Source organism: Mitsuokella apri, from assembly GCF_047974105.1.
Lineage (GTDB): Bacteria > Bacillota > Negativicutes > Selenomonadales > Selenomonadaceae > Mitsuokella.
In genome coordinates this window covers 288,356-403,698 of record NZ_JBHYRS010000002.1, presented here as the reverse complement: position 1 = coordinate 403,698, position 115,343 = coordinate 288,356, and the positions used below count along the sequence as shown (strand labels likewise).

General features: G+C 55.3%; 105 protein-coding genes, 3 tRNA genes and 2 riboswitches (2 of these 110 running past the window's edge). Of the genes, 103 read left to right on the top strand and 5 right to left on the bottom strand.

Annotation, left to right across the window (positions count from 1 at the left end; genetic code table 11):
- The 13 genes from cobI to hslO form a co-directional block, all read left to right on the top strand.
- On the top strand, nt 1-328 hold the 3' portion of the coding sequence (gene cobI, locus ACE419_RS04840; protein ID WP_435721219.1) for a precorrin-2 C(20)-methyltransferase. The gene continues 401 nt to the left of window position 1, outside the view; only the last 328 of its 729 coding nucleotides appear in the window; its start codon lies beyond the left edge, outside the window; its stop codon occupies nt 326-328.
- Between the two features lie 19 nt (nt 329-347).
- Complete coding sequence (locus ACE419_RS04835) at nt 348-1,325, top strand: ABC transporter substrate-binding protein (protein ID WP_435721218.1); 978 nt, start codon at nt 348-350, stop codon at nt 1,323-1,325.
- 17 nt (nt 1,326-1,342) lie between these two features.
- A complete protein-coding gene (locus ACE419_RS04830) occupies nt 1,343-2,350 on the top strand; it encodes a FecCD family ABC transporter permease (RefSeq protein WP_435721217.1) in 1,008 nt (335 codons plus the stop codon).
- Nucleotides 2,347-3,162 (top strand): ABC transporter ATP-binding protein, encoded by an 816-nt coding sequence (locus ACE419_RS04825; protein WP_435721216.1) that lies wholly within the window; start codon nt 2,347-2,349, stop codon nt 3,160-3,162. The genes ACE419_RS04830 and ACE419_RS04825 overlap by 4 nt, the downstream gene beginning before the upstream one ends.
- 263 nt (nt 3,163-3,425) lie before the next feature.
- A complete protein-coding gene (locus tag ACE419_RS04820) occupies nt 3,426-3,650 on the top strand; it encodes a FeoA family protein (protein ID WP_295632801.1) in 225 nt (74 codons plus the stop codon).
- 82 nt (nt 3,651-3,732) lie between these two features.
- Nucleotides 3,733-5,631: a ferrous iron transport protein B gene (gene feoB / locus ACE419_RS04815; protein WP_435721215.1), complete on the top strand. Its 1,899-nt coding sequence runs from the start codon at nt 3,733-3,735 to the stop codon at nt 5,629-5,631.
- Nucleotides 5,632-5,686: 55 nt separating this feature from the next.
- Nucleotides 5,687-5,857, top strand: a complete 171-nt coding sequence (locus ACE419_RS04810; protein ID WP_295632796.1) for a FeoB-associated Cys-rich membrane protein — start codon at nt 5,687-5,689, stop codon at nt 5,855-5,857.
- A gap of 108 nt (nt 5,858-5,965) precedes the next feature.
- Nucleotides 5,966-6,090, top strand: a riboswitch (FMN riboswitch).
- 122 nt (nt 6,091-6,212) lie between these two features.
- Nucleotides 6,213-7,304, top strand: coding sequence for a bifunctional diaminohydroxyphosphoribosylaminopyrimidine deaminase/5-amino-6-(5-phosphoribosylamino)uracil reductase RibD (ribD, locus tag ACE419_RS04805; RefSeq protein WP_435721214.1), 1,092 nt, complete (start codon nt 6,213-6,215; stop codon nt 7,302-7,304).
- A 34-nt stretch (nt 7,305-7,338) separates the two neighbouring features.
- The gene (locus ACE419_RS04800; protein WP_435721213.1) at nt 7,339-7,998 is read left to right on the top strand and encodes a riboflavin synthase; all 660 of its coding nucleotides are present in this window, start codon (nt 7,339-7,341) and stop codon (nt 7,996-7,998) included.
- A 77-nt stretch (nt 7,999-8,075) separates the two neighbouring features.
- Nucleotides 8,076-9,287, top strand: coding sequence for a bifunctional 3,4-dihydroxy-2-butanone-4-phosphate synthase/GTP cyclohydrolase II (locus ACE419_RS04795; protein ID WP_295632254.1), 1,212 nt, complete (start codon nt 8,076-8,078; stop codon nt 9,285-9,287).
- Between the two features lie 71 nt (nt 9,288-9,358).
- Nucleotides 9,359-9,826 carry a 6,7-dimethyl-8-ribityllumazine synthase gene (gene ribH, locus ACE419_RS04790; RefSeq protein ID WP_435721212.1) on the top strand — a complete coding sequence of 156 codons (468 nt, stop codon included), beginning with the start codon at nt 9,359-9,361 and terminating at the stop codon, nt 9,824-9,826.
- A gap of 43 nt (nt 9,827-9,869) precedes the next feature.
- Nucleotides 9,870-10,427, top strand: coding sequence for a phosphodiesterase (gene yfcE / locus ACE419_RS04785; protein ID WP_435721211.1), 558 nt, complete (start codon nt 9,870-9,872; stop codon nt 10,425-10,427).
- Nucleotides 10,428-10,463: 36 nt separating this feature from the next.
- The gene (gene hslO, locus ACE419_RS04780) at nt 10,464-11,360 is read left to right on the top strand and encodes an Hsp33 family molecular chaperone HslO (protein ID WP_435721210.1); all 897 of its coding nucleotides are present in this window, start codon (nt 10,464-10,466) and stop codon (nt 11,358-11,360) included.
- An 84-nt stretch (nt 11,361-11,444) separates the two neighbouring features.
- Here the strand turns inward: hslO and ACE419_RS04775 are convergent, their stop codons facing one another.
- Nucleotides 11,445-11,915: a heme-degrading domain-containing protein gene (locus ACE419_RS04775; RefSeq protein ID WP_432647628.1), complete on the bottom strand. Its 471-nt coding sequence runs from the start codon at nt 11,913-11,915 to the stop codon at nt 11,445-11,447.
- Between the two features lie 201 nt (nt 11,916-12,116).
- On the opposite strand from ACE419_RS04775, the gene ACE419_RS04770 reads away from it, so the two are divergent.
- The 8 genes from ACE419_RS04770 to ACE419_RS04735 all read left to right on the top strand — a co-directional run bounded on the left by ACE419_RS04770 (nt 12,117) and on the right by ACE419_RS04735 (nt 22,288).
- Nucleotides 12,117-13,337, top strand: a complete 1,221-nt coding sequence (locus ACE419_RS04770) for a L,D-transpeptidase (RefSeq protein WP_435721209.1) — start codon at nt 12,117-12,119, stop codon at nt 13,335-13,337.
- Between the two features lie 89 nt (nt 13,338-13,426).
- On the top strand, nt 13,427-16,072 hold the full coding sequence (gene polA / locus ACE419_RS04765; RefSeq protein WP_435721208.1) for a DNA polymerase I: 2,646 nt from the start codon (nt 13,427-13,429) through the stop codon (nt 16,070-16,072).
- A 64-nt stretch (nt 16,073-16,136) separates the two neighbouring features.
- Entirely contained in the window at nt 16,137-17,003 is an 867-nt protein-coding gene (gene mutM, locus ACE419_RS04760; RefSeq protein WP_435721207.1) for a bifunctional DNA-formamidopyrimidine glycosylase/DNA-(apurinic or apyrimidinic site) lyase, read from the top strand.
- Nucleotides 17,000-17,638 (top strand): dephospho-CoA kinase, encoded by a 639-nt coding sequence (gene coaE, locus ACE419_RS04755; protein WP_435721206.1) that lies wholly within the window; start codon nt 17,000-17,002, stop codon nt 17,636-17,638. Before mutM ends, coaE begins: the two co-directional genes overlap by 4 nt.
- Entirely contained in the window at nt 17,619-18,263 is a 645-nt protein-coding gene (locus ACE419_RS04750; protein WP_435721205.1) for a lytic transglycosylase domain-containing protein, read from the top strand. Before coaE ends, ACE419_RS04750 begins: the two co-directional genes overlap by 20 nt.
- Nucleotides 18,264-18,547: 284 nt before the next feature.
- Nucleotides 18,548-19,900: a GspE/PulE family protein gene (locus tag ACE419_RS04745; RefSeq protein WP_435721204.1), complete on the top strand. Its 1,353-nt coding sequence runs from the start codon at nt 18,548-18,550 to the stop codon at nt 19,898-19,900.
- Nucleotides 19,890-21,026 (top strand): type IV pilus twitching motility protein PilT, encoded by a 1,137-nt coding sequence (locus ACE419_RS04740; RefSeq protein WP_435721203.1) that lies wholly within the window; start codon nt 19,890-19,892, stop codon nt 21,024-21,026. The genes ACE419_RS04745 and ACE419_RS04740 overlap by 11 nt, the downstream gene beginning before the upstream one ends.
- The gene (locus ACE419_RS04735) at nt 21,023-22,288 is read left to right on the top strand and encodes a type II secretion system F family protein (RefSeq protein ID WP_435721202.1); all 1,266 of its coding nucleotides are present in this window, start codon (nt 21,023-21,025) and stop codon (nt 22,286-22,288) included. The genes ACE419_RS04740 and ACE419_RS04735 overlap by 4 nt, the downstream gene beginning before the upstream one ends.
- Nucleotides 22,289-22,314: 26 nt before the next feature.
- Here ACE419_RS04735 and nadE read toward each other — a convergent pair whose 3' ends face one another.
- Nucleotides 22,315-24,207 (bottom strand): NAD(+) synthase, encoded by a 1,893-nt coding sequence (gene nadE, locus ACE419_RS04730; RefSeq protein ID WP_435721201.1) that lies wholly within the window; start codon nt 24,205-24,207, stop codon nt 22,315-22,317.
- Nucleotides 24,208-24,457: 250 nt separating this feature from the next.
- Between nadE and thrC the strand changes: the two genes are divergently transcribed.
- From thrC to ACE419_RS04475, 51 genes are all read left to right on the top strand, one after another.
- Nucleotides 24,458-25,954: a threonine synthase gene (thrC, locus tag ACE419_RS04725; RefSeq protein WP_435721200.1), complete on the top strand. Its 1,497-nt coding sequence runs from the start codon at nt 24,458-24,460 to the stop codon at nt 25,952-25,954.
- A gap of 324 nt (nt 25,955-26,278) precedes the next feature.
- Nucleotides 26,279-27,928: a phosphoenolpyruvate carboxykinase (ATP) gene (gene pckA / locus ACE419_RS04720; RefSeq protein WP_432647063.1), complete on the top strand. Its 1,650-nt coding sequence runs from the start codon at nt 26,279-26,281 to the stop codon at nt 27,926-27,928.
- A gap of 125 nt (nt 27,929-28,053) precedes the next feature.
- A complete protein-coding gene (gene recG, locus ACE419_RS04715) occupies nt 28,054-30,117 on the top strand; it encodes an ATP-dependent DNA helicase RecG (RefSeq protein WP_435721199.1) in 2,064 nt (687 codons plus the stop codon).
- Between the two features lie 118 nt (nt 30,118-30,235).
- Nucleotides 30,236-31,027 (top strand): 4-hydroxy-tetrahydrodipicolinate reductase, encoded by a 792-nt coding sequence (gene dapB / locus ACE419_RS04710; protein WP_432647061.1) that lies wholly within the window; start codon nt 30,236-30,238, stop codon nt 31,025-31,027.
- Nucleotides 31,028-31,097: 70 nt separating this feature from the next.
- A complete protein-coding gene (locus ACE419_RS04705) occupies nt 31,098-32,129 on the top strand; it encodes an aspartate-semialdehyde dehydrogenase (protein ID WP_435721252.1) in 1,032 nt (343 codons plus the stop codon).
- Nucleotides 32,130-32,208: 79 nt separating this feature from the next.
- Entirely contained in the window at nt 32,209-32,853 is a 645-nt protein-coding gene (locus ACE419_RS04700; RefSeq protein ID WP_435721198.1) for an alpha/beta hydrolase, read from the top strand.
- Between the two features lie 107 nt (nt 32,854-32,960).
- Nucleotides 32,961-33,161: a hypothetical protein gene (locus ACE419_RS04695; protein WP_295635474.1), complete on the top strand. Its 201-nt coding sequence runs from the start codon at nt 32,961-32,963 to the stop codon at nt 33,159-33,161.
- 139 nt (nt 33,162-33,300) lie between these two features.
- A complete protein-coding gene (locus tag ACE419_RS04690) occupies nt 33,301-34,803 on the top strand; it encodes a class I SAM-dependent DNA methyltransferase (protein ID WP_435721197.1) in 1,503 nt (500 codons plus the stop codon).
- A gap of 23 nt (nt 34,804-34,826) precedes the next feature.
- Nucleotides 34,827-35,993 (top strand): restriction endonuclease subunit S, encoded by a 1,167-nt coding sequence (locus ACE419_RS04685; RefSeq protein ID WP_435721196.1) that lies wholly within the window; start codon nt 34,827-34,829, stop codon nt 35,991-35,993.
- A gap of 82 nt (nt 35,994-36,075) precedes the next feature.
- The gene (gene xerA / locus ACE419_RS04680; RefSeq protein ID WP_435721195.1) at nt 36,076-37,044 is read left to right on the top strand and encodes a site-specific tyrosine recombinase/integron integrase; all 969 of its coding nucleotides are present in this window, start codon (nt 36,076-36,078) and stop codon (nt 37,042-37,044) included.
- A 56-nt stretch (nt 37,045-37,100) separates the two neighbouring features.
- Nucleotides 37,101-38,174 carry a restriction endonuclease subunit S gene (locus ACE419_RS04675; protein WP_435721194.1) on the top strand — a complete coding sequence of 358 codons (1,074 nt, stop codon included), beginning with the start codon at nt 37,101-37,103 and terminating at the stop codon, nt 38,172-38,174.
- A gap of 51 nt (nt 38,175-38,225) precedes the next feature.
- The gene (locus ACE419_RS04670; RefSeq protein WP_435721193.1) at nt 38,226-40,067 is read left to right on the top strand and encodes a GmrSD restriction endonuclease domain-containing protein; all 1,842 of its coding nucleotides are present in this window, start codon (nt 38,226-38,228) and stop codon (nt 40,065-40,067) included.
- Nucleotides 40,068-40,098: 31 nt separating this feature from the next.
- Nucleotides 40,099-43,404: a DEAD/DEAH box helicase family protein gene (locus tag ACE419_RS04665; protein WP_435721192.1), complete on the top strand. Its 3,306-nt coding sequence runs from the start codon at nt 40,099-40,101 to the stop codon at nt 43,402-43,404.
- A gap of 115 nt (nt 43,405-43,519) precedes the next feature.
- The gene (locus tag ACE419_RS04660; protein ID WP_432647554.1) at nt 43,520-43,783 is read left to right on the top strand and encodes an IreB family regulatory phosphoprotein; all 264 of its coding nucleotides are present in this window, start codon (nt 43,520-43,522) and stop codon (nt 43,781-43,783) included.
- Entirely contained in the window at nt 43,780-44,196 is a 417-nt protein-coding gene (ruvX, locus tag ACE419_RS04655) for a Holliday junction resolvase RuvX (protein ID WP_435721191.1), read from the top strand. The genes ACE419_RS04660 and ruvX overlap by 4 nt, the downstream gene beginning before the upstream one ends.
- A gap of 158 nt (nt 44,197-44,354) precedes the next feature.
- On the top strand, nt 44,355-44,678 hold the full coding sequence (locus ACE419_RS04650) for a DUF1292 domain-containing protein (protein WP_432647556.1): 324 nt from the start codon (nt 44,355-44,357) through the stop codon (nt 44,676-44,678).
- A gap of 69 nt (nt 44,679-44,747) precedes the next feature.
- On the top strand, nt 44,748-46,289 hold the full coding sequence (mltG, locus tag ACE419_RS04645) for an endolytic transglycosylase MltG (protein WP_435721190.1): 1,542 nt from the start codon (nt 44,748-44,750) through the stop codon (nt 46,287-46,289).
- A gap of 41 nt (nt 46,290-46,330) precedes the next feature.
- Nucleotides 46,331-46,927, top strand: a complete 597-nt coding sequence (locus ACE419_RS04640; RefSeq protein ID WP_435721189.1) for an O-methyltransferase — start codon at nt 46,331-46,333, stop codon at nt 46,925-46,927.
- A 23-nt stretch (nt 46,928-46,950) separates the two neighbouring features.
- Nucleotides 46,951-48,195: a peptidase U32 family protein gene (locus tag ACE419_RS04635; protein ID WP_435721188.1), complete on the top strand. Its 1,245-nt coding sequence runs from the start codon at nt 46,951-46,953 to the stop codon at nt 48,193-48,195.
- 21 nt (nt 48,196-48,216) lie between these two features.
- A complete protein-coding gene (locus ACE419_RS04630) occupies nt 48,217-48,504 on the top strand; it encodes an acylphosphatase (RefSeq protein ID WP_435721187.1) in 288 nt (95 codons plus the stop codon).
- Between the two features lie 39 nt (nt 48,505-48,543).
- Nucleotides 48,544-48,993 (top strand): type II 3-dehydroquinate dehydratase, encoded by a 450-nt coding sequence (gene aroQ, locus ACE419_RS04625; protein ID WP_435721186.1) that lies wholly within the window; start codon nt 48,544-48,546, stop codon nt 48,991-48,993.
- A 58-nt stretch (nt 48,994-49,051) separates the two neighbouring features.
- Complete coding sequence (locus ACE419_RS04620) at nt 49,052-50,125, top strand: M24 family metallopeptidase (protein WP_435721185.1); 1,074 nt, start codon at nt 49,052-49,054, stop codon at nt 50,123-50,125.
- Between the two features lie 147 nt (nt 50,126-50,272).
- On the top strand, nt 50,273-50,830 hold the full coding sequence (efp, locus tag ACE419_RS04615) for an elongation factor P (protein ID WP_432646603.1): 558 nt from the start codon (nt 50,273-50,275) through the stop codon (nt 50,828-50,830).
- A 231-nt stretch (nt 50,831-51,061) separates the two neighbouring features.
- Nucleotides 51,062-51,463 carry an Asp23/Gls24 family envelope stress response protein gene (locus ACE419_RS04610; RefSeq protein WP_295634415.1) on the top strand — a complete coding sequence of 134 codons (402 nt, stop codon included), beginning with the start codon at nt 51,062-51,064 and terminating at the stop codon, nt 51,461-51,463.
- Nucleotides 51,464-51,483: 20 nt separating this feature from the next.
- Complete coding sequence (amaP, locus tag ACE419_RS04605; RefSeq protein WP_435721184.1) at nt 51,484-52,056, top strand: alkaline shock response membrane anchor protein AmaP; 573 nt, start codon at nt 51,484-51,486, stop codon at nt 52,054-52,056.
- Between the two features lie 54 nt (nt 52,057-52,110).
- Nucleotides 52,111-52,353, top strand: a complete 243-nt coding sequence (locus ACE419_RS04600; protein ID WP_435721183.1) for a DUF2273 domain-containing protein — start codon at nt 52,111-52,113, stop codon at nt 52,351-52,353.
- A gap of 57 nt (nt 52,354-52,410) precedes the next feature.
- Entirely contained in the window at nt 52,411-52,842 is a 432-nt protein-coding gene (nusB, locus tag ACE419_RS04595; RefSeq protein ID WP_432646606.1) for a transcription antitermination factor NusB, read from the top strand.
- 72 nt (nt 52,843-52,914) lie between these two features.
- Nucleotides 52,915-54,123, top strand: a complete 1,209-nt coding sequence (gene xseA / locus ACE419_RS04590) for an exodeoxyribonuclease VII large subunit (protein WP_435721182.1) — start codon at nt 52,915-52,917, stop codon at nt 54,121-54,123.
- A gap of 47 nt (nt 54,124-54,170) precedes the next feature.
- Nucleotides 54,171-54,407, top strand: a complete 237-nt coding sequence (gene xseB, locus ACE419_RS04585; protein WP_435721181.1) for an exodeoxyribonuclease VII small subunit — start codon at nt 54,171-54,173, stop codon at nt 54,405-54,407.
- 12 nt (nt 54,408-54,419) lie between these two features.
- Nucleotides 54,420-55,298, top strand: a complete 879-nt coding sequence (locus ACE419_RS04580; protein ID WP_435721180.1) for a polyprenyl synthetase family protein — start codon at nt 54,420-54,422, stop codon at nt 55,296-55,298.
- A 14-nt stretch (nt 55,299-55,312) separates the two neighbouring features.
- On the top strand, nt 55,313-57,214 hold the full coding sequence (dxs, locus tag ACE419_RS04575) for a 1-deoxy-D-xylulose-5-phosphate synthase (protein ID WP_435721179.1): 1,902 nt from the start codon (nt 55,313-55,315) through the stop codon (nt 57,212-57,214).
- A gap of 62 nt (nt 57,215-57,276) precedes the next feature.
- A complete protein-coding gene (locus tag ACE419_RS04570; protein ID WP_432646611.1) occupies nt 57,277-58,089 on the top strand; it encodes a TlyA family RNA methyltransferase in 813 nt (270 codons plus the stop codon).
- 36 nt (nt 58,090-58,125) lie between these two features.
- Nucleotides 58,126-58,977 carry an NAD(+)/NADH kinase gene (locus ACE419_RS04565; protein WP_432646612.1) on the top strand — a complete coding sequence of 284 codons (852 nt, stop codon included), beginning with the start codon at nt 58,126-58,128 and terminating at the stop codon, nt 58,975-58,977.
- Nucleotides 58,978-59,070: 93 nt separating this feature from the next.
- Nucleotides 59,071-59,529 carry an arginine repressor gene (gene argR / locus ACE419_RS04560; RefSeq protein WP_432646613.1) on the top strand — a complete coding sequence of 153 codons (459 nt, stop codon included), beginning with the start codon at nt 59,071-59,073 and terminating at the stop codon, nt 59,527-59,529.
- Between the two features lie 24 nt (nt 59,530-59,553).
- Nucleotides 59,554-61,287, top strand: a complete 1,734-nt coding sequence (gene recN / locus ACE419_RS04555) for a DNA repair protein RecN (RefSeq protein ID WP_435721178.1) — start codon at nt 59,554-59,556, stop codon at nt 61,285-61,287.
- A gap of 52 nt (nt 61,288-61,339) precedes the next feature.
- Nucleotides 61,340-61,891: an NUDIX domain-containing protein gene (locus tag ACE419_RS04550; RefSeq protein ID WP_435721177.1), complete on the top strand. Its 552-nt coding sequence runs from the start codon at nt 61,340-61,342 to the stop codon at nt 61,889-61,891.
- Between the two features lie 59 nt (nt 61,892-61,950).
- The gene (locus ACE419_RS04545; RefSeq protein ID WP_435721176.1) at nt 61,951-62,580 is read left to right on the top strand and encodes a site-2 protease family protein; all 630 of its coding nucleotides are present in this window, start codon (nt 61,951-61,953) and stop codon (nt 62,578-62,580) included.
- Between the two features lie 15 nt (nt 62,581-62,595).
- Complete coding sequence (locus ACE419_RS04540; RefSeq protein ID WP_435721175.1) at nt 62,596-63,315, top strand: segregation and condensation protein A; 720 nt, start codon at nt 62,596-62,598, stop codon at nt 63,313-63,315.
- 60 nt (nt 63,316-63,375) lie between these two features.
- A complete protein-coding gene (gene scpB / locus ACE419_RS04535; RefSeq protein WP_435721174.1) occupies nt 63,376-64,098 on the top strand; it encodes an SMC-Scp complex subunit ScpB in 723 nt (240 codons plus the stop codon).
- Nucleotides 64,099-64,161: 63 nt separating this feature from the next.
- Entirely contained in the window at nt 64,162-66,645 is a 2,484-nt protein-coding gene (locus ACE419_RS04530; RefSeq protein WP_435721173.1) for a U32 family peptidase, read from the top strand.
- Nucleotides 66,646-66,684: 39 nt separating this feature from the next.
- Nucleotides 66,685-69,075, top strand: coding sequence for an endonuclease MutS2 (locus ACE419_RS04525; RefSeq protein WP_435721172.1), 2,391 nt, complete (start codon nt 66,685-66,687; stop codon nt 69,073-69,075).
- A gap of 81 nt (nt 69,076-69,156) precedes the next feature.
- Complete coding sequence (locus ACE419_RS04520; protein ID WP_435721171.1) at nt 69,157-71,307, top strand: transglycosylase domain-containing protein; 2,151 nt, start codon at nt 69,157-69,159, stop codon at nt 71,305-71,307.
- A gap of 69 nt (nt 71,308-71,376) precedes the next feature.
- Nucleotides 71,377-72,585, top strand: a complete 1,209-nt coding sequence (gene tyrS / locus ACE419_RS04515; RefSeq protein WP_435721170.1) for a tyrosine--tRNA ligase — start codon at nt 71,377-71,379, stop codon at nt 72,583-72,585.
- Nucleotides 72,586-72,734: 149 nt separating this feature from the next.
- Complete coding sequence (locus ACE419_RS04510; RefSeq protein WP_435721169.1) at nt 72,735-73,469, top strand: YebC/PmpR family DNA-binding transcriptional regulator; 735 nt, start codon at nt 72,735-72,737, stop codon at nt 73,467-73,469.
- Between the two features lie 111 nt (nt 73,470-73,580).
- The gene (ruvC, locus tag ACE419_RS04505) at nt 73,581-74,075 is read left to right on the top strand and encodes a crossover junction endodeoxyribonuclease RuvC (RefSeq protein ID WP_435721168.1); all 495 of its coding nucleotides are present in this window, start codon (nt 73,581-73,583) and stop codon (nt 74,073-74,075) included.
- Nucleotides 74,072-74,668 (top strand): Holliday junction branch migration protein RuvA, encoded by a 597-nt coding sequence (gene ruvA / locus ACE419_RS04500; RefSeq protein ID WP_435721167.1) that lies wholly within the window; start codon nt 74,072-74,074, stop codon nt 74,666-74,668. The genes ruvC and ruvA overlap by 4 nt, the downstream gene beginning before the upstream one ends.
- A gap of 96 nt (nt 74,669-74,764) precedes the next feature.
- Nucleotides 74,765-75,742, top strand: a complete 978-nt coding sequence (ruvB, locus tag ACE419_RS04495) for a Holliday junction branch migration DNA helicase RuvB (RefSeq protein ID WP_435721251.1) — start codon at nt 74,765-74,767, stop codon at nt 75,740-75,742.
- Between the two features lie 45 nt (nt 75,743-75,787).
- A complete protein-coding gene (locus ACE419_RS04490) occupies nt 75,788-76,468 on the top strand; it encodes an epoxyqueuosine reductase QueH (protein ID WP_435721166.1) in 681 nt (226 codons plus the stop codon).
- A 62-nt stretch (nt 76,469-76,530) separates the two neighbouring features.
- The gene (locus ACE419_RS04485) at nt 76,531-77,844 is read left to right on the top strand and encodes a SpoIID/LytB domain-containing protein (protein WP_435721165.1); all 1,314 of its coding nucleotides are present in this window, start codon (nt 76,531-76,533) and stop codon (nt 77,842-77,844) included.
- A 27-nt stretch (nt 77,845-77,871) separates the two neighbouring features.
- A complete protein-coding gene (gene queA, locus ACE419_RS04480) occupies nt 77,872-78,984 on the top strand; it encodes a tRNA preQ1(34) S-adenosylmethionine ribosyltransferase-isomerase QueA (RefSeq protein ID WP_435721164.1) in 1,113 nt (370 codons plus the stop codon).
- A gap of 386 nt (nt 78,985-79,370) precedes the next feature.
- Nucleotides 79,371-79,703, top strand: a complete 333-nt coding sequence (locus tag ACE419_RS04475) for a hypothetical protein (RefSeq protein ID WP_435721163.1) — start codon at nt 79,371-79,373, stop codon at nt 79,701-79,703.
- A 310-nt stretch (nt 79,704-80,013) separates the two neighbouring features.
- Here ACE419_RS04475 and ACE419_RS04470 read toward each other — a convergent pair.
- Nucleotides 80,014-80,100: transfer RNA gene (locus ACE419_RS04470), tRNA-Leu, on the bottom strand.
- Nucleotides 80,101-80,317: 217 nt separating this feature from the next.
- Here ACE419_RS04470 and ACE419_RS04465 point away from each other — a divergent pair.
- Nucleotides 80,318-81,754: a hypothetical protein gene (locus ACE419_RS04465; protein WP_435721162.1), complete on the top strand. Its 1,437-nt coding sequence runs from the start codon at nt 80,318-80,320 to the stop codon at nt 81,752-81,754.
- A 122-nt stretch (nt 81,755-81,876) separates the two neighbouring features.
- Here the strand turns inward: ACE419_RS04465 and ACE419_RS04460 are convergent, their stop codons facing one another.
- Nucleotides 81,877-82,995, bottom strand: coding sequence for a 5-methyltetrahydropteroyltriglutamate--homocysteine S-methyltransferase (locus tag ACE419_RS04460; RefSeq protein ID WP_435721161.1), 1,119 nt, complete (start codon nt 82,993-82,995; stop codon nt 81,877-81,879).
- Nucleotides 82,996-83,151: 156 nt separating this feature from the next.
- On the opposite strand from ACE419_RS04460, the gene ACE419_RS04455 reads away from it, so the two are divergent.
- From ACE419_RS04455 to hisIE, 27 genes are all read left to right on the top strand, one after another.
- Nucleotides 83,152-84,057 (top strand): LysR family transcriptional regulator, encoded by a 906-nt coding sequence (locus ACE419_RS04455; protein ID WP_435721160.1) that lies wholly within the window; start codon nt 83,152-83,154, stop codon nt 84,055-84,057.
- A gap of 104 nt (nt 84,058-84,161) precedes the next feature.
- The gene (locus tag ACE419_RS04450; RefSeq protein ID WP_435721159.1) at nt 84,162-84,485 is read left to right on the top strand and encodes a hypothetical protein; all 324 of its coding nucleotides are present in this window, start codon (nt 84,162-84,164) and stop codon (nt 84,483-84,485) included.
- Between the two features lie 38 nt (nt 84,486-84,523).
- On the top strand, nt 84,524-84,904 hold the full coding sequence (locus ACE419_RS04445; RefSeq protein ID WP_435721158.1) for a VOC family protein: 381 nt from the start codon (nt 84,524-84,526) through the stop codon (nt 84,902-84,904).
- Between the two features lie 80 nt (nt 84,905-84,984).
- Nucleotides 84,985-85,698, top strand: coding sequence for a DUF554 domain-containing protein (locus tag ACE419_RS04440; RefSeq protein WP_435721157.1), 714 nt, complete (start codon nt 84,985-84,987; stop codon nt 85,696-85,698).
- A 210-nt stretch (nt 85,699-85,908) separates the two neighbouring features.
- Nucleotides 85,909-86,793, top strand: coding sequence for a phosphate ABC transporter substrate-binding protein (locus ACE419_RS04435; RefSeq protein WP_435721156.1), 885 nt, complete (start codon nt 85,909-85,911; stop codon nt 86,791-86,793).
- Between the two features lie 110 nt (nt 86,794-86,903).
- A complete protein-coding gene (gene pstC / locus ACE419_RS04430; RefSeq protein ID WP_435721155.1) occupies nt 86,904-87,821 on the top strand; it encodes a phosphate ABC transporter permease subunit PstC in 918 nt (305 codons plus the stop codon).
- Between the two features lie 3 nt (nt 87,822-87,824).
- Nucleotides 87,825-88,676 (top strand): phosphate ABC transporter permease PstA, encoded by an 852-nt coding sequence (gene pstA, locus ACE419_RS04425; RefSeq protein ID WP_435721154.1) that lies wholly within the window; start codon nt 87,825-87,827, stop codon nt 88,674-88,676.
- Nucleotides 88,677-88,844: 168 nt separating this feature from the next.
- Complete coding sequence (gene nhaA, locus ACE419_RS04420; RefSeq protein WP_435721153.1) at nt 88,845-90,074, top strand: Na+/H+ antiporter NhaA; 1,230 nt, start codon at nt 88,845-88,847, stop codon at nt 90,072-90,074.
- Nucleotides 90,075-90,171: 97 nt separating this feature from the next.
- A tRNA-Lys gene (locus tag ACE419_RS04415) sits at nt 90,172-90,247 on the top strand.
- Between the two features lies 1 nt (nt 90,248).
- Nucleotides 90,249-90,324: transfer RNA gene (locus ACE419_RS04410), tRNA-Lys, on the top strand.
- 73 nt (nt 90,325-90,397) lie between these two features.
- On the top strand, nt 90,398-91,177 hold the full coding sequence (gene surE / locus ACE419_RS04405; protein ID WP_435721152.1) for a 5'/3'-nucleotidase SurE: 780 nt from the start codon (nt 90,398-90,400) through the stop codon (nt 91,175-91,177).
- A 133-nt stretch (nt 91,178-91,310) separates the two neighbouring features.
- Nucleotides 91,311-92,552, top strand: coding sequence for an adenosylhomocysteinase (locus ACE419_RS04400; protein ID WP_435721151.1), 1,242 nt, complete (start codon nt 91,311-91,313; stop codon nt 92,550-92,552).
- Between the two features lie 35 nt (nt 92,553-92,587).
- Nucleotides 92,588-93,865, top strand: a complete 1,278-nt coding sequence (locus ACE419_RS04395; RefSeq protein WP_435721150.1) for an amidohydrolase — start codon at nt 92,588-92,590, stop codon at nt 93,863-93,865.
- Between the two features lie 702 nt (nt 93,866-94,567).
- Nucleotides 94,568-97,432 carry an FtsK/SpoIIIE family DNA translocase gene (locus ACE419_RS04390; RefSeq protein ID WP_435721149.1) on the top strand — a complete coding sequence of 955 codons (2,865 nt, stop codon included), beginning with the start codon at nt 94,568-94,570 and terminating at the stop codon, nt 97,430-97,432.
- A 236-nt stretch (nt 97,433-97,668) separates the two neighbouring features.
- A complete protein-coding gene (alaS, locus tag ACE419_RS04385; RefSeq protein ID WP_435721250.1) occupies nt 97,669-100,284 on the top strand; it encodes an alanine--tRNA ligase in 2,616 nt (871 codons plus the stop codon).
- A gap of 105 nt (nt 100,285-100,389) precedes the next feature.
- Nucleotides 100,390-101,679 carry an HlyD family secretion protein gene (locus ACE419_RS04380; protein ID WP_432647850.1) on the top strand — a complete coding sequence of 430 codons (1,290 nt, stop codon included), beginning with the start codon at nt 100,390-100,392 and terminating at the stop codon, nt 101,677-101,679.
- 210 nt (nt 101,680-101,889) lie between these two features.
- Nucleotides 101,890-102,204 (top strand): YerC/YecD family TrpR-related protein, encoded by a 315-nt coding sequence (locus ACE419_RS04375; RefSeq protein ID WP_432647851.1) that lies wholly within the window; start codon nt 101,890-101,892, stop codon nt 102,202-102,204.
- Nucleotides 102,205-102,253: 49 nt separating this feature from the next.
- Nucleotides 102,254-103,438, top strand: coding sequence for an ATP phosphoribosyltransferase regulatory subunit (gene hisZ, locus ACE419_RS04370; protein ID WP_435721148.1), 1,185 nt, complete (start codon nt 102,254-102,256; stop codon nt 103,436-103,438).
- Nucleotides 103,435-103,956 carry an HD domain-containing protein gene (locus ACE419_RS04365; RefSeq protein ID WP_432647853.1) on the top strand — a complete coding sequence of 174 codons (522 nt, stop codon included), beginning with the start codon at nt 103,435-103,437 and terminating at the stop codon, nt 103,954-103,956. The genes hisZ and ACE419_RS04365 overlap by 4 nt, the downstream gene beginning before the upstream one ends.
- A 174-nt stretch (nt 103,957-104,130) precedes the next feature.
- Entirely contained in the window at nt 104,131-104,805 is a 675-nt protein-coding gene (gene hisG, locus ACE419_RS04360; RefSeq protein WP_432647854.1) for an ATP phosphoribosyltransferase, read from the top strand.
- A gap of 78 nt (nt 104,806-104,883) precedes the next feature.
- Nucleotides 104,884-106,218 carry a histidinol dehydrogenase gene (gene hisD, locus ACE419_RS04355; protein WP_435721147.1) on the top strand — a complete coding sequence of 445 codons (1,335 nt, stop codon included), beginning with the start codon at nt 104,884-104,886 and terminating at the stop codon, nt 106,216-106,218.
- Nucleotides 106,219-106,375: 157 nt separating this feature from the next.
- Nucleotides 106,376-107,449 carry a histidinol-phosphate transaminase gene (gene hisC / locus ACE419_RS04350; protein WP_435721146.1) on the top strand — a complete coding sequence of 358 codons (1,074 nt, stop codon included), beginning with the start codon at nt 106,376-106,378 and terminating at the stop codon, nt 107,447-107,449.
- 2 nt (nt 107,450-107,451) lie between these two features.
- Entirely contained in the window at nt 107,452-108,036 is a 585-nt protein-coding gene (hisB, locus tag ACE419_RS04345; protein WP_302489671.1) for an imidazoleglycerol-phosphate dehydratase HisB, read from the top strand.
- A gap of 12 nt (nt 108,037-108,048) precedes the next feature.
- The gene (gene hisH, locus ACE419_RS04340) at nt 108,049-108,660 is read left to right on the top strand and encodes an imidazole glycerol phosphate synthase subunit HisH (protein ID WP_435721145.1); all 612 of its coding nucleotides are present in this window, start codon (nt 108,049-108,051) and stop codon (nt 108,658-108,660) included.
- A gap of 40 nt (nt 108,661-108,700) precedes the next feature.
- The gene (gene hisA, locus ACE419_RS04335; protein ID WP_435721144.1) at nt 108,701-109,432 is read left to right on the top strand and encodes a 1-(5-phosphoribosyl)-5-[(5-phosphoribosylamino)methylideneamino]imidazole-4-carboxamide isomerase; all 732 of its coding nucleotides are present in this window, start codon (nt 108,701-108,703) and stop codon (nt 109,430-109,432) included.
- Nucleotides 109,433-109,437: 5 nt separating this feature from the next.
- Complete coding sequence (gene hisF / locus ACE419_RS04330; RefSeq protein WP_435721143.1) at nt 109,438-110,196, top strand: imidazole glycerol phosphate synthase subunit HisF; 759 nt, start codon at nt 109,438-109,440, stop codon at nt 110,194-110,196.
- Nucleotides 110,196-110,909 (top strand): bifunctional phosphoribosyl-AMP cyclohydrolase/phosphoribosyl-ATP diphosphatase HisIE, encoded by a 714-nt coding sequence (hisIE, locus tag ACE419_RS04325; protein WP_435721142.1) that lies wholly within the window; start codon nt 110,196-110,198, stop codon nt 110,907-110,909. Before hisF ends, hisIE begins: the two co-directional genes overlap by 1 nt.
- A gap of 648 nt (nt 110,910-111,557) precedes the next feature.
- Here hisIE and ACE419_RS04320 read toward each other — a convergent pair.
- Entirely contained in the window at nt 111,558-112,010 is a 453-nt protein-coding gene (locus tag ACE419_RS04320) for a sporulation-specific protein 15 (protein WP_435721141.1), read from the bottom strand.
- 236 nt (nt 112,011-112,246) lie between these two features.
- Nucleotides 112,247-112,329, top strand: a riboswitch (ZMP/ZTP riboswitch).
- Nucleotides 112,330-112,403: 74 nt separating this feature from the next.
- On the opposite strand from ACE419_RS04320, the gene ACE419_RS04315 reads away from it, so the two are divergent.
- The 3 genes from ACE419_RS04315 to ACE419_RS04305 form a co-directional block, all read left to right on the top strand.
- Nucleotides 112,404-113,609 carry an L-lactate MFS transporter gene (locus tag ACE419_RS04315; protein WP_435721140.1) on the top strand — a complete coding sequence of 402 codons (1,206 nt, stop codon included), beginning with the start codon at nt 112,404-112,406 and terminating at the stop codon, nt 113,607-113,609.
- Nucleotides 113,610-113,797: 188 nt separating this feature from the next.
- Nucleotides 113,798-114,208, top strand: a complete 411-nt coding sequence (locus ACE419_RS04310) for a methylglyoxal synthase (RefSeq protein WP_435721139.1) — start codon at nt 113,798-113,800, stop codon at nt 114,206-114,208.
- Nucleotides 114,209-114,419: 211 nt separating this feature from the next.
- A protein-coding gene (locus ACE419_RS04305; RefSeq protein WP_435721138.1) for an alanine/glycine:cation symporter family protein crosses the window boundary here: on the top strand, nt 114,420-115,343 show its 5' portion. It continues 531 nt past the right edge of the window; only the first 924 of its 1,455 coding nucleotides appear in the window; it begins with the start codon at nt 114,420-114,422; its stop codon lies off the right edge, out of view.

Below are 115,343 nucleotides of genomic sequence, written 5' to 3'. Positions count from 1 at the left end.
GATTGCGAGCAAAAGCGGTGTGCCGATTGTCGAAGGGAATGATATCCTTTCCATCATTCCCGCTACAGCCAAGCCGGAAAAAATCCAACAGGCCATGGCTGTCTCCGATAATGTGGTCCTGATGAAGGTCTATAAGAACTTTAAGGATGTCGTAGGGATGCTCAAAGGACAGGACCTGCTTGAACATGCCGTGCTTGTGAGCCGCGCCGGCCTTGACGGCGAACGCGTGCTGCACAGCCTTGAACATCATCAGGACGAAAAACTCAACTATCTCTCGACCATCCTGACGCGGCGAAACGTTTCGCAGCAGGATGAAGATAAAGCATGAGAGCTGAAGGAGGATTATCATGAGACGGACAGCCATGTTGAAATGTCTCACAAGTATCAGTATGCTGCTTTTACTGCTCGTGTCTTTTGCAGGCTGCGGCAGTCAGCAGAATACCTCGCAGGGCTCAGGCACAGCCAGTCAGGAACATTTTGCCGTCATTCACGATGCCATGGGCCGCGATGTCGTGCTTGCAAAAAAGCCGGAGCGCATCGTCGTGACTTCGGCCTCGTTTCTCGAGCCCTTGCATGAAGTCGGCGGCGACGTCGTCGGACGGCCGGACTCCAAGACGAAGATGCCGGACTATGCCAAAGACAAAATGAGCGTCGGCAAAGTCTACCAGATTGATGTCGAGAAAGTGCTCGCGTGTGAACCGGACCTCGTCATCGTCAACAAAGGCATGAACGAGAAGCTCGTCAATACATTGGAAGAAAACGGCATCAAGACCGTCGTGCTCGACATGAAGAGCTACGACGACGTCAAGGATGAAATTCGCGCCATGGCCAAGATTACGGGCGAAGAGCAGAAGGGCGAGGACCTCATCGCTTCGATGGACCAGAAGATTGCGGATATCAAGGCGAAGATTCCTGCCGACAAACACCGCGTTTCGATTATTCACAGCACGAATCAAGGCCTGACCATACAGCTCGATGGCAGCATTGCCGGCTGCACGGCCAAAATGCTCGGCTGGGACAATGTCGCCTCGGGCATGACGCCGCTTGAGAAAAATCCGGACGCCGCGCCCTACAGTATGGAAACGCTCGTCGAGCAGAATCCGGAAGTCATCTTCGTGACGAGCATGGGCAAAATCGAAGAGGCCAAAGCCGGCATGGATAAGACGATGCAGGAAAATCCGGCTTGGCAGACAGTCGAAGCTGTCAAAAACGGCCGCGTCTACTATCTGCCGCAGGACCTCTTTTTGCTGAGTCCGGGCATCCACTATCCGGAAGCCGTTGAAACGATGGCCAAATGCCTCTATCCGGAGGCCTTCAATAAGTGAGCAGGGAGATTTCGCAAATGAGAAGGACGGCAGAAGCAGGCAGAAGGCGGCAGGCAGGGAAACTTGTCATCTGTTTTGTGCTTTTTGCCGTGCTGTTTTTGACGGGCGGGCTTGTCAGCATTATGCTGGGTTCGGTAGAGATTCCTGCTGCAGAGATATTGTCTGCCCTTGCAGGCGGGCAGGCCGGCACGCACGCGCAGATTCTCATGAACATCCGGCTGCCGCGCACCATCGTCGCCGCACTTGTCGGCATCGACCTCGCACTTTCGGGCGCCATATTGCAGGCCATCATGAAGAATCCTCTGGCCGATCCTCACATCATCGGTATTTCGTCAGGCGCAGGACTCATGGGCATCATTGTCCTGCTGCTTTTTCCTGCTTATACGGCTCTTGTCACGCCGGCGGCGTTTCTCGGCGCAATGGGTGCGGCCATGCTCATCTACCTGCTCGCGTGGAAAAACGGCATCCAGCCCATCCGCATTATACTCGCCGGCGTGGCTGTCTCCGCGTTTCTCGGCGCGGGCATTTCGGCCCTGATGATTCTCTACAGCGACCGCGTGCACAGCGCTCTTTTGTGGATGGTCGGCGGCCTTTCGGCACGCAGCTGGCCGCATGTTGCCATGCTCTGGCCCTATACGCTCGCGGGCGGCATTTTGGCGCTGCTCGCGGCGCGCCACCTCAATATCCTGCAGCTCGGCGATGAGATGGCCAAAAGCCTTGGCCTGCGCGTCGAGCTCACAAGGCTCCTTTTGACGGCCGTCGCGGCTCTGCTCGCGGCCAGTGCCGTCTCCGTCGTCGGCCTTCTCGGCTTTGTCGGGCTCATTGTGCCGCATATGGCAAGGCTGCTCGTCGGTTCCGACTGCCGCGTGCTGCTGCCGGCCTCGGCTCTTTTGGGTGCAGCCGTGCTCATGTACAGCGATACGTTTGCGCGCGTGGCCTTTGCGCCCATAGAGCTGCCCGTCGGCATCATCATGGCGGCCCTCGGCGCGCCGTTTTTCCTGTTCCTTTTGAGGAGGCAGCTATGAGACTTTCGGCAGAGCATCTTTCGTATCAGATAGAAGGGAAGGAGATTCTCAGGGATATTTCCCTGACGTTTCCCGAAGGGAAGCGCACGGCCATTATCGGGCCGAACGGGGCGGGCAAGTCGACACTGCTGCGCCTGCTTGCGGGTCTCATTAAGCCATCACAGGGAAAAATCCTGCTCGATGACCAGGATATTCAGGCCATCGGGCGGCAGAAACTGGCACAAAATCTTGCCGTGCTGCCTCAGGGCGCTGCGGCACCGCCGGATACGACGGTAAGGCGCCTTGTGGATTATGGCCGTTTCCCGTACCGCTCGTACTTCCGCGCGGGGAATCCCCAAGACGACCGCAAGGCCGTGGAGTGGGCCATGAAAGTCACGCAGGTCAAGGATTTTGAATCGCGGCAGGTCGCGTCCCTTTCAGGCGGCGAGCGTCAGCGCGCTTTTCTCGCGATGGCCCTCGCGCAGCAGCCTGAGATTTTGCTGCTCGACGAGCCGACGACGTATCTTGACATTGCGCATCAGCTTGAGGTCATGCAGATCATCCGGGAAGTCAATGAACGCTATGGCATGACGGTCATCATGGTGCTGCACGACATCAACCACGCCCTGCAGTACGCCGATGAGGCAGTCGTGCTGGCGAATCACCGTGTCGTCAGTCAGGGCAGGCCTGACAAAGTCATCTCGGTCGGACTGCTCGCCGATGTATTTGGCGTCCGGGCAGAGCGTTTCGTGAATGAGCAGGGGCATACCGTGCTCTCGCCGACTGGATTGGTCGATACGATGAAAAATAAAAAGAAGCCTTTTTTGAAATGAACTTTTAGGGTTTTCCGTGTCTTTGCGGAAGCCCCTTTTTTTATTGGCAGCATAGTACAGCGCGGTGAAAAGATAGGAAAAAATAGAAAAACAGAATACATTTTTTATTTATCTGTATGAAAATGTTCAATTTTATAATGCGATTGAAATTTTTTATCAAAAAAGTGGCTAATTGTCTTGACATCTGAGAATGAGATAAGCTATCATAGTCACATAAGAAATAATCTCATTATCATGTTTATTCGTTCAGGAGGCGTTTTGATTTGACACTGAAAGACGGGAAAACCGGCATGACGCTGAAGATCGTCAAGATCAATGAATCGGATCTGAAACAGCGCATGATGACGATGGGCCTGATTCCGGGCACAAAAGTCAAAGTACTGCGTTCTGCTCCACTCGGCGATCCTATCGCCATCGGCGTTCGTTCGTACAACCTTGCCCTGCGCAAGGCCGATGCCGAAAATATTGAAGTTCAGCAGGTCGGCTGACCACTGGATACGGTACAAAGCAGCAAGGCTTATCTTTTGGCACAAAAGACAAAAGCAGCGAAAGGAGACGTATTTTTTACTTATGTCAACATTAGCAGTAGCATTGACCGGCAATCCGAATACCGGTAAATCCACTATTTTCAATGAACTCACGGGCGCACGCCAGAAAATCGGCAACTGGCCGGGCGTCACGGTCGACAAGAAAGTCGGCTATACGCGGTATAAAGACCGTGCGATTTCGATTGTCGACCTGCCGGGCACGTACAGCGTCAACGCACGCAGCCCGGAAGAGAAAATCGTCATTGATTACCTCATGAACAACAAACTCGACCTCGTCATGGACGTTGTCGACAGCTCCAACATCGAGCGCAACCTCTTTTTGACGGTGCAGCTCTTAGAGCAGGGCATTCCGCTTCTCATCGACCTCAACATGCAGGATGACGCCAAGCGCCGCGGCATCAAGATCGACACGAAGAAGCTCGAAGAGGCCATTGGCATGCCGGTCGTCGAGACCGTCGGCCGCAGCAGCAAGAGCACGAAGAAGCTGCTCGATGTCTTCACGAGCACGGTCATGGCCAACTATCATGTGAGCCCGCAGGTGCAGGAGCACATCGATAAGGTCAATGCCATCAAGGCCAGCAGCAAATCCGAGAACGAAAAAGACGAGGCCATCATCGAGGCACGCTATGCTCTGATTGATAAAATCATGGCACAGGCCGTCGACATGGGCAATGTCGGCCAGTCCACCTCCGAAAAGATTGACCATTATCTTGCCAACGGCTTCCTCGCCCTGCCGATTTTCCTGCTGATCCTCTATGCGGTCTTCCAGATCACGTTCACGTGGATCGGCCAGCCAATCGCCGATTTCCTCGACGATGCTATCAATACGGATTTTGTTGATTTCATGACGGACTTCCTCACGTATGCCGGTGTGGCTGACTGGATGGTCTCGCTCGTCTGCGATGGCATCATCTCCGGTGTCGGTGCCGTCCTGACGTTCGTACCGCTGATTTTTGTCCTGTTCTTCTGCCTGTCCTTCCTTGACGGCACGGGCTACATGGCCCGCATCGCCTTCATCATGGACCCGATCATGCGCCGCTGCGGCCTGACGGGCAAAGGCGTCATGCCGCTGATGATGGGCTTTGGCTGCGGTGTACCGGCCATCATGGGTGCGCGTGCCCTCGATTCCGAGAAGGACCGTATGATTTCCATCCTCGTCACGCCGTTTTTGACCTGCGGTGCGAAGCTGCCGATCATGGCCCTGTTCGCCGCGATGTTTTTCCCGGATAATGCGGCCAACGTCGTCTTCGCAATGTACGTCATCGGCATGGTCATGGCCATTGTCGTCGCGAAATGCCTCGGCAAGACGGTCTTTAAGGACAAGGGCTCGACGTTCCTGCTCGAACTGCCGCCGTACCGCGTGCCGGATATGAAGACGGTTCTCCTCGAGACTTGGGATAAAGGCAAGGGCTACCTCGTCAAAGCCGGTACGATTATCTTTGCCGCTTCCGTCCTGCTCTGGGTTATGTCCAACTACAACTTCAGCGGTCCGTGCGAGATTGAAGATTCCATCCTCGCCACGATCGGCAGCTGGATGTCGAATCTCTTCGTCTTCCAGGGCTTCAACACTTGGGAAGCCGGCGCAGCTGTTCTCTCCGGCATCATGGCCAAAGAGACGGTTGTCGCGACCATCGGTATTCTCTATGGTGCCGGCGATGTTTCGACCGAAGCAGAAGATGCAGCCGATACGGCTTCGACGATGATGCAGACGGGCATGGCCACGGCCTTCACGAGCCTTTCGGCCTTTGCCTTCATGGTCTTCTCGCAGCTTTACACACCCTGTGTCACGGCACTCGGCACGATCAAGAAAGAAGCCGGCGGCTGGAAATGGGTGGCATTCTCGGCCTTCTATATGTTCGCCATCGCCTGGTTTGTTTCGCTGCTCGTCTACCAGATCGGCCGCCTGCTGGGCTTCGAATAAGTCACAGCTCGTTTGAAAGAAATATGATATAATGATTTCGTTAGGAGGGATTTTTATGGCAACCTTTATCGTAGGGGCAATCATCACGGTGGGGCTCTATTACGCCCTGCGTCATGTCTATCGCAATTTCCGCATGGGACGCGAGGACTGCTGCGGCGGCAACTGTGCGGCCTGCAGCGGCCACTGCGCGGGCGGCCATGCCATCCTGCCGAAAAAAAGCGCCTGATGGCAGTGTAAAAAGCCACAAATAAATTTATGAGTTCCCCGTCATCTGTCAAGCAGCTCTCTTATGGGTAGACAGAGGCGGGGAACTGTGCTATCATAGCAAATAGAGATTTGTCTTTGAGGCGGGGAGCATTTCCCCACCGGCGGTAGAGCCCGCGAGCCTGTCCTTCGGGACGGGCATGATCCGGTGAGATTCCGGAGCCGACCGTATAGTCGGGATGAGAAAAGGCATGTACGTGTTACTGGCATGTAGTGAAGCCGTCGGCAAAGATTGGATATCTTTGCTGGCGGCTTTTTGTTTTCTCGAGTCTCATAAGCAGATTCATCAAATAACAGGAATTCTGAGGTGATGAAGAATGCAGGATGAAGATTTTATGCGCGAGGCATTGGCGCTGGCGCGCAACGCGGAGGGACGCACGTCGCCAAACCCCATGGTCGGTGCGGTCATCGTGCGTGACGGACGCATCATCGCGGCCGGCTGGCACAGGAAAGCCGGCACGCCGCACGCGGAAGTCCACGCGCTGCGCATGGCCGGGGACCTCGCAAAGGGCGCGACGCTCTATGTGACGCTGGAGCCGTGTTCGCACTATGGCCGCACGGGCCCCTGTGCCAAGGCCGTGGCCGAAGCCGGCATCAAGCGCGCGGTCATCGCGATGAAGGACCCGAATCCGCTCGTGTCGGGCCGCGGCATCGAGATTCTCGAAGAGGCGGGCATCGAAGTCAAGATCGGCGTGCTCGAAGAAGAAGCGCGCCGGCTCAATGAGGCATTTCTCAAGTGGGTGCCGCATAAGATGCCGTTTGTCGTTTTGAAGACGGCGATGACGCTCGACGGCAAGATTGCAACGTATACGGGCGAGTCGCAGTGGATTACGAATGAAGCATCAAGGCTGCGCGTCCATGAGTACCGCGATATCTACGACAGCATCCTCGTCGGCATCGGCACGGTGCTGCGCGATGACCCGAGCCTGACGACGCGTCTGCCGGACCATACGGGGAAAAATCCCGTGCGCATCATCGTCGACAGTCAGGCGCGCACGCCGCTCACGGCCAAAGTCGTGACGGACGGCAAGGCAAGGACCATCATCGCCGTGACGGAACAGGCCCCGCTGGAACGCATCAAAGCCTTAGAAAAGGCAGGAGCAGAGGTCATCACGGCGGGGACCGGTGCGCATGTCGACCTCAGAAATCTCCTGCAGCAGCTCGGTCAGAAGGAAATCTGCTCCGTCTTTGTCGAAGGCGGCGGCCGCATCAATTTTTCCCTGCTGCAGGAAGGTCTTGTCGACAAGGTCCACGCCTTCATTGCGCCGAAAATCATCGGCGGCAGCGAGGCGCTGACGCCGGTCGAAGGCGAGGGCTTTGCTTCGCTGCACGACGCTGTGGAGCTCCGCGACGTCAAGGTCGAGACGATCGACGGCGATATCCTGCTCACCGCCTACACGAAACACTGACATCCGCCGTGTTTCGGAGAGGAGTAAGTAGTACATGTTTACAGGAATCATAGAAGAGCTCGGCACGGTGGAGCGCATCGGCGGCGGCAGTCTCGTCATCGGTGCGAAAAAAGTCCTGACGGACGTGCAGGTTGGCGACAGCATCTCGGTCAACGGCATCTGCCTGACGGTCACGTCGTTTGACAGCCGCCATTTCACGGCCGATGTCATGCCGGAGACCGTCCGGCGCACCTCGCTTGCGGAGCTGCGTCAGGGCAGTCCCGTCAATCTCGAGCGTGCGCTGACGCTATCGTCAAGGCTCGGCGGCCATATCGTCAGCGGCCATATCGATGGCACGGGCACGATTGTCTCGCTGAAGGAAGAGGGCAATGCCATCCTCATGAAAGTGGCCGCAGAGCCTGCCATCCTGCGCGGCATTGTCGAGAAAGGCTCGGTGGCCCTCGACGGCATCAGCCTGACCGTGGCCGCTGTCACGGATACGGACTTCACCGTCTCGCTCATCCCGCATTCGCGCGAGGTCACGAATCTCGGCACGAAGAAGAAGGGCAGTCTTTTAAATATCGAGAATGACATCATCGGCAAATACATCGAGAAGATGATGCAGGGGGCCTATCTGCCCGAAGCGGAGCAGAAAAAGGAGAAAGCTGCAGCGTCAAAACTCACGCGGGCTTTCTTGCTCGAGAACGGGTTTTAAGCAAAAAGCTTCCTTATTATATAGGACAATACAATAAAGAAAACGATAGATAGAATCAAAGAACTGGAGTGAACAATATGTCAGATTTTGCAACGGTCGAACAGGCCATTGAAGATATCAAGAACGGCAAAATGGTCGTCGTCGTCGACGATGAGGACCGCGAGAACGAGGGCGACCTGATTGTCGCCGCGGAGACGGTCACGCCGCAGGACATCAACTTCATGGCAACGTATGCCAAAGGCCTTATCTGCACGCCGATTGACGGCAAGCGCCTCGATGAACTCAACATCAGCCAGATGGTCACGAACAACACGGACAATCACGAGACGGCTTTCACAGTCTCGATTGATGCCTACGACACGGAGACGGGCATTTCGGCGTTTGAGCGCTGCCAGACGGTCAAGAAGCTGCTCGACCCGAAGGCCAAGCCGGCTTCGTTCCGCCGTCCGGGCCATGTGTTCCCGCTGCGCTCCGTCGAGGGCGGCGTGCTGCGCCGTGCCGGCCATACGGAGACGACGACAGACCTCGCACGCCTTGCCGGTTTTTATCCGGCCGGCCTCTGCTGCGAAATCATGGATGACGACGGTCATATGATGCGCACGCCGCGCCTCAAGGAATTTGCCGAGAAGCATGGTCTGCACATCATCACGGTCAAATCCCTCATCGAGTACCGCAAGCGCACGGAGAATTTCGTGCATGAGGTTGCCGATGTCGACTTCCCGAGCAAATACGGCCATTTCCGCATTCATGCGTATGAGAACGAGCTCAACAATGAATGCGACATCGCCATCGTCAAGGGCGAGGTGCGCGGCAAGAAGGACGTGCTCGTGCGCGTTCATTCCGAGTGCCTGACAGGCGATGCACTTGGCTCCATGCGCTGCGACTGCGGCGACCAGCTGGCACTGGCCCTCAAGAAAATCGAAAAAGAGGGCGAGGGCGTTGTGCTCTACATGCGTCAGGAAGGCCGCGGTATCGGCCTCGCGAATAAGATGCGCGCCTATGCGCTGCAGGACCAGGGCCGCGATACGGTCGAGGCCAACGTCGAGCTCGGCTTTGCGCCGGACCTGCGCGACTACGGCATCGGCGCGCAGATTCTCGCGGACCTCGGCCTCACGAGCATCCGTCTCATGACGAACAATCCGGCCAAGCGCGCCGGTCTTGAGGGCTACGGCCTTGAAATCACGGGCCGCGTGCCGCTGCAGGTCCATGCCAATAAGTTTGACAAGCGCTACCTGACGGTCAAGAAAGTCAAGATGGGCCATCTGTTCAGCGATGAGACGCTGAAATAAACGGCAGCGTCAGCAGACTCAGCGATAAAAGTCAATTGACCATAAGAACATAATGTTTAGGAGGAATTCCCATGGCAAATGTATATGAAGGTTTTGTATCCGGCAAGGGCCTGAAGTTCGGCATTGTCGTCGCCCGTTTCAATGAGTTCATCACGAGCAAGCTCCTCGGCGGCGCTCTTGACACGCTGCACCGCCACGAGACGAATGACGATGACATCGACGTCGCCTGGGTGCCGGGCGCTTTCGAGCTGCCGCTCGTCGCCAAGAAGATGGCTGAATCGGGCAAGTACGATGCCGTCATCTGCCTCGGTGCCGTCATTCGTGGTTCGACGACGCATTACGACTATGTCTGCAATGAGGCCTCGAAGGGCATTGCACAGGTCGGCATGCAGACGGGCGTGCCGACGATCTTCAGCGTCGTGACGACGGAGAACATCGAGCAGGCCATCGAGCGCGCAGGCACGAAGGCCGGCAACAAGGGCGCGGACGGCGCGATGTCGGCTATGGAAATGGCCAATCTCCTGAAGAAACTCGGCTGAGGCGCTGTTTTTTCGTAAAGAACAGCAGAAAGAAGGAATTTTTATGAAAATCGGCATCATCAGCGATACGCACGGCCATGAAATGGCCTGGGCGCATGCCTGTGAACGTTTTTTCAAGGGCGCAGACCTCATCCTGCATGCGGGCGATGTGCTCTACCACGGTCCGCGCAACCCGATGAAAGCGGACTACAATCCGGCGGGACTCGTCCAGCGCATCAATGCGTGCGAGATTCCTGTCGTCATCGCCAAGGGCAACTGCGATTCCTCTGTCGATGCGAGCTGCCTCGAGCTGCCGATTGAGGCGCCGTACGCCTATGTCGTCTGGGAAGGCAAACGCATCATCGTCACGCACGGCGACGCCGTCATGACGGACGCGGAAAAAGACGCCATGGCCAAGCACCTCAAGGCCGACCTCTTTATCAGCGGCCACATCCATCAGACCGTACTCGAGAAGCGCGGCAATACGATTTTCCTCAACCCGGGCTCCGCGGCCCTTTCGAAGCGCGCCGACGGCCGCAATACGGTCGCGACGCTTGAGAACGGCAAAATCCGCATCTTCGATATCGATACGAAGGACGTGCTGATGGAACTCGATGTTTAAATTTTAAAAGAAGCTGTTTTATATAGGAAGGAATCTATGAAAGATCATCTCGTAAAAGCGGTGGCGGACGGCGTGCGCGTTTATGCGGCTGTCACGACGAACCTCGTCAATGAGGCCATCCGCCGCCATGACTGCTATCCCGTCGCTGCGGCGGCCCTCGGCCGCACGATGACGGGGGCACTGCTGCTCGCGGCCAATCTCAAGAATCGGGAAGCCCTGACCATCACGTTTGACGGCCACGGCCCCCTCGGCAAAGTCACGGCCGACGCGACGCCTGAGGGCTTTGTGCGCGGTGCTGTCGGCAATCCGCACGTCGACCTGCCCTTAAACAGCAAGGGCAAAATCGATGTCGGCGACGGTGTCGGCACGAACGGCATGGTCACGGTCACGCGCTTCACAGGGCTCAAAAATCCCATCACGGGCAGCGTGGCTATCACGGACGGCGAGATTGCCGACGATTTGACGAAGTATCTGTTCGTCTCGGAGCAGACGCCGTCGAGCGTCGGTCTCGGCGTGCTCATCAATACGGACCTCAGCTGCCTGGCAGCGGGCGGCTTCATCATCCAGCCGCTGCCGGATGCGACGGGCGAAGTCATCGACAGGCTCGAAGCAAACCTCAAAAAGGTCAACTCTGTCTCGCATATGGTCGAGCAGGGCCTCGACGCGAAGGGCATCATCGCCGAAGTCCTGCAGGGCTTCGATGTCGACTATCTGACGACGACGGACCTCGCCTTCCGCTGCCCGTGCTCAAAAGAACGCATCAGCGAAGTTCTCTTAAGCCTCGGCCAGAAGGACCTTGAGAGCCTGATTGCCGACGGCCACGCCGAAGTCTGCTGCCATTTCTGCAACGAGAAATACCAGTTCACGAAGGAAGAACTGCAGGCCATCTACGACAAAGCCATGGCCAATCGCCAGAAAAAAGCACAAGACTGATATTGTAAAATAAAAGTCTCTCCAGCATCCCGTCTTCATGCGGGCTGTTGGAGAGACTTTTTATTTTTTGATGTAAATGATACATCAGTCTTTCTGCTGCTGCAGATAAGCGCGGATGCCGCGGACGCAGAGGTCGTGGTCTTCATCACTCGTAAGGCCGCAGACGGTAATGGAACCCACGACGCCGGCTCCTTCAATCGTCAGGGGGAAGGAGCCGCCAACCGCCTGAAACTGTTCCGGGTCGAGCAGGCTCGCTTCTTCAAATGTCGTGCCGTCGGCTTTAAACATCTCACCTACGTATTTGGATGAATGAAAAAAGCGGTCAACAACGCGTTTTTTCCGGTCGTACCAGTGACCGTTTTCCGGCATCGTGCCGTCCATGAGATGCGAAAAGAGCACGTGGCGGTTCTTTTCAATCTTGATGCCGATGGGGCCTTTGCCTTCTTTTTCGGCCATCTGCACGAAGAGCAGGCCGAGCTTCAGGGCATCGCGGCTCGTGAACGACGGAAAGACGAGTTCTTTTTCCAGCTGCAGCAGGGCTTCACACGTATCCATAGCAATCCCTCCAAATAAAAAAACCTATATTATGAATTTTAAATAATGCCAGACAATTAGTCAAGGACTATCCTGTCATCTTTCTTTTGTAAATTTTTAATGGAAATGTGACTCCTTCATTGCAAAAAACTCGTGAAAATGGTAGTATGTAGAAGTGTGCCGGATGTAGGGCACAAATTCAAAAGAAAAGAGATTTTAACTATGTCTATGTGGAAAAAAGTTTGCGCTGGCATGCTCAGCGCCGCACTCATGACGGGTGCTGCTGGTACGGTCTTTGCTGCCGAGTCGACGGATGAAGTCGTTTCGCTCGTCAATCAGCCGGGTCAGCCGCTCGTGACGACGACGGCTGCGAAGACTGCGACGACGGCCGCTGCTCCGGCCGCCACGACGGCTGCAAAGACGGAAGCACCGGCAAAAGTTGAACTTGCAGATAAACTCGTCATCAACCTCGCCGCCCGTTCGCTCGCTGCCATCCGCGGCAATCAGAAAGTTGCGCTCTATCCAATTGGACCGGGCAAGACGACAACGCCGACCCCGACCGGCTATTACAAGGTCATTGACAAAGAAGTCAACCCGACCTGGACGGACCCGGGCGATGCTTCGGCTTCGATCCCGTCCGGCCCGTCGAACCCGCTCGGCTATCGCTGGATCGGCATTGGCGGCAACTACGGCATCCATGGCACGAACCATCCGGATTCCGTCGGCCACTATGTCTCGAACGGCTGCATCCGCATGCATGAAGAAGATGTCGAGAAAATCTACGACATGGTCGAGGTCGGCACGCCGGTCGAGATCACGTACAACCGCATCGTTGTCGAGAAGACTCCGGATGACCAGATTGCCTATTACATCTATCCGGACGGCTACGGCTGGCAGAATGTCACGGCTGCTGACGTCGACAAATGGCTCGCTGGCTACGGCGTGGCCGATTTCGTAAACGATGCCGATGTCGAGCAGAAAATCGCCGCTTCCGACGGCAATCCGACGTATGTCGCCAAGGTTTATCCGCTTTACGTCAACGGCCAGAAGCTCAAGGGCAAAGCCGTCATCCAGAACGGCATGACGTATCTGCCGGCTGTTGAACTCGCTGAGGCTGACAAGGTATCGCTCGGCTGGAAGCCGGAAGAGAAGAAGCTCATCAGCACGTACGGCGAAGCTGCAGGCTATCAGAAGAAAGACACGCTTTACTGCGATGCCAAGGATGTTGATACGCTCTATCATCTCGAGGGCGGCCTCGACAAGAGCGGCAATTTCTCGCTGAAGAATAAAGCGAAGGCAGCTGAAGCTGCAAAAGCCGAGACGACGGCTGAGGCAGCAAAAGATGTAAAGACTGCTGAAACAAAAGCAGAGAAAGCCGAGACGGCAGCCAAGACGGCTGAAAAGACCGTCAAGGCCGCTGCTTCAGAAGCAAAAGCAAAATAAGCGGCAATATGCCTTTATGTACCGGAACTGGCTTTGAGGCTGGTTCCGGTCAATTTTTCAAATGAGAAGATGCAAAAGGGGGATTCCATGTGAAGCAGGAACAAGCGGCCGGTGAAAAAAAGCAGAAAAAACGATTCATTGTTCTCGATGGCAGCAGCCTGATTTACCGCGCCTTTTACGCACTGCCCGATTTCAATGACTCGCACGGGCAGCCAACCGGCGCCATCTTTGGCTTCTCGAATATGCTGACGAAGCTCATGACGGAGCAGAAGCCCGACCTCATGGCCCTGGCTTTCGATAAAAGCCGCCATACGTTCCGCACGGAGCGCTATGCGGCCTACAAGGGCACGCGCGACAAGACACCGGAAGAGCTCCTCGCGCAGCTGCCGCTGCTGCGTGAATTCGCGGACTGCATGGGCCTGCCCTTCCTTGAAAAAGACAATTACGAAGCAGATGACATCATCGGCACGCTCGCCACGCAGGCGGCAGCAAAGGACTATGATGTTCTCGTCGTCACAGGCGACCGCGATGCGCTGCAGCTCGTGCGGCCGAACCTGCGCGTGTTCTTTACGAAACGCGGTACTTCCAATATTAAGGCCTACGATACGGATGTGTTCAAGGAAGAATACGGCTTTGAGCCCATCAAGCTCATTGACCTCAAGGGCCTCATGGGCGATGCGTCCGATAATATCCCGGGCATTCCGGGGGTCGGCCCGAAGACGGCCGCCAAACTCCTGCTCGAGTATGGCTCCCTCGAAAATGTTCTCGCGCATATTGATGATATTTCGGGCAAGAAGCTCAAGGAGCGTTTGACGGCGTATGCCGAGCAGGCACGCCTGTCAAAGGAGCTCGCGACAATTGAACTGCACGTGCCGGACCTGACATTTGCCGAGGCCGACTATGTACTTAAGCCGGATATGGAAAAGATGCAGTCTTTCTGCGACGCACACGAACTGCGCACGGCCTGGAAGAATCTCCAGAACCTTCTTGGACCGGCGGAAATCACGCTGGACCTCAGCAGTGTCGAAGCCGCTGACCTCAGCTATGAGGAATGGAGCGCGGAGGATGTCCGGAAGGCAGCGGAAAAATCCGTTTATCTGGCAGTTTCGGGTATTTTCAAAGGAGCGGCGCCGTTTGCCTCACTGGAAGGCATGGCAGTTGCGTCCGGTCCTTACGATAAAGAGAGCAAAGCCGGCTTTGTCCGCAAGGGCAGCGAGGCCTTCGAAGCTCTGCTCTCTGTCATGGAATCCGACAAGCGCATTATCGTCTTCGGCCTCAAACGCTATGATCAGGCGGGCATCCGTGCCTATAAGGATTTTGAAGACATCGAGCTTTCCGCGTATCTGTTGGAACCGGAGCGCTCGAAGTACAATCTTGCAGAGCTTTCGCTGAAATATCTGCAGGAAGCCGCGCCGGAAGAATTTGTCGATTCGCACAGCCAGGCCGTATGGGAGGCCGTGACGCTCTGCCGCCTTTACCCCTTGCTCGGTGCAAGACTCGAGGAGGAAAAGCTCATGCATCTGCTCGAGACCATCGAGCTGCCTCTTGTCGAGGTCCTCGCCGCGATGGAACAGAACGGCGTTTACGTCAACCGCGCCCATCTTGCCGAGAAGACACAGGAAGTCGGCGACAGGCTCACGGGCATCGAGCAGGATATCTACACGCTGGCCGGCCATACCTTCAACATCAATTCGCCCAAACAGCTCGGCACGGTCCTCTTTGAGGAACTTGGCCTGCCGGCGCGCAAGAAGACGAAGACGGGGTACTCGACGAATGCCGAAGTCCTCGAGAGTCTGCGTGATGAGCATCCAATTATTGAACAGATTCTTGCCTTCCGCCTCTGGAGCAAGCTCAAATCGACGTATCTTGACGGCATTTCCGCGCTGATTCGCGAGGACACGGGCCGCGTGCACACGAGCTTTAACCAGACGGTCACGGCGACGGGCAGACTTTCAAGCTCGGACCCGAACCTGCAGAACATCCCCGTGCGCACGGAAGAAGGCCGCATGATAAGAGCTCTCTTTGAGCCGGGGGAGGGCTACGATTATCTGCTCTCGGCCGATTATTCGCAGATTGAGCTCCGCCTGCTCGCGCATATGTCGGGCGATGAGAGCTTCATCGATGCGTTCAGGCGCAATCAGGATATTCACGCGCGCACGGCTGCGGAGGTCTTTGGCCTTCCTCTTGATGAGGTTACGCCGGAGCTGCGCCGCCATGCCAAGGCCGTCAATTTCGGCATTGTCTACGGTATCAGCGACTACGGCCTCGCGCGCAATCTGCACATATCGCGCAAAGAAGCGGGCGAATACATCAGCCGCTACTTTGAGCGTTATCCGGGCGTGAGGGACTTTATGGACAAGGTCGTCGCCGAGGCCCATGAGACGGGTTATGTCACGACGATGTTCGGACGCCGCCGCGAGCTGCCGGCCATCAAGAGCCGCAATTTCAATCAGCGCATGCTCGCCGAGCGCATGGCCATGAACACGCCGATTCAGGGCACGGCCGCCGATGTCATCAAACTCGCGATGATTGCGGCTTATCATAAGCTGCAGGCAGCCGGCGTCAAGAGCCGCATCCTCTTACAGGTCCATGATGAACTCGTGCTCGAAGTCAGGGAGGAAGAACTCGAGACGGTCCAGTCCATCCTCAAAGAATCGATGGAACACGTCGTCGAACTTTCCGTACCGCTCGTCATCGACATTCACTGGGGCAGGAACTGGGCTGAGGCCAAGTAACCGTTTTATATGACTTTTTTATGATTTTGTTTGTTGGGAAGTTTGTTGGGAAGAGGGAGCCGTTATGCCGGAACTGCCAGAGGTCGAAGTCATCCGCCGTTATCTCGATACTGCCCTGCGCGGACGTCTCATCGAGGATGTCAGCATCCTGCGGCCGCAGCAGATCGAGCGTCCGGAGCCTGCAGATTTTGTCAGGCTCGTGACGAATCAGGTCATCGAGAGTTTTTCGCGCCGAGGCAAATACCTCTGCATGCATTTTAAGAGCGGCAGCCGCGTGTTTTTTCATCTGCGCATGACGGGCAGCCTCGTTTACGAGCCGTCGGGCAGGACGGACGACCCCTATGCGAGGGTTATTTTTTCCCTGTCGGATGGGGGCCTTTTGGTCTTTGCTGATATCCGCACGTTTGGCAGGCTTTACGGCCTCAGAGCGGACGAACAGGATGCGGTCATCAGGGGACTTGCGTCTTTGGGACCGGAGCCCCTTTCACCGGATTTTTCGCCCGCCTATCTGGAAGCAGCCGTCAAGGGCAGGAAACAGCCCATCAAATCGTTTCTTTTAGACCAGCGCCATGTGGCCGGTATCGGCAATATCTATGCCGACGAAGCCTTGTTTAGGGCGCGCATTTTTCCGGGACGCCCGGCGGCGAGCCTGACGAAGGAGGAATGTCAAAGGCTGCAAAAGGCCGTGCGCAGTGTCCTGCAGGATGGCCTGAGGGACGGCGGCACGACGTTCCGCGATTACCGCAACGGCGAGGGCGGTCATGGACATCATCAGGAGCATCTCTTTGTCTATCACCGCGAGGGTGAGCCCTGCCGACTTTGCGGTGCGCGGATTGAGAAATTTACGCTTGGCGGCCGCGGCACGCATTTCTGCCCGCACTGCCAGCCCCGTCGGACCGCGGGTAAGCGGGAAGGAGAAGACGACAGATGAAGCGCATTGGACTGACCGGCGGCATTGCGAGCGGCAAGAGCACGGCCGCGGCCATTTTGCGGGAGCTCGGGGCGCGCGTGCTTGACGCCGATGCCGTGGCGCATGAATTGACGGCATCAGGACAGCCTCTTTACGAGGCGTATGTCCGCCACTTCGGCCCTGAGGCCGTTTTTCGGGACGGCCGCCTTGACAGAAGGGCGATTGGCCGGCTCGTCTTTTCAAGTCCTGCTGAGAAACGATGGCTCAATGAAACATCGCATCCGCTGATCCGCAGAGCCCTGCAGGAGCAGATGGCACAGGCGGAAGCGGAAGGTCTGCCGGCCGTGGTCCTCGATATCCCGCTGCTCTTTGAGTCGGGCTGGCAGAACCATCTCGATGAAGTCTGGCTTGTCTATGTGCCGGAGAACGTACAGCTCACACGGCTTATGGCCCGGAATGGCTACGGCCGCACGGAAGCCATGAACCGCATCAAAGCGCAGCTTTCTATTGAAGAAAAGAGAAAGCGCGCGGATATCGTCATCGATAATACAGGAAACACAGCAGAGCTCCGGCAGCAGCTCGTAAAACTTTGGCAGCAGTCAGCAGGAGAAAAGCGAGAAGGTGAGAAGGGAAAACATGCAGCTGCATCAATCTGATTTTTTGGAACGCGTACAGAAGGCACGCAGGCGCACGGGCCGCAAATACCTTTATATCCTGGTCAGCAGCCTGGCCTGCCTGGCTTTTGCCATTTACATGGTCTGGTCGTCCGAGTCGTTCCAGCGCCAATATCTTTACCCTTTCCCTTACCGTGATACCGTCGAGGAGTATGCGGACCGCTACCATGTCGACCCGTATCTCGCGGCGGCCGTCATCAAGACGGAAAGCAAATTTCAGGATGGCGTGCACTCGCACCGCGGGGCCATCGGGCTCATGCAGCTCATGCCGGACACGGCGGAATGGATTGCGGGCCAGCTCGATGATAACGCGTATTCCATCGATGCCATCCACGAGCCGGAGCGCAATATCCGCTACGGCATCTGGTATCTGCGTTCGCTGCAGCGCGAATTTGACGGCAATGACGTCTTGGCACTCGCAGCCTACAACGCGGGCCGCGGCAATGTGCAGGCATGGATTCGCGAAAACGGCTGGCCGGCCGATTTTCATGATATCGATGCCATCCCGTATCAGGAAACGCGCGAATACGTCAGGAAAGTCCTGATGACCGAGCGCAAATATCGGGAACTCTATGCTGGCGGACAAAAGGCAGAGAAAGGCCAATAACATGAAATAAGGCAAGCGGACACTGAACACGACAAAAATCCGGGGCAGAAAATGCCTCGGATTTTTTATTGCCTGCTGATTTTGCTTTACACCATTACAGAAAAAATGTATATTTTTGCCTGTATGTCATGGGGAGAAAGCCATTTGCTTATTTTTCTGAAAATAAAGGATTTTGGCGTTTGGGCGCGAAGATGAGCAGTAAGAAACGAATCAAATGAATGAAGCGAACAGAAAGCGTCAGAAGTCGGAAAATAAAAAGAAAGAAGGTCAGATGAGCGAAAGGGGTGCTTTTCTTGGAAGAAAAGGAGATACTTTGGCAAAATCTCGTGCGCGAGGCTGTGCATGAGGTGCGTTATGGCGGCGTGCCGGCGGTCCGGCAGGAAAGAGCGCGGGGACAGGAGAAAAAATCTCTGCTGCAGGCCGGCGGGCTGAGTGCGGAACCGTCATTTTCGAGCATTATCCGGCTGGTGGATTTCATCCTGCAGCAGGCGGCCGTGCTGCAGGCCAGTGACATCCACATCGAACCGCAGGAAAGGAACATCCGCCTGCGTTTTCGCGTCAGCGGCATCCTGCAGGAGGTCATGCAGATGCCCGAGATCATCGGGCAGGCCGTCGTTTCGCGCCTCAAGGTCATGGCCGGCATGGATATCGCCAAAAAGCAGCTGCCGCAGGACGGCCATATTCACCTCGAGACAGCGGGACTCACCGCCGATATCCGCGTTTCGTCGCTGCCGGCTGCACATGGCGAGGTCATGGTCATGCGCCTGATGAATATGTCAGGGAAGCTTCTGAGCATCGATGAACTCGGCTTTGCCGCGCAGGATGCAAAGAAATTCCGCGGGCTCATTCACCGCCCTTCGGGCATGATGGTGCTCTGCGGCCCGATGAATTCAGGCAAGACTTCATCTCTTTACGCAGCCCTGGCCGAGCTCAATACGCCCGACCGCAATCTCGTCACGCTGGAAGACCCCATCGAACGGCTTCTCGCAGGCGTTAACCAGGTGGAGATCAACGCGCAGGCCGGCCTGACGTATGTTGCGGGACTGCGCGCCGTGCTCCGGCAGGACGTCACGGGCATCCTGCTCGGCGAAATACGCGACGAGGAAACAGCGGCCATGGCCGTGCGCATTGCCTTGACGGGGCACCTCCTGATGACGACCATTCATACGGAAAATGCGGTGGCCGTCATCTACCGGCTGCTCGAGATGGGCATTGCGCCGTATCTTCTCGCGGCGACGCTGGCGGGCATCGTTTCACAGCGCCTTGTGCGCAGGCTCTGTCCGCACTGCCGCGAAGTGGATCCGGCAGGCAGGAGGGAAGCGGAATCCCTTCTGCTGCTGGCAGGACAGGAAGCAGGGGGAGGCGCGAACGCAGCGGAACTGCCCGCCATATTCTACCGGAGCTGTGGCTGTGAAATGTGTCACGGCACGGGCTATCTTGGCCGCACCCTGCTCGCGGAAATCCTCGTGCCTGACGATACCGTGCGCGAAGGCATCCTGCAGCGCATTCCGCGGCGCAGGATGGAGGAGCTCGCGCGTCAAAGCGGCATGAAGAGCCTGCTGGAAGACGGCATCAGCAAGGCGGGGCAGGGCGTCACGTCGCTTTCGGAAGTCAGGAGGGTGCTCTATGGCGGCTGAGACGTTGGAACAAAATGGACAAACTCTTTGGCAAAAGCTGCTGGAACGGGCTCTGCAGGATGGGGCCAGTGACCTTTACCTTACGGCTGGACAGCCTGCCTTCCTGCGCAGAAACGGCCTGCTGGAAAAAGTCACTTTGCCGGCAGGGGCCGAATCATCGCAGGCAGATGTGCCGGCCGATGGTGCTGCCCCTGCTTTTGAGGATGCGTTTTTAAAGGATGATTTTATGGAGCAGCTGGCCCAGACGTTTTTGACCGCCGGCCAGCAGCGGGGCTTGGCACGTGGGCAGGAAGTCGACTTTTCGCTGACGTTTGCTGGGCAGCGGCTGCGCGGCAATTTTTATCAGCAGCAGAATCATCTGGCCCTTGTCCTGCGCTTCCTGCCGCAAAAAATTCCCTCTCTGCAGGAAATTCATGCGCCGGCGGCCCTCTATGATTTATTAGAGGCCAAAAGGGGACTCGTGCTCGTGACGGGCAGCACGGGTTCGGGCAAGACGACAACGCTCGCATCCTTTCTGCAGGCCGTGAATGAAAAGCGTGCGGCTCATATTCTGACGCTGGAGGACCCGATTGAATATGTCTTTCCGCCGGCAAAGTGCTTTATCAGTCAGCGCGAGCTCGGGCGGGATTTTTCCTCGTTTGCCGGCGCTCTGCGCAGTGCCCTGCGTGAAATGCCCGACATTTTGCTCGTCGGCGAGATACGCGACCGCGAGACGATGACGACGGCCCTGCAGGCAGCCGAGACGGGGCTTCTCGTGCTCGGCACGCTGCATACGCGCGGGGCAGCCGAGGCCGTGCGGCGCATGGAGAATTTCTACCCGCCTGAGCAGCAGCCCATCGTGCGGGCGGAAATCGCGGAGGTCTTTACGGCCGTTTTTGCGCAGCAGCTCCTGCCGGCGCGCGCGGGCGGCCGCGTGCCGCTCGTCGAGGTCCTTCTGCGTGAGCCCGCTGTCTGCAGCCTGATTCGGCAGGGCCGGTACAGCCAGCTCGAGGGCGCGATGATGAGTCATCAAAGGGAACATATGCAGACGCGCGGCCTCGCACTGCAGAGGCTTTGGCAGCAGGGGCTTTTGTCCGCTGCTGTTTATGAAGAAGTGCGATGCAGTCTCAGAGGAGAAATACTATGAGCTTTTTTATTTATGAAGCGCGCAGCCGCAGCGGCGAATTCTTCGAGGGCTGCGTCGAGGCGCGGAACAAGCGCGAAGCGGCAGGCCTTATACGCAGAAGGGGGCTTTGGATTGCCTCACTGAGACAGAAGGAAACAGAGGCGGAGAACTTTTCTTATGGGCAGCAGGGGCCGCGGGCAGAAAAAGCCAGACTGCTGTCATCGTTTGGCAGGACATTTTGGCATCGGCGGCTGGACAGCAGACTGCGCATCGTCTTTGTGCGGCAGCTCGCGGTCATGCTGCAGACCGGTCTTCCCATCCATCAGGCCCTGCAGATGCTATTGCAGTCCGACGGGGATTCTGCTTATCGCCGCAGCCTGCAAAAGCTGCTCTCCGGCATCATGGCAGGCCGGCCGTTTCACGAAATGCTGCGGCAGCATCCGGAGCTTTTTCCGGCTGCTCTCTGCGGTTTTGTCGAAGCCGGCGAGAAGAGCGGCTCACTCGCGGCGATTTTTGCGAAACTGGCTGCTTTTGAGGAGCACCGCTATGAGGCGCGCGAGGCTCTAAAATCGTCTTTGCTCTATCCCATCGCGCTTTTCGCCGCTTCCATTTTGGCCATCGTGCTCATGGCCGTCTTTGTCATGCCGACATTTGCGGGCCTGCTGCAGGATATGCAGGTCGAACTGCCGTGGCCCACGCGTTTTTTGCTTTTTGCCATGGCTTTTTTTACAGAGCATGGCCTTTTGCTGCTCGCACTGCTGACTGCTGCGGTATGTTTCCTTTGGGGCCTGTGGCAGCAGCCAAAGTGCCGAATTTTCTTTGATCGCTGGTTCCTACGGCTGCCTTTTTTCGGTGCCCTGCAGCAGTACGCCCTGTGGCGGCTGCTTTTCGAGCTCTTGGGGACGATGCTGGAAAACGGCCTGCCGCTGCTCTCGGCCCTGCATATGGCCGAAAAGGTGCCCGCGAATCTTGCGCTGCGCGAAAATCTGCGGCAGATCTGCCGGCAGGTGGAGTCGGGCAAGTCCTTCGCTTTGAGCCTGCAGCAGCAGAAATGCTGTCCCGCCATCCTGACGGAACTCTTAGCGGCAGGTGAGGCAGCGGGCACGCTCGCTTTGATGATGGGCAGGGCCGCATCCTTTGCCGATACCGCCGTCCGGCAGCGCTCTGCGCGCCTCGGCGCCATGGCCGAGCCCCTGCTGATTTTACTCGTCGGCGGCCTCGTCTTTTTCTTCGTGCTCTCCGTCATGCTGCCCCTCTTAACGACAATGGACGCCCTGATGTAGGACGTCCATGCAAAGAGAATATGAAGTTATTTGCTCAGAAGTTTTTTCTTGAGCTCGCGGTAATGGCGCGTGTAGTAGGCGCCGTTCTGGGCCTCGCGGTGGTCGAAGCCATAGGCGCGGCGGCTGACGGCGAGGATTGGCGGGGCCTGGATGCGCTTGGCGATGGCCATGCCCGTGAAGAGGTTCCACCAGCGTTCGAGGTCCTTGATGAAGTCTTCGGCCGTCGGGAAGTATTTCGCGACGAGGCCTTTTTCGCAGCCGAGGTTTTCCTCGACCGTGCCGGCCTCGTACCATGTGAGCAGGTCTTCAGGCGTCGCTTTCTGCCAGCGCTCGACAAACGAGCGGAACAGGAAATCGTGATACGGGTATTTAATCGGGTCGCCCTTGCCTTCGTCGACGTTCTGCGCGGAAGAAAGCTCGGCCGACGGCACGATGTCGATGATGCCCTGCGGCACGACTTCGCGGCCGTAGATGGTATCGTTGAGATAATGGGCGAGGGCGTAGACCTGGAATTTCCAGAGGTCGGCAAGCGCCGCGAGGAAGCCCGACTGGTCGCCGTAGAGCGTCGAATAGCCGACGGTTGTCTCGGCCTTGTTGGCGTTGCAGGTGAAGCCGCCGCCAAACGCTGCGGCAGCGCCGGCAAGCACGCGCGCACTGCGGTCGCGCGCCTGAATGTTCTCGGCGACGAACGACGAGACCTTGAGATGCGACTCCGTGCCCGTCGCGAGGTTGACCATCGGCGTCGTCTCGAGCTGTTTTATCGTGTGGTCGACGGATTCCTGAATCGGCACAATCATATACTGACAGTCGAGGTTGTTCGCGAGCTGCTGCGAAAGTCCCTTCGTCGTCGCGGAGTTGAAGACGCTCGGCATATTGACGAGCAGCAGATTTTCCGGGCCGACAACCTTGGCGTAAAGGGCCGCGGCTACAGCCGAGTCGATGCCGCCCGAGATGCCGATGACGATTTTCTTCATGTGGATATTGGCGAGGAAGTGGCCGATGCCGTAGTGCAGGGCGCGGTAGATATGCGCGATGTCGGGTTCCTCGGCCTCTTTTTCGGCCGGCATGTCCTTCATTTTGGCGAGCGGCAGAATGGTGAGTTCTTCCTTATATTCTGGCAGCGTCTTGACGACAGCGCCGTTTTCATTATAGGCCGTACTCGAGCCGTCGAAGGTGTAGACGGTCTTGCCGTTGTTCTGCAGGCCGATGCAGTTGACGTAGAAGAGCGGCACGCCGGCCTCCTTGGCCTGACGTCCGAACACGCGGTTGCGCTTGTCATTTTTGCCGAGCGTGTACGGCGATGCCGAGATGTTGACGTAGAAGTCGAGCTGTTCCTTTTCTTCGAGCAGTTCAAACGGCGCAAACTCGTAATCGTCGCTCCAGCCGTCCTCGCAGAGTAGGCAGCCGGCGCGGTAATGCTCGCCGCGAATTTTGAGCGTGACCGGCGAGAGCAGCTTGGAAGGCGTCGTGCCAAGCTCGCGCGCGAGCTTCTGCAGGCTGAAGAAATGGCGCGTGTCGTCGAATTCGCGGTAATTCGGCATGAGCGTCTTTATCGTGTAAGGATACGGCATGTTGTCGGGCTGCACGAGCTCGCCGTCGCGCGCGATGAAGAACGCGTTGTACTTGCGCACGCGGCCGTCGTTGTTCTTTTTCTGCCAGTCGACGGCGACGTTGCCGAACATGACCGTGATGTCCTTCGAGGCGGCAATGATGTCGCGGCCGTAGCTTTCGCAGTCGCGCAGGAAAGCCGGCTGCTCCCACGTATCGCCGAGGAAGTAGCCCGGCACGGCCATCTCCGGGAAGATGACGACGTCGGCGCCCTTCTGGCGGGCTTCTTCGATGAAGCGCAGGATTGTGGCGGTGTTCTGGTCTGGATGGCCCGGAATGACTTCCATCTGTGCCATGGCAATGTTCAACAAGTTCAACATCCTTTCCTATATTACAGAAGCAGTGAAAAATATTCATCCTTATGATAGGAGTGTAAACACATGGTCAAAATCGTATTTTCCGAGGTGACAAATTGCAGATTTCTATAGGATTCCCCGGAATTGTATGATATAATGACTAATGTCCAGCTGTATGAAGCAGTGATTTGCTGACTTCAGACAGCCCGCTATCATTTTAGCATAGTTTGATTCATTTATAAATGGAAAGAAAGAGGCGATTGTTTTGAAATACAGCAGCACAAGAGGAAATGCCGAAAAGCTCGACTCGGCCAGAGCCATCATCCGCGGTCTGGCAGCCGACGGCGGCCTTTTCGTGCCTGACGCGATGCCGCAGGTTGACATGGCCTTCATCGAAGGGTTGCAGAAGCTTTCTTATGAAGAGCGCGCAGCGAAGGTGCTCGGCCTGTTCCTGACGGATTACACGGCCGATGAGCTCAAAGGCTGTGTGACGCGCGCCTATGACAACGGCCGTTTCGATACGGTGAAGCGCGCTCCCGTCAAGGCCGTGGCCGACAAGAGCGTCCTTGAGCTCTGGCACGGTCCGACGAGTGCGTTCAAGGATATGGCCCTGCAGCTCCTGCCGCAGCTCATGAGCACGGCCCTCAAGAAGACGGGCGAGAAGGACGAGGTCCTGATTCTCGTCGCGACGTCGGGCGATACGGGCAAAGCAGCGCTCGAGGGCTTCCGCGATGTGCCGCAGATTTCCATCATGGTCTTCTACCCGCAGGGCGGTGTCAGCCGCATCCAGCAGCTGCAGATGCTCACGCAGGAAGGCAAGAATGTCAACGTCACGGCCGTTACGGGTAACTTCGACGATGCGCAGAGCGGCGTCAAGATGATTTTCGGCGACAAGGCCTTCAATGAAGAGCTCGCCAAGAAGGGCATCCGCCTGTCCTCGGCCAACTCCATCAACTGGGGCCGCCTCGTGCCGCAGATTGTCTACTATTTCAGCGCTTATGCCGACCTTCTTTCTGCCGGAACCATCAAAGCCGGCGAGGAAATCAACTTCACCGTGCCGACGGGCAATTTCGGCGACATCCTCGCAGGCTTCTACGCCAAATGCATGGGCCTGCCCGTAAACAAGCTCATCTGCGCGTCAAATGCCAACAACGTCCTGACGGATTTCCTGCGCACAGGCGTTTACGACAGAGAGCGCGACTTCTTTAAGACAATTTCGCCGTCGATGGATATCCTGATTTCGAGCAACCTCGAGCGACTGCTCTATCATATGACAGGTGATACGGCCAAAGTCGCCGGCTGGATGAAGGAGCTTCAGGAACAGGGCCGCTACGATGTCGGCAGCGAACTGCTCGCCAAAATCCAGCAGACGTTCTGGGCTGACTGGACCTCAGATGAAGATACGGAACACTGCATCGGAAATCTCTACGAAAAGACGCATTACGTCGCTGACCCGCACACGGCCGTTGCCTGGAGCGTAGCGGAAAAATACCAGCAGGCAACGGGGGATAAGCACCACATGGTCGTCGTCTCGACGGCCAGCCCGTATAAGTTCAACGGCAGCGTCCTTGAGGCCCTCGGCGTCAAGACCGAAGGCGTCGACGAGTTCACGCTGCTTGACGAGCTGCAGGCGCGCAACGAAGACAAGACCCCGGAGGGCCTTGCCTCCCTGCGCACGAAGGAAATCCGCCACCACGGCGTCTGCGAACCCGAGACGATGGAAGATGCCGTCATGGCTTTCGCTTCTTCTAAAACAGAATAACTGCATCGGGTAAAATCGGGTAAAACAGATAAGAGAAATGACGCGAATTTCAGGCGTTATTTCTCTTATTTTTATGGAAGCAAATGGGAATAATACCAATAAATAAAACGTTAAAAAATGTGCAAAGAAATATTTGACATTTATGAATGGATAAGTTAATATAATAACTGTGTTGAGGATATCACATGAAAATGAACAGCGATTTCCATAGGGCAAAAAGAAAATCCTTTCTTTTGTAACGCTTTATGGTGAGGAGCGGGGAGTTTTGTGTGAATGTCCCAAGAGGTTTTCAGAACCAAAATTTATGAAAGAGGTTGAATGCAAATGGCAAACATCGATCTTAGTCAGTACGGTATCACGGGCGTAAAAGAGATTGTCTACAACCCGAGTTATCAGACGCTCTTCCAGGAAGAGACGAAAGAGGGCCTGACGGGCTACGAAGTAGGCCAGGTTTCCGAACTTGGTGCTGTTGATGTTAAGACTGGTATCTTCACGGGCCGTTCTCCTAAGGATAAATTCATTGTTGATGATGAGACTTCGCATGACACGGTTTGGTGGGATTCCGAAGCTTACCACAACGATAACCACAAGGCTACGAAAGAAGCCTGGGCTGCTGTAAAAGACATCGCTAAGAAAGAGCTCTCCAACAAGCGCCTCTTCGTTGTCGATGGCTTCTGCGGTGCAAACAAGAACACGCGCATGGCTGTCCGCTTCATCGTTGAAGTTGCTTGGCAGGCACATTTCGTACGCAACATGTTCATCAAACCGACCCCGGAAGAAGAAGCAAACTTCAAACCGGACTTCGTTGTTTTCAACGCTTCCAAAGCAAAAGTTGAGAACTACAAAGAGCTCGGCCTGCATTCCGATACGGCTGTTGTATTCAACCTCACGGAGCGCCAGCAGGTTATCATCAACACCTGGTACGGCGGCGAGATGAAGAAGGGCATGTTCTCCATGATGAACTACTTCCTGCCGCTCAAGGGCATCGCTGCTATGCACTGCTCCGCCAACACGGATAAGCAGGGCAAGAACACGGCTATCTTCTTCGGCCTCTCCGGCACGGGCAAGACGACGCTGTCCACGGATCCGAAACGTCTGCTGATCGGCGATGATGAGCACGGCTGGGATGACGATGGTATCTTCAACTTCGAAGGCGGCTGCTACGCAAAGGTCATCAACCTCGACCCTGAATCCGAGCCGGATATCTTCGGTGCTATCAAACGCAACGCCCTGCTCGAGAACGTTGTCCTCGATGAGAACGGCAAGATCGACTTCTCGGATAAGTCCATCACGGAGAATACGCGTGTATCCTATCCAATCGACCACATCAAGAGCACGGTCAAAGGTTTCGTAAACGACCGCAGCGCTGCTCCGGCTGCTAAGAGCGTTATCTTCCTCGCAGCTGATGCTTTCGGTGTTCTGCCGCCGGTCTCCATCCTGACTCCGGAACAGATGCAGTACTACTTCCTCTCCGGCTTCACGTCCAAGCTGGCTGGTACGGAGCGCGGCATCACGGAGCCGACTCCGACGTTCTCCGCTTGCTTCGGTCAGGCATTCCTCGAACTGCCGCCGACGAAATATGCTCATGAGCTCGTAAAGCGCGTTAAGGCTAACGGCACGAAAGCATACCTCGTCAACACGGGCTGGAACGGCTACGGCAAACGTATCTCCATCAAAGATACGCGTGGTATCATCGATGCTATCCACAGCGGTGCTATCAACGAAGCTCCGACGAAGAAGATCCCGTACTTCGGTCTCGAGATCCCGACGAAGCTCGAAGGCGTTGCTACGGAAGTCCTCGATCCGAAAGACACGTATAAAGATCCGTCCAAATCCAAGTGGGATTACAAAGACGAGTCCGAGTGGGATACGAGAGCTAAGAAACTCGCTCAGATGTTCATCGACAACTTCGCTAAGAAGTATGCCAACACGGAAATCGGCAAAGGCCTCGTTGCAGCTGGCCCGCAGCTTTGATTCGTTTGCCAAACGCATCATAAATAAAAAAGAAGAGTCCCTGCGGGGGCTCTTTTTTGTACCCGGAAAAGGGCTGCTGTGGTACAATGGATATATAATTAGGAAGAAAAGGGGAAGAACAAGCGATGAAGCTCACGGATTCGGTGCAGTATATCAAGGGGGTAGGCCCCAAGAAAAAAGCGGAGCTTAATAAACTTGGCATTGCGACGGTCTACGACCTTTTGACGTATTTTCCGCGCACCTACGAGGACCAGAGTGTCCTGACGCGCATTGCCGACCTGCACGCAGGCGAAGTCGCGACGGTCTCCGGGACAATCGTCAATCTCCATGAGCAGTCGGGCCGGCGCGGCCTTTCGATTCTCACGGCCTTCCTAAACGATGGCACGGGCATGCTGCAGGTCACTTGGTTCAACCAAAAGTACCTCAAGAATAAGCTCAAAATCGGCCGGCGCGTCTTTGTCAGCGGCAAGCCGACATACGCCTACGGCGGGCAGGGCGCGTTCGCCATGAGCCAGCTGCATTACTTTCAGGTGCTCGACAAGGGAGAGCAGCCTGAAGGGCTCTGCGGCATCCTGCCCGTCTATCCGGCAAATGAAAGGCTCAACCAGAAATTCTTCCGCACTCTTCTGCAGGAAGTGCTGAAAGAAGACCTTGAACTGCCGGAGATGATTCCCGAGAGCATCTGTAGGGCTTATCACCTGCTGGGACGCAGGGAAGCCCTGCAGGCCGTGCATTTTCCCGAAAACGGTGAAGAGCTCAAGAAAGCCCGCTATCGTCTGGCCTTCTCGGAGCTCTACCTCATCCAGTGCGGTCTGCTGCTCCTCAAAAAGCAGTCGCAGGAGACGAGCCTTGGCATCCGCTTTCAGCCAAACGGAGAGCTCGTGCAGAAGGTCTATAAGAGTCTTCCTTTCACGCTGACCCATGACCAACAGCAGACCTGGCAGGAAATCTGCCGCGATATGGAGCGGCCCGTGACAATGCGCCGCCTCGTGCAGGGCGACGTCGGCTCGGGCAAGACGGTCATCGCGATGCTCGCGCTCGTCAAGGCCGTCGAAAACGGCTGGCAGGGTGCCATGATGGCCCCAACGGAAATCCTTGCCTCGCAGCATTACGAAAATCTTTCGGCCAAGCTCACGCCGTTTGGCACCCGCGTCGGCTTTCTTTCGGGCCATCTGACGCCGAAACAGCGCCGCGAGATGTATGAGGCCATCGCCGCGCACGAAGTCGATATCGTCATCGGCACGCATGCCTTGATTCAAAAGGACGTGCATTTTGCACGCCTCGGCCTCGTCATCACGGACGAGCAGCACCGCTTCGGCATCGCGCAGCGCGCCGAGCTCGAGAAAAAGGGATGTCATGTTCCTGACGTGCTCGTCATGACGGCGACGCCGATTCCGCGCACGATGACTTTGACGGTTTACGGCGACCTCGACGTCTCGCTTATCAAGCAGCAGCCGCCGGGCCGTCAGCCCATCCGCACCTTCGTGCGGCGTCCCGACCGGCGCGAACTCATCTACAACTACGTGCGCAGTCAGATTGAAGCGGGCCGTCAGGCCTACGTCGTCTGTCCGCTCATCGAGATGAACGAGGAAAGCGACCTGCCCTCGGCCGAAGAGGTCTATGATGAACTGCGCTGGGGCATTTTCCGCGGCATTCCGTGCGGCCTCGTGCATGGCAGGCTGCCGGCCGCTGAAAAAGAGCGCGTCATGCAGGAATTCTACGAGAACAAAATCAAGCTGCTTGTCTCGACAACGGTCATCGAGGTCGGCGTCAACGTGCCGAACGCGAGCATCATGGTCATCGAGCACGCCGAACGCTTCGGCCTTGCTCAGCTCCATCAGCTGCGCGGCCGCATCGGGCGCGGGCCATACGCTTCGTACTGCATCCTCGTATCCGAGGGCAAGACGGAAAATGCCCGCGAACGCCTCAAAATCATGGCGGAGACGAATGACGGCTTTAAACTCGCCGAAGAGGATCTCAGGCTGCGCGGCCCGGGCCAGTTCTTCGGCTCCCTGCAGCACGGCCTCCCCGACCTCAAGATCGCGCGCGTGCCCGAGGATATCGATATCCTGCTTGCCGCGCACAAGGCAGCCGAAGCGACGCTCAGGAGCAAGGGCGACCTCGACTTTATAAGGCCCGCTCTCATGCTGCAGTACAAGGAAAAATTCGCTCATATCATGGAAACCTGAGGTAGAAAATGGTTCCTTTTTAAGGAATTTCGTCTTTTTGAAGTGGACCACTTGACACGAATGGCGGACATGCTATACAATAGCAATATCTTTTGACGCTTACAGGAGGCGCATATTTTTGACTACGGTAATCGTAAATGGTGCCTGCGGCCGCATGGGGCAGGCAGTCTTAAAGGCGGTACAGGAAGCTGAGGGCCTTGAGCTCGTCGGTGCAGTGGATATCAAGGGCGGTGCGGACACGGGCTCGCTCGTCGGCCTGCCGGCAAACGGCATCCTCGTGGAGACGGACCTTGCAGCCCTGCTCGACCGCAAGAAACCGGAAGTCATGGTTGACTTCACGCGTCCGGACGTTGTCTTTGGCAATGTCATGACGGCACTCAAACACGGCACGTCGCCGGTCGTCGGCACAACGGGCCTTTCCGATGAGCAGAAGGCAGAAATTGCCAAAGCTGCTGAGGAAAACAACACGCCGGCTTTTATCGCACCGAACTTCGCCATCGGCGCCGTGCTGCTCATGGTCATGTCGCGTCAGGCTGCAAAATACATGCCGGACGTCGAAATCATCGAGCTCCATCACGACAAGAAGCTCGACGCCCCTTCGGGCACGGCCATCCAGACGGCTGCGATGATTGCAGAAGTCCGCAAGGAGCACAAGCAGGGCAACCCCGACGAGTTCGAGAAACTCAAGGGCGCGCGCGGTGCCGACTACGAGGGCATGCACATCCACAGTGTGCGCCTGCCGGGCTATGTCGCCCATCAGGAAGTCATTTTCGGCGGCCTCGGCCAGACGCTGACCATCCGCCATGACTCGATGAACCGCGAATCCTTCATGCCGGGTGTCGTGCTCGCGGCCAAGAAGGTCCGTTCCCTTAAGGGCCTGACGGTCGGCCTCGACAAACTGCTCGACTGATTTTCCCATCTCGTTTTTCATTTCTATCTTATTTATAAAGCCAAACACATCGCAGAAAGGAACGATGGCAATGAAGAAGTACAATGTAGCAATCCTTGGCGCAACGGGCGCCGTCGGTCAGGAATTCCTCAACCTCATTGAGGAGCGCAATTTCCCTTTCGCCAACCTCAAAATGCTCGCTTCGAAGCGCAGCGCTGGCAAGAAAATCCAGTTCATGGGCAAAGAGTACACGGTTGAGGAGACGACGGACGATTCCTTCAAGGATGTCGAAATCGCTCTGTTCGCCGGCGGTGCTGCAAGCAAACAGTTTGCACCGGCTGCCGTAAAGGCTGGCGCCGTCGTCATCGATAACTCGAGTGCCTTCCGCATGGACCCTGAGGTTCCTCTCGTCGTTCCTGAGGTCAACCCGCAGGCCATTGCCCGTCATAAAGGCATCATCGCTAACCCGAACTGCTCGACCATCATCATGATGATGGCCCTCAAGCCGCTCTATGACCTCTCGAAAATCAAGCGTATCGTCGTTTCGACGTATCAGGCTGTTTCGGGCGGCGGCAAGGAAGCCATGGCCGAACTCGAGCAGCAGGTTCAGGATATCGTTGCCGGCCGCGAGGTCAAAGCCAACATCCTGCCGGGTGCCAAATTCCCGAAACACTATCAGATTGCCTTCAACCTGATTCCGCAGATCGACGTCTTCTACGACAACCTCTACACGAAAGAGGAAATGAAGATGGTCAACGAGACGAAGAAGATTCTCGAAGACGACAGCCTGCGCATCACGGCCACGACGGTCCGCGTACCGGTTTACCGCAGCCATGCCGAGTCTGTCAACGTCGAGTTCGAGGATGAAGTCAGCGTTGAAGCCGCCCGCAAGGCCATCGATGCCTTCCCAGGCGCCATCGTCCGCGACAATCCGGCCGAGCAGATCTACCCGATGCCGCTCTTCACGTCCGGCAAGAACGACGTCGAAGTCGGCCGCATCCGCAAGGATGAATCCATCGAGCACGGCCTGAACTTCTGGGTCTGCGGCGACCAGATCCGCAAAGGCGCTGCCCTTAACGCCCTGCAGATCGCCGAATACATGATCAAAAACGACATGATCTGATGGATTCTTTCCATAAAAAAGAGCTGCCTTCGGGCAGCTTTTTTTGGTGTCAGGAAATTTATAAGGAGGCTTCCATAAGATGAAAATATATACATACGGGAACCCCGAGGCCGCAAGCGTCCTCATCCAGCTCGTCGGCGACCATGACTTTGCGGGCATTGAGCAGGAAATTGCACTGCTGCGCGGCATGACCAACCTCGACTTTTCTTTCCTAGCGGTAAAAGTCGATTCGTGGAATGACGATTTGTCGCCGTGGCCGGCACCAGCCGTCTTTGGCAGGGAAAATTTCGGCGGCAGGGCCAAAGAAACATGGAAGGCCATACAGCCAATCCTCGCCGATCCGTCCAAAAAATATTACCTTGGCGGTTATTCCCTCGCGGGGCTGTTCGCACTCTGGGCAGCGGCGCAGACCGACATATTCTGCGGCATTGCCGCAGCCTCGCCGTCCGTTTGGTTCCCCGATTTTTACGAGTACGTGCAGAAAAACGTCCTGAAGACCTCTGCCGTCTATCTGAGCCTTGGCGATAAGGAACATAAATCACGCAATCCCGTTATGGCCGCCGTCGAAGACAAACTGCGCGCCATTTACACCCAGCTGCAGGCGCAGCCCTTAAAATGCATGCTCGAAATGAATCCGGGCAATCACTTCAAGGAACCAGAACTCCGCACGGCCAAAGCTTTTGCGTGGGTCATGAAAAACACCAACACCACGGGGAAGCAGTGAAACAGGACCAATCGGCGCGGAAAGAAGTCACGCCCAAAAGAAGGATTTGCCTGCCTAAAAGCGAATGAGACAGTATAGGGAAAATAACAAGGACAGGAGGAATCGTCATGAAAATCGGCATGAGAACACCAAGTCTCAAAAAATCCTTGCGCGCGAGAACTACAGGCGCAGCCAAGCGCGCCGTCAAACGCGCCCTGATTCCGGGTTACGGCAAAAAAGGTATGGGCCTGCTGCGCGACCCCGAGCGCGCCGTCAAGAACAAGATTTATCGGAAGACCACGTTCAGCCTCTGGGACCTTTTCAAATAAGGCTTGATTTTTGGTCATGAGAAACGCCTCTGCAGACAGCAGGGGCTTTTTTGTACTGCATTGGGGCAGGATTTTGGTTGACTTGTCACGAATAAAATTAAAATATGAAAAAGAAACGAAGAACGGGGTATGTGACAATATGATAACTGGTGAGTTGAAAAGTAAGATTGACAGTCTCTGGGAGATTTTTTGGACGGGCGGTCTGACGAATCCTTTGGAAGTCATTGAGCAGATGACGTATCTGATGTTCATTCATGACCTTGATGAAGTCGACAATACGCGCGCGAAAAGCGCGGTCATGCTGGGCCTTCCTTATAAAAGCATTTTTGCCGGCGATATCAAAATCGGCGAGCGCATGATAGCCGGTGAACAGCTTAAATGGAGCACCTTCCATGACTTTCCGGCAGCACGCATGTACAGCACAATGCAGGAATTCGTCTTTCCGTTTATCAAGGAACTTCACGGCGATAAGGAAAGTGCCTATTCGAAGTACATGGCCGATGCCATCTTCAAGATTCCGACGCCTTTGATGCTCGATAAGATTGTCACGGCCATGGATGGTATTTACGAACAAATGGCTCAGATCAAAAATACCGATGTTCGCGGCGATGTTTACGAGTATCTGCTTTCCAAGTTGGCTACGGCTGGCGTCAACGGTCAGTTCCGCACGCCGCGTCATATCATCACGATGATGGTCGACCTTATGGAGCCGAAGGCCAACGACATTATCTGCGATCCAGCCTGCGGCACATCGGGCTTTCTGGTTGCGGCCAGCGACTTTTTAAAGAAGAATTGCAAGGAAGAGGTCTTTTTCAACAAGGCGAATAAAGAGCATTACATGAACAAAATGTTCCATGGCTACGATATGGACCGTACCATGCTGCGCATTGGTGCCATGAACATGATGGCCCATGGCGTTGAGAATCCGACCATCGAATATCGCGACAGTCTGTCCGACCAAAATCCGGATAAAGATTTTTATTCCCTGATTTTAGCCAATCCACCGTTCAAGGGCAGCCTTGACTATGATATTGTCTCGGCTGACTTGCTGAAAGTCTGCAAGACGAAAAAGACAGAACTCCTTTTTCTCGCGCTTTTCCTGCGCATGCTGCGCGTGGGCGGCCGCTGTGCCTGCATTGTCCCGGATGGCGTGCTCTTTGGCTCATCTAAAGCCCATAAGGCCATCCGCAAGACGCTGATTGAGGACAATCGCCTCGAAGCGGTCATTTCCATGCCCTCGGGTGTGTTCAAGCCATATGCCGGTGTGTCAACCGGTATTCTGATTTTCACAAAGACGGGTCAGGGCGGTACAGATAAGGTCTGGTTCTACGATATGAAGGCCGATGGTTTCAGTCTCGACGATAAACGCAGTCCCGTTGACGAAAATGACATTCCCGACATCATCGAACGTTTCCATCACCTCGATGGCGAAGAAAGTCGGGAACGCACGGACCAGTCCTTCCTCGTACCAAAACAGGAAATCGCCGACAACGACTACGACCTCAGTATCAACAAATACAAGAAGATCGAGTACGTGCCGGTCGAATACCCGCCGACCGAAGAGATCATGGCTAATCTGCGTGACCTTGAAAAGCAGATACAGAAGGAAATGGACGAGCTGGAAGAGTTGTTGAAGAAGTAACTTCAGATTTGTAGGTGGAAATAATGCGTGAGAAAATAAGGCTTGGCGATGTGTGTACAGTGGTGACAGGTAGTACACCTAAAACAGGGATTCCTGACTATTGGAATGGTGACATTGATTGGATTACACCTGCTGAATTAAATGAAGAGACTTATATCATCAATGGTAGCGAAAGAAAAATAACTGAATTAGCTGTTCGTAAAACGGGGCTTAAATCATTTCCGAAAGGAACAGTGGTGCTTTCTTCGCGTGCTCCTATTGGTAAAGTTGGTATTGCAGGAAAAGAAATGTACTGCAACCAAGGATTTAAAAACTTGATATGTGGGCCGAGAATATATAATGAATACTTATATTGGTTTCTGAAATCAAGAAAAGAATATTTAATCTCTTTGGGCCGTGGAGCAACTTTCAAGGAAATATCAAAAAAGATAGTTGAAAGTGTAGAAATTAATCTACCAAGTTTATCCACGCAAAAAGAAATTGTAGATATCTTAAATAAATGTCGTCATATAGTAGATATAAAACGAGAAGAACTTCGAACCATTGATCTACTTCTTAATGCCCGATTTGTAGAACTTTTTGGGGATCCTATGCAAAATACTCATGGATATCCGGTACGTAGGCTCTCAGAATATATAGAGTTCATCACTTCTGGCTCAAGGGGATGGGCAAAGTATTGCACGGATGAGGGAACAGAATGGTTTATAACAATAAAAAATGTAAAAGATTGCCATATTAACACAAATAATATACAGAAAATCAATGTACCGTATAATGCAGAGGCAAAACGCACTAAAGTTAAAGAAGGCGACCTTTTAATCAGCATTACTGCAGATTTGGGTAGAACTGGAGTAGTGACTAAAGAAATCTCGGAACATGGCGCATATATCAACCAGCATCTAACATGTATTCGCCTCAATAAGGAATTGCTGAATCCTTTATATGTGGCTTATTTTATGGAAAGTCCTGCAGGAAAAGAACAATTTATGGCAAAAAACCAAAGTGCAGTAAAGGCTGGTTTAAATTTTAAATCGATAAACTCATTGCACCTACTAGTTCCATCATTAGCAGAGCAAAATAGATTTGTTAATTTTGTGATTCAGGTTGATAAATCAAAATCTGCCATCCAAAAATCACTGGATGAAACGCAGACTCTGTTTAATTCCCTGATGCAGGAGTATTTCGGTTAACTGAATAATAGCAAGGCCGTTGTGGGACTGGGGTAGATGGGCGGGGCATTTGCCTTTTACGAGTATGTAGGAGGTAAATATTATGGAAGAAAAATTTGTCATCATCATCAACGAAATGGCGGAAGTATTGAATGCAGCACAGCTAAAACGCTTGCAGGAAGTATTGGTCAAGCATCTTTATCAGGAGGAACAGCTGCCGGCTGATACGGATAACTTTGAATACCTGACAATGTTCCTGAATGCTAAGAAAATTGAAGGCTGTTCCGAGCGGACGATTCAATATTACAAAGTCACCGTTCAACATTTTCTGACAACTATCACAGAGCCCATTCGCAAGATTACGACGGAGATGATCCGTCAATATCTCGTCGATTATCAGGCCATCAACAATTGCAGCAAGGTGACGGTCGACAATGTTCGCCGCAATATCTCGAGTTTCTTCTCGTGGCTGGAAGAAGAAGACTATATCCTCAAAAGTCCGATGCGACGAATCCACAAGATCAAGACGACGAAGACTGTCAAAAGCACGATCACAGATGAAGAGATTGAACGTCTACGTGACTGCTGCTCATGCAAACGTGACTTGGCCATTATCGACTTGCTTTATTCAACGGGCATGCGAGTCGGCGAACTTGTCCGACTGAACATTGACGATATTGACTTCAATGAACGCGAATGTATTGTGCTTGGCAAAGGCGACAAAGAGCGGCGTGTTTACTTCGATGCTAAGACGAAGATTCATCTGCAGGATTATCTGACAAACAGGCATGACACAAATCCAGCTTTATTCGTGTCATTAGATGCTCCATATGATCGCTTGCAAATCAGCGGTGTCGAAGTCCGACTGCGCCGACTAGGCCGTGCCCTCGGACTTGACCGAATCCACCCGCATAAATTCCGTCGAACTATGGCTACCAGAGCTATTGACAAAGGCATGCCGGTTGAGCAGGTACAGAAAATCCTTGGTCACTCTCAGATTGACACGACTATGCAATATGCCATCGTCAATCAGAACAATGTCAAAGAGTCCCATAGGAAATACATTGCCTAAGTCCAGAAAATCAATATCATTGAATCTGCCTACAATTCAGATTTGTAGGGGATAAGATGAAGGTAAGACTTGGAGATTATATAAAAGAGTATTCTGTTAGGAATAAGAGCAATAAAGATATTCCTGTATATAGCGTTACCAATAATCAAGGATTTTGTCGGGACTATTTTGGGAAAGAAGTTGCTAGTAAAGATAAATCAACATATAAGATTGTTCCGCGCGGCTGTTTTGCGTATAATCCGTCGAGAATAAATGTAGGATCTGTTGATTGGCAAAAAGATCAAGATGAGGTAATAGTAAGTCCTTTATATAATGTTTTTTCTGTATCAGAGAAATTGAATAAACAATATTTGTATTATTACCTCAAGAGTGATTTCGCACTCCAGCGGATAAAAGCAGTAGCAACTGGCAGCGTAAGAGATAATCTTAAGTTAACAATGTTATATGAGTTCCCGATAGAGATTCCTTCTTTATCTATTCAGGCGGAAATAGTTAAGAAACTAGATACTGTAATCAAATTGAAGAAGTTACGTAAAGAAGAATTCGAGAAATTAGATTATCTAGTTAAAGCCCGATTTATAGAAATGTTTGGGGATCCTAGTGTGAATCCTAAGGGATGGCCGTTAAGAAAATTAGGAAATCTTGGCGAGTTAAATCGAGGTGTGTCCAAACATCGTCCTCGTAATGCGCCGGAGTTGCTGGGGGGAATATATCCATTGATACAAACAGGAGATGTGGCAAATTCAGCGACGTATATATCAGGATATACGTCTACATATTCTGAATTAGGTTTAAAACAAAGTAGAATGTGGCCGAAGGGAACACTTTGTATTACGATAGCAGCCAATATTGCAAAAACAGGAATATTAGATTTCGATGCATGTTTTCCGGATAGTGTAGTAGGCTTTATTCCTGACAAAATAGTTGATACATTGTATATACATTATTGGTTCTCCTTCTTTCAGAAGATTTTAGAGGAACAAGCGCCTCAAAGTGCACAAAAAAACATTAACCTAAAAATCCTGCGTGACTTAAATGTGATGGTTCCACCGTATGGTCTTCAAGAACAATTTATAAATTTTGTTTATCAAGTTAACAAATCAAAATTTACAATATCAAAGTATCTCTAGGCAATCTCGTGGATATGCTGAAACAAGAGGTTAAAAAGGAAGGATAAAAATATGATCGCGCCAACATCATTAGATACAAATTTAAAGCAATTGCTAGAAGACGTTAATCAAGGTAAGATTCAGCTTCCTGAGTTTCAGCGCAATTGGACATGGGATGATAATCGTATCAAGGGAATCATTGCCAGTTTGTCACAGGGGTATCCCATGGGAGCAATTATGCGCCTGCAATATGGTAATCCAGATATCCAGTTCCAATATAGAACAATCGAAGGAGTACATGCAGACGATGCAGTTCCAGATTACTTAGTCCTCGACGGTCAACAAAGATTGACTTCTATTTATCAGGCAGCTTATAGTCAGGAACCTGTAAAGACAAAAACGGAACAGGATAGAGAGATTCATAGATTCTATTATCTTTCTATGCCAAAATGTCTGGATGAAAATGAAGATCGCGTCGATGCTATATATTCTATTCCTGAGGATCGTAAAGTAAAAGAAAACTTCAATCGTACGATAACGATTGATTTATCCAGTCGGGAAAAAGAATTCGAGCAAAAAATGTTTCCTTTAAATGTTGCTTACCGTATTGATTTACGCACAGAATGGATAATGGGATATCTGGATTATTATGCTGATGATAAAGATGCCCGTGAAATATTCAAAAGCTTTAACAGCATAATCCTTAATACGATTACGGCGTATAAGTTGCCTGTCATCACTCTGGATAAATCTACCCCGAGAGAAGCTGTCTGCAAGGTATTTGAAAATGTCAATACGGGCGGCGTTCCCTTGACTGTCTTCGAATTGGTCACGGCAATGTTTGCCACGCATGAATTTGATCTTCGTGCCGACTGGAATAGGTGCAGGAAAATCATCCGCGGCGATGGAGATTCTCTGCAGACTGATTTGCTCTATGGCATCGACGAGACTACTTTTTTGACGGCAGTCACGTTGTATACGAGTTACATGGATAAGAAGGCTGGAAAAGCAGGGGCAGTATCCTGCAAGAAAAAAGATGTGCTGAGCTTGAAGTATGATTCTTATATTGCGTATAGAGATGCGGTGCTGACAGGGTTCCAGCTTGCTCGTAACTTTTTGCTGCAGTATCAATGTGTGTTCAGAAAACGGGATTTGCCATATACGACGCAGCTGATTCCGCTGTCTGTAATCTGTGCCATTCTGGGCAAGTCAAAATGCGACAGTCCGAATACCATCAAAATCCTGTCTCAATGGTATTGGTGCGGCATTTTTGGTGAAATGTATGGCGGCGCAAATGAGACACGCTATGCTAATGATGTGGAAGATGTCATTAATGCTGTAAATGGCAAAGAGAATCCAGCAAGAACCATCAATGCTTCGTTCTTTTCCGCGACACGTCTGTTGACTTTGCAGACAAGAAACAGCGCTGCTTACAAAGGAGTCATGGCACTTCTCTATCAACGTAAATGCCGTGATTTCATGAATGGTATTACGATTGATGTCATCAACAGCATGATAGAATCTCCGGATATCCATCATATTTTCCCAGAGGCATATTGTGAAAATGTTGGCATTCCAAGACGTCGATATAATTGCATCGTAAATAAAACACCGCTTTTGTCAGCCACCAATAGATGCATCGGTGGCAAGGCCCCCAGTATCTATACGAAAAGTATCCTGAAAAAGGTAGATGGACTGACAGAAGCAGAACTGCGTGAACGTATTGAGTCGCATTTTGTCGATTATGATGCGTTGGTAGCTGATGATTTCGATACTTATTTTGTTCATCGTGCTGAGGCCGTTCTTGGCTTGATTGAAGAAGCTATGGGTAAAGAGATATATGATGGTAATTCAGAGGATACAATTAATGAATTTGGAATAGCACTTACTCCAACACATGCTTTCAAGTCATAAAAATCATGTGGCTGCGAGGGAGATGATGGTCATGACGAATTTTGACTTTTTGCAGCAAGAACCAAAATTTCATAGTTTTGCCGATGTGGCGGTAGCCGCGGAAAGGATTCTGCCGATTGATTATGCTGCGTCGGTGCTCAACTGCCGCCGTGCGATGGAGTTTGCCATCAAATGGATGTATTCGGTTGACAAGTCCCTGCACAGACCGTGGGATGATAAGCTCATCAGCCTCATGAGTACGGATGATTTTCGTGATGCTATTGATGACGATCTTTTGACACGGCTGCATTTTATCCGCAAAATCGGTAATATCGCCGCGCATGACAGCCGTAAAATCTCGAAAGATCAGGCCATGCTCTGTCTGGAGAATCTCTATATTTTCATGGATTTTCTCGCTTACTGTTATGCCAGTAATTATAAGGAAGGTTCATTTGACAAAAATCTCGTGGATGCACAGCCCGTACCTGCATTAGTACCGACGGAGCCTACAGAGGCAGAAGTCAAGCTCGATGCTCTCATGAAGGAAAATGCTGCTCTGCGTGAGAAGCTGACAAAACGCCGTGAGGAAAAGCAGGAGACGTATGTGCCGAAGCCTCTTGACATCTCGGAATACAAGACGCGCAAGCTCTACATCGATACGATGCTCGTCGACGCGGGTTGGACAGAAGGCAAAGACTGGCTTAACGAATATGAACTCGCGGGTATGCCGAATAAATCGGCAGTCGGCTATGCCGACTATGTGCTTTTGGGCAAGGATGGCAAGATCCTTGCCGTCATCGAGGCAAAGCGTACCTGTGTCGATGTGGCAAAGGGACGCCAGCAGGGGAAACTTTATGCGGACCTTATCGAAAAACAGCAGGGCAGAAGGCCTGTTTTGTTCCTGACCAATGGTTTTGAGACGCGGATTATCGACAATCAGTATCCGGAACGCAGAGTCGCCGCGCTTTATTCCAAGCGGGATCTGGAAAAGCTCTTGAATCTGCAGAGCATGCGCACGAGCCTGAAATACATCTCGGTCGACAAGAATATTGCCGGACGTTATTATCAGGAAGCTGCTATCAAGGCGGTCTGCGACAGTTTTGATGCGAAAAATCGGCGCAAGGCTCTGCTGGTCATGGCTACGGGCTCAGGGAAAACACGTACAGTCATTGCTCTCTGCAAGGTTCTTCTCGAGCAGGGCTGGATTCGGGATATTCTCTTTCTGGCCGACCGCAATTCTCTCGTCACGCAGGCTAAGCGCAGTTTTGTCAATCTGCTTCCGGATCTATCGGTGACGAATCTCTGTGAGGATAAGGAAAATCTCACGGCACACTGTGTCTTTTCGACGTATCAGACCATGATGAACTGCATTGACTCGGTTCGTGACGATAAGGGCAAACTCTTCACCTGCGGTCATTTTGACTTGGTCATTTGCGATGAGGCACATCGTTCCATCTATAATAAATATCGGGACATCTTCCGGTACTTTGATGCGCCGCTGGTCGGACTGACGGCGACGCCGAAGGATGATATCGACAAGAATACGTATGAGATTTTCGAGCTCGAAAATGGCGTGCCGACTTATGGATATGAGCTTTCGCAGGCTGTCAAGGATGGTTATCTCGTCGACTTTATGTCCGTCGAAACATCGCTAAAATTTCTGGACAAGGGCATTGTCTACGATGAATTGTCGGCAGAAGATAAAGAGGCCTATGAGGATACGTTCGAAGATGAAAATGGCCATGTGCCGGACAGCATCAATGCTTCGGCACTCAACAAGTGGATTTTTAATGAAGATACCATTCGCAAGGTCCTGAATACGCTCATGTCGCGTGGCCTGCGTATTGACTATGGCAACAAACTAGGCAAGACCATCATTTTCGCGAAGAATCATGACCATGCGGAGAAAATTCTGGAGGTATTCAACAAAGAATATCCCCGTTTAAAGGATTATGCCAAAGTCATCGATAACTATATGACCTATGCGCAGAGTGCCATCGACGAATTCTCGGAGCCAGAGAAATTGCCGCAGATTGCGATTTCTGTCGATATGCTCGATACGGGCATCGATGTACCGGAGATTCTGAACCTTGTTTTCTTCAAGAAGGTCATGAGTAAGGCGAAGTTTTGGCAGATGATCGGCCGTGGCACGCGCCTTTGCCCGGGGCTTATGGACGATGACCAGGATAAGGATAAGTTCTATATCTTTGACTTCTGCGGCAACTTTGAGTTCTTCCGCATGAAGAAAGGCAAAGAAGCCGTGAACCAGCTTTCGATACAGGGCAGCCTTTTTTGCCTGAAATTTGAGATGGCTTATAAACTGCAGGATTTGGCTTATCAGACGAAGCCCTTGCAGGCTTTTCGTCAAAGATTGGTCACGGAGATGGTCAGCAAAATCAAAGAGCTGAACCGCGATAATTTTGCCGTTCATCAGCATCTTCGCTATGTTGATTTATATGCGAAGGGAGAGAACTATCAGGCCTTGACGTATGAAGATACCCTGACTGTGAAGGAGGAACTCGCGGATCTGATTGAGCCGGAACCAGACGAAGCCAGTGCCCTGCGCTTTGACGCACTGCTTTATGGCATTGAGCTGGCGAAACTAGCCGGAAAGAAATACAGCCGTGGCCGTCATGACCTTTTGACAAAGGTGAAGGCCATAGCGGGAGTGGCCAATATCCCTGAGATACAGGTACAGGCACCGCTTATCGAGAAAATCCTGCATACGGACTATCTGGAAACGGCTGAGGTCGATGATTTTGAGCACATCCGCAAGTCACTGCGCGACCTGATGAAATACATTCCTGCAGAAAAAATCCGGTATGACACGAATTTTACGGATGAGATTCTTTCGGTGCAGGAACAGCCTTCCAATCTTGAAAATGATGACCTGAAAAATTACAAGGCCAAAGCCGAATACTATGTTCGGGAGCACCAGTCAAACGGCGCAATTGCCAAACTCAAGGAAAATATTCCGCTGACACAGGAAGATGTCAAGGAACTGGAGAAAATCCTTTGGAGCGAGGTTGGCACAAAGACGGATTATGAGGCTGAGTACGGGGAAAAACCGCTAGGAGAATTCGTCCGTGAGATTGTGGGCTTAGACATGAAGGCTGCGAAAGAGGCTTTTGCAGAGTATCTTGATGGCAGCAATCTCGACAGTCGGCAGATTTATTTCGTCAATCAGATTGTCGAGTACATTGTTCAAAACGGCATGATGAAGGATCTTTCTGTCCTGCAGGAGCCGCCGTTCACGGACAGGGGCAGTCTCGTCGATATGTTCTCAGATGATTTGACTATATGGCAGGGCATTCGTCAGACGATTGACCGGATCAATGCCAATGCCAAGGCAGCCTAAGCCGTCTTTTCAGCTAAACTATAGAAATCCGTCGTACAATGGTCATAAAGTCAAAAGTATGGTAAGATAAAGTCAGATACAGCAAATGCTGAATAAGTGCTTTGGAGGAATTGTTATGGCTAACAATGAAGAAACGATGATGTTCCATTTCGGGGACGATAGGAATAAAGCAGAGAAAATCATCCGTTCGGTCTGCGCCGCGATGGAGGAGAAGGGGTACAACCCGATTAATCAGCTCGTCGGGTATCTGCTGTCGGGCGACCCGGCTTATGTGACGAGCCACAACGATGCGCGCAGCCTGATTCGCACGCTTGAGCGCGATGAGCTGCTTGAAGAGCTCGTGCGTTCGTATCTTGAGAAAGGTGCAGAAAAGAAATGAAGCGTTACATGTCGCTCGATATCGGCGACCGCACGATTGGCATTGCGGTAAGCGACCTTTTGGGGCTGACGGCGCAGGGCGTCGAGACGATTCGCCGCAAGTCGCTTGAGGACGACTTAAAGCGCCTTGGCGAGCTGATGGAGCAGTATGAGACAAAGTCACTCGTGTCGGGGCTGCCGAAGAATATGGACGGCACGGAGGGCGACCGCTGCGCGATTGTCAAGGAATTCATGGGCGAAGTCAAGAAGGCATATCCCGATGTTGAGGTGTTCTTCTGGGACGAGCGCCTTTCGACGGTCGCAGCGACGCGCTCTTTGATTGAGGCCGATGTTTCGCGCAAAAAGCGCAAGAAAGTCATCGACAAGATGGCCGCGGTCTTTATCCTGCAGGGCTTCCTTGACAGCAAACACTGACGAAGTCTTTGCTGGACTCTCTTTTGTGGTTGACAGCGCTTCGGGCGATACGCTACAATGAAAGAGGCCTGAAGGGCCGGAATGCTTCATTATAATAGAAGCTTAGCAAAAGGTTATTTTGTTTTTTATGATATAAATAGGAAGAAGAGGTGTATCGAATGGCAGATCAGGACATGATGAATGATGACGATATCGTGGTTGTCATGACGGACGATGAGGGCAATGAGTACTACTACCGCGAAGAGATGATCATCCCGGTCGATGAAGATAAGTTCGCGCTGCTCGTCGGCATTCATGGCGAGGACGAAGAGCATGAGCATTCCTGCGGCTGCGGCTGTGAGGATGACGATGAGGATGTCATCATCGCGAAGATTGTCACGAATGAAGACGGCGAAGATGAGTACATCGAGCCGACGGATGAAGAGTTTGAGGCTGTTCAGGAAGCATACAACGCTCTCGTGGACGAAGCCGAGAACGACTAAAGAAGAACGTCACCGCTGCTATCCATTTGTTTGGATAGCGGCTTTTTCATGTACGGAGAATGAAGAGCAATGCACGATGCAAACGAAAAACAGCCGCCCAAAGCGAAAAATACGGCAGGCGAACCGAAACATGCCGAAGTAAAGGCTGAAACTCAGGAAGCGGCGAAGTCTGAGCAGTCTGCCAAGGCCGAAAAAACTGCGGCTAAGTCGGAAAAGGCTGAGAGCACTGAGAAAGTCGGGGAAGGCAAGACGAAAACGGATAACGGCGGCGAAAAGTCAGCCAAGCAGGCGGGAAACGAAGAAGAGAAGCAGGGCCAGGAAAAGAAGACTGAGTCAAATGCTGAGAAAAGCCGGACTGATGCTGAAAAAAAGTCCGACCAAGAAGCAGCTGCGGAAAAAGCCGCTGAAACGTCATCGCCTGCAGATAAAGCCGCGACTAAGGTTGTCAAGTCTGCAAAAGAGGTCAAGCCGGCTGAGCCTGCCAAAACTGCCAAACCGGTTAAGCCGGTCAAATCTGTCGAGGTATCGAAAAAAGCTGCTCCTGTGGTGACAATAGAGAAGGGGAAAATGGCATGCTTTAAGGACAAGCTCAAATCCCTTGGCTGGAAGAAGTGGACGGCCATTGCGGCCGTGTTCATCGTGCTCGTGGGCGGCGGTTTTGGCATGTATCTGGCGTTTGGCACGACAGCCGTCATGCAGCGTTCGGACCGCGATGCGCAGGAAAATATCTATATGACGGTCAAGCCGGGTACGACGGCCTCGGAGATTTCGGACAGGCTGACGAAGCTCGGCGTCATCGACAGCAAGTTCCGTTTTTGGTGGCTGATGAAGCTGCAGGGCGATGCGAGCAAATTCAAGACAGGCACGTATGCCTTTAAGGCCCATATGGACGAACAGGACGTGCTCAATAAACTCGTCTCGGGCGATACGACGATTGTCAAATTCACGATTCCGGAAGGCTTTGGCGTCAAGGAAATCGCGAAGCGTCTGGCCGATGAGGGCCTTGTCGATGAAAATGAGTTTTTGGAAAAAGCCAAGAACTACGCGCCGTACAGCTATATGAAGAAGGGGCCGAATGTGCGCTATGCGGCCGAGGGCTATCTCTTCCCCGATACGTATGAGATTCAGAGCGATGTGACACCGGAGCTCATCATGAAGATGATGTCGCAGGACTTCGATAACCGTCTGACGCCGGAGATGCGCCAGCAGGCCGCGGCCATGGGCCTCTCGATTCACGACCTCGTGACGCTGGCTTCTCTTGTCGAGAAGGAAGCGCGCTACGATGAGGACCGGCCGATCATCGCGCAGGTCTTTTTGAAGCGGCTGCAGATTGGCATGCCGCTGCAGTCGGACACGACGCTGCAGTATCTGATGAACGCGCCGAAAGAGGATGTCTCGCTTGCCGATACGAAAATCGATTCGCCGTACAACACGTACCAGCATCAGGGCCTGCCGCCGGGACCGATTGCGAGCCCCGGCATGAAGGCCATCAACGCCGTGCTGCATCCGGCCGCCACGGATTATCTCTATTTCGTCGCGGACCGTCAGGGGCACAACCATTATTCGGCGACGTACGAGGAACATGAGGCCATCGTGGAGCAGGTCCGCTGACTTGTTCCTTCCATTATATAGGGAATGAGGGAATGTAAAATATGTCAGATTTTGAGGATTTGCTGCGCGGGATGGAGGCCTATGCGGCCGAGAATCATGTACCGATTATCAATGAGAACGGCCGCAAAGCCTTTCTCAAGGTGATCAAAGAGAAAAAGCCGCACCGCGTGCTTGAAATCGGCACGGCCATCGGCTATTCGGCACTGCTTTTGGCGGCAAATGGCGCTGAGGATATCAAAATCACGACGCTCGAGCTTTCCGAAGAACGTGCGCAGACGGCACGGGACTTCATCGACCGTTCGCCGTACCGCGACATCATCGAGATTCTGCAGGGCAATGCGGGGGACATCCTGCTGACCCTGCAGGGGCCGTATGATTTTGTCTTTATCGACGCGGCGAAGGGGCAGTATGTCGATTATTTCCATAAGATACAGCCGCTGCTTGCGCCGAAATGTACGATTGTCGCCGACAATGTGCTGTTTCGCGGCTATGTGCGCGGTGAGGAAAAGGCGCCGCGCCGCTACCGCACAATCGTCAAGCGGCTGCGCGAATACATTGAGCTTACGAGTCAGGCCGAGGGCTTCATGACGGAGATTCTCGAGAACGGCGACGGACTGGCTGTGACGACAAGAACATGAAAATTAAACGGAGGATAATATATATGTTGAAAAAGCCGGAGCTTCTGGCTCCAGCCGGAAATCTGGAAAAAATGAAGATGGCGCTTCTCTACGGCGCCGATGCCGTCTATCTTGGCGGCAAAATGTACGGACTGCGCGCCTTTGGCGGCAATTTCACGCGCGAAGAGCTCAAGGAAGCCATGGATTTTGCCCATAAGCTCGGCAAAAAGGTCTATGTGACGGTCAATATTTTCCCGCACAACAGCGACCTTGAGGGGCTGCCCGACTATCTGCGCTATCTCGAGTCGATTGGCACGGACGCTTTGCTCATCGCGGACCTCGGCGTTTTTTCCATTTGCCGGGAAGTCACGCCGAAGATGGAAATCCATATCAGTACGCAGGCGAACAACACGAACTGGCGCACGGTCAACGCGTGGCAGCAGCTCGGTGCCAAGCGCGTCGTGCTCGCGCGTGAGATGTCCTTAAACGAAATTCGCGAAATCCGCGCGAAGACGACGGCGGACCTCGAGATGTTCGTGCACGGGGCCATGTGCATTTCGTACTCGGGCCGCTGCCTGCTGTCGAATTATTTCACGGGCCGCGACTCGAACCGCGGCAGCTGCGCGCAGTCGTGCCGCTGGAAGTACGCGCTCGTCGAGGAGACGCGTCCGGGGAGATACTTCCCGATTGCCGAGGATGAGCGCGGCACGTACATCATGAATTCGAAGGATATGTGCCTGCTGCCGCATATCAAGGATGTCATCGAGAGCGGTGTCGAAAGCCTCAAAATCGAGGGCCGCATGAAGAGCGTGCATTACGCGGCGAGCGTCGTCAAGGCTTACAGACTCGCAATTGACGCGTATTTTGAGGACCCGGAGCACTTTAAAATCCAGCAGAGTTGGCTTGACGAGCTCGAGAAGGTCTCGCACCGTCCGTACACGACGGGCTTTTACTACCATCAGCCAGATGCAGATGACCAGCTCTACGGCACCTCGTCGTATGAGCAGACGTCGGAATTCATCGGCCTCGTGCGCTCTTACGACCCCGAGACGCGCTACGCTGTCGTCGAGCAGCGCAATAATATGAAAATTGGACAGGAAATTGAGGTCTTTCAGCCGCATGCCCCCTTGTATCGTCAGAAACTTTCTGATATGCTTGACGAAGAGGGCACGCCTATTGAGGTTGCCCCGCATGCCCAGCAGATCATCAAGATCCGCATGGACAAGCCTGTGGAACCATATACGATCCTGCGCCGCGACGTCCTGAAGAAAAAGGAGCCGCAGGCGTAACAGAAGAAAGAAGGGCTTTTTATGGCAGAGACAAATTTCGTTCGTTATTTTGGCAGGGCAACCGGCCGCGTACAGGGCGTCGGTTTCCGCATGTTCGTGCAGAATCATGCTTCAGAGCTTGGACTCACGGGCTGGGTGCGCAATATGGACGACGGCAGCGTCACGATGGAAATTCAGGGTGACCCGCACAAAATTGACAAGCTTTCTGTCGAAATCCGCGAGGGCAATTACTTCATCAAGGTCAAGACGCTGGACTTTAACCCGATTGAGGTCGTGCCGGATGAAAAGCGCTTTGTCATCCGCTATTGAGTCAGTTCTTTTTGCATCTTTTTGTCAGGGGGATTTTATATGCCAAGAGTACTTGTACTGCATGGGCCGAACCTCAACATGCTCGGCACGCGTGAGCCGGAGATCTACGGCTACACGACACTCGATGATATCAACGAGATGATTGCGGCGCGCGCCGCAGAAGCCGGCATCGAGACGGCCTTCTTCCAGTCGAATCACGAGGGCGAGCTCGTCGATGCCCTGCAGCAGGCCAATCACAAGTTTGATTTTATCATCTTCAATGCCGCGGCTTATACGCATTACAGCATTGCCATCCGCGATGCCATTGCGGCTATCGATGTGCCGGTCATTGAAGTCCATCTGTCGAATATCCACAAGCGTGAAGAGTTCCGCCATACGTCGGTGCTCGCTCCCGTGGCGATGGGACAGATTTCGGGCCTCGGCGTCGAGAGCTACCTCGCGGCACTGGAAGCCATCATCTATAAGCTCAGCAAAGCAAACAAAATCTGATTCTATCATTTATTAAGACATAGAACCAAATCAGGCAACGAAACAGGAGATGCTTTTTATGAATCAGAATCGTTTGACTGCCCTGCGCAGCCTGCTCGCAGAGAACAATCTCGATGCGGTCATCGTGACGAAATACGTCAATCTTCATTATTTCAGCGGTTTCCGCGGCGATGATACGACGCTCGTCATCACGAAGGACAAGGCTCTGCTCGTCACCGACAACCGTTATACGGAACAGGCCCAGAAACAGGCCCCCCTTTTTGAGGTCGTAGAGCACAAGCACGGCCTGCTCGCCAAAACGGCTGAACTCGTCAAAAAACTCGGCTGCCATAAGGTCGGCTTTGAAGGCAATGCGATTATCTACGATGTTTACGCAGGTCTTTCGTCCCTGCTTGAGGGCATCGAGTTCAAGACGCCTTTGAATCTCGACGCGCTGCGTCAGGTCAAGGACGAGGAAGAAATCGGCTATATCCGCAAAGCCTGTGCGTTTGCCGACAAGGCCTTTGAGGATATCGTCAAATTTATCAAGCCGGGCGTGACGGAAATCGCCGTCGCGGCGCGCCTTGAACAGGTCATGCGCGAGGCGGGCTCCGAGAAACCTTCGTTCGACACAATCGTGGCTTCGGGCCTGCGCGGCAGCATGCCGCACGGCACGGCCACGGAAAAAATCATCGAGGCAGGCGACTTCGTGACGATGGACTACGGCGCGAAATACGAGGGCTACTGCTCCGACATCACGCGCACCGTCTGCGTGGGCAAAGCCAGCGACCGCCAGCGCAAGGTCTATGAGGCCGTGCTCGGCACGCAGAAGATGGTCTTAGACGAAATCGCTCCGGGCAAATCGGGCAAGGAAATCGACGCCGCTTCGCGCGCATTCCTCAAGAAATACGATCTTGCGCAGTACTTCGGCCACGGCCTTGGCCACAGCCTCGGCCTCGAGATTCACGAAGAGCCGCGCCTTTCGCCGTCGAGCACGTGCGAGCATCTCCTGCCGAACATGCTCATTACCGACGAACCGGGCGTCTATCTCCCGGGCTGGGGCGGCCTGCGCATCGAAGACACGGTGCTCGTGACGAAGACGGGCAGCGAGCGCCTGACAAAATCGAATAAAGAGCTTGTGGAGATTCTTTAAACGGCCAGAATCCGGAGAAAAACAAGACTCTATAGGGCTCAGGCATGTCTGTGCTTGACGATAGGCCATAAGTTGATTATAATAAAGAATGTTATGATACGTTTTGTATCTTGAATGCGAATATGATATTTTGGAGGGCGTAAGTTAATGATTAATAGTACTGATTTCCGCACGGGCTTAACGATTGAAATTGATGGCGGTGTCTGGCAGATTGTCGATTTCCAGCATGTAAAGCCGGGCAAGGGCGCTGCTTTCGTACGCACGAAGATCAAGAATGTTGAGACGGGTGCAGTGGTAGAGCGTACCTTCAATCCGAACGAAAAAATGCCGGCAGCTCATCTCGAGACGCGCAACATGCAGTACCTCTACGAGGCCGATGGCATGTACACGTTCATGGATACGGAAACGTATGAGCAGACGGAACTCAACAAGGACCAGCTCGGCGATGCTCTGAACTACCTCATGGAGAACATGGAAGTTTCGCTGCAGACGTTCAAGGGCCGCATCATCGGCATCCAGCTCCCGAACTCCGTCAACCTCAAGGTTGTCGAGTGCGAGCCGAGTGTCAAGGGCAACACGGCTACGGGCGCTACGAAGATGGCCAAGGTTGAGACGGGCTACGAAGTCCGCGTACCGCTTTTCGTCAACGAAGGCGATACGCTCCGCATCGATACGCGTACGGGCAACTACATCGAGCGCGCATAATCTGCACATTCTGGGCAGCTGTTATGTCAGGCATATTCATGCATCTGATGTGACAGCTGCATTTCTTTCATTTTATTTTTCGTCTGGGCAGGAAAAAGCGTTTGACTTAACGAATAGTACAGTATAAATATGCATGGTGGGGATAGGTTTTTCAACAGCCTTATGGACTCCGCCGTACATATCATACAGAAAAACGTACAGCATTTTATTTCAGGCAAGGAGGCCTTTATCATGACCAACGAAAAAGAAGTCGTCAAGAAAGATTCGAACCTCGGTGCCATCCGCATTGCGGATGAAGTCGTCAGCATCATTGCTGGTCTTGCTGCCACGGAAGTCGACGGCATCGCCGGCATGAGCGGCGGCATTGCCGGCGGCATCGCGGAAATGCTCGGCCGCAAAAACTTTGCCAAGGGCGTCAAGGTCGAAGTCGGTGAGAAAGAAGCAGCTGTAGACCTCTTCATCATCGTCAAATACGGCGTGCGCATTCCGGATATCGCTCTCGCGGTACAGGAAAACGTCAAGCAGGCCATCGAGACGATGACGGGACTGTCCGTTGTCGAAGTCAATGTCCATGTACAGGGCGTCGGCTTCCCAGAGGAGAATGCAAAGTCGGAGGAGGTACGCGTGCGCTGAGTTGAAGCGAGGCGGATAAAATGGGGATTATCAACCGTTTTTTGTTGTTTGTCTTTTCAATCGGTACGGCAGCGCTGTCGGTGCTGATGCTTCTGCTCACAGCGAAGGTACTGCCGGAATCGGTTTGGCTCAATGAAATCCAATATATCCTTGCACGTCCGGAAACCATCGCAGGTTCCGTCATCGTACTCGTGCTCTCGCTTTATCTGCTGCGCACGTCCCTGCACAGCGATGCCGAACACACGCGCCGCAGCGGGGATTTCATCCTGCTGCAGAGCGAAAATGGCGGCGTGGAAGTCGCACTGCCGGCGGTCCGCAGCATGGCCGAGCAGACGCTCATGGGCCTGCACGGCATCCGCATGGCCAAAGTGCGCGCCATGGGCGTGAGGCCCTCGCGCAAGGCGCCGGAAACGCTGCGCCTCGTGCTCGAACTGACGGTCAGCCGCCATGTCAATGTCAAGGAGCTCACGGCTGCGGCAGCCGACGCTGTCCGCGCGCAGATTCATGAGGTCATGGGCCTTGACGATATCGCCGTCGATACGAAAATCACGGGCATCACGGACGCGCTGCCGGCAAAGCGCCGCGTCGTCTGAAAAGGCAGTGCGGCGTGTCAGGGATAATTCGGAGTGTTGCGGAGTGTTTCGGAAATGAAAGAAGAATTCAAGGCATGGCTTAAAGAGCGCTGGCAGGAAAATCGGGGCGCATGCGTCGGTTTGTCTGCCGGCGTCATACTGGCCGCAGCTATTCTGCTGTTTGGCTTCTGGCGCACGCTCTTTGTCGTGCTCTGCGGCGGCATCGGCCTTTATGTTGGCAGAAAAGCGGACCGCGAGGACGATTTCTTCGGCCGTCTGGCGGATGAATTCCTTGACCGGATCAACCGCCTGCGCTGATGACGCGAAAATATCAGGAACATACATAAAATAGGATATCTGTAAGGAAGGTTAGGAATGAGTCGTAGACAAGCAAGGGAAGTCGCGCTGCAGGCGCTCTTCCAGTTAGATTTGAATCCGGCGGAAGCGGCGGATCAGGAAGAGATGCAGGAAACGCTGGCCATCGATACGGCACTTGGCGAGGCGGAACGCCTCAGTGCCCATGACCGCGCATTCGTGCAGAAGCTCGTCAGCGGGACGCGTGCCAATCTTGAGGCCATCGACCAGATGATCGCGCAGAATTCGCGCGAATGGAAAGTCGAGCGCATGGCAGCTGTCGACCGCAATCTCACGCGTATGGCAACGTACGAGATGTGTTTTGCAGACGAGAAGCTCACGCCGAATATCGCCATCAATGAGGCTGTGGAACTGGCAAAGAAGTATGGTACGGATGACTCCAGCCGCTATGTGAACGGGATTCTCGGCGCCATCATGAAAAGCGCGCAGTGATGCATAGGAGGAGCCAGACTTTTTGTCTGGCTTTTTCTTGTATTTTTGTAAAAAATAGAAGGGAAGGCTGTCGTGGAAATCCATAGTGTCAGTGACGTCACGCGGTACATCAAGACGATGTTCCAGCGGGAAACTGTGCTGTCCCATCTGCAGGTGCGTGGCGAATTGTCAAATTTCAAATGTTATGCTTCGGGGCACTGTTATTTCACGCTGAAGGATGCGAACTCGTGCATCAAATGCGTGATGTTCCGCAGCCGCGCGCAGTATCTGCGCTTTCGTCCGGAAAACGGCATGCAGGTCGTCGTCAGCGGCGGCATCTCGGTCTATGAGCGCGACGGCGTTTACCAGCTCTACGCCGACCGCATGATGCCGGAGGGAGCCGGCGACCTCGCACTGGCCTTTGAGCAGCTCAAGGCAAAGCTCGCAGCCGAGGGCCTTTTTGACGCGGCGCACAAGAAGCCGCTGCCAAAATTCCCGAAGCGCATCGGCATCGTCACGTCGATTTCGGGCGCGGTGCTGCGCGATATCTACCACGTCTCAAAACGCCGCTGGCCTGCCATCCAGCTCGTCTTAAAGCCCGTGCTCGTGCAGGGCGAGGAAGCGGCGGGCCAGATTGCCGATGCCATCCGCTTCTTCAATGAAAAATATCCCGTCGATGTGCTGATTGTCGGCCGCGGCGGCGGTTCGATGGAAGACCTCTGGGCTTTTAACGAAGAGCCTGTGGTCCGGGCCATCTATGATTCCAGGATTCCCGTCATTTCGGCTGTCGGCCATGAGACGGACTTCACGCTCGCGGATTTTGCGAGCGACCAGCGCGCCGCGACGCCTTCGCAGGCCGCAGAGCTCGCCGTGCCGGACCGCGAGGATTATCTTCGTTATCTCGAGGGCCTTCGCGCGCAGCTCAGTCAGCAGCTAAAGCGCGCCCTGACGGAAAAAAGGCTGCGCCTCGACGCCTGCTGCCGCAGCACGGCGCTCAAGAATCCGCATCTGCTGCTGGCGGGCCGTCTGCAGCGGCTCGACCAGGCCCGCAATAAGCTCGACAGCCTCACCAAGGCGCAGGCACAGGCCAAAAGGCATGCACTCGAGATCGTCCTGCAAAAGCTGGACCTCTTAAATCCGGTGCACATCCTGCGGCAGGGCTATGGCATCATCGAGAAGAAAAGCGAAGGCGGGGCCGTCAGCAGCATCAAAGATGTCAAAAAAGGCGACGAACTCACGGTCACGCTGAAGGATGGCCGCTTCTCAGCCGAAGTCCGGCAGGTCAAGCCGCCAAGAGCCTGAGCTGAGACAAAAGACGAAAGACGAGAAAGACGAAAGGATGCTGTAGTATGCCAAGAAAAAAGGAGCTCTCGTTTGAAGAATCCCTTGCCAAGCTCGAGAGCATCGTCAAGGAAATGGAAGAGGGCAATCTGACATTGAAGGACCTTATGAGCCATTATTCAGAGGGCGTGACGCTTGCGGAAAACTGCACGAAGTCTCTTGACCGCGCGGAGCAGGCGATGGACCTTCTCTTAAAGGAAGAACAGGGAAAAGTCAAGGAAAGCAAATTGGATATTGAGGGTTGAGGGTGAATGAATATGTTGAAGGAACTTTGGAAAGAGCGCCAAAAGCTCGTGGAACAGCAGCTCGTAAGAGAATTGGAGCTTTATGCGCCTCTTGACGCGACGCTCGCGGCAGCGATGAAATACAGTCTAATGGCGGGCGGCAAGCGCCTGCGGCCAATTCTCCTGATGGCGGCTGCTGATGCGGTCGGCAAAAAGGGTACGGACTACATCACGGCGGGCTGCGCTCTCGAGATGATTCATACGTATTCCCTCATTCACGACGACCTGCCGGCGATGGACAACGATGACTATCGCCGCGGCAAACTCACGAACCACAAGGTTTACGGCGACGGCATGGCCGTGCTCGCAGGCGATGCCCTCTTAACACTGGCCTTTGAAGTTCTCGTGCGCCAGCAGCATACGGATGCCGCCACGCTCCTGCGCGTTGTCAAGGAAATCAGCACGGCTGCCGGCATGAACGGCATGGTCGGCGGTCAGGCCATCGACCTTGAGTCGGAGGGCAAACACATCGATATGGAAACCCTGCGCAAAATGCACATGGGCAAGACCGGCGCCCTTTTCCGCGCTGCCCTCAGAAGCGGTGCCATCCTCGCGGGCGCGGATGAAAAATCCCTTGCGGCCCTGACGGATTACGCCGAAAAATTCGGTCTGGCCTTTCAGATTACGGATGATATCCTCGATGTCGTCGGCGATGAAAAGCTCATCGGCAAGCCGGTCGGCAGCGACATCCGCAACGAAAAGTCGACGTATGTGACGCTGACATCTTTGGAGGAAGCACGAAAACTCGCCAAAGAGACCGTAGACGGCGCTGTGGCGGCACTTTCCGGCTTCGGCCCCGAAGCTGACTTCCTGCGTCAGCTCGTCCGCTATATGCTCGAACGAAAAAATTGATGGGAAGTGTTTCCATGTATGCATTACTGGATAAAATCGAGAAACCAGAGGATGTCAAGAAGCTGACCGTGCGTGAGCTCACGGAGCTGGCCTCCGAAATCCGCCATTTCATCATCGATACGGTTTCGCAGAACGGCGGTCATCTCGCGCCGAATCTCGGCACGGTCGAACTCACACTGGCCCTTTACAGCGTGTTCCAGTTCCCGAAGGACAAGCTCGTCTGGGATGTCGGCCATCAGGCTTATACGCATAAAATCCTGACAGGGCGCAAAAAAGCCTTCTCGACGCTTCGAAAAAAAGGCGGCATCACGGGCTTTCCAAATCGTTTTGAATCCCCGTACGACGCGTTCGGCGTCGGCCATGCGAGCACGTCCATCTCGGCGGCTCTCGGCATGGCCATTGCGCGCGATATGAAGGGCGAGCACAATCAGGTCATTGCGGTCATCGGCGACGGCGCCCTGACGGGCGGCGAATCCTTTGAGGCCCTGAACAATGCGGGCGACCTCGGCAAAAAGCTCATCGTCATCCTCAACGACAATGAGATGTCCATCGACGCGAATGTTGGCGCCATGAGCGAATACCTCTCGCGCATCCGCATGGCGCCGCAGTACACGCGGGCCAAGCGCGACATGGGGAATCTGCTCATGAGCATCCCGCACATTGGCGACAAGGTCTATAGGACGGCCAGCCACCTGAAGGACGGCGTGCGTTCCGCACTCGTGCCGGGCAGCCTCTTCGAGGAAATGGGCTTCCATTATGTCGGACCCATTGACGGCCACAACATCGGCCTTCTGGAAGAAGTTCTGCAGCGCGCAAAGGAAATGGAAGGACCTGTCCTCATCCATATCCACACGATCAAGGGCAAGGGCTATATTCCGGCGGAGAAGGCACCGGAAAAATTCCACGGCGTGGGCTGCTTTGACCCGAGTACGGGCAAGTCGGCTCCCAAGGCCAATAAGGCCCCGTCGTATACCTCGGTCTTCAGTCAGGCCCTCATCGAGCTCGCGAAAGACCGCCCCGATATTCTCGCCATCACGGCGGCCATGCCGTCCGGCACGGGGCTCAAGGCTTTTGGCAAGGTCTATCCGGACCGCTTTTTCGATGTCGGCATCGCCGAGGAACACGCGATGACGCTGGCGGCCGGCGCGGCTGCGGCGGGCATGCACCCCGTGATTGCGCTGTATTCGACCTTCGCACAGCGCGCCTACGATCAGCTCATACACGATGTCTGCCTGCAGAACCTGCCCGTGACGCTCTGCCTTGATAGAGCCGGTCTCGTCGGTGAGGACGGTCCGACGCATCACGGCGTCTTCGACCTCTCGTATCTGCGCCAGATGCCGCATATGTGCGTCATGGCACCGAAGGATGAAGAAGAGCTCCGCCATATGCTGGCCACGGCCATCGACATCAAGGGGCCTTCGGCCGTGCGCTATCCGCGCGGCTGCGGCCTCGGCGTGGAGCTTACGGACTCGTTCGAGAAACTGCCAATTGGCAAAGCCGAAATCCTGCAGGACGAGGGCGATATCGCCTTCCTCGCCGTCGGCACGATGGTCGAAAAGGCGAAAGAGGCCGCAGCCATCTTAGCGGGCGAGGGGATAAAAGCCGCTGTCGTCAATATGCGCTTTATCAAACCTCTGGACACAGAGCTCATCTCCCGTTATGCGGGAGAAAAGAAGCTCCTGATCACAGCCGAGGAAAATATGCTCGCGGGCGGCTTCGGCTCGGCCTTGGCCGAATACCTTGAAGACAACGGACTTTCTGTGCCGCTTTTGCGCTTTGGCCTGCCGGACCGCTTCATTGAACAGGGCACGCGCAAAGAGCTCTTTGAGCTCTGCGGCCTGCAGCCTGAGCAAATGGCAGAAAAAGTCCGCGAGCGTCTGGCTGTCCTGCGGCAATACAGGGGCATAGAAGAATAAAAGAATCAATATATATGGTATTGAGATAGAGATATAGATAGAGATGGAAGGTTTTTAGACGAATGGCAAAAGAACGATTGGATATCCTGCTCGTCGAGAAGGGCCTCGCAGGCAGCCGCGAACGCGCGAAGCGCATGATCATGGCTGGTGAGGTCCTCGTCGACGGCCAGAAAATCGATAAGGCGGGTACGACCGTCAAGAAAGAAGCGGAAATCCGCCTGCTCGGCCACGATATTCCCTATGTCAGCCGCGGCGGACTCAAACTCGAGAAGGCCATGAAGGAATTCGGTGTCCGACTGCAGGACAAGGCAGCCGCGGACATCGGCGCTTCGACAGGGGGCTTCACGGACTGCATGCTGCAGAACGGAGCGAAAAAAGTCTTTGCAATCGATGTCGGCTATGGCCAGCTCGCGTGGAAACTGCGCACGGATGAACGCGTCGTCAACATGGAACGCACGAACATCCGCACGGTCACGCCGGAGATGATCGGTGAGCCGCTCGACTTTGCTTCCATCGATGTGGCCTTTATCTCACTGACGAAGGTTCTGCCCGTCGCATATACCTTATTGAAGGAAACGGGCGAGATTGTCGCCCTCATCAAGCCGCAGTTCGAGGCCGGCCGCGAAAATGTCGGCAAGAAAGGCGTCGTGCGCGACCCTGCCGTCCATGAAGACGTCATCCGCAAAGTCACGGCTTTTGCGCGTGAGACGGGCTTTTTGCCGCTCGCGCTGACGTATTCGCCAGTCAAAGGGCCTGAGGGCAATATTGAGTACCTGATTTACCTCACGAAGGACAAGAGTGCCGGTGAAGACACGGTGACGGACGAACGCGTCCAAGAAGTCGTGGCGGCCGCTCATGCAGAGCTGGATAAATAAAGATGAAGGGGAAGTCATGCAGAAGGGAAGGATTCGATGCTGACAATTGCTGTATTTCCGAATACCCATAAGCCGGAAGCGCCTGAGGTGCTTCAACGGATCCTGGACTTTTATGCAGATAAGGATGCGCGCGTCATCATGCCGCTTGAGGAAGCCCGCTTTTTCAGGCGTGCAGGGTACGGTGTGCCGGACATCGAGCATGCACAGGCGGATATCGCCCTGAGCATCGGCGGCGACGGTACGCTGCTTGGCGTCTGCCGCCGCTACAGCCACCATGCTGTGCCGGTCTGCGGCATCAATATCGGCACGCTGGGCTTCATGGCGGATATCGAACTCGATGAGCTCGAGACGAAACTGCAGAAAATCCTCGATGGGGATTATCTCATCGAACATCGGCTGCTGTTGGCGGGCTACGCCATTACGGCAGGCAAGGAGCGTTTCCTCGGGCATGCCATCAACGATATCGTCGTGAAGGGCGGTGTCGCGCGCATGCTGCACCTCGGCCTCAGCATCAATAAGAGCCATCTCCTGGAATGCAAGGCCGACGGCATCATCATTTCCACGCCGACGGGTTCTACGGCTTATTCGCTTTCGGCGGGCGGCCCCATCATGAACCCGAATATACGCGCCCTTCTCGTGACGCCAATCTGTGCGCATACCTTCAACATCCGCCCTTTGGTCATTCAGGAGGATGAAACCGTCCACATCAAGATTGCGCCGGTCCAGCAGGATATCATCGCGACGCTCGATGGGCAGGAGGTCTTCCGCCTGCTGCCGGGCGATGAAGTCGTGGTGCGGAAATCCAAGGCCCAGGCGGAAATCGTGAAGTTTGAAGACAAGGATTATTACCAGATCCTGCGCACAAAACTATGGCGCAAAGACAGCTGAGACCTGAAGGGCTGCTTTCTGTTTCATGACTGCCATAAGCATAGCGTGGGAAAATAAAAAGCAAGAAATAAGTAAGAAAGAAGGTTCGTTTGGATGAAAGAAAGACGACTTGAGCTGATCCGTGAAATCATTCGCCATGAAATCATAGAGACGCAGGACGAACTGGCAGCGGAGCTGCGCAAAAAACGCATCGCCGTCACGCAGGCTACGGTCTCGCGCGATATCAAAGAGCTCATGCTCATCAAGGTCCCGACAGGCGACGGCCGCTACCGCTACGCGCTGCCCGCTCAGGAAAACTATGCTTTTACGAAAGAGCGTATGCGGCGTGTCTTTAATGATACGATTCTCGACTGCGATTACAGTGAAAACATCATCGTCGTCAAGACGCTGCCGGGCGGCGCGAGTACTGTGGCCTCGGCACTTGACTACTGCAAATGGCCGGAAATCATCGGCACGGTGGCCGGTGATGACAGCATTCTGGTCGTGGTCAAGCCAAAGGAAGTCGCACCTGTCATCAAGAAACGCATCTTCGACATGCTGGACCAGAACTAAGCGGCCGGAAGGGAAGTATTTTTCATGTTGAAAACGCTGACGGTTTGGAATTTTGCCCTGCTGAAGCATGTGCAGGTCGAGTTCGAAGCCGGTCTCAATATCCTGACTGGCGAGACGGGTGCAGGCAAGTCCATCCTCATTGATTCTCTAGGTGCCGTGCTCGGACAGCGTATGTCCTCGGACATGGTGCGCTCCGGCTGCGAATGGCTGCGCGTGGAAGCCGTCTTTTCACTCGAAGATGAATCGCTGGGCCTGCATGAAGTTTTGACGCAGCAGGCCATAGACGACTCAGATGGCGAGCTCATCATCACACGGCAGATCACGAAGGCCGGCCGCAGCACGGCGCTGGTCAACGGCTGCCATGTGACGCTCGCGGTCCTGCGCCAGATTGGCGCGTTCCTCGTCGACATTCACGGGCAGAACGAGAATCTTGCCCTGCTGCGCGAAGAAAATCAGTTCCATCTGCTCGACGGCTACGACCCCGATGTTGCAGAGGCCTTAGCCGCGTACGAATGTGTCTACCGCGAATGGCGGGAGCATAAGAAGAAATACGAAGAAAAGCAGCAGGCCTCGCGCGAATACGCACAGCGCCTCGATATGCTGCACTGGCAGGACAAGGAAATCTCAGAAGCGAATCTCCAAAAGGGAGAGGATGAACAGCTTGAAGCCGACATCCGCAAACTTTCCCATGCGGAAAAGATTGTCGGTTTCGTCGAAGAGTCGTATAATCTTCTCGAGGGGGGCGGCAGCAGCGGTCTCGGCGTACTGCCTTCGCTCTCGCAGGTCAAAAAAGACCTCGAGGATATCAGCCGCTTTGACGATTCGCTGACAAATGCACAGAAAATGGTCGAAGAGGCCTACATTTCGCTGCAGGAAGCCTCGTATGAGCTGCGCGACTACGGCGAGAATGTCGAATTCAGTCCCGAACGCCTCAACGCCCTGCAGAGCCGCATGGATGTCATCTACCGCCTCTGCAAGAAATACGGCGCGACGCTTGACGATGTTCTTGTGCATCAGCAGAAAGTCGAGCAGGAGCTTTCGGAAATCGAAAATTACGACGATGATATTGAAGCCCTGAAAAAAGAGATTGCGGAGCTTGAGCAAAAGCTTCAGAAAAAAGCAGCGGCGCTCACGAGGCTGCGCACAGCTGCCGCCAAAGACCTCTCAGCGGCCATCGAAGAGCAGCTTCTCGCCCTTGGCATGCCAAAGGCAAAGTTTGATATCCGCGTGACGCCGGCGGAAGGCTATGGCAGCAGCGGCGCGGACGAAGTCGCGATGTTTTTCTCGGCCAACCCCGGCGAGGCGGAAAAGCCCCTGCAGAGAGTCGCTTCGGGCGGTGAGCTGTCGCGCATTGCGCTGGCCATCAAGACGGTGGCTTCGTCGAGGGATTCTTCCGTGCCGAGCATGGTTTTCGATGAAATCGACACGGGCATCGGCGGCCGCACGGCTCAGATGGTCGCGGAGCGCATCGCCCTTGTCGCGCAGTACAAGCAGGTGCTCTGCATTACGCATCTGCCGCAGATTGCCTGCATGGCCGATGCCCATCTCTACATCTCGAAACGCACGGAAGAGGGCAGTACGGCCACGCAGATTCGGCCGCTTTCCGAGCGCGAGCGCATCAGCGAGATTGCGCGCATGGCTTCGGGCGCCGATATGACGACGGCTTCACTTGACAACGCGCGCGAGATGGTCTCGCACGCCAAGCTCAAAAAGGAAATGTTCCAACAGTCGGCCCTGCACCGCGAGGCGCAGGCTTGAATCACTTAAATAATGGAAACAACGTAAAGATAAAAGCAGGAGGTATTTTGCCATGTACGAGGATTTGATTGAAAAGAAAATCGGCAGTGAGGATATTTTTGACGGCGTGCTGCTCCATGTCAAGTGCGACACGGTCAAGCTGCCAAACGGCAATGAGGCCACGCGCGAGTGGATTAAGCATCCGGGTGCCTCGTCTGTCATTCCGCTGCTGCCGGACGGCCGCATCATCCTCGTGCGCCAGTACCGCTATCCGATTGACGAAGTGACGCTCGAGGTGCCGGCCGGCAAGCTCGATGCCCCCGACGAAGACCCGCTCGTCTGCGCCGAACGCGAGCTCTCGGAAGAGACGGGCTACACGGCAGACAAAATCACGAAGCTCACGACGATTGCGACGACGGTCGGCTTCTCGAATGAAAAGATTCACCTCTACATGGCAGAGGGCCTGACGGCCGGCAAGCAGCACACGGATGACGATGAATTCATCAATGTCGTCAAGGTGCCTCTTGAAGAAGCTGTGGCCATGGCCACGGACGGCCGCATTGTCGATGCGAAGTCTATCGTCTCCATCCTGATGCTCGACCGCCTGCAGAAGGCTGCCAAATAAAATAGACTGCCCAGACGGCCGCATTTTTTGCGGCTGCTGCGGATATTTCGGAGGAATTTATGTTTGATTTCAATCTGCTGGACCTCATCGCCGGCATACCGGGCCTGATTATCGCCATGGTCATCCACGAATACGCGCATGCGCGCGTGGCCGTGTCCCTCGGCGACAGGACGCCGGCCCTCATGGGCCGCCTGACCCTGAATCCGGCAGCCCATATTGACCCCGTGGGCCTCGTCATGCTGTTTCTCGTGCGCTTTGGCTGGGCGAAGCCCGTCATCATCGACCCGCGCAATTTCAAGCATCCGCGGCGCGATGATATCCTCGTCTCGCTCGCAGGCCCCATGGCCAATCTCATCACGGCGTTTCTTTCGCTCGTCGTCCTGCTCGTCTTTCAGCGCCTGATGAACGGCCATCTGAGTGTCGGCATGTATCAGGTATTTCAGCTCATCATCATTTACAACATCAACTTTGCCATTTTTAACCTGATTCCGCTGCCGCCGCTCGATGGCTCGCATGTGCTCATCCAGCTGCTGCCGGGGCGTCTTGCTTATGCCTATGCGCGCCTTGAGCGCTACAGCTTTCTCATTCTCATCGCGCTGATTGTCACGCCGGTGCTGAGTCTCATCTTTATCCCGCTGCAGCGCTTTATCTGGAAAATCTTCATCCTGATCCTGATGCCGTTTTTCTGAGGCTGAGGCAGGAACATGAGTGAGAAGAAGGATTACACGATACACCTCAAGGCCTTTGACGGGCCGATGGAGCTGCTGCTCCATCTGATTGAGAAGAATAAGATTGATATTTACGATATCCCGATGGCCGAGCTCACGCGCCAGTATCTCGATTATCTTGATGCCATGCGCGAGCTCGACATGGAGGTGACGAGCTCGTTTCTCGTCATGGCCGCGACGCTTTTGCAGATCAAGTCACGGATGATGCTGCCGAAGAAGCCGAAAAATGAAGAGGGCGAAGAGGAAGACCCGCGTCAGGAGCTCGTCGAGAGGCTCCTCGAGTACAGGCGCTTCAAAGAAGTCAGTACTGTGCTTGGCTCGATGGCCGATATGCAGGAGCATTTTGTCAGCCGCGCGCCGCTGCCGCTGCCCGTCCATCATCTGCCGCCCGGCAATCTTGACCTGAAGGTACTCGTCGCCGCGTTCCGCGAGGTCATGGAAAGCAGGGAAGAGAACCCGGCCGCGCCTGCGGCCGTCGTCGAGCCCGAGCCCTATCATATTGAAGATAAGATGGAAGAAATCCTGCAGAAACTGCGTGCAGGGAAGGGAAAGCTCCGCTTTGACGAGGTCTTTTGCAGCGGAACGCGCAGCGAGCTCATCGTCACGTTCCTCGCATTGCTTGAACTCATCAAGCAGCGGTCCGTCGCCGCAAAACAGCAGCAGCTTTTCGGCGCCATCGTCATCGTGATGCAGTGATGTGTCACGAAATTACGGAATTACAGAATTACGAAATTGGAAATCAGCTGGGGAGGATTTATGGATAAGAGCAGCAAGCCGGAGCAGCGCGAAAAAACTTCGGCAGAATCGCAGAGGACGGCGCAGCCTGTGAGTCCGGCAGGGCCGGCGGATTCCGTGAATCCTGTAAGTCCTGTAAGTACTGTGGGCACGCTCGAAGCCCTGCTGTTTGCGGCGGGCAATCCGCTGCCGCTGGCGGGCATTGCCGGCATCATGGAATGCAGCGAAGAAGAGGCGGAGTCTCTTTTGCGCGAGCTCAGGGTACGGCTCAGCGAATACGGCAGCGGCCTGACCGTCCAGAAGGTGGCGGGCGGCTACCAGCTCGTCACACGGCCCGAGACCTTCGCGCAGGTTGCGCGGCTCAGTCAGGTCACAGACCGCCATATCTCGGCGCCGACGATGGAGACGCTCTCCATCATTGCGTTCAAGCAGCCCATCACGAAGCCCGAAATCGAGCAGCTGCGCGGTGTGCGCATCGAACGGGCCCTCGCAAAGCTCTTGGAGCTCGACCTCATCTGCGAACTTGGGCGCAAGCAGGTCATCGGCCGTCCGATTCTGTACGGCACGACGGACACGTTTTTGCGCTGCTTTGGCCTCAATTCGCTTGCGGATCTGCCGAAGCTTCCCGAGCGCGACCTTTCGGTCCTGTCGCCTGAGGAACAGCAGCTTGTCAGCGGGAAGCAGCCGGAGGCGGACTCTGCCGGCGATGCGCAGCACGGCGAAAACGGCGAAACGGAACAATAAAGAAATACAAAGCGGCACGCGGTTTTCCCGTGCTGTTTTTTCAAATTTTGGAGGAAGAAAAAATTGGTTGAACTTTTAGCACCGGCCGGCAGCCGCGAAGCCCTCGTCGCTGCCGTGGAAAATGGCGCCAACGCCATCTATCTGGCAGGCGATGCCTTTGGTGCGCGTGCCTATGCGAATAATTTTGACCGCGAAGGGCTGCGCGAAGCCATTCACTTTGCCCATCTGCGCGGCGTACACATTCATGTGACGGTCAATACGATTGTCGCGGATGAAGAACTCGCGCCGCTGAAGGAGTATCTGCGTTTCCTCTATGAGGCAGGGGCCGATGCCATTCTCGTGCAGGACCTCGGCGTCGCGAAAATCGCGCATGAAATCGTACCGGACCTGCCGATGCATGCGAGTACGCAGATGACGGTCCACAGCCTTGAAGGCGTCAGGGTCCTTGCGGAGCTCGGCTTTGCGCGCGTCGTTTTGTCGCGCGAACTCTCCCTCGAGGAAATCCGCTTTATCTGTGCCCATACGGATGTTGAGATTGAGACGTTCATGCACGGCGCGCTCTGTGTCTGCTACTCGGGCCAATGCCTCATGAGCAGCATGATCGGCGGCCGCAGCGGCAACCGCGGGCGCTGTGCCCAGCCCTGCCGCCTGCCGTACACGCTCGTCAATGAAAAGGGCGAAGATGTGCTCGGGGACAAGGCCGGCAAATACCTGCTTTCGCCGCGCGACCTCAGCACGATTGACGTGATTCCGGACCTCATTGAAGCCGGAGTCGCCTCGCTTAAAATCGAAGGCCGCATGAAGCGTCCGGAATACGTCGCGACCGTTGTGCGCACATACCGCGAGGTCATCGACACGTATTATAAGGGCAAGGGCTATGAAGTCACGCAGCAGGAGCGCGACGACCTCGCGCAGATTTTCAACCGCGACTTCACGACGGCGTATCTTAAGGGGCGTCCGGGCAAGACGATGATGAGCGACCGCCGCCCGAACAACCGCGGCTTACTCATTGGCCGCGTCACGGCGTATGACTGGGATAAGCGCATCGCCACGGTAAAACTCAGCGGCCATCTGGCCCTCGGCGACCAAGTGGACTTCTGGGTCAAAGTCGGCGGCCGCGTCACGGCGACGATTGCCGAAATGACGGACAGGAAGGGACGTCCGGTGGAAACAGGTGACGCGGGCGATATTGTCTCGTTTGCGATTCCCTCGGCCGTGCGCGACCATGACCGTGTTTTCAAGGTCTACGATGCGTCGCTGATGGAACGCGCAAAGGAAACGTATGCTTCGGGAGCGCCGGTGCGCCGCATTCCCGTGACGATTGCCGTGAGAGCCGCTGTTGGCGAGCCCCTGACGGTCACGGTGTGCGACGAGGCCGGCCATACGGGCAGCGGCCAAACGGATTTTATCGGTGAAACAGCCCGCAAGCGCCCGCTTTCTGAGGACGTTGTCCGCAAACAGGTCAGCCGCCTCGGCACGAGTGTCTACGATATGAAGGAACTTCACTGCGATATTCAGGGCGAAGTCATGGTGCCGATGAGTGAAATCAACGAGGCGCGCCGCAGGGCCGTCGAAATGCTCGATGAAAAACGCCTTGCCGAAATCGAACAGCGCGAAAAAATGCCGGAGCCGCAGTTCCGTGACCGCATCGCGCGCAAAGCACCGCGCGCCGCAGAATTCATGGTGGCCGTTGACACGCTGAATAAGGTTAAAGCAGCTCTGGAGGCAGGGGCTGACGGCATTCTGTTTGGCGGCGAATCGTACAGTCATCGCGTCATTTCTGCGGAAGAGTACAAAAAAGCTTGGCAGATGGCTAAAGAGGCCGGTGCACGCATCGACTTCAATACGCCGCGCATCGTGCGCGACTGCCATCAAAAGGCCCTCGAAAAGCTGCTAACGGCTTTTAAGGATTTTCCACCCGCTGCCGTCCATGTGCACAACATTGGCACGCTCGCTCTCGTGCGCCGGCTGACGGATTTTGCCATCCACGCGGATTATTCGCTGATTTCCTACAACGAACAGACCCTGCGCTTCCTCAAAGATTACGGCGTGACGGGTGCGACGCTCTCGCCGGAGCTCAACGCGAAGGAAATCCGCCGTCTCGCGAAGGAGTCGCCCTTGCCGCTCTCGTGCATCGTGCACGGACGCCTCGAGCTCATGGTTTCGGAGTACTGCGTGACAGGGAGCTTCCTTGGCGGCGTCGACAAGGGGCCGTGCAGCCAGCCCTGCACGCGCGGCCATTTTGCCCTGAAGGACCGCAAGGACGCGCTGTTCCCGCTCGCGATGGACCAGTTCTGCCATATGCACGTCCTGAACAGCAAGGTCCTCTCGATGATGCCGCACGCGATGAAATTCCGCGCAGCCGGCATTGAGACGATGCAGATAGAGGCCAAGGCCTTGACGGAGGGCGAAATCCGTCATATCCTCAAAGCATACAAGAAAGTCCTGACTTTCCCAGCAGAACCCGACGAAGCACAGCTCGCCTGGATTCACGAGCAGGAAGGCACGGACATCACGCGCGGTCATTTCTTCCGCGGCGTGCTTTAACTCTTCATATATAAATCATAAAAATTCCAGAGGTAAAAAATGGAACAAGAAACCTATAAAATCATGGAATACGGCAAAATCCGGGAGATGCTTGCGGCGCGCGCAGGCTCCCTGCTCGGCAAAGAACGCGCAGAGAAGCTCGAGCCGAGCAGCGATTTTGACGAAGTTTCGGAATGGATGACGGAGACGGCCGAAGCGGTTGCGGTCATCCAAGTGACAACGCCGCCGCTCGGCGGCATCTTCGACATCCGTCCGTTTCTCAAGAAAGTCAAGATGGGGGCCGTGCTCGACCTTGACGAAATCATGAATATCATGAGCACGCTCTACGCCATGCGCAGTGTCAAACGCTTCTTCCGCGACCTCGAACTCGAGGTGCCGACACTCAAGGAATGGGCGAGGGGCATTGAGATCCTCGGACAGATCGAACGCCTGCTCGACAATACCGTCGATGAACATGGCGCCATCCGCGAGGACGCGAGTGTCGAACTCCGGCGCATCCGCCGCGAGCTCCACGCCTCGCAGGCCCATATCAAGGAACGCATCGCGAGCATCCTGCATAACAGCGAATACCAGAAGTATTTTCAGGATGCCATTGTCACGGTCCGCGATGAACGCTACGTCATCCCGGTGAAGCAGGAATACCGCTCGCGCTTCCCCGGCATCGTGCACGACCAGTCGGCCACGGGCTCGACGCTTTTTATCGAGCCGATGGCCGTCGTCGAGCTCAATAACGATGTCAAGCAGCTGACCCTTGCCGAACAGCAGGAAATCCAGCGCATCCTGCGGCATCTTTCGTCTGAAATCAACAAGAACGGCGCGATTTTGCAGGATAACTGCGAGATCCTCGCCGATATTGACTTCGCCTTTGCCAAGGCCAAACTTGCCGAGGACACGGATGCCTGCCGCCCCGAGCTAAACAGGGACGGCCGCACGGAGCTCCGTCAGGCGCGCCACCCGCTCATCGCCAAGGACAGGGTCGTGCCGATTGACATCCGCATCGGCGAAAATTACCGCATGCTCTTAATCACGGGCCCGAACACGGGCGGCAAGACCGTCAGCATGAAGACATTCGGCCTCATGGTGCTCATGGCCCAGTCGGGCTGCTACCTGCCGACGGCGCCGGATTCCGTCATCTCGGTTTATCAGAACATCTATGCGGACATCGGCGACGAACAGAGCATCGAGCAGAGCCTGTCGACGTTCTCGGCACATATGACACACATCGTCAGCATTCTCAAAAAAGTCGAGTCCGACGACCTGCTGCTCCTCGATGAGCTCGGGGCCGGCACGGACCCGGAGGAAGGCGCGGCCCTTGCCATGGCCATCCTCGAAAAACTGCTGCAGGTCGGCGTGACGACCGTGGCGACGACGCATTATTCGGAGCTCAAGACCTTTGCCTACACGCGCGACGGCATCGAGAACGCCTGTGTGGAATTCGATGTCAAGACGCTGCGCCCGACGTACCGCCTGCTCATCGGCATGCCGGGTGCGAGCAACGCCTTTGCCATCAGCCGCAGGCTCGGGCTCTCCGAATCCCTGATTCTGCGCGCCCAGCAGCTTGTCAAGGCCGACCATGCGCAGTTTGAGCACGTCATCAACGAACTCGAGAACGAGAAGATGATGTACGAGCAGCGCAATGCCGACATCAAAGAACGTCAGCAGCGCGTCACGGAGCTCGAGCTCAAGGTCGAGAAGACGAAGGAAGAACTCGCCAAGCGCAAGGGCGACCTCATCCGCAAAGCCAGAGAGCAGAGCGCGGCCATGGTCCGCCGCACGCGCCGCGAGTCCGAGGCCATCATCAAGGAACTCAAGGAACAGTTCGATGACCAGGGCATCAAGAAGCGCCAGCAGGCCATTCAGGACGCGAGAGCTAAGCTCAACGAGGCGTTTGAAAAAGCGCGTCCGGGCATCATGGCGCAGAAGGGCGTCGGCAAGGCCGTGAACCTCAAGCACATCGCGCCGGGCGATATCGTCTACGTCAAGAAGCTCGACCAGAAGGGCACGGTCCTCGAGGTACAGGGCAAGGAACTCACGGTGCAGATCGGCGGTCTGCATACCAAGGTCAAGGCTTCTGCCTGCCGTTTCCTCGAGCATGCACCGAAAGAAAAATCCTCCGCCTCTGCTGTCCGCACGCCGTCATCTTCCGCGCGCCGCCAGTCCAATGCCTTCATGCAGAAGACCCAGACCATTGGCCGCGAAATTGATATCCGCGGCATGATGGTCGATGAGGCCGAAGTCGTCGTCGGCAAATTCCTCGACGATGCCGTTATGGCGGGTCTCTCGCAGGTACTCATCATCCACGGCAAGGGAACAGGGGCTCTCAGAAAGGGCATTCAGCAGTACCTCAAGCATCATCCGAGTGTCGTACATTATCAATTCGCCGATATCACCGAAGGCGGCACCGGTGCAACCGTTGTGGACCTGAAATAAGGCCAGAATTCACTCAGGGTATAGTCATTTTCACGCAGGCGTGGTAGAATAAGACTCGTATATGTTTGAAGGAGGCGCCCTATGGAAAAACGTTCCCAAAGAAGCCATCAACAACACAATCCGAAGAAAGGCGGTACATCAACCACCAGAAAAACACTGATCGGTATTGCGATTGTCTTATTGGTCATGCTCACCGGCATCGGCTGCGGCTTTTTGACCGCGAGCATGAATACAAAATCAAATCTGGCTGACGATATCCGTCCGCCGGCATCATCCCAGGTCTATGATATTGACGGCAACGAGATTGCCACGGTCCATGCGGCCGAAAACCGCATGCCGGTAAAACTCGAGCAGGTCCCGCAGAATCTGCAGGATGCCTTTGTCGCCGTCGAGGATAACCGTTTTTATGACCACGTCGGCGTAGATCCGCGCGGCATTGCCCGCGCCATCTGGGCCAACCTGCGCGGCCGTACGGTCTCGGAAGGCGGCTCGACCATCACGCAGCAGCTCGCCAAAAATGCGTATCTGACGCAGGACCGCACACTGAAGCGCAAGATTCAGGAAGTCTTCCTCGCCCTGCAGCTCGAGCGTCAGTACACGAAGCCTGAAATCCTCGAACTCTACCTCAACCAGATTTACTTTGGTCAGGGCGCTTACGGCGTGCAGGCCGCAGCCCGCACGTACTTCGGCAAGGATGTCGAGGACCTCACGCTCAACGAATGCGCGATGCTCGCCGGCATCCCGAAGAGCCCGAATTACTATTCGCCGCTCAACAATCTGCAGGCTGCGCAGGAGCGCAAGGCCACGGTACTCGACCAGATGGCCAAGTACGGTTATATTGATGAGGCCACGGCTGAAAAGACGAAGAAGGAAAAACTCGACCTCGTCAAGCCGGACCCGAAGAAAGAGGATAAGGGCGAAGCTTCGTACTTCGTCGATTATGTCACGCAGAAACTCATCGATAAATACGGCGCGGATGCCGTCTATAAGGATGGCCTGAAGATTTACACGACCATCGATATGGACATGCAGAAGGCCGCAGAAGCTGCCCTCAAGAACCTGCCGAATGGCAAAAAGGACAGCAACGGCGTTGTGCAGCCGGAGGGCGCCATCGTCGCGATTGACCCGCATACCGGCTATGTAAAAGCCATGGTCGGCGGCCGCGGTACGGACCAGTTCAACCGTGCAACGATGGCCGAGCGTCAGCCGGGTTCGGCTTTCAAGCCGTTTGTCTTTGCAGCGGCGCTCGAAAATAAATTCACGCCGTCAACCGTCATCAACGACAGTCCGATTAAAATCGGCGACTGGGAACCGCAGAACTACGAACGCACATTCAGCGGTCCTGTCACGATGCGTCAGGTCGCCCAGCACTCGATGAACGTCCCGACCGTCAAGATTGCGCAGAAGCTCGGCATCGAGAAGGTGCTGTACTACGCGCAGGAGATGGGCATTTCGTCGCTGGTCATGGACGGCCCGCAGAACGATAAGAACCTCGCGTCGGCCCTCGGCGGCCTGACGAAGGGCGTAACACCCCTTGAGCTCACGAGTGCCTACGGCACGTTCGCAAACAAGGGCGTTCATGTCGACCCGGTCGTCGTCGTCAAGGTCCTCGACCGCAACGGCAAGGTCCTCGAGGAAGCCGACCCCGAGCAGCACAATGTCATCAGCGAATCGAGTGCGGCACAGCTCACAAGCATGCTGCAGGATGTCATCAAAGGCGGCACGGGCACGCGCGCGAACATCGGCCGTCCGGCAGCCGGCAAGACGGGCACGACGAGTGATTATCACGATGCGTGGTTCGTCGGCTACACGCCGGACCTCGTCGCCGGCGTCTGGGTCGGCAACGACGACAATACATCCCTTGGCGGCATGAGCGGCGGCACGGTGCCGGCCTCCATCTGGAAGAGCTTCATGCAGGCAGCCCTGAAGGGCACCCCGGCCAAGGACTTCGACGGCTCGGATGCATCATCAGGCGGCGATTCCATCGGTTCGCTTGAGGACGACAAGAGCACGGCTTCTTCGAAGAAGAGCTCGGCATCTTCCTCGAAGAGCGAGTCGAAAGCCACGGAGAGCAAGGGCAAGGATGCCGGCAAGAAGCAGGGCGGCAGCAATGCCCAGCAGCCGGCTAATCTGCCGGCAAGTCAGGCCCCGGCTGGCAACAGCGGCGCAGGAGCCGCTGGCGGCGGGGCTGCTCAGGAACCTGGCAGTGCTGTCTCCAAGGGACGCAATTAAATGAATGAAATCCGGGAAGACCGTTTGACCTGCTTTCAGCGGTCTTCCTAATATAAAGGAGCGAGTTTATTGGCAAACGTATTTGATATCTTAAAAGAAAGAGGCTTTATCGCCCAGTGCACGAACGAAGCAGAGCTGCGCGAGCTCTTCGACAAAGAGCGCGTGACGTTCTACATCGGCTTCGACCCGACGGCAGACAGCCTTCATGCCGGTCATTTCATCGCCCTCATGGCCATGGCACATATGCAGCGCGCAGGCCACCGTCCGATTGCGCTCGTCGGCGGCGGCACGGGCACGGTCGGCGACCCGACGGGCCGCACGGACATGCGCAAGATGCTGACGGATGAAGACATCGAGCACAACTGCGAATGCTTCAAGAAACAGATTGCCCGCTTCATCGACTTTTCCGATGGCAAGGCCCTGATGGTCAACAACGGCGACTGGCTCCGGAAGCTCAACTACATCGACCTTCTGCGCGATGTCGGCGCCTGCTTCACGGTCAACCGCATGCTCGCGGCTGAATGCTACAAACAGCGCTGGGAAAAGGGCCTGACTTTCCTCGAGTTCAACTACATGGTCATGCAGGCCTATGACTTCCTCGAGCTCAACCGCCGCTACGGCTGCAAGCTCGAGATGGGCGGCGACGACCAGTGGTCGAACATTATCGCGGGCGTAGAGCTCAACCGCCGCAAGAACAACACGACGGTTTACGGCCTGACGAACAAGCTCCTGACGAAGAGCGACGGCAAAAAGATGGGCAAGACCGCAGGCGGTGCGCTCTGGCTCGACGCCGACAAGACGAGCCCGTACGAGTTCTACCAGTACTGGCGCAATGTCGACGATGCCGATGTCGAGAAATGCCTTGCTCTGCTGACGTTCCTGCCGATGGAAGAGGTTCACCGTCTCGGCAGCCTCAAAGATTCGGCCATCAACGAAGCCAAGAGCGTCCTTGCCTATGAAGTCACGAAAATCGTTCATGGCGAGGAAGAGGCCAACAAGGCCAAGAAAGCAGCCGAAGCCCTGTTCGGCGGTGCCGGCAATACAGAGAATATGCCGACGGTTCCGGCTGAAGCGGGCAAAAAGCTTCTCGACGTGCTGACAGCCGGCAAGGTCTTCGCCTCGAAAAGCGAAGGACGCCGCCTGATTCAGCAGAACGGCCTGTCTCTCAATGACGAAAAAGTCAAAGACGTTGACTACATCCTGCAGGACAGCGATTTCAAGGACGGCGAGGCCATCGTCAAAAAGGGCAAGAAGAAATACTTCAAGCTGACGAAATAAGATGCGAACATCCGTGGATACGGTTGTGAGAAGCGGATTTTTGTGATAAAATAAAAAAGTTATCGCACGATAATATTTGCCTTATCTTTTTCGCGATTGGCGATTATCGTGTAGCTTTGCAATTTTGATTAAAGGAGCGGTGTTCTTTTATGTCAGGACATTCTAAATGGGCCAATATCAAGCGCAAGAAAGGTGCCAACGATGCCATCCGCGGCAAGATCACGACGAAAATCGGCCGTGAAATCACGATTGCCGTCCGCATGGGCGGTGCAGACCCGACGGGCAACATGCGTCTGAAGCTGGCTCTTTCGAAAGCAAAATCCAACAATATCCCGAAAGACAATATCAAGCGTGCCATCGAGAAAGGTCTCGGCAACACGGAGAGCGGCAGCTACGAAGAGCTCATGTACGAGGGCTACGGCCCGGGCGGCACGGCTGTCATGCTCGACATCTTGACGGATAACCGCAACCGCACGGCTGCTGATGTCCGCCATCTCTTCTCGAAATACGGCGGTAACCTCGGTCAGGACGGCTGCGTTGCCTGGATGTTCAAGAAGAAGGCTGTTTTCATCGTCGAGAAGGAAGTTTTCGATGATGAAGATGAGCTCATGGAAATCGTCCTCGATGCCGGCGCCGAAGATATGAAGTCGGAAGACGAGGTCTTCGAGATCACGGCTGAACCGGAAGCTTTTGACGATATCGAAAAGGCTCTCGGCGAGAAGGGCATTGAGACGGCTTCGGCTGAAGTCACGATGGTACCGGATACGACGGTTCACCTTGAGGGCAAGGATGCAGAGAAGATGCAGACCCTCATCGACGCACTCGAAGAGAACGATGATGTCCAGAACGTTTACAGCAACTACGAGGCAGACGACGAGGAATAATCCTTTTCCTGTTTTGCCCTAAAACTGTCATAAAACGTCTTTGCAAGCTCCTGCGATGCGAATCATTCGCGCGGCAGGAGCTTGCTTTACTATAAAATATCAGGAGATGTCATGTTAGCATTAGGTATTGACCCCGGTACGGCCATCTGCGGCTACGGCTTTGTCGAATCCGTCGGCAGCCGACTGATTCCACGCGCCTATGGCTCCATCTTCACGTCACCGAAGATGAAGATGGAAGACCGCCTCATGAAGATTTACGATGAGCTCGATGCCCTGATTAAGAAGTATCAGCCCGATGTCATGGGCGTCGAGAAGCTCTTCTTCAACCGCAATGTCACGACGGCCATCCCGGTCGGTCAGGCGCGCGGCATTGTGCTGCTGACGGCGGCGAAGAACAATCTGCGCCTCGTCGAACGCACGCCGATGCAGATCAAGCAGGATGTCACGGGCTACGGCAAGGCCGACAAGAATCAGGTCATCTACATGGTCACGAAAATCCTGCATCTGCCGGAGCCGCCGAAGCCTGATGACACGGCCGATGCGCTGGCCATTGCCATCTGCACGACACATTGTCTCAATAGTATCAGCTGGAGGAATCAGTTATGATTGGTTATCTGCGCGGCAAAGTCCTGTTCCTTTACACGGACTATGCGCTTCTCGATGTTCACGGCGTCGGCTACCGCGTCTTCATCGCCAATTCGACGCGGCAGAAGCTGCGCCTGCACGAAGAGGCGAGCCTCTTCATCTATACGAGCGTGCGCGAAGATGCCATCATTCTCTACGGCTTTGCTTCGCAGGAGGAATATGACCTCTTTCTGCAGCTGATTTCCGTCTCGGGCATCGGGCCGAAGGTCGCCCTCGGCATCCTTTCTGCCATCACGGTCGAAGGGCTCTGCCGCGCCATCCAGAATAAGCAGGCGAGCATCCTGACGAAGCTGCCGGGCATCGGCAAAAAGTCGGCAGAGCGCCTGATTCTCGAGCTCAAAGACAAAGTCGCTTTTGCACCGGAGGAAGAGGAGCTTCTGACTATCGAAAATGAAGCAGAAGTCGGCGACGACAAGGTCGCGGAAGCCACAGCAGCTCTGCAGGCCCTCGGCTACACACAGGCCGAAATCACGCCGGTCATCCGCAAGACGGCCAAGTACAAGACGCCGGAAGAAATCATCAAGGCGTCCTTGAAGCTTTTGAACCGTTTGTGAGAACTTTGAGAACTTATTTAGATATGAAAGAAAAACAGAAAGGGAGGTGCCAGATTGGACGATTTTGATTCCTATGACGAAGACCGCATTGTCGCCATGGGCGAGCAGCGCGCCGATGACTGGCAGTACAGCCTGCGTCCGCGCAAACTCAATGAATACATCGGTCAGGAGAAGGTCAAGGCGAATCTCTCGATTTTCATTCAGGCGGCGCTGTCGCGCGGCGAGGCCCTCGACCATGTGCTGCTTTACGGGCCGCCGGGCCTCGGCAAGACGACGCTCGCGGGCATCATCGCCAACGAGCTCGGCGTCAACTTCCGCCAGACGTCGGGGCCGGCCATCGAGCGCAGCGGCGACCTGGCGGCTCTTTTGACGAACCTGCAGGAACACGATGTGCTGTTTATCGATGAGATTCACCGTTTGTCGCACAGCGTCGAAGAGGTCCTTTACTCGGCCATGGAGGATTTCGCGCTCGATATCATCATCGGCAAGGGGCCGAGCGCGCGTTCCATCCGCCTCGACATCGCGCCGTTTACGCTGATTGGCGCGACGACGAAGGCAGGTTCCTTGGCGGCGCCGCTGCGCGACCGCTTTGGCGTCATCTCGCGCCTCGAGTACTATACGCCGGAATCCCTCGTGCACATCATCAAGAGGGCGGCCGAAATCCTTGAAATCCCGATTGAAGACGAGGGGGCACTTGAAATCGCGCGCCGCAGCCGCGGTACGCCGCGTGTGGCGAACCGGCTTTTAAAGCGCGTGCGCGATGTCGCGCAGATTGAAGGCTCGGGCGTCATCACGAATGAGATTGCCGACAAGGCCCTGCGCATGCTCGAAGTCGACAAGGCCGGACTCGACCATACGGACCGCCGCATGCTCAAGACCATGATCAAGAAATTTGCCGGCGGTCCCGTGGGCCTCGATACGCTGGCTGCGGCCATCAGCGAGACGACGGATACGATTGAGGATGTCTACGAACCGTATCTCATCCAGCTCGGCTTCATCAACCGCACGCCGCGCGGCCGTGTCGTCACGCCTGCAGGCTATGAGCATCTCGGCATCCCGTACCCCGAAAAATAAGATGGTGTATTATAATAGAAGAAAATTTGCAAAGAGGTGAGATTTATGCGTTTACTGCTTCATATGTGCTGCGGTCCGTGCTCATGTTATCCCGTAAAGAAACTCCGCGAAGAGGGCATTGAGCCCGTCGGCTACTTTTTCAATCCAAACATCCATCCTTACAAGGAATGGGATATGCGTTTGAAGACGGCAAAGGAATTTGCCGAAAAGGTCAACATGGAATTTTATGCCGATGAACATTACCGTCTGCGCGATTTCCTGAAGAAAGCGCTGCCGGCCGAGGCCCTGCCAAACGGCCGCTGCACGATGTGCTATACATGGCGTCTTGAGGAGACGGCGCGCTACGCCGCAGAACACGGCTTTGACGCCTTTACGTCAACGCTTTTTTACAGCATTTACCAGCAGCACGACCTCATGCGCCGCACGGCGGAGCATTTTGCCGAAAAATACGGCGTAGATTTCTACTACGAGGACTTCCGCCCCGGCTGGCAGGAGGGCATCGACATCAGCCATGAGCTCGACCTCTACCGTCAGCCTTACTGCGGCTGCATCTTCAGCGAAGAGGAGCGCTATTCGCGCGAAATCCGCAAACAGCGCAAAAAAGAGAACAAGGCCAAGAAACGCGCCCGCCTGGAGCGTGAGGCCAAACTGCGCGCCGCGGAAGAAGCACAGCGAGTTCAGCAGGCCCAGCAGGAAAACAGCGCGCCAATCGCGAAAGAAGCCTGAGAGCAGGGCTGAAAAGAGAGGCCTGCGAAAAATGCGTTTAGGTGCCAGTGAGGTGGAATGCTATGGGATATCCGCAGAAGAAAGTCAGCGAAGTCAGCAAAAACAGGAGGGGCAGAGCTGCCGGTAAGGTCAGCATGGCCTTGGCACTTATGATGGCCTTTGTCATGGCCATTACAGCCCTGACAGGCACGGCTCAGGCAAGGCACAGGCACGCGAAAAAGCCGGCAAAACCTGCCGTAAGTCAGTCCGCACAGCAGCAAAGTCAGGAAAATCAGGCAAAAATGCCGAAACGCACGGCCGAGCCCGTCCTGCGCATCGGCCTGCAGCAGGGAAAGTCCTCGTTTACTGTGATGCCGCTTGTCGATAAGCTCCAGCTGCGCACAGAATCGTCGAAGGCATATCCCCTGAAAGCAGCGGCACCCGTGGAAATCCGCTGGCAGAATGGCAGCTTCCTCGTCGGCAAAGAAAAGCTCAAGGGCGAACGGCTGCAGCTCATGCCTGCGGCGGCCCTGACGGATGCGGCGCATTTTTCACTTGCCGGCCGCTCGTACCGCGGCACGCTCGAAATTCTCGCGAAGAAGGGCGGCCTGACCGCCGTCAACCTCGTGCCGCTTGACGATTATCTCCTGAGCGTCGTACCTGAGGAAATGCCGACGGACTGGCCGGCAGAAGCACTGAAGGCGCAGAGCGTCGCCGCGCGCAGCTTTGCCCTGCACAACAGGGACCGTCATGCAACCGACGGCTTCGACCTCTGTACGACAACACACTGTCAGGTCTATACGGGCGTTGGCGCCGAAAAGTCAGCATCCACGGCGGCCATACACGCGACGCAGGGCGAGGTCCTTTTTTACGGCAGCGAGCCCATCGATGCCCTTTTTCATACGGACAGCGGCGGCATGACCGAAAACAGCGAAAATGTCTGGGGAAGCTTCGTGCCGTATCTGCGCGCCGTCAAGGATACGGCGAACGGGACCATGCCCTGGACGAAGGAAGTCAGCACTGCCGCTTTTGAGCAGAAACTGGCGGCCAAAGGCCATAACGTCGGCAAAATCCGCTCCCTGTCGCTTTCCTCCTTAAAGATTGGCAAAGCCGCGTCTGACCGCACGGCGTCAGGCCGCGTCAAGACAATGACCGTCAAGGGCACAAAAGGCACGGCAGCGCTCACGGGCAATGAGCTTCGCAGCCTGTTTGGCCTCAAGAGTACGCTCTTTGATGCGAAACTGCAGGGGAGCAAAGTCGTCTTTTCGGGTTTTGGTTTCGGCCACGGCCTCGGCATCTCGCAGTGGGGCGCAGAACGGCTCGCCGCGGGCGGCATGAAATACGACGCGATCCTGCATCATTATTATGCAGACGTCACCTTGAAGAAAATGTATTGATGAATAGATAAGAGGGTTAAGTTAAGTATGTTACTATCCGATTTTGATTACGACCTGCCGGAAGAACGCATCGCACAGGTGCCAATCGAGCCGCGCAACGCTTCGCGCCTCATGGTCCTCGACCCGGTCGAAAAGACCATCGAACACCGCCATTTCTACGACCTCAAGGAATTTTTGGAGCCTGGCGATACGCTGATTTTCAACGATACGCGCGTCATGCCGGCACGCCTCATCGGTCACCGCGACCAGACGGGCGGCAAGGTCGAGGTCTTCCTGCTGCGCCGCCTCGATGCAAACCATTGGGAAACGCTCGTCAAACCAGGCAAAAAGGCTAAGCCGGGCAATGTTATCAACTTCGGCGATGAACTTTCGTGCACGGTGACGGAACACACGGACTTTGGCGGCCGCATCGTCGAATTCCATTACGACGGCATCTTCGAGGAAATCCTCGACCGCCTCGGCGAGACGCCGCTGCCGCCGTACATCCACGAAAAACTCGAGGACAAGGAACGCTATCAGACCGTCTACAACCGCGAGGAAGGCTCTGCCGCCGCGCCGACGGCCGGCCTGCACTTCACGAAAGAGCAGATGCAGGAGCTCAAGGACATGGGCGTCAACCTCGGCTTTGTCACGCTGCACGTCGGCCTCGGCACGTTCCGTCCGGTCAACGTCGAGAACATCGAGGAACACGAGATGCATAAAGAGTACTACTGCATCCCCGACGAGACGGCCAAGCTCATCATGGACACGAAAAAAGCCGGCCACCGCGTCATCGCCGTCGGCACGACGAGCATCCGCACGCTCGAATCCGCCGCCACCGCCAAAAACGAAATCGCCGGCCGCAGCGGCTGGACGGGCATCTTCATCTATCCGGGCTACGACTTCAAGATTGTCGATGCCATCATCACGAACTTCCACCTGCCAAAATCCACTCTGATCATGCTCATCAGCGCCTTCGCCGGCCGCAATTTCGTCCTGCAGGCCTACAAAACCGCTGTCGAGATGAAATATCGCTTCTTCTCGTTCGGCGATGCCATGTTCATCAAGAGACCGCAGCCCCTCGCAGAACGCGCGGAAGAGCTCAAGGAACTTGAAGAGCTCGACAAAAAGCGCGAAGCTGAAGCAGCACAAAAAGAATAAAAGACAAAACAGCCTTCTCGCAGGAGAGGGCTGTTTTGATGTTACAACTTTTCAGATAGAAATTAAATATTTGAATATTATGTCGGAAAGCATAGGATTTTATCGGCATCCCTTTACTATATGACCATAGCAGATTCTTTCCATATTTCATTCAACCCATCCATTTCTGAGCCACTGCCTTCGCGGCAGTGGTTGCTTTTTTTACTCAGATGAGATGCCAACAACAGTTTTCTGGGCTTTTCGACTTTCTTTATGGTATAATGAAAGCAAAAAAGGGGTGCTTGCTTTGACACGAGAAGAAGAGCTTTTGCGGCACTCGAGCTGCATTTTCTCGAGATTCCAAAATACGCGAGGCGCCGAAAAAGCCAATCAGCCAGCTGACAAAGATGGAACGCTGGCTCGCGTATTTTGCCAACCAGCTGACGAAAGAAGAACGGAGGGAGCTGGCGATGAAAGATGAAAAAATCAAAGACGCGCTGGATGCAACGCAGGTCTTTTTGAGCGACAAAGAGGAGCGCCGCCGCTACATCAACCGCGAGATGGCCATCATGGACCGCCGCTCCGAACTCGCTTCGGTCCGTGACGAGACCATGCTGGAAAATATACGAAACTTTGTTGCCGGCACTGGCTGGAGCGCAGAGCGCGTAATGGATATGCTCAAGATCCCCGAACAGGACCGCCCGCGCTATCTTGACATGCTCCAGAAAAACCTGCATTGACTTAAATACGCGAAGAGCCCTTCATCTGTGACTGAATGAGAGGCTCTTTGCGTCCGTGGGCGGCGCAAAAGGCGTAGATTGAAAAAGGTTGGCTAAACCGGGTCAGCATTTTCGGCAAGTATTCTTTTCGCCTCAATAGCGGCAGTCATGGAGGAACTCGCGCGTGAAGTCGGTAATTAACAAAAAAGGCCCCCTGAAAAGGGGGCTGAAATCAAACATCTGAAATTGGCATTACTAATGGCATTACTAATCTCGAAAAAGCCAACAAAAAAGACCCCGCGAAAACCCCGCGAAGCCTTGTATTTCCTAGTGGTGCCGAAGACCGGACTTGAACCGGTACGTTGTTGCCAACGGCAGATTTTGAGTCTGCTGCGTCTGCCAATTCCGCCACTCCGGCGTAACGACCATGTACCATGTGTCATTAACATAAAATATTATAACAGTATAGGGCCAGACTGTCAATGTATGATGCGAATTTTAGATGGATTTCCAGGCAGAACTTCTCTAAACGTTCTTAGCATGAAGAAAAAGCCTATGGCATGGCAGGAGTATCCATGATGTGCGCGGAATAATAAATACATACGACAATCATGACGGAAAGTGGGGAATGTGACATGAGGAAGAAGCCCGAGAAGCATACGAAGGCTGTTCCTAAGGAATTGTACGATAAGATGTTTGAGAAAATGCAGGATGTTTTTGTTACGGACGAGGAATATGAACGCATGACGCCGGAACAGAAGAGAAAATGCGTGGAAGAGGCGATGGAGAAATTCAGCCGGATCATGGATGAGGCATCAGCGCAGATGTCAGATGATGATTACGATGATTATGACGAAGACGATGTGCTCGACCATTATCCGTATGGCGATATAAATTTTGACGAAGAGGACAGCGACGTTTTCTATGATGATGAGTCCAGCCTCGTAGACGCCGGCGGCAACATGTATTACCGTGATCCCACGCCGTTTCGGGAGACGCTGGACGGGTATACGAAGAGCGAGCTGATCACCATTGCCGAAGCGCGGGGTATCCACATCCGAAAATCGCTGCACAAGGCGGAATACCGGATGCAGCTCGTTTTGGAAATGCTGAATCCGGACCGGATGCGAAACATTCTTTTATGGCTGCCGCATGAAGAAATGCAGGCTCTGCTGCAGCTGCTTGAGGAAAAGCCGCCCGCGGATATGATGGATATGTTCCCGGAGCCGGCTCAGCTGGAGACCGTCCCGTATTTTGGTCTGCCGAATCTTCTGGAAATGGGCTATTTGTCGGAGCTGTTCGTTCACGACTACGTAATGCCGCAGGATGTTGCCGATATAATGCAAAATTTGCTGACGGTGGATTTCTGGGTGGAATATCGCCAGACGGCCTGGATTGAGTCGGCCGTTTCACTGGCCGAAGATATCTATGACGTTTATCCGCTGTCTGTGCTCATGCAGATGCTTCGCCAGCGGCCGGACTTTTCGTGGACGGAACAGGAGGTTTTGGAACATCTGGCAAAGGTGCCAACGGAAATGCAGACAGTTTTTTACCAGGATGGATGGCTGCGCCCGGACCTGGAGGAAGAGCCGGAAGAGAATCCGCCTCTTTCAAAGGATGCCGTTTACTATATTCCGACGCAAAGTGAAATCTGGAGCCATGAATTTTTGGACAAGAGCAGTGAGAGGGTCTGGAAGGCCATGTTCCAGCTTTTGGGCAATAAGTGGCCGTATCTGCAGGAAACCTCGTTTTATGAAGTCCTGCCGGACATTATGACGATGGCCTTTGCGCAGAATATGGCAGAGCCAAAGAGCAAGGATATTCTTTTTGCGATTCTGCAGGCTGTTCCGGAGCTTGAGACTGCAGAACGCCATGCGTTGGTCCGAGATATGCTGCCGTTCCTGAAAAAAATCCACGACCATGCCCGTCTGCCGTCGCAGCACGGTTTTTCCAAAATTGAGCTCAAGGAGCAGAAAAAACAGGAAAAAGCCGCGCAGCGTCAGGCGCGCAGGGCTGAGAGGGCACAGCGCAAAGTCATTTCTCTGGCGGAGCGGCGCAAAGGGAAAAAATAAATACAACGGCTGTCTGCGCTTCGCCGGAGAACTGTGTGCAGCACCTTATATAGCACCATATAGATAGGAAGAAAAACAGCACGGATGACTTTGTCTCCGTGCTGTTTCGTATTTCTATTTCCTTATTTGCCCCAGACTTCTTCGGCGATTTCTTTGACGAGGCGGATTTTGGCCCATTCTTCGTCTTCGGTCAGGAGGTTGCCTTCTTCCGTCGAGGCGAAGCCGCACTGCGGGCTCAGCGAGAGCTGGTCGAGCGGCAGATATTTTTCGGCTTCGTGGATGCGGGCGATGACGTCCTCTTTTTTCTCGAGCTCTGGCGTCTTGGACGTCACGAGGCCGAGGACGACTTTCTGGTCCTTGATGAAGCGCAGCGGTTCAAAGCCGCCGGCGCGGTCGGAGTCGTATTCGAGGAAGAAGCCGTCGACATGGCAGTGGGAGAAGAGAATGTCGGCAACGGGCTCGTAGCCGCCGGCGGAAGACCAGGTCGAACGGAAATTGCCGCGGCAGATATGCATCGTGATGGTCATGTCGGCCGGTTTGACCTCGAGAATCTTGTTGAGCACCTCGACGTATTTGCGGCCGACGGCGTCGACGTCGATGCCGCGCTCGGCGTAGGCCTTGCGTTTTTCGGCGGAGCAGAACTCACCCCACGAGGTGTCGTCGAACTGCAGATAACGGCAGCCGGCTTCGTAAAAAGCTTTGACGGCTTTCTGGTAAGCGGCCGCGATGTCCGCAAAAAGGTCATCTTCGTTCTGGTAGCGTTCAATCGGCTGGTAGTCGGCATTGCGGACGCAGCAGATGAGGTGCAGCATCGACGGCGAAGGAATCGTCTGTTTGGCCGTCGTGTCACCGGCAACGGACTTCAGGAAGCGGAAGTGGTCGAGGAACGGATGATTCTCGGGAAAGTCAATCTTGCCCGTGATTTTAATCGTCTCGGCCTTCGGCTGAAAGCCCTTGAAGGCGATGGAAAAATGCTCGGCCTTGACTTTGTCGACGCCATCGAGGCCCCAAAGGAAATCGAGGTGCCAGAACGCGCGGCGGTATTCGCCGTCCGTCACGGCCTTGAGGCCGGCCTTTTTCTCGTCGGCCACGAGCTCGCGGATGCTCTTGTCTTCCTGAGCCTTGAGCTCTGCAGCCGTGATTTTGCCGTCTTCAAAGTCTTTTCTCGCAGCCTTGAGCTCCGGCTTTCTCAGGAAGCTGCCGACAATATCATAGCGGTAAGGGATTCGTTCAGTCGTCATAATGGGTTCCTCCTAATAATTCATACGAAATTTATATGAATGCTTGTGTTTTCTTTCTATGTACGTTATTATACAGGAAGGAAAATGGAATTAAAAATATCGAAAATATATTGTCTGTCATAGGAACATCCTATGACAAAAGGAAGGGGACTTCTTATGACTCTGCAGCAGCTTCGTTATCTCATCGCGGTGGCCGAAACGGGGAACATCACGCAGGCGGCCGAGCATCTCTTTGTCTCGCAGCCGAGCGTCACGGCCGCGATTCGCGAACTCGAAAAGGAAATGAACTTGACGCTTTTCCTGCGCCAGAACAAGGGCGTGACGCTGACGCCGGACGGGGAGCGTTTTTTGGGTTATGCGCGCAAAGTCATCGACGAGGCCGATGAGCTGGAGGACACGTTTAAGGGCCTCAAGGAGCAGAAACCGCATTTTACCGTGTCGTGCCAACATTATTCGTTTGCCGTCAATGCGTTCGTCCAGCTCATCCGCGAGTTTGACGCGCCGCAGTATGACTTTACGATTCGCGAGGAACAGACGCACGAAATCATCGAGGACGTGGCCAACATGAAGAGCGAGCTCGGCATTCTTTATCTGAGCTATGCCAACGAAAAAATCCTTCGGAAGATTTTTGCGGCGCACAGCCTGACGTTTACGGAGCTCTTTACGGCCAAGCCCCATGTCTTTATCTCCGCGCAGCATCCCTTGGCGGAAAAAGAGGTCATCACGCTGCGGGATTTGAAGAATTATCCGTACCTGACGTACGAGCAGGGCGTTTATAACTCGTTTTATTATCAGGAGGAATTTCTCGACGCGACGGACCAGAAGAAAAATATCCGCGTGCAGGACAGGGCCACGCTCTTTAATCTGCTCATCGGGCTTAACGGCTATACCGTCTGCTCCGGCGTCATCTCGCACGCGCTGAACGGCGACAACATCATCGCAAAGCCCCTGAAAATGAAAGAACAGATGAAAATCGGTTGCATCATGCGCAAAGAGACGGTGCTGTCGCGCTACGGGCGGGTCTATCTCGAACATCTGCAGCAGATTGTCGGGGCTATGTGATGAGAGAAGGCCGCGCGGCAGGAAAATGGCCGCGGGCGGCGAATACATACAAGTACATATCTTTAGGAAAGTTTTGTTCGACTATAAGAGAGGAAGCGAGCAGCGTGGCAAAGACCATCGAAGAACTCAAGGCAGAATTTCATCAGACGTATGATTATTTTCCGGGCGTGGCACGCCTGATTGACCGTGAGCACAAGATTTTGGCTGCGAACATCAAGGCAGAGAAGGCCGGCTTCAAGGAAGGCATGATTTGCGCCAAAATCGGCACGCCGGAATCGCACCGCGAATGCAAATTCGAGAAGATGTTTGAGACGGGCAAGGCCCAGACGGACCATGCCATCCCCGACAAAATCCGCGGCTGGTATCCGGTAGAAGGCTTCCCCGATGTCTGCATCCACTTCGGCCTGCCGCTGCCGGAAGATTTTTGATGATTGCAGCATAATATATAATGAAGGAATGGTGAACTATGGCAAGACAGTCGTATGTGGAACACGCCGCGGTAACGGTGCAGGATATCGAATGGACGAAGAATTTTTTCGAGAAGATTCTCGGCATGACGGAAACGCGCCGCAAGGAAAAAGACGGTCAGCTCAAAATGGTCTGGCTCAAGGGCGGCATCCAGCTCGTGGCCGCACCGGATGACTACAAGGCAGGGCAGGGGCATCACCTCGGTATCGTCGTCGAGGATATGCCTGAAGTATTAAAGGAAATGCTCGCCGTCGAGGGCGTCCATCATATCGAGGGCAAGCCTGAAAAATGGGTGCAGCTGCCGGACGGACTGACACTTGAGCTGTTTCAGGAGAAGCCGGGGGCTGTCAAGAAAGTGCTGGATATCGAAGTAAAATGAACATCATCCTCGTCCTGTGTTATAATGGAAGGTATCTTTATGGAAGAAATCTTTCATTATAATAGAAGGGCGGGGATTTTTTGTTTCCGGGGATTGGTGTTTTGGCGAATGTATTGGGGATTGTTGCAGGCGGCCTTGTGGGACTTGGCTTTGGGCGGCTGATTTCGGAGAGGTTCCAGAAGACTTTGATGATGGCCTGTGCGGTCGCGGTGATTTTTCTCGGGCTGACGGGGACGGTCAAGGAAATGCTGGTGGTGACAGAGGGCGGCGTTGAGCTGACGGGGACGTACCGGATGCTGGCGAGCCTCATCGGCGGGGCTCTGATTGGCGAGGCCATCAACATCGAGGACCGCATGGAACAGTTTGGCGTCTGGCTCAAGAAAAAGACGGGCAGCAGCGGCGATACGCGCTTTGTCGATGGTTTTGTCACGGCGTCGCTGACGGTCTGCATCGGCGCGATGGCCGTCATTGGCTCCATCAACGACCGGCTGCTTGCGGACCCGTCGGTGCTGTTTGCGAAAACCGTGCTCGATGCCGTCATCGTGATGATCATGACGTCGGCACTCGGCAGGGGCTGCATCTTTTCGGCGCTGTCGGTCGGCATTTTTCAGGGCGCGATTTTCCTCGCAGCGGGGCTGTTGGAGCCCTTTATGACGCCTGAGGCCTTGTCGGCACTCAGTGCCGTCGGCGATATTTTGATTTTCTGCGTTGGGACGAACCTTTTCGGACTGCCGCATGTGCGCGTTGCAAATTTCCTGCCCGCGCTCGTGATTGCGGTTGTCTGGATGCTTTGATGAGACTTCTGCCGGCTCTTATAGACTGCCTTCCTTTATTCCTGCAAGGGGAAAAGGGGAGGCTTTTTATTCTGCCGTTTTTCTTAACATGGAATTTACAAAGGCACAACAATTCCCCGCCCAATCTTTGCTACGATATAGGAGAACGATGAAGGGAACCAAATGGTTCCGGTAGTTGCCAATCAGCAAATGATTTGGGAGGAAATGGATATGTTTAGTCAACTCAGCAAGATGAAGAAAATTCTCTCCGTCGGTGCGATTGCTGCCAGCATGGCAGTGATGCTGACGGGCTGCGGCGGTGGCCAGCAGTCAGCAAGTTCCTCGGGCAGCGGCGCTGCTCAGCAGGAAATCTCCGGCAAGATCTCGGCTTCGGGCTCGACGGCACTGCTGCCGCTCCTGAAACCGGCTCAGGAAGCTTTCCAGGATAAATACGATAAAGTCACGGTCAACATCGCCGGCGGCGGTTCCTTCACGGGCATGAATCAGGTCGCTGAAGGCGCTGTCCAGATTGGTGATTCGGATGTCAACCTGCCGGACGAGTACAAAGACAAGGGCCTCGTTGACCATAAGGTCGTCGTTGAGCCGTTCGTCTTCATCGTCGACAAGGCCAACAAAGTCGACAACATCACGAAGCAGCAGGCCATTGACATCCTGACGGGCAAGATCACGAACTGGAAGGACGTTGGCGGCGACGATCAGCCAATCACCCTCATCCATCGTGCAAAATCTTCGGGTTCGCGCGCAACGATCAGCGATGTCGTCCTGAAGGGCGCAGCTTTCACGGATAACGCTGTTATCCAGGATTCCAACGGTGCTGTCCGTGCCGCTATTGCCAGCACGCCGGGTTCCATCGGCTATGTCGATGCTCCGTACGCTGACGATTCCGTCAAAGTCCTGAAGTTCGACGGCGTTGAGTATTCCCCGCAGAACATCATCGATGGCAAATATCCGATTTACGGCTATGGCCATATGTACACGAAAGGTGAGCCGACTGGCGCAGTCAAGGCTTTCATCGACTACATCCTCAGCGATGAGTTCCAGAACAGCCAGGTTGAGAAGCTCGGCTTCATCCCGGTCAACAAGATGAAAAAGTAAAAGTTCCTGATAAAGGAATAACAGATGATGCAGGGCTTCGGTCCTGCATCACGTTTATGTAGGACATCGGAAACGATAGAGTAAGTAAGGTATATTCAGGAGGTAAAAAAATGGAACGGGCAGCAAGTATCGGCCGTCTGGAGCAGAAATCCCCGGGCGGCGGTCATGAACGCAGGCTATTCTACGACAAGTGCGGGCGGTATCTCTTTATCGCGGCTGCCTGTCTCATGACAATCATCATTTTCTCGATTATCTTCTTTGTTGGACGGCAGGGCCTTATGACATTTGCCGAGGTCAGCCCGATTGAGTTCTTCTTCAGCGCAAGCTGGGATCCGTCGCTTGGCAAGTTTGGTGCACTTTCGTTCATCATCGGTTCTCTCGCGACGACGCTTCTTTCGGTCCTCATCGGCGCGCCGCTCGGCCTTTTGGGCGCGATTTTTCTCGCGAAGGTCGCTCCTGTATGGCTTAAGAACATCATGCGCCCGGCTACGGACCTTTACGTCGCGATTCCTTCGGTCGTTTACGGCTATGTCGGCCTGCAGCTGCTCGTGCCTTACTTACGCGATACGTTTGGCACGTCGACAGGCTTTGGCGTGCTCGCTGCATCCCTCGTGCTTGCCATCATGATCATGCCGACGATTCTTTCCATCAGCACGGATGCTCTGAACGCCGTGCCGAGACCTTTGGAAGAGGCGAGCCTTGCCCTCGGCGCTACGTGGTGGCAGACGATCGTGCACGTCATCGTGCCGGCTGCGGCTCCGGGCATCCTGACGGCTGTCGTCCTCGCCATGGCCCGTGCAGTCGGCGAGACCATGGCCGTGCAGATGCTCATCGGCAATACGCCGCAGGTCATCACGTCGCTGTTTTCCCCGACGGCCACGCTGACGAGCAACATCGTCGTCGAGATGGGCAATACGCCGTTTGGCTCGGTCTGGGGCAACGCGCTGTTCCTCATGGCCTTCGTGCTCTTGCTGCTGTCGCTCGCGATGATTCTCGTCATCCGCCGCTTCGGTACGAGGAGGGTTTAAGCTATGAATTCAAAAGTACAAAATCAGATTGCCAGAGCCGGCCTTTGGCTCACGGGCTTCTTCATCCTCGGCCTGCTTGCGGCCTTCCTCGGGTACCTTCTTTATAAGGGACTGCCCGTGCTCTCGCCGCACTTTATTTTCGGCAAATCGAGCGACATGATGGCGGGCGGCGGCGTCGGCTCGCAGCTCTTCAACTCGTTCTACATGCTGCTGATTTCCATGGCCATTTCCATTCCAATTGCACTGGGCGCCGGCATTTACCTCGCGGAGTACGCACGTGAAAATAAACTCACGAAGTGCATCCGCCTGTCGGTCGAGAGCCTCGCAACGGTGCCGTCCATCGTCCTCGGCCTGTTCGGCATGATCATCTTCGTCAATATGATGAACATGGGCTTTTCCATTCTCGGCGGTTCGCTGACCTTGGTGCTCCTGAATCTGCCGATGCTCGTGCGCGTCACGGAAGAATCCATCCGCACGGTGCCGAGGTCGTATGAAGAGGCAAGCCTGGCCCTCGGCGCGACGAAACTGCAGACGATTTTCAAGGTCGTGCTGCCGAGTGCCATGCCGGGCATCATCACGGGCATCACGCTGACGGCCGGCCGTGCCCTCGGTGAAACGGCTATCCTCATCTTCACAGCCGGCACGACGGTTTCGCGCCACATGTTCGATACGGACGTCATGGCCGGCGGCGAGACGCTGGCCGTCCATCTCTGGTATCTCATGAGTACGGGCCTTGTGCCAGACCGCGATGCCATCGCGAACGGCATCGGCGCACTGCTGATCCTGACGATTCTCGTCTTCAACTTCGTGCTGCTGCTGCCGATCCGCTTCATGAAACATATCCCGAAACGTTAAGCCTCTCTCCATGCATCACAGAGCCATTTCCGCGTGCTTTCATAAGGAAATGGCATCCATGTGATGCTTTTTTGTAATCGAATTCCTTTTCTTGCGGACGATTTTATGGTAAAGTTAAAATAGAGTAATATGATATAAAATAGTCCAATATAAAAGGAAGTGATGTTCATGAAAGATCCGATTCGTTTCATTCATTCCCTGCAGGCCGTGGCCGAGCCGTTCCTCGCGTTTTTACGCTGGGAGGCGAGCAGCGGCGTCATCCTGCTTTGCTGCGCCATCCTCGCGTTGATTCTCGCGAATTCGCCGCTTGCTGCCGGCTACGAGCATATCCTGCATCTGCCGCTTGCCATCGGGGCAGGGGATTACGTCATCGAGATGGGGCTGCTGCACTGGATCAACGATGGCCTCATGGCCGTGTTCTTCTTTGTCATCGGCCTTGAAATTAAGCGCGAATTCCTCTACGGCGAGCTGCGCACGGCTTCGGCGATGCTCTTGCCCGTCGGCGCGGCCCTCGGCGGCATGATCGTGCCGGCCATCCTCTATGCGGCCATCAACTTCGGGCAGCCGACGTTTGGCGGCTGGGGCATTCCGATGGCCACGGATATCGCCTTCGCCCTCGGCATCATGACCATCGCGGCGCGGCAGGCTCCTTTGGGGCTCGTTGTCTTTTTGACGGCGCTGGCCATCGTCGATGACCTCGGCGCCATCGTTGTCATCGCGCTCTTCTACAATTCCGACCTCGCGTTTGGCGCCCTTTTTGTGGGGCTTTTGGCCATCGCTGCGGCTTTTGTCGTCGGCAGGCTGCGCGTGCGCTTTGTGCCGCTCTATATCACGCTGGGCCTCGTGGCCTGGTACGCCTTCCTGCAGGCCGGCATTCATCCGACGATTGCAGGCGTGCTCCTCGGCCTTTCCATTCCGGCGGCAGCGAAGCCGGAAAACTCGCTTCTTCATAAGCTTGAGCATGCGCTGGAGCCCTGGTCGGCCTATGGCATCATGCCGATTTTCGCGCTCGCAAATGCCGGTGTGGCCATCTCGCTGGCGTCGTTCGATTTCACTTCGCCGATTTTCCTCGGCATCCTCGCGGGCCTCTGCCTCGGCAAGCCCTTGGGCATCTTCGGTGCGACATTCCTGCTTTGCAAGATTTTCAAGCTGCAGCTGCCGGGAAATGCGACGAAGGCCCAGCTCGCCGCAACGGGCATGCTCGGCGGCATCGGCTTCACGATGTCAATTTTCATCGCGTCGCTGGCCTTCCCCGAGGCCGCACAGCTCGACCTCGCGAAAATCAGCATTCTCTGTGCTTCGGTACTTTCCGGTATCTTTGGCACGGCCTTTTTCAAGCTGCAGTCCCTCGGTACATCATCTGAGGCAGCCAAGAGCGGGGCAGATGCCGTAAATTAAAAAAATCACGCAAAAGTATTGACAGAACAATGAGTCCCGTTTATAATAATATTCGTTGGTTGCGGACATGGCAATCAAGAACAATATAACAAATGATGACTCACTAGCTCAACTGGCAGAGCAACTGACTCTTAATCAGTAGGTTCACGGTTCGATTCCGTGGTGGGTCACCATGACTCACTAGCTCAACTGGCAGAGCAACTGACTCTTAATCAGTAGGTTCACGGTTCGATTCCGTGGTGGGTCACCATTTGCTGATAACGGCTCCTTGCGAAAAGGGGCCTTTTTTGTACCTTATATATAATAGGAAGGAAAGTGAATCTATGCGAATCCTCATCTCCAATGATGACAGTGTAGCGGCCTACGGCCTCGAGTCCCTCGTCAAGGCATTTTTAGCCAAAGGCCACGAGGTTGTCGTTTCAGCACCGGCGCGTCAGCAGAGCGGCATGGCCCATGCGCTGAATGTCGGCAAACCCTTGGAGCTGCTGCAGGCAGACAAACTGCGGGAAAAATACGGCATCGAGGCCTGGGCCGTCGACGGCACGCCGACGGACAGCGTCAAGCTCTACCTTGAGGCCATTGCCGAGGAAAAGCCCGATGTTGTCGTCTCGGGCATCAACCACGGCGCGAACCTCGCGACGGACATCCTGTATTCGGGCACGGTCGGCGCGGCGATGGAAGGCATGCTGCACGATATCTCGTCGTTTGCTGTATCGATGGACGTGGACAGCGAGATTTCCTACGACGAGGCGGCCGAAGAATTTGCGAAGCTTCTCGAGCAGGTCATGAAGGGTCGCGCGGCAGCCGAAGAGGAAAAGCCCGTGTTCTGGAATGTCAATTTCCCGCGAAGGTATGCGCTCGGCGAGGATGGCCGGCCGCAGGTCGTCTTTGGCCGTCAGGGCAAGCGCGACTACCACAATGCGTTCAAGAAGCAGGAACGCGAGGACGGCCGCATTTTCTACACCGTTGCCGGCGAGATTTTCGACACGGACAAGAGCGAGCCGACGGACATTTACGCCGTCGAGCATGGCTTTATCGCCGTGACGCCGCTTATGGTCGACCTCACGGACTACATGATGATTGAAAAGTTACTGAACCGCTGAATTTTGCGTTATGTCTTTTGCCCCCCGCATGGCTCGAAAGGCCTGTAAATGTGCGCGCGGGACAGATGGGCGTGACGCAAAGTTTTTTTCGTGCTAAAATAAAGGGTAGAATGTTTATTAGGAGGTATTTTTCATGGAATCAATGATTCGCGATATCAAACTGGCTCCTTCGGGCCACGATAAAATCAACTGGGTAAAGAACTTCATGCCGGTCATGGCGGCTGTCGATAAAGAATTCTCCGTCTCGAAGCCTTTTGCTGGCAAGAAGATGGTCATCACGCTGCACCTCGAGGCCAAGACGGCTTATATGGCCGAGATTTTCCATCATGCCGGTGCCGAAGTCGCCATTACGGGCAGCAACCCGCTGTCGACGCAGGATGATGTCGCCGCGGCCCTCGTTGAGGATGGTCTGCATGTCTTCGCCTGGCACGACTGCACGCCGGAAGAATACGATACCTTCATCAATAAAGCCCTCGACATCAAGCCGGATTTCGTCATCGACGACGGCGGCGACCTCGTGCACATGCTGCACACGAAACGCCGCGAGCTGCTCTCGGGCATCATCGGCGGCAGCGAGGAGACGACGACGGGCGTTCATCGCCTCAGAGCTCTCGCAAACGAAGGCAAGCTCGAATTCCCGATGATTGCAGCCAACGACGCATACTGCAAATACCTCTTCGATAACCGCTACGGCACGGGCCAGTCGACCTGGGACGGCATCATGCGCACAACGAATGTCGTCATCGCCGGCAAGAACGTCGTCATCGCCGGCTACGGCTGGTGCGGCAAGGGCGGTGCCATGCGTGCGCGCGGCCTCGGCGCCAATGTCATCGTCACGGAAGTCGACCCGATTAAGGCCATCGAGGCTGTCTTCGACGGCTTCCGTGTCATGCCGATGGATGAAGCCGCGAAAATCGGCGATATCTTCCTGACGCTGACGGGCGACAAGGACATCATCCGCAAGCGCCATTTTGAAGTCATGAAGAACGGCGCCATCATGGCAAACTCCGGCCACTTCGACGTCGAGATCAACATCCCGGAGCTCGAATCCCTCTCTGTTTCGCGCCGCACGGTCCGCAAGAACATCGAAGAATTCAAGCAGAAGGACGGCCGCAAGCTCTATCTGCTCGCTGAAGGCCGCCTCGTCAACCTCGCTGCCGGCGACGGTCATCCGGCCGAAATCATGGACCTCTCGTTCGGCGTGCAGTTCTTCTCGGCTCTGCATCTCCTGAAACATGGCAAGGAAATGACGAAGGGCGTTCACCTGATGCCGGAGGAAATCAACACGAAGATTGCGGAAATCAAGCTCAAGGCTTCGGGCATCAAGATCGATACGCTGACGCCGGAGCAGCGCGCTTACCTCAATATGGCGTAATGGCGTAAGTCTTGCGTAAACGGAGAATATAAATCATGAAGACACTGATTAAAAACGTATATGCGTTCCTGCCGGACGGCACGACGCCACTCACGAATATCATGATTGACAAGGATAAAATCGTGGGCGTCGGCGAGGTGCCGGCGGACTTCCATGCGGCCAAAATCATCGACGGCAAGGATAAATTCGCCGTGCCGGGCTTTGTCAACGCGCACACGCACGCTTCGATGACGCTGTTTCGCAGCTACGCCGACGATATGAACCTCATGGACTGGCTCAACAATATGATCTGGCCGGCCGAGGCGAAGATGCAGGAAGAAGACATCTACTGGGGCGCGATGATCGCAGCCGTCGAGATGATTGAGGGCGGCACGACTTCGTTCGTCGACATGTACGGCCCGTACATGGAAAAGGTCGCCGAAGTCGCCATTGACTCGGGCCTTCGCGCCGTGCTCTCGCGCGGCATCATCGGCGTGGCACCGGACGGCGACAAGAAGCTCGAGGAAAATGTCAGCCTGTTTCACGACTTCCATGGAGCTGAAAACGGCCGCATCACGGTCATGTTCGGCCCGCACGCCCCGTACACCTGCCCGCCGGACTTTTTGAAGAAAGTCAGCGCAGCTGCAAAAAAATGCGGCGCCGAAGTCCATATCCACATGGCGGAGACGAAAGCTGAGATCGAACAGATCACGAAGACGTACGGCAAGCGCCCGTTCCGCTACGTTGAGGAGACGGGCCTCTTTGAAAGCGGCACGCTTGCCGCGCACTGCGTCCACCTCGACGACGAGGACATCGCCATCATCAAGAAATACGGCATCCGCGTCGCGCACAATCCGGGCAGCAATATGAAGCTCGCAAGCGGCGTCGCGCCGGTGCCGCGCCTCCTGAAAGAGGGCGTCTGCGTGGCCCTCGGCACGGACGGTGCCTCGTCGAACAACAACCTCGACATGCTCGAGGAAATCAACCTCGCGGCCATGCTGCATAAAGTCAATACCCTTGACCCGTTGGCAGTACCGGCCCGCACAGCCCTCAAGATGGGCACGGAGTACGGCGCAAAGGCTGCAGGACTCAAAAATGTCGGCAAAATCGAAAAGGGCTGCAAGGCCGATTTCACGCTTTTCAATATGAACAGCGCGGCCTGGTACCCGCGCAACGACCTCGCATCGCTGCTCGTCTACTCGGCACATGCGGACTCCGCAGACACCGTGCTCGTCGACGGCAAAGTCCTCATGGAAGGGCGCGAGCTCTTGACGCTCGATAAGGAACGCATCTTCTTTGAAGCACAGAAATGTGCAGAGAGGCTGACGAAATAATAGTACGCGGGGCTGGTTCGCGAAAATTGGATACATTTGGCAAGGGGAGCGGTGAAATATTTTCGGCTTCGGCGCTTCCGCTAAATGGGAGCCATGCAGGTTTTGCTGAGAAAAAGGGACTTCGCCGCCTGCCGCGGCGTTCTGACACTGTGGCATTAGGTAAAGTTTTCCCGGCTCCCAGCCCTGCGGGCAGTCGCTGCAGCGCCTGCAGGCGAAAATATTCCCCCGCTCCTAGTCACGTCCTGCCTTTTTGCTCTCGCAGGAGGTGTCTTCACCACCTTCTGCGAGAGGATAACGCACGATTTTTTGTCGGTAGAGTGGGGCTTCGGCTTATTATAATGTAGACTGAAAGCAGCTGAGGTGGGAAGGGCTGTTTCGGTCACTGACGAAGTTTGGAATCTACGATGTAAATAAAAAGAAACTAGGGCTGGGGGAAATATTTCGCCTGCAGGTGTGGAATGTTCTGCCTGCAGGGCTGAAGTCCAAGAAAGATGGGCTAAGTCCTGCGATGTGAGAACGCCGTGGCAGACGGCGAAATGGCTAAGGATATCTTTATATCATGGGCTTCATTTACATGGAGCACCGAAGCCGAAATATTTTCACCGGCCCCTTTGCTGAAATCATCAAACCGAAACAGTCCTTCCCGCCATTTGCTAATTATCTCATGCCGAAATAATATATGTGTTTGTAGGAGGAATTTTCTTGAAAAAGACAACGCCTGCCCGCCCGCGTACGCGGCGCAAGCCTGTGCGTTCGGCCACGAAGAAGACGGGCCATAAGGTCGCGCGAGCGCATTCTGGCCGCCGCTATGAGCTTTTTGGCCTCGCGCTTTTTGCTGCCGGCCTCATCTCAATCTGCGGCATCTGCGGCCTTAACGTGGGTTTTGTCGGCGTCTATTTCGCCAAATTCCTGCGCTATTTCTTCGGCGTCGGTTCCATCCTCATTGCCGTCCTGATTCTCCTGATTGCCTGGACGTACATGACAAGGCACCGCGGGCCGAAGTATTCGCCGCGCTTTTTCGGCATTCTCGCGCTCTTTATCTCCGTGCTGGCCATCTGGCATCACTTCAAGGTGCCGGTCGGCGCGGAAATTATGCCCGAGAGCCTGCCGACGGGCGGAGGACTTTTGGGCGGCGGTTTTCTGCTGCTTTTGCGCAAGTTCTTTGGCGTCGACGGCTCCATCATCATCCTCGGCGTCGGCACGGTCGGTGCCGTGCTGCTCTCGACGACGTGGTCGCTGGCCGCGGGGCTTTTAAAGACGCAGGCGCAGGCGAAAAAGGGCGCGGCGGCCGCGGGTTCGGCCCTGCAGTCGACGTACGGCAAGGCTGTGGAAGTCGGCGGCCGCGTCGAGGCGCATGTGGCTGAGGCCGTGCGCGAGAAGGTCGAAAAAGTCAGGGAGCACGGCAGTTTCTACAATCAGGCGGCGGACAAGCGCTTTGCGGCGCCAGCTGAGCCTGCGGCGGAAACTGCCACGACTGCGGCGGCTGCTGAAACATCTTTGGGTGTCGCCGGAGCCGCGGCCGCTCAGGAAACAGCAGCTTCCGCAGCTGCTTCGTCCATGCCGGACTTTACCATTCAATACGGCCAGAACCATGAGGGTGAGGGCAGTCACGGCGATTACGGCTTGGAAGGTGTCGAACCTTTCGGCGCGGAATCAGAGCCTGCCGCGGCTGGCAAAAATTCCCTCGGCAGTGAGCCGGCAGAAGAACCGCGGGCCATGGGCCTGCCGGATTCCATCGAGCCCATCGGCATGATGGCGCCGCCGGCGAGCCTGCGGGACATCGGCCGCCGCCGGGAAGAGGGCAGCGCTTCGAAGGAAGGCCTCGGGGAGGAAGACACGCTGGGCATGCCTTCGTCCTCGGCTGAATCCTTTGGCGCGTCTGCCGCAGCTGCTCCGGCTCCGGCGGTTTCTGTACCGCATACGGCACCTGTCGTGCCGCCGTCGCCGAGCCCGATGAAGAAACATCCGACGGAAATGCCGTCGTACGATGAAATTGCGCCGATTATGCCGGCCGCGGCCGTCCTCGATGGCTCCGCAAAAGTTTCGCGCGGCGGCCTCGGCGAAGCGCAGGGGGCAGAGGAGAATAAGGCCCCAGCCGCGCCGCCGCGTCCGTACATCCTGCCGAAGGTCACGGAAATCCTCACGAAGCACGTCAAGAAACACAATGCCGCGCTCGAGATGGAGATTGCCGACAAGGCCCACATCCTGCAGCAGACGCTTGAAGATTTCCACGTCAAGGCGAAAATCATCAACGCCTGCCACGGTCCGGCCGTCACGCGCTACGAGCTTGAGCCGGCGCCGGGCGTCAAGGTCAGCAAAATCACGAATCTCGCTGATGACCTCGCGCTGAGCCTCGCGGCGACGTCCGTGCGCATCGAGCCGATTCCGGGCAAGGCCGCGATTGGCATCGAGGTGCCGAACAAGGAGCTTGAAGGCGTCGCCCTGCGCGAAGTGCTTGAAAATGAGCGTTTTGCCAAGGCCAAGTCGAAACTCACGGTCGGCCTCGGCATGGACATCGGCGGTCAGGCGATTTTTGCGGACCTCGCGAAGATGCCGCATCTCTTAGTCGCCGGTGCCACGGGTTCCGGTAAATCCGTCTGCATCAACACGCTGATTACGAGCATCCTCTTCAAGGCGAAGCCCGATGAAGTCAAATTCATCCTCGTCGACCCGAAGATGGTCGAGCTGTCGAATTACAACGGCATTCCGCACCTCATGGTGCCGGTTGTCACGGAGGCCAAGAAGGCCGCGTCTGTGCTCAACTGGTCCGTGCAGGAAATGGAAAAACGCTATGCGAAATTCGCCGAGCACAACGTGCGCAACATGGAAACCTACAATAATAAATTCCCTGACGACAAGATGCCGGCCATTGTCATCATCATCGACGAGCTCGCCGACCTCATGATGGTCGCGCCGCACGATGTCGAGGACGCCATCTGCCGTCTCGCGCAGAAGGCCCGCGCCGCCGGCATCCACATGGTGCTCGCGACGCAGCGTCCGTCCGTCGATGTCATCACGGGCATCATCAAGGCCAACATCCCGTCGCGCATTTCGTTTGCCGTGTCGAGTCAGATTGACTCGCGCACGATTCTCGACCGCAGCGGCGCGGAAAAACTCTTAGGCCGCGGCGACATGCTGTTTTATCCGGTCGGCGCCGCCAAGCCCATGCGCGTGCAGGGTGCGTTCATCAGCGACGAAGAAGTCGAGAAACTCCTCGATTTCATCCGCGCGCAGGGGCAGGAGATGGAGGCCAACGAGGAAATCATCTCGTTCACGGAAAACGCCATGAAGGAAGAAGAAGCAAAAGAAGAGGGCAAGGGCGGCCGTCAGCCGAAACTCGACGAGCTGCTGCCCGACGCCGTGAACCTCGTCATGTCGACGGGGCAGGCCTCGGCGTCTTCCCTACAGCGGCGGTTCCGCGTCGGCTACACGCGTGCCGCGCGCCTCATTGATGAGATGGAGGACCTCAAGATTGTCGGCCCGAACATCGGCAGCAAGCCGCGCGAAATCCTCATGGGCTCCGAACAGGCCATGGCCGCCGTCGAAGCCGCGATGGGCGAATCGTAACGAAGAATATCATAATATAATAGAAGCAGGAGCTTCCGCCTCATGTTTTGTGCTGCGGGAGCTCTTTTTTTGTGCTGCAGCGGCAAAACTTTATGCGAAACTCGTGAAACTACTGGAAAAATACGCGGGCCTTGTGGTATACTTGAAAATAGTTATGTAAAACTTAACGCACAAATCCTGAGATTTTTCCGCACAGCGGTAGATTTCTCTTATGGGGGTAGATTTTTTTGAAGTACATGAGTGGTAATGAACTGCGTGAAGCTTATCTGCAGTTCTTCGCAGAAAAGAAAGGCCATCTGCGCCTGCCGAGTTTCTCGCTGATTCCGCAGGATGACCCGACGCTGCTTCTGATTGGTGCGGGCATGGCTCCGCTGAAGCCGTTCTTCACGGGCAAGATGAAGCCGCCCCGCACGCGCGTGACGACGAGCCAGCGCTGCGTCCGCACGGGCGATATCGAGAACGTCGGCCGCACGGCGCGTCACCAGACGTTCTTTGAAATGCTCGGCAACTTCTCGTTCGGCGATTATTTCAAGGGCGAGGCCATTCCCTGGGCCTGGGAGTTCCTGACGCAGGTCATCGAGCTGCCGAAAGACAAGCTCTGGGTCACGGTTTATCCGGATGATACGGAAGCCATTGAAATCTGGAAGTCCCAGCCGGGCTTCCCGCAGGACCACATCGTCAAGATGGAAGACAATTTCTGGGAAATCGGCCCTGGCCCGTGCGGTCCGGACTCCGAGATTTACATCGACCTCGGCGAAGAGCGCGGCTGCGGCAAACCGACGTGCGCTGTCGGCTGTGACTGCGACCGTTATCTTGAAATCTGGAACCTCGTCTTCACGCAGTACGACCGTCAGGAAGACGGCTCGTACAAGAACCTCGCCCATAAGAACATCGATACGGGCTGCGGCCTCGAGCGTCTGGCTTCGGTTGTCCAGAACAAGAAGACGAACTTCGAGACGGACCTGCTGTACCCGATTATCGAGTACGCCGCTAAGGTAGCAGGCGTTGAGTACGGCAAGGACGAAAAGACGGATATCTCGCTGAAGGTCATCGCTGACCATGCCCGTTCCATGGCCGTCATGATCATGGACGGCATCCTGCCGTCGAACGAAGGCCGCGGCTACGTGCTGCGCCGCATCCTGCGCCGTGCCATCCGCCACGGCCGCATGCTCGGCATCAAGGGCAAATTCCTTGAGGGCGCCGTCGATGCTGTGGTTGACATCTACCGCGATGCCAGCGATTTCGGCGAGCTCATTGCCAAGCAGGACTACATCAAGAAAGTCATCAGCATCGAGGAAGACCGCTTCGCTGCTACGCTCAATCAGGGCATGGAACTGCTTGACGACGAAATCAAGGAACTCACGAAGGACGGCAAGAAAGAACTGCCGGGCGAGATTGGTTTCCGTCTTTACGATACGTTCGGTTTCCCGTGGGAGCTCACGGAAGAAATCCTGCACGAGAATGGCCTCGACCTCGACAAAGAGGGCTTTGACAAGGCCATGAACGAGCAGCGCGAACGCGCAAGAAATGCCCGCGCCGAGAACCAGCGCGTCGCTGTACCGGACCTTTCGGGCATCGATGTCTCGAAACTCAAGGTTGACCCGGAGGCCAAAGAGGCCAAAGTCGTTGCCATCTGGAAGGACGGCAAGCTCGTCGACGAAATCACGGACGGCGAAGAGGCCGGCATCATCCTCGACAAGACCCCGTTCTACGCCGAAGGCGGCGGACAGGTCGGCGACGAGGGCATGCTCCTTGGCGAATTCGGCCGCATCAAGGCGACGAACGCCAAGAAACTGCCGGACGGCACGGTTTACCATGTCTCCTACGTCGAAGAAGGCCAACTCAAGGTCGGCGAGACGGTCAAGATCGAAGTCGACCAGGAGAAGAAGCTCGCTTCGGCCCGCAACCACACGGCTACGCATCTGCTGCAGGCTGCCCTGAAGCGCGTTGTCGGCGACCAGGTCAACCAGGCCGGTTCGTCCGTCACGCCGGACCGTCTGCGCTTTGACTTCACGAACTTCGAGCCGGTCACGGCCCAGCAGCTCGCAGACGTCGAAGAACTCGTCAACAAGGTCATCCTCAAAGGTCAGGATGTCGAGATTTCGCATATGAGCCTTGACGAAGCCAAGAAGGCAGGCGCCATGGCACTGTTCTCCGAGAAATACGGCGACGTCGTCCGCGTCGTCCGCGTGCCGGGCTTCTCGATGGAGCTCTGCGCCGGCTCGCACGTCAAGAACGTTGGCCAGATCGGCATGTTCAAGATTGTCGGCGAGACGGGCGTCGCCTCGGGCGTGCGCCGCATCGAAGCCATCACGGGCAAAGCCGCTCTCGACTATGCAAACGGCAAGTTTACTGTGCTCAAGAAGGCAGCAGCCCTCTTAAAGACGAAGGAAGAGGACGTGCCGGCAGCGGTTGAAAAACTGCAGGCTGAGAATAAGGAGCAGGCTGCCAAGCTCGCCGAAGTCGCTGCGATGCAGGAAAAAGCCGATGCTCAGCAGCTCATCGCCGGTGTCAAGGACGTCAAGGGCGTCTCGGTCGTTACGGGCAAGGCCAATGTCGAGAACATGGACGCTCTGCGCGATGTTGCAGACATCACGCTCAGCAAGCTCGAAAACGGCGTCGTCGTACTCGCCTGCGTCAATGACGGCAAGGTCAACCTCGTCGTCAAGGCTTCGAAGGATGCCGTCAAGCGCGGCATCCATGCGGGCAAGATTATCAAGGAAGCCGCAGCAGTCGTCGGTGGCGGCGGCGGCGGACGTCCGGACATGGCACAGGCCGGCGGCAAGAACGCCGAAGCCGTGCCGCAGGCTTTTGACAAGGCCATGGCTGTCATCGAAGCACAGCTCGGCTGAGCCTTTAAGCCTTATAGTATCAACAAGAACCTCCCTCACTTTTGAGGGAGGTTTTATGGCTGATACGACAAGATTAAGATGATATAAGATGATGGAGGTTCAACCTTGGAAGTCGATATCACAAAAAAAGTACAATATTTCATGAAGTACGGCCTTGTCGGCCTGATTCTCATCGCCGTCGCCGCCGCGAGCGGCATTTACTACTACCAGCATCAGCACAAGTACTTCAATGTCTACGATGCACAGGTTGCCAGCTCACTCGTCGCGACGAAGGTCCACGGCAACGCGACGGTCACGGAAAAAGTCGTGGCTGATGGCGAGCACGTCGAGGCCGGCGACATCATCGCGCACGTGCAGAGCAAGATCACGGATGATGACCTCGCCAACCTCGAGCAGACCGTGGCTCTTTCGCAGCGCAATCTCGATGAAATCAAGAAGGGCCAGACCGTGACGGTCGCTGTGCCGGGCCCTGCGCCGGCGCCGGCCGCCAGTGCGCCGGCACGCAGCAGCGGTTCTTCGCAGAGTGCAGCTGCCGCCGAGTCGCGCATGCATCGCATGCAGGAGCTCTATGAGATGGGCGCGGTCAGCGCGCGCGAACGCGACGCTGCCGTAGCGGCCTACAACTCGGCCAGCTCCGCTTCGTCCGCACCTTCGGCTCCGGCTGCGTCCTCTGCATCTTCGGCACCGGCCGTCACGTATAAGACGACGACCCAGCCGGCTGACCCGAAGGCCGTACAGACTGCCGAGCTTCAGCTCAAGCAGGCACAGGCAGCCCTCGATAATGCCAAGCAGGATGCTGCCGAGACCGATATCGTCGCGCCGGTAGCCGGCACGGTCTACTACGCCGATGGCATCGACGAAGGCACGGACGTCAAGGCCGGTCAGACGATTGCCAGTGTCGGCAACGCCGATGATATCTGGGTCGAAGCGCGCGTCAGCAGCGAAAAAGCTCCGAAAATCCGCCTCGGCCAGTTCGTTTCCTATGAAATCGACGGCCACAAGCTGCAGGGCTCCGTGCAGGATATCCAGCAGCCGTCCAAAAAGGATGACAGCAGCGACAGCAGCAATGCAAATGGCAGCGGCGTGAATGCACAGGCTGGCACGAATGGCGCGAATGCAAATGATGCAGGCGGCGCCAACGGCCAGCCGGCCGTCAATACAAACGACGCGAGCGGCAATCCTACGGACCAGAATGCTGCGGGCAGTCAGGACGGCCAAAACGGCCAGCTCGTGCCGGCAGGCTCGGGCAATCAGGACCCGAAGACCACGACGGCGGTCGAAGATGAAAAAGAAGACCCGGACATTCTCATCATCCGCATTTCTATCCCATCAGGGCTGGGCTTTGACTTGAAGCCGGGCATGCGGGCTGTCGTGAAATTTGCGATGAATGGGTGATTTTGCCGAAATAGCAGCGAATATTCACATTACAGCTGAATACCTAAAATGTTACATCTTCGTTAAAGATGTAACATTTTTTTATTTTGCGCTTTTCTTTTTGCTACGCCTGTGTTATAATGACAATAAATTTTCACGAACTAAAGGATTAAAGATTGAAAGCAAGTTTGCGATTTTTATGATTTTATAGTACAAGGAGGGAATATGGGTATGGTAAACCCAAAACTCAAGGATGAGCTCAATGACCAGCTATGCGAGGCGATGCTGTCCCTGCAGACGGTCGATGAGTGCTATCAGTTCTTTGAAGACCTCTGCACGGTCAGCGAGCTCAAGGCCATGAGCCAGCGGCTTGAGGTCGCGCGCATGCTCCGGGCGGGGCATACGTATGACGATATTGTCGCGCGCACGGGGGCGAGCACGGCTACCATAAGCCGCGTCAAGCGCTGCCTTAATTACGGCGCCGACGGCTACCACATCGTGCTCGACCGGCTGGCACCCGACGAAGGCAGGCCTGACAGCAAATAAAAGATGATAAAAAAGATAAGCTGAGTAAGCTGAGATAGGAGACAAAGAAATGGACAAAGAAAGACTGACCCTTGAGATCCCGTATGGCATGCGCGATTTTCTGCCGGTGGAGGCTGCCGAGAAGCGCGCGATTGAGACGGAGCTCGCGACGCTGTTTGCCGAGTGGGGCTACGATGAAGTCGTGACGCCGACCATCGAATACCTCGACAATCTGACGCTCGGCTCGAGCCACGCCTTAGAGCCGCATCTTTTCAAGCTCTTTGACAAGGACAACCGCACGCTCGCGCTGCGCCACGAGATGACGACGCCGATTGCGCGCCTCGCCGCGAGCCGCCTGCGCGATTATCCGCAGCCTCTGAAGCTCTCCTATGTCAGCAGCGTCTTCCGCTATGAGCAGACGCAGGCCGGCCGTCAGTGCGAGTTCCATCAGGCCGGCGTCGAGCTCATGGGCAGTGCGACGGCCTTTGCCGATGCCGAGGTCATCGCCCTTGCCATTCAGGGCCTTCTGCGCGCGGGTCTCAGCGACTTCACGATCTGCCTCGGCCAGGTCGAGTTCGCTTCGGGCATCATGAACCAGTTCCACCTGAGTGATGAGGTCAAGGGCAAGCTGCAGACGGCGCTTGAAAAACACGACCTCGTGACGTACCGCAATGTCGTCGCAGCCCTCGACCTGCCGGACAAGTCAAAAGAAGCCCTGAACCAGCTGCCGGTATTGAGCGGCGGCGCGGAGCTGCTCAAAAAGAGCTATGCACTGGCCCTCAACGAACAGAGCCGCCGCGCCCTCGACAACCTCGGCGAGATTTACCGTCTGCTGAAGGACTACGGCGTCGAAAAATACGTGCGTTTCGACCTCGGCATCATCCGCGATTTCAGCTACTACACGGGCATGGTCTTCGAGGCCTACACGCCGGAACTCGGCTTCCCGCTTGCGGGCGGCGGCCGCTACGACCATCTGCTCTCGGATTTCGGCAGTGCCTGCCCTGCGACGGGCTTTGCCATCGGCATTGAGCGCATCCTGCTCGCCCTGACGCGTCAGGGCCTCGAAAAGCCGGACAAGCCGAAGGACATTTTCCTTTCGTACGCGCCGGGCCGCGAACACGATGCCATCGTCAAGGCACAGGAACTGCGCGCCGAGGGCAAGGTCGTCGAGCTCGCACTTTCCGCACAGGAGAAAGAGGAGGCCGGGGCCCAGCAGAGTGCCAAGGGCTATGAAAGCCTCATCTACCTCGCATGAGTGCCTATAAGCGCGTCCGGCAGTTTGTGCGCGCCGTCACGCAGAGGATGACGAGTGAGGATTATGATTTTGTCCGTCATCATCTGCCGGAAAAGGCCCTGCCGCTTTTCTTTGCCATGCATCCGGCCGATCAGGTCCATGTGCGAAATGTCGCGTTTACAGCGCTGAAGATGGCAGAGGAGCGGGGGCTTGCGGCGGAGCAGAAAGAGTTTTTGCTGCGCTGCGCCCTGCTGCACGATGTCGGCCGCGTCAAGGGCGACCTCAACATCATGGGCAAGGTCATGGCCGTGCTTATGACGCATTATCTGCCAAGGCTCTCCGCAGCGTGGCAAAAAAAGCAGGACCCCATCGGCCATGCCCTTTACGTCTACCGCCATCATCCGGCCATCGGCGCAGAGAAGCTCAAGGCCATCGGCCTTGAAGAAGAAGCGGCCGTCATCGCGCATCATCACGAAAAAGAGCAGGCAGGCGACAGTGAGGTTCTCAAAATCCTGCGCGCTGCCGACGAACAGAACTAAGTTTTGCGGCAGAAACCTCTTTTTTAGAGCAATGTTTGTCTTCTTCACATGCACAGCCAAACATTTTTAGCAAATTTCTTGACGAATCGCGATTTCGGTGTTAACATAAGGTTCATCGAAATCCTTTAGCTAGATAAAGAATAAAAATCCAGAGATCCGAATAGGAGAGGGAATATGAAGAACAACATGGATTATTTGACCATCGCACTGCCGAAAGGCAAGCTCTTCTGGCTTTCAGCAGAGCTTCTTGCCAAGGCAGGCTATACGGCAGAGGGACTTTCGGACAAGTCGCGCAAGCTGGTCATCACGAACGAAGAAAAGAAAATCCGCTTTATCGTCTCCAAGACGGCCGATGTGCCGACCTACGTCGAATACGGCGCCGCCGATATCGGCGTCATCGGCAAGGACGTGCTGCTTGAGTCCGGCAAAGACGTCTACGAGCTCCTCGACCTCGGCTTTGGCCGCTGCCACCTTATGATGGCTGTACCAAAGGCGGAGAAACGTGGAAAACTCATTGATTACGACCATACGCGCGTCGCGACGAAGTTCCCGCACATTGCCGAACAGTTCTTCAACAAGCACGGCATGCAGATGGAATACATCAAACTCAACGGCTCCATCGAGCTCGGCCCGATTGTCGGTCTCTCCGAGAGCATCGTCGATATCGTCGAGACGGGTACGACGCTCCGTGAAAACGACCTCGAGGAAATCGCCTACATCCTCGACGCGACGGCCCGCCTGATCGTCAACCGCGTGAGCTTTAAATTGAAGTTCGACCGCATCCACCAGCTCACCGAGGAGCTGCGCAAAATCCTCGAGCTTGAGGAGCAGGCGAAAAAAGAAGCCTAAAGAAGCGGAAAAGAAATAACCGGTAAAATCGTAACCATAGCAAGAGCCAAAAGGCATGAGAAAGCGAGGAAGTAAATCATGAAGATTGTCAAAGCCAGTGAAGTTGGGGAATATGCCATAGAGAAAATGCTGACGAAAGCGGCATTTGATGAAGTCGAGCTGAATCCGAAAATCCGCGAGGCCAATAAAAAGACGTTTGGCCGCGATATGACGGCTGCCGAGCTCGTGCGCCAGATTGTCGGCGATGTGCGCCGCGAGGGCGACGCCGCCGTCATCCGCTACACGAAGCTCATCGACAAGGTCGATTACAAGCCCGAGGACTTCCTCGTGACGGAAGAGGAGTACAAGGCCGCAGAAGAAGCCGCTGACCCCGCCGTCGTCGAGTCGCTGCGCAAAGCCGCCGCCAACGTCCGCCGCTACCATCAGGAGCAGAAACCGAATTCGTGGATGACGTACCGCGAGAAGGGCTCGATTCTCGGACAGGCCATCATCCCGCTTGACCGCGTCGGCATTTACGTGCCGGGCGGCACGGCCGCTTATCCTTCCTCGGTCATCATGAACGCCGTACCGGCGTCTGTCGCAGGCGTCGGCGAGATCATCATGATGGTGCCGCCGAAAAACGGCAAGATCAATCCGTACGTCCTCATTGCGGCCCGCGCAGCCGGCGTTAAGAAAATCTACAAAATCGGCGGCGCACAGGCCATCGCGGCCATGGCGTTTGGCACGGAGACGATTCCGCGCGTCGATAAAATCACGGGCCCGGGCAACATCTTCGTCACGCTCGCCAAAAAAGAAGTCTACGGCCATGTCGATATCGATATGCTCGCGGGCCCGAGCGAGATTCTCATCGTCGCCGACAAAACGGCAGACCCGGTTTACACGGCCGCCGATATGCTGAGCCAGGCCGAGCACGACCCCCTTGCTTCGAGCATCGTCATCACGGACGACGCCGAGCTCGCCGAAAAAGTCGCGGCCGAAGCCGAAAAACAGCTGGCGAAACTCCCGCGCAAGGAAATCGCGCAGGCCTCGCTTGACCGCAACGGCCTGATTGTCGTCGCCGACGACATGATGCAGGCCATGCGCTTTGCCAATGTCTCGGCCCCAGAGCACATGGAGCTTCTGACGGCCCAGCCGTTCCAGCTGCTGCCGTACGTGCGCCATGCCGGCGCCGTCTTCCTCGGCGCTTATTCGCCGGAGCCACTCGGCGATTATTTCGCCGGTCCGAACCACGTCCTGCCGACGGGCGGCACGGCCCGCTACTATTCGGTGCTGAATGTCGAGACGTTCATGAAGCGCACGAGCATTATCTCGTACACGCAGCCGGCCCTCGCCGATGTCAGTGACGACATCATCCGCCTCGCCGAGACGGAAGGCCTGCAGGCTCACGCCAACGCCATCCGCATCCGCCGCTGAATCTTTTCGGTACTCTGCTTTGCAAGAGGCGGACAAGCAGTTCAACTCGTAAAAAGGCTCCACCTCAGGGGGAGCTGTCAGCGCAGCTGACTGAGGGGGTGTACTGCATCAATCTCAATCAAGCCCATCTAATATATAATAGGAAGGAAACTGCCTTATGCTGAACTATAGAAACGGCCTTGCCGATATGCCGTCCTACGATGTGGTCGAACGCCCGTGGGACATTAAAGTCAATGCCAACGAATGCAACCTGAGCCTGCCGCCGCTCGTCGAGGAGCGCGTGATGACGCGCCTGTCGCGCGTTGCGTTCAACCGCTACCCGAATGAAGAATACGACGACCTGCGCGACCAGATTGCCCGCAACTTCGGCATGCAGCGCGAAAACGTGCTGATTGGCAGCGGCTCGTCGGAAATCATCGAGAAGCTGTTCTACTGCTTCGGCGGTTCGCCGGAGGCCAAAATCGTCTATCCGTGGCCGTCGTTCTCGATGTATCCGATTTACTCGAAGGCCGCCGAGGCCACGGGCGTGCCTGTAGCCCTTTCTGAGGATGATTATTCCCTCGACCTCGACAAGTTCATCAAGACCGCCGTCGATGAAAAGGCAAGACTCGCCGTCATCTGCAACCCGAACAACCCGACGGGCAATGCCTTCACGGTGGAGCAGATTGAATACATCGCGAAGAATTTGCCGGCTGACTGCGCGTTCCTCGTCGATGAAGCCTATATGGAATTCTACGGCAAGTCGGCCATGGGCCTCCTCAAGAAATACCCGAACATGATTATCGCGCGCACGTTCTCGAAGGCCTACGGCCTTGCCTCGTGCCGTGTCGGCTACATGCTGGCCGACGAGAAAATCGTCACGATGATTGACAAATCCTACATGCCGTACCACATGAACGTCCTCTCGCTCGTCACGGCCGACATCTGCTACCAGATGCGCCAGGAATTCGTGCCGCACATCCAGATCATGATTTCGGAGCGCAAACGCATGCAGGAAGAGCTCAAGAAGCTGCCGGGTGTTAAGGTTTACCCGTCCGAGACGAATTTCATCCTCGTCAAATACGACAAGGCCAAGGAACTCAACGAACTCTTTGAGTCGAAGGGCATCGGCGTGCGTCATTTCGGCAGTGCACCGGGCCTCAAGAACTGCCTGCGCATTTCCATGGGCCGCCGCGAGGAGAACGACACGTGGTACAGCTACTTCAAGGCATTCACGGAAGGGAGGGCCTGAGCATGCGCACAGCAACGGTAGAGCGCAAGACGGCCGAAACGAACGTCAAGCTCATCCTGAATCTCGACGGCAACGGCCACGGCGTCATTGACTCGGGCATCGGCTTTTTTGACCATATGCTGAACCTTATGACGGCTCATGGTCTTCTCGATTTGACGCTGGCCTGCGACGGCGACATTGACGTCGACGGCCACCACAGCGTCGAAGACATCGGCATTACGCTCGGTCAGGCCTTCAAGCAGGCCATTGGCGACAAAAAGGGCATCCGCCGCTACGGCACATTCTACCTGCCGATGGACGAAGCATTGGCCTTTGTCTCGCTCGATATCAGCGGCCGTCCGTTCCTCGTCTACGACGGCGGCGAGATGGCCCCGATGATCGGCGGCTTTGACACGGAGCTCACGGAGGAATTCCTGCGCGCCTTCGCCGTCAACGCCGGCATCACGCTGCACGTCAAGGTACTTTACGGCAAGAACTCGCACCACAAGGTCGAGGCCATCTTCAAGGCCCTTGGCCACGCGCTGCGCATTGCCTGTGAAAAAGACCCGCGTGTCGACGGCATCCCGTCGACGAAGGGCTCTTTATAAGGGGGCATATTCATGATTGCAATCATTGATTACGGCGTCGGCAACCTCTTCAGTGTCGAGAAGGCCTTTGCAGCCCTCGGCGCCGATGCCCGTGTCACGAACGACGAAAACATCATCCGTCAGGCGGAAAAAATCGTGCTGCCGGGCGTCGGTGCCTTTGGCGACTGCATGAAAAATCTCGAGGAAAGCGGCCTGATTCCCGTGCTCAAGGAGTCGATTGCCGCCGGCAAACCGCTCTTAGGCATCTGCGTCGGTCTGCAGATTCTCTTTGACGGCAGCGAGGAGAGCCCCGGGGCCAAAGGCCTCGGCCTCATCCACGGCATGGTGAAGAAAATCAACGCGCCGGGCCTCAAGGTGCCGCACATGGGCTGGAATTCCATCAAGGTCCGCGAAAAGAGAGAGCCCATCGACCTCTTCAAGGGACTTTCCGAAAAGCCGTACGTCTATTTCGTGCACAGCTACCACGCCGTGCCGGACGACAAGAGCGTCATCACTTCGACAACGGAATACGGCGAGACGCTGACGGCGTCCGTGGCCCTCGGCAACATTCAGGCCACACAGTTCCATCCGGAAAAATCCGGCGACGTAGGCCTCGCTATTCTCAAAAACTTCATCGAGGGCTGAGGTCCTCGTTTCTGCAAGAAAAGATACAGGAGGAAATCCTATGCTTATATTCCCAGCCATTGACATCCGCGGCGGCAAATGCGTGCGCCTGTTGAAGGGCGATTTCGATAAAGAAACGGTCTTTTCCGATCAGCCCGAGGAAATGGCGAAAAAATGGCAGGCACAGGGCGCAGAATTCCTGCACCTCGTCGACCTTGACGGCGCGCTCAAAGGCAAGTCGCAGAACCTCGCGACCGTCGAGAAAATCCTCGCGGCCGTCGATATCCCCGTCGAACTCGGCGGCGGCATCCGCACGATGGAAAACATCGACGATGTGCTGAAACTCGGTGTACGCCGCGTAATCCTTGGCTCTGTTGCTGTAAGGAACCCCGAGCTTGTCAAAGAAGCCTGCGCAAAATACGGCGACCGCATCGTCGTCGGCATTGACGCGAAGGACGGCATCGTCGCCGTCGATGGCTGGGGCGTCTCGGGCGATGTCGAGGCCACGGTGCTCGCCAAAGAGATGAAAAAAGCCGGTGTCAAGACGATTATCTACACGGACATCTCGCGCGACGGCACGCTCGCCGGCGTCAACGTCGAGGCCACAGCCAAGCTCGCGCGCGAGAGCGGCGTCAATATTGTTGCCTCGGGCGGCGTCAAGTCCATCGACGACATCAAGGCCCTCAAGCCCTATGAAAAAGACGGCATCGAGGGCGTCATCGTCGGCAAATCCATCTACATGGGCACGCTCGACCTTGCCGAGGCCATTGCAATCGCCTCGAAGGAGGACTAAAATATATGTATACGAAACGTATTATCCCTTGTCTTGATGTCAAAGACGGGCGCGTCGTCAAGGGCACGAACTTCGTCGGCCTGCGCGATGCCGGCGACCCTGTTGAGCTCGCGGCCCGCTACGACGAAGAACGCGCTGACGAACTCGTGTTCCTCGATATCACCGCGTCGAGCGACAACCGCCAGACGATGGTCAAAGTCGCGCAGGACTGCGCCTCGAAGGTGTTCATCCCGTTCACCGTCGGCGGCGGCATCCGCACGGTCGAAGACATGCGCCGCATGCTCAAGGCCGGTGCCGACAAGACCTCGCTGAACACGGCTGCCGTCAAGAATCCGGAGCTTTTGAAAGAAGGCGCGGAAAAATTCGGCCGCCAGTGCATGGTGCTCGCCGTCGATGCGCGCCGCTGCGGCGAAGGACGCTGGGAAGTCTATGTCAACGGCGGCCGCACGCCGACTGGCCTTGACTGCCTCGAATGGGTTAAGAAGGCCGTAGGTCTAGGCGCGGGCGAGATTCTCTTAACGAGCATGGATGCCGACGGCACGAAGGACGGCTACGACATCGAGCTCACGCGCGCGGTCTCCGATGCCGTCAATGTGCCGGTCATCGCCTCGGGCGGCGCCGGCAAGCTCGAACACTTTTACGATGTCCTGACCCTCGGCCACGCCGATGCCGTACTCGCGGCGTCCGTCTTCCACTACGGCCAGTTCACCGTACGTCAGGTCAAGGAATACTTGAAATCCCGCGGAGTGGAGGTAAGATTCTGATGGAAAATCAAAATGTTGATATTTCAATGGTAAAATTTGACGAAAAAGGCCTCGTGCCGGCCGTCGTGCAGGAAGAAAACGGTCAGGTGCTCATGCTGGCCTATATGAACGAAGAATCCCTGAAAAAGACGCTCGAGACGGGCTACACGTGGTTCTTCAGCCGCAGCCGCCAGAAACTCTGGCAGAAGGGCGAAACGAGCGGCAACGTCCAGAAAGTCAAGGAAATCTCCTATGACTGCGACGGCGATACCCTGCTCGTCATCGTACACCAGACCGGCGTCGCCTGCCATACGGGCACGTACACCTGCTTCAGCGGCCGCAAACTCATGGGCGGCGAGGAGAAGGGCGTCGCCGTCATCCCCGAGGAGAAAAAGGCCAACCTCGCCACGGTCCTCTATGAGCTCTACAACGTCATTCAGGACCGCCGTGTCAATCCGGTCGAAGGCTCCTACACGAATTACCTGTTCGACAAAGGACAGGATAAAATTCTCAAGAAAGTCGGCGAGGAAGCCGTCGAGACCATCATCGCCTCGAAAAACAATGTCCGCAAAGAAATCCTCTACGAAATGGGCGACCTCTGGTACCACTGCCTCGTCCTGCTCGCCTACCACAACATCTCGCCGGAGGAACTCTTCGCCGAACTCATGGGCCGCCGCAAAGGGGCAAGCTACCATAAATTTACCGGCAAGACCGGGATTCGTCCGGACCTTTAATAATACGTGGAGTCTGAGTTCGTGAAGTTGAGGGGATGACGGCAAGGGGCGGGGGCATATGTTTCGGCTTCGGGGACTCCGCTGAATGAGGGACATGCCATGTTGTCCTTCTTTTGCCGGTTCGCCGCCTGCCGCGGCGTTCCGACATCGCGCAGCGAAGTATCTGACGTTTGTCCCTCAGCCCTGCGGGCCAAGCGCTGCGCCCCCTGCAGGCGAAACATATGCCCCCGCCCAGAGTTCGTACCAACCAGTTGTGCGAGTTCCATGCGTACTTAGCGTGTACAGCCAACAGGCTGCACACGCTCCAAGCTGCTCTTTGAAAGCAGGCACTAAGAAGTCAGGCTTTTGAGATCTGACTGGGGAAGGGGCCGCCTATTTCGCCTGCAGGAGCGCAGTGATCCCCGCAGGGTGGGCCTCAAGGAAAAATTGGCAGGGCTGCTAAATGTAAGAACGCCGCGGCAGGCGGCGAAAAAACATTGCCCCGCCAAAAACCATGAGGCCCATTTAACGGAGCGACGAAGCCGAAATAGGCGGCCCCTTCCCACGACAATCTGTTTCTCACCTGTCAGCACCAGAACAACGGAAATCAAAAAAGGAAGTTCTTACTTCACTGTAGGAACTTCCTTTTTTGCGCGCATTTTCAACACATTATTTTTTTATCTCTGCAGCCATCTTTTTCGCCTGCATTTCCTTCTGTGCCTGATCCGCCGCAAGTTCATTCCGCAGCCCTTCATAGAACTGCACGAGCCCGCTCGTGATGCTTTCGCGCACGTCCTTGTCGATTTTGCTCTTTTTCTTGAGCTCGCGCGTCGTCTCGATGATGTTGCCGATGGTCAGGATGTAGTTGTACTCATCCTCAAGCACGGACGCGGCATCGAGCGGGGGCAGGCAGTTGACTTCGTTTGTGAGCGCGTCGTATTCGCGGCTGAGTTCTTTGAGGTTCTTTTTCTGCGTCAGCGCGAGGTCGAGATTGTTTTCTGTTACGCGGGCGAGACCGGCGTTCATCTTGTCGCGCAGGGCGTGCATTTTCGCAATGCGCTTTTGCAGTCTCGAAAGGGCGAGGCCTGTCTGGCGCTGTTCTGGGGTCATCTGTTCTGTCATGGTAGTTCCTCCCGATATTCTTCGTTTATCTGTCCGTGCTCTTCTTCTTTTTTTCATCTCTTCGCTGCCTGTACTTTTTGGCGGCGCTTTTGTCAGTTCCTTCTATTTTACAGGAAAGTCCCGCAAATGTCCAAAGGAGAAGGGCGGCAGGCGTCAAAAATTTTTCTGCCGCGTGTGAGATTTCTCTCTTGACGCAGGCGCGCGCAGTTCATATAATAAAAGTGTAAAAAGTAAACAAAGCCTTGCAGGGCTGACGGATGAGTGGAACTGACCACGTGTCCTGCACGGTTATGATCAGCCGACCGTCTGGGCAGGGTATCTGTTCCGGAGGGTCTTTTTGCTACAAGCAGCCTTCCTAAATGGATACCCAATGCATTTCTGGAGGTAGATCACATGAGAAATCGCTGGCTTATCGCGCTGAGCGCCGTGGGCATCCACATCTCGATTGGCAGTGTCTATGCATGGAGCGTTTTGACGCGTCCCATCATGGCGGAAATGGGCTTTTCGCTCACGCAGACGACCTGGACGTTCTCGCTGGCCATCCTGTTCCTCGGTTTTTCGGCCGGTTTTCTCGGCAGCTTTGTCGAAAAAATCGGACCGAAGCGCAGCGGCCTGCTGGCCATGCTGTTCTTCGGCACGGGCATGCTCGGCACGGCCTACGCACTTTCCGTGCACAGCCTGATGCTCCTGTATCTCTTTTACGGCTGCATCGGCGGCATTGGCCTTGGCGTCGGCTACATCACGCCGGTCTCGACGCTCGTCAAGTATTTCCCGGACCACCGCGGCTTTGCGACGGGGCTCGCCATCATGGGCTTTGGCTTTGCCGCACTCATCGCGGGTCCTGTCATGCAGTATCTGACGGCGACGGTCGGCCTCGTCAATAACTTCCTGATTCTCGGCTGCGTCTACATGCTCATCATGGGCGCATCGTCGCTGTACCTCAAACCGCCGGTCCTCAAGGACGCCTCGGGCAAGGTCACGAAGGTCCTGCACGGCGCCACGGCCAATGAGGCCCTCAAGACGTGGCAGTTCGCTTCGCTCTGGTGGATTTTCTTCGTCAACATTACGTGCGGCATCGGCCTGCTCGCCGTCGCTTCGCCGATGGCACAGGAAGTCATCGGCATGGACGCTGCCGCAGCGGCCTCGATGGTCGGCATCATCGGCGTCTTCAATGGCGGCGGCCGCATCGTCTGGTCGACGATTTCGGATTATCTTGGCCGCGGCCGTGTCTACATGCTGTTCTTCCTGCTGGAAGTCCTCGCGTTCTGGCAGCTCGGCCAGACGAAAGAAGCGTTCCTGTTTGAAGCTCTCGTCCTCTTAATCATCAGCTGCTATGGCGGCGGCTTCTCGTGTATGCCGGCGTATCTTTCCGATATCTTCGGCACGCGTCAGCTTAGCGCCATCCACGGCCGCATCCTGACGGCCTGGGGGCTCGCCGGCGTCGCCGGCCCGTCGATTGTCTCGTACTTTCATGCACAGACCGGCGGCTACACGGCTTCGCTTTATTTCTTCGCCGCCTGCTTCGTGCTCAATTTCATCATTGCTGCCGTGCTCAAGCAGTACGGCCAGCGCAGAAAAGAGACGCGCACGGCACTCTGATTTCGACCTCACCTTTGAACTCCTGACTCCCTATGGTTGGCGCGTGGCGCTGGGCATAGCGTCACGTTAGGTTGGCGTCAGTCGGCGTTCAAATCAAATCCTGCTGGCATCTTTGGATGTCGGCAGGATTTTTGGCGTTTTGGGGCGAAATAATAAGGAGATACCTGAGTAGAGAAAGGATGTTTTACATGAAAACGATTGCCCTGATTGCCCATGATAAGAAAAAGAGCGAGATGCTCGAGTTCGTCGGCCATCACAAAGAACTCTTAACGAAGTTTCACCTCATTGCCACGCGTACGACGGGGACGCTCATCAACGAGACCTTCGGCCTGCATGTCGAGACAATGCTTTCCGGCCCGATGGGCGGCGACCAGCAGATCGGCGCGCGCGTTGCGACGGGCGATGTCGATTACGTCATCTTCCTGCGCGACCCGCTGACCTCGCAGCCGCATGAGCCGGACATCAACGCCCTGCTGCGCCTCTGCGATGTTCACGACGTGCCGCTCGCGACAAACCGCAAGAGCGCGCATATCGTCCTGAAGTACGCGGCTGCCAAAGAAGCCGAGGGTGCAGAAGCGCCAAAGTCCGCCAAAAAATAAGGGAGAAATGAGCGGATACGCGCAAAGACGCCTGCAGTAAGCCATCTGTTATGTACATATGTGTATACATGATGGATTTTTATTGACAACGATATATTAAAATTATATAATATAGCTCAAAGCAATGTTGCTTGGACGGTGCGAGTCATCAGCAGCATTGCTTTTGTTTTTTACAGGGTATTATATTTTATAAGCGAAAGGGTTTGATCGTATGGACGTATCGAAGCTATTAGCAGACGTCAACAATTTTGTCTGGGGGCCTGTGATGCTCGTGCTGCTTGTCGGCACCGGCATTTTCCTGACGGTAAGGCTGAAATTCCTGCCGTGGCGCAACCTCGGCTACGCGATTCACATGGTTTTTTCAAAGCGCGATAAACACGCGGGCGATATCTCGCCGTTCCAGTCGCTCATGACAGCCCTTTCGGCGACCATCGGCACGGGCAATATCGTCGGCGTCGCGACGGCCATGGTCCTTGGCGGCCCGGGCGCGCTCGTCTGGATGTGGATCAGCGCGGCTTTCGGCCTTTCGACGAAATACGGCGAATCGGTCCTTGCAGTCAAATACCGCGAGACGAACAGCGTCGGCGAGATGGCCGGCGGCCCGATGTACGCGATGAAAAACGGCATCAAGAATAAATACGTCGGCCGCACGCTCGCGTTCCTGTTTTCCGTCTTTGTCGTACTCGCGTCGTTCGGCATCGGCAACATGACGCAGGCCAATTCCATCGCTGCGGCGATTTCGAGCAGCTACGCTGTACCGACCTGGGTCATCGGCGCCATCATCGCCGCACTTTCCTTGAGTGTACTCGTGCGCGGCATCCGCAGCATCGGCTTTGTCTCGAGCATCATCGTGCCGACCATGGCCGCTTTCTACTTCCTTGTTTCCATCGTCGTCATCTGTGTGAACTTTGACGCTGTGCCGGCTGGCATCGCCGAGATGTTCCGCATGGCTTTTTCCGTTGATTCCGTCGCCGGCGGCATCGGCGGCTCGATTGTCGCTTCGATGCTGACGTCCATGCGCTGGGGCGTTGCCCGCGGCGTCTTCTCGAATGAGGCTGGCCTCGGCTCCGCGCCAATTGCCGCCGCTGCGGCCCGCACGGACCACGCTTCGCGTCAGGGCTACGTCAACATGACG

What these genes read in the sequence shown, in the direction of transcription:
- ACE419_RS04835 (WP_435721218.1), top strand. Translation starts at nt 348, where the DNA reads ATGAGACGGACAGCCATGTTGAAATGTCTCACAAGTATCAGTATGCTG.
- ACE419_RS04830 (WP_435721217.1), top strand. Translation starts at nt 1,343, where the DNA reads ATGAGAAGGACGGCAGAAGCAGGCAGAAGGCGGCAGGCAGGGAAACTT.
- ACE419_RS04825 (WP_435721216.1), top strand. Translation starts at nt 2,347, where the DNA reads ATGAGACTTTCGGCAGAGCATCTTTCGTATCAGATAGAAGGGAAGGAG.
- feoB (WP_435721215.1), top strand. Translation starts at nt 3,733, where the DNA reads ATGTCAACATTAGCAGTAGCATTGACCGGCAATCCGAATACCGGTAAA.
- ACE419_RS04810 (WP_295632796.1), top strand. Translation starts at nt 5,687, where the DNA reads ATGGCAACCTTTATCGTAGGGGCAATCATCACGGTGGGGCTCTATTAC.
- ribD (WP_435721214.1), top strand. Translation starts at nt 6,213, where the DNA reads ATGCAGGATGAAGATTTTATGCGCGAGGCATTGGCGCTGGCGCGCAAC.
- ACE419_RS04800 (WP_435721213.1), top strand. Translation starts at nt 7,339, where the DNA reads ATGTTTACAGGAATCATAGAAGAGCTCGGCACGGTGGAGCGCATCGGC.
- ACE419_RS04795 (WP_295632254.1), top strand. Translation starts at nt 8,076, where the DNA reads ATGTCAGATTTTGCAACGGTCGAACAGGCCATTGAAGATATCAAGAAC.
- ribH (WP_435721212.1), top strand. Translation starts at nt 9,359, where the DNA reads ATGGCAAATGTATATGAAGGTTTTGTATCCGGCAAGGGCCTGAAGTTC.
- yfcE (WP_435721211.1), top strand. Translation starts at nt 9,870, where the DNA reads ATGAAAATCGGCATCATCAGCGATACGCACGGCCATGAAATGGCCTGG.
- hslO (WP_435721210.1), top strand. Translation starts at nt 10,464, where the DNA reads ATGAAAGATCATCTCGTAAAAGCGGTGGCGGACGGCGTGCGCGTTTAT.
- ACE419_RS04775 (WP_432647628.1), bottom strand. Translation starts at nt 11,915, where the DNA reads ATGGATACGTGTGAAGCCCTGCTGCAGCTGGAAAAAGAACTCGTCTTT.
- ACE419_RS04770 (WP_435721209.1), top strand. Translation starts at nt 12,117, where the DNA reads ATGTCTATGTGGAAAAAAGTTTGCGCTGGCATGCTCAGCGCCGCACTC.
- mutM (WP_435721207.1), top strand. Translation starts at nt 16,137, where the DNA reads ATGCCGGAACTGCCAGAGGTCGAAGTCATCCGCCGTTATCTCGATACT.
- coaE (WP_435721206.1), top strand. Translation starts at nt 17,000, where the DNA reads ATGAAGCGCATTGGACTGACCGGCGGCATTGCGAGCGGCAAGAGCACG.
- ACE419_RS04750 (WP_435721205.1), top strand. Translation starts at nt 17,619, where the DNA reads ATGCAGCTGCATCAATCTGATTTTTTGGAACGCGTACAGAAGGCACGC.
- ACE419_RS04740 (WP_435721203.1), top strand. Translation starts at nt 19,890, where the DNA reads ATGGCGGCTGAGACGTTGGAACAAAATGGACAAACTCTTTGGCAAAAG.
- ACE419_RS04735 (WP_435721202.1), top strand. Translation starts at nt 21,023, where the DNA reads ATGAGCTTTTTTATTTATGAAGCGCGCAGCCGCAGCGGCGAATTCTTC.
- pckA (WP_432647063.1), top strand. Translation starts at nt 26,279, where the DNA reads ATGGCAAACATCGATCTTAGTCAGTACGGTATCACGGGCGTAAAAGAG.
- recG (WP_435721199.1), top strand. Translation starts at nt 28,054, where the DNA reads ATGAAGCTCACGGATTCGGTGCAGTATATCAAGGGGGTAGGCCCCAAG.
- ACE419_RS04705 (WP_435721252.1), top strand. Translation starts at nt 31,098, where the DNA reads ATGAAGAAGTACAATGTAGCAATCCTTGGCGCAACGGGCGCCGTCGGT.
- ACE419_RS04700 (WP_435721198.1), top strand. Translation starts at nt 32,209, where the DNA reads ATGAAAATATATACATACGGGAACCCCGAGGCCGCAAGCGTCCTCATC.
- ACE419_RS04695 (WP_295635474.1), top strand. Translation starts at nt 32,961, where the DNA reads ATGAAAATCGGCATGAGAACACCAAGTCTCAAAAAATCCTTGCGCGCG.
- ACE419_RS04690 (WP_435721197.1), top strand. Translation starts at nt 33,301, where the DNA reads ATGATAACTGGTGAGTTGAAAAGTAAGATTGACAGTCTCTGGGAGATT.
- ACE419_RS04685 (WP_435721196.1), top strand. Translation starts at nt 34,827, where the DNA reads ATGCGTGAGAAAATAAGGCTTGGCGATGTGTGTACAGTGGTGACAGGT.
- xerA (WP_435721195.1), top strand. Translation starts at nt 36,076, where the DNA reads ATGGAAGAAAAATTTGTCATCATCATCAACGAAATGGCGGAAGTATTG.
- ACE419_RS04675 (WP_435721194.1), top strand. Translation starts at nt 37,101, where the DNA reads ATGAAGGTAAGACTTGGAGATTATATAAAAGAGTATTCTGTTAGGAAT.
- ACE419_RS04670 (WP_435721193.1), top strand. Translation starts at nt 38,226, where the DNA reads ATGATCGCGCCAACATCATTAGATACAAATTTAAAGCAATTGCTAGAA.
- ACE419_RS04665 (WP_435721192.1), top strand. Translation starts at nt 40,099, where the DNA reads ATGACGAATTTTGACTTTTTGCAGCAAGAACCAAAATTTCATAGTTTT.
- ACE419_RS04660 (WP_432647554.1), top strand. Translation starts at nt 43,520, where the DNA reads ATGGCTAACAATGAAGAAACGATGATGTTCCATTTCGGGGACGATAGG.
- ruvX (WP_435721191.1), top strand. Translation starts at nt 43,780, where the DNA reads ATGAAGCGTTACATGTCGCTCGATATCGGCGACCGCACGATTGGCATT.
- ACE419_RS04650 (WP_432647556.1), top strand. Translation starts at nt 44,355, where the DNA reads ATGGCAGATCAGGACATGATGAATGATGACGATATCGTGGTTGTCATG.
- mltG (WP_435721190.1), top strand. Translation starts at nt 44,748, where the DNA reads ATGCACGATGCAAACGAAAAACAGCCGCCCAAAGCGAAAAATACGGCA.
- ACE419_RS04640 (WP_435721189.1), top strand. Translation starts at nt 46,331, where the DNA reads ATGTCAGATTTTGAGGATTTGCTGCGCGGGATGGAGGCCTATGCGGCC.
- ACE419_RS04635 (WP_435721188.1), top strand. Translation starts at nt 46,951, where the DNA reads ATGTTGAAAAAGCCGGAGCTTCTGGCTCCAGCCGGAAATCTGGAAAAA.
- ACE419_RS04630 (WP_435721187.1), top strand. Translation starts at nt 48,217, where the DNA reads ATGGCAGAGACAAATTTCGTTCGTTATTTTGGCAGGGCAACCGGCCGC.
- aroQ (WP_435721186.1), top strand. Translation starts at nt 48,544, where the DNA reads ATGCCAAGAGTACTTGTACTGCATGGGCCGAACCTCAACATGCTCGGC.
- ACE419_RS04620 (WP_435721185.1), top strand. Translation starts at nt 49,052, where the DNA reads ATGAATCAGAATCGTTTGACTGCCCTGCGCAGCCTGCTCGCAGAGAAC.
- efp (WP_432646603.1), top strand. Translation starts at nt 50,273, where the DNA reads ATGATTAATAGTACTGATTTCCGCACGGGCTTAACGATTGAAATTGAT.
- ACE419_RS04610 (WP_295634415.1), top strand. Translation starts at nt 51,062, where the DNA reads ATGACCAACGAAAAAGAAGTCGTCAAGAAAGATTCGAACCTCGGTGCC.
- amaP (WP_435721184.1), top strand. Translation starts at nt 51,484, where the DNA reads ATGGGGATTATCAACCGTTTTTTGTTGTTTGTCTTTTCAATCGGTACG.
- ACE419_RS04600 (WP_435721183.1), top strand. Translation starts at nt 52,111, where the DNA reads ATGAAAGAAGAATTCAAGGCATGGCTTAAAGAGCGCTGGCAGGAAAAT.
- nusB (WP_432646606.1), top strand. Translation starts at nt 52,411, where the DNA reads ATGAGTCGTAGACAAGCAAGGGAAGTCGCGCTGCAGGCGCTCTTCCAG.
- xseB (WP_435721181.1), top strand. Translation starts at nt 54,171, where the DNA reads ATGCCAAGAAAAAAGGAGCTCTCGTTTGAAGAATCCCTTGCCAAGCTC.
- ACE419_RS04580 (WP_435721180.1), top strand. Translation starts at nt 54,420, where the DNA reads ATGTTGAAGGAACTTTGGAAAGAGCGCCAAAAGCTCGTGGAACAGCAG.
- dxs (WP_435721179.1), top strand. Translation starts at nt 55,313, where the DNA reads ATGTATGCATTACTGGATAAAATCGAGAAACCAGAGGATGTCAAGAAG.
- ACE419_RS04570 (WP_432646611.1), top strand. Translation starts at nt 57,277, where the DNA reads ATGGCAAAAGAACGATTGGATATCCTGCTCGTCGAGAAGGGCCTCGCA.
- ACE419_RS04565 (WP_432646612.1), top strand. Translation starts at nt 58,126, where the DNA reads ATGCTGACAATTGCTGTATTTCCGAATACCCATAAGCCGGAAGCGCCT.
- argR (WP_432646613.1), top strand. Translation starts at nt 59,071, where the DNA reads ATGAAAGAAAGACGACTTGAGCTGATCCGTGAAATCATTCGCCATGAA.
- recN (WP_435721178.1), top strand. Translation starts at nt 59,554, where the DNA reads ATGTTGAAAACGCTGACGGTTTGGAATTTTGCCCTGCTGAAGCATGTG.
- ACE419_RS04550 (WP_435721177.1), top strand. Translation starts at nt 61,340, where the DNA reads ATGTACGAGGATTTGATTGAAAAGAAAATCGGCAGTGAGGATATTTTT.
- ACE419_RS04545 (WP_435721176.1), top strand. Translation starts at nt 61,951, where the DNA reads ATGTTTGATTTCAATCTGCTGGACCTCATCGCCGGCATACCGGGCCTG.
- ACE419_RS04540 (WP_435721175.1), top strand. Translation starts at nt 62,596, where the DNA reads ATGAGTGAGAAGAAGGATTACACGATACACCTCAAGGCCTTTGACGGG.
- scpB (WP_435721174.1), top strand. Translation starts at nt 63,376, where the DNA reads ATGGATAAGAGCAGCAAGCCGGAGCAGCGCGAAAAAACTTCGGCAGAA.
- ACE419_RS04525 (WP_435721172.1), top strand. Translation starts at nt 66,685, where the DNA reads ATGGAACAAGAAACCTATAAAATCATGGAATACGGCAAAATCCGGGAG.
- ACE419_RS04520 (WP_435721171.1), top strand. Translation starts at nt 69,157, where the DNA reads ATGGAAAAACGTTCCCAAAGAAGCCATCAACAACACAATCCGAAGAAA.
- ACE419_RS04510 (WP_435721169.1), top strand. Translation starts at nt 72,735, where the DNA reads ATGTCAGGACATTCTAAATGGGCCAATATCAAGCGCAAGAAAGGTGCC.
- ruvC (WP_435721168.1), top strand. Translation starts at nt 73,581, where the DNA reads ATGTTAGCATTAGGTATTGACCCCGGTACGGCCATCTGCGGCTACGGC.
- ruvA (WP_435721167.1), top strand. Translation starts at nt 74,072, where the DNA reads ATGATTGGTTATCTGCGCGGCAAAGTCCTGTTCCTTTACACGGACTAT.
- ruvB (WP_435721251.1), top strand. Translation starts at nt 74,765, where the DNA reads ATGGGCGAGCAGCGCGCCGATGACTGGCAGTACAGCCTGCGTCCGCGC.
- ACE419_RS04490 (WP_435721166.1), top strand. Translation starts at nt 75,788, where the DNA reads ATGCGTTTACTGCTTCATATGTGCTGCGGTCCGTGCTCATGTTATCCC.
- ACE419_RS04485 (WP_435721165.1), top strand. Translation starts at nt 76,531, where the DNA reads ATGGGATATCCGCAGAAGAAAGTCAGCGAAGTCAGCAAAAACAGGAGG.
- queA (WP_435721164.1), top strand. Translation starts at nt 77,872, where the DNA reads ATGTTACTATCCGATTTTGATTACGACCTGCCGGAAGAACGCATCGCA.
- ACE419_RS04475 (WP_435721163.1), top strand. Translation starts at nt 79,371, where the DNA reads ATGGAACGCTGGCTCGCGTATTTTGCCAACCAGCTGACGAAAGAAGAA.
- ACE419_RS04465 (WP_435721162.1), top strand. Translation starts at nt 80,318, where the DNA reads ATGAGGAAGAAGCCCGAGAAGCATACGAAGGCTGTTCCTAAGGAATTG.
- ACE419_RS04460 (WP_435721161.1), bottom strand. Translation starts at nt 82,995, where the DNA reads ATGACGACTGAACGAATCCCTTACCGCTATGATATTGTCGGCAGCTTC.
- ACE419_RS04455 (WP_435721160.1), top strand. Translation starts at nt 83,152, where the DNA reads ATGACTCTGCAGCAGCTTCGTTATCTCATCGCGGTGGCCGAAACGGGG.
- ACE419_RS04445 (WP_435721158.1), top strand. Translation starts at nt 84,524, where the DNA reads ATGGCAAGACAGTCGTATGTGGAACACGCCGCGGTAACGGTGCAGGAT.
- ACE419_RS04435 (WP_435721156.1), top strand. Translation starts at nt 85,909, where the DNA reads ATGTTTAGTCAACTCAGCAAGATGAAGAAAATTCTCTCCGTCGGTGCG.
- pstC (WP_435721155.1), top strand. Translation starts at nt 86,904, where the DNA reads ATGGAACGGGCAGCAAGTATCGGCCGTCTGGAGCAGAAATCCCCGGGC.
- pstA (WP_435721154.1), top strand. Translation starts at nt 87,825, where the DNA reads ATGAATTCAAAAGTACAAAATCAGATTGCCAGAGCCGGCCTTTGGCTC.
- nhaA (WP_435721153.1), top strand. Translation starts at nt 88,845, where the DNA reads ATGAAAGATCCGATTCGTTTCATTCATTCCCTGCAGGCCGTGGCCGAG.
- surE (WP_435721152.1), top strand. Translation starts at nt 90,398, where the DNA reads ATGCGAATCCTCATCTCCAATGATGACAGTGTAGCGGCCTACGGCCTC.
- ACE419_RS04400 (WP_435721151.1), top strand. Translation starts at nt 91,311, where the DNA reads ATGGAATCAATGATTCGCGATATCAAACTGGCTCCTTCGGGCCACGAT.
- ACE419_RS04395 (WP_435721150.1), top strand. Translation starts at nt 92,588, where the DNA reads ATGAAGACACTGATTAAAAACGTATATGCGTTCCTGCCGGACGGCACG.
- alaS (WP_435721250.1), top strand. Translation starts at nt 97,669, where the DNA reads ATGAGTGGTAATGAACTGCGTGAAGCTTATCTGCAGTTCTTCGCAGAA.
- ACE419_RS04375 (WP_432647851.1), top strand. Translation starts at nt 101,890, where the DNA reads ATGGTAAACCCAAAACTCAAGGATGAGCTCAATGACCAGCTATGCGAG.
- hisZ (WP_435721148.1), top strand. Translation starts at nt 102,254, where the DNA reads ATGGACAAAGAAAGACTGACCCTTGAGATCCCGTATGGCATGCGCGAT.
- ACE419_RS04365 (WP_432647853.1), top strand. Translation starts at nt 103,435, where the DNA reads ATGAGTGCCTATAAGCGCGTCCGGCAGTTTGTGCGCGCCGTCACGCAG.
- hisG (WP_432647854.1), top strand. Translation starts at nt 104,131, where the DNA reads ATGAAGAACAACATGGATTATTTGACCATCGCACTGCCGAAAGGCAAG.
- hisD (WP_435721147.1), top strand. Translation starts at nt 104,884, where the DNA reads ATGAAGATTGTCAAAGCCAGTGAAGTTGGGGAATATGCCATAGAGAAA.
- hisC (WP_435721146.1), top strand. Translation starts at nt 106,376, where the DNA reads ATGCTGAACTATAGAAACGGCCTTGCCGATATGCCGTCCTACGATGTG.
- hisB (WP_302489671.1), top strand. Translation starts at nt 107,452, where the DNA reads ATGCGCACAGCAACGGTAGAGCGCAAGACGGCCGAAACGAACGTCAAG.
- hisH (WP_435721145.1), top strand. Translation starts at nt 108,049, where the DNA reads ATGATTGCAATCATTGATTACGGCGTCGGCAACCTCTTCAGTGTCGAG.
- hisA (WP_435721144.1), top strand. Translation starts at nt 108,701, where the DNA reads ATGCTTATATTCCCAGCCATTGACATCCGCGGCGGCAAATGCGTGCGC.
- hisF (WP_435721143.1), top strand. Translation starts at nt 109,438, where the DNA reads ATGTATACGAAACGTATTATCCCTTGTCTTGATGTCAAAGACGGGCGC.
- hisIE (WP_435721142.1), top strand. Translation starts at nt 110,196, where the DNA reads ATGGAAAATCAAAATGTTGATATTTCAATGGTAAAATTTGACGAAAAA.
- ACE419_RS04320 (WP_435721141.1), bottom strand. Translation starts at nt 112,010, where the DNA reads ATGACAGAACAGATGACCCCAGAACAGCGCCAGACAGGCCTCGCCCTT.
- ACE419_RS04315 (WP_435721140.1), top strand. Translation starts at nt 112,404, where the DNA reads ATGAGAAATCGCTGGCTTATCGCGCTGAGCGCCGTGGGCATCCACATC.
- ACE419_RS04310 (WP_435721139.1), top strand. Translation starts at nt 113,798, where the DNA reads ATGAAAACGATTGCCCTGATTGCCCATGATAAGAAAAAGAGCGAGATG.